99 protein-coding genes, 7 tRNA genes, 3 rRNA genes and 2 other RNA genes (2 of these 111 running past the window's edge) are annotated in these 115343 nt (G+C 27.5%); 16 read left to right on the top strand and 95 right to left on the bottom strand.

The features are described from left to right. A protein-coding gene (locus tag MTABA_RS01375) for an iron-sulfur cluster assembly scaffold protein (protein WP_100679413.1) crosses the window boundary here: on the bottom strand, positions 1-97 show its start. It extends 332 nt beyond the left edge of the window; the window shows 97 of its 429 coding nt (coding positions 1-97); the start codon lies at positions 95-97; the stop codon falls past the left edge of the window. A gap of 11 nt (positions 98-108) precedes the next feature. Then, positions 109-1335 (bottom strand): aminotransferase class V-fold PLP-dependent enzyme, encoded by a 1227-nt coding sequence (locus MTABA_RS01370; RefSeq protein ID WP_100679412.1) that lies wholly within the window; start codon positions 1333-1335, stop codon positions 109-111. Between the two features lie 152 nt (positions 1336-1487). On the opposite strand from MTABA_RS01370, the gene MTABA_RS01365 reads away from it, so the two are divergent. The 3 genes from MTABA_RS01365 to MTABA_RS01355 are packed head-to-tail and all read left to right on the top strand — an operon-like array spanning position 1488 to position 6828. After that, positions 1488-4358 (top strand): lipoprotein, encoded by a 2871-nt coding sequence (locus MTABA_RS01365; protein WP_100679411.1) that lies wholly within the window; start codon positions 1488-1490, stop codon positions 4356-4358. Then, the gene (locus MTABA_RS01360; protein ID WP_100679410.1) at positions 4358-6421 is read left to right on the top strand and encodes a lipoprotein; all 2064 of its coding nucleotides are present in this window, start codon (positions 4358-4360) and stop codon (positions 6419-6421) included. Before MTABA_RS01365 ends, MTABA_RS01360 begins: the two co-directional genes overlap by 1 nt. After that, positions 6421-6828 carry an HIT family protein gene (locus tag MTABA_RS01355; protein ID WP_100679409.1) on the top strand — a complete coding sequence of 136 codons (408 nt, stop codon included), beginning with the start codon at positions 6421-6423 and terminating at the stop codon, positions 6826-6828. Before MTABA_RS01360 ends, MTABA_RS01355 begins: the two co-directional genes overlap by 1 nt. Before the next feature lie 69 nt (positions 6829-6897). Here MTABA_RS01355 and MTABA_RS01350 read toward each other — a convergent pair whose 3' ends face one another. The 20 genes from MTABA_RS01350 to MTABA_RS01255 all read right to left on the bottom strand — a co-directional run bounded on the left by MTABA_RS01350 (position 6898) and on the right by MTABA_RS01255 (position 29888). Then, the gene (locus tag MTABA_RS01350) at positions 6898-7878 is read right to left on the bottom strand and encodes a 3'-5' exoribonuclease YhaM family protein (RefSeq protein WP_100679408.1); all 981 of its coding nucleotides are present in this window, start codon (positions 7876-7878) and stop codon (positions 6898-6900) included. 27 nt (positions 7879-7905) lie between these two features. Beyond that, positions 7906-8556: a uracil-DNA glycosylase gene (locus MTABA_RS01345; protein WP_100679407.1), complete on the bottom strand. Its 651-nt coding sequence runs from the start codon at positions 8554-8556 to the stop codon at positions 7906-7908. Then, complete coding sequence (gene trmFO / locus MTABA_RS01340) at positions 8549-9877, bottom strand: methylenetetrahydrofolate--tRNA-(uracil(54)-C(5))-methyltransferase (FADH(2)-oxidizing) TrmFO (protein ID WP_100679406.1); 1329 nt, start codon at positions 9875-9877, stop codon at positions 8549-8551. Before trmFO ends, MTABA_RS01345 begins: the two co-directional genes overlap by 8 nt. Before the next feature lie 78 nt (positions 9878-9955). Beyond that, positions 9956-11854: a M13 family metallopeptidase gene (locus MTABA_RS01335; RefSeq protein WP_100679405.1), complete on the bottom strand. Its 1899-nt coding sequence runs from the start codon at positions 11852-11854 to the stop codon at positions 9956-9958. Between the two features lie 63 nt (positions 11855-11917). After that, positions 11918-13045, bottom strand: coding sequence for an FtsX-like permease family protein (locus MTABA_RS01330; RefSeq protein ID WP_157799981.1), 1128 nt, complete (start codon positions 13043-13045; stop codon positions 11918-11920). 142 nt (positions 13046-13187) lie between these two features. Continuing rightward, entirely contained in the window at positions 13188-13895 is a 708-nt protein-coding gene (locus MTABA_RS01325; protein WP_100679403.1) for an ABC transporter ATP-binding protein, read from the bottom strand. A 45-nt stretch (positions 13896-13940) separates the two neighbouring features. Continuing rightward, positions 13941-14423, bottom strand: a complete 483-nt coding sequence (locus tag MTABA_RS01320; RefSeq protein ID WP_100679402.1) for a hypothetical protein — start codon at positions 14421-14423, stop codon at positions 13941-13943. Between the two features lie 66 nt (positions 14424-14489). Next, entirely contained in the window at positions 14490-15623 is a 1134-nt protein-coding gene (metK, locus tag MTABA_RS01315; RefSeq protein ID WP_100679401.1) for a methionine adenosyltransferase, read from the bottom strand. A gap of 87 nt (positions 15624-15710) precedes the next feature. Next, the gene (locus MTABA_RS01310) at positions 15711-16475 is read right to left on the bottom strand and encodes a TIGR00282 family metallophosphoesterase (protein WP_100679400.1); all 765 of its coding nucleotides are present in this window, start codon (positions 16473-16475) and stop codon (positions 15711-15713) included. Then, entirely contained in the window at positions 16475-16801 is a 327-nt protein-coding gene (locus tag MTABA_RS01305) for a sigma factor-like helix-turn-helix DNA-binding protein (protein ID WP_100679399.1), read from the bottom strand. The genes MTABA_RS01310 and MTABA_RS01305 overlap by 1 nt, the downstream gene beginning before the upstream one ends. Then, positions 16794-17897 carry a signal recognition particle-docking protein FtsY gene (gene ftsY, locus MTABA_RS01300; RefSeq protein WP_100679398.1) on the bottom strand — a complete coding sequence of 368 codons (1104 nt, stop codon included), beginning with the start codon at positions 17895-17897 and terminating at the stop codon, positions 16794-16796. The genes MTABA_RS01305 and ftsY overlap by 8 nt, the downstream gene beginning before the upstream one ends. A gap of 80 nt (positions 17898-17977) precedes the next feature. Continuing rightward, the gene (gene phoU, locus MTABA_RS01295; RefSeq protein WP_100679397.1) at positions 17978-18664 is read right to left on the bottom strand and encodes a phosphate signaling complex protein PhoU; all 687 of its coding nucleotides are present in this window, start codon (positions 18662-18664) and stop codon (positions 17978-17980) included. Positions 18665-18667: 3 nt separating this feature from the next. Then, the gene (gene pstB / locus MTABA_RS01290; RefSeq protein WP_100679396.1) at positions 18668-19528 is read right to left on the bottom strand and encodes a phosphate ABC transporter ATP-binding protein PstB; all 861 of its coding nucleotides are present in this window, start codon (positions 19526-19528) and stop codon (positions 18668-18670) included. Then, on the bottom strand, positions 19521-21674 hold the full coding sequence (gene pstA, locus MTABA_RS01285; RefSeq protein WP_100679395.1) for a phosphate ABC transporter permease PstA: 2154 nt from the start codon (positions 21672-21674) through the stop codon (positions 19521-19523). Before pstA ends, pstB begins: the two co-directional genes overlap by 8 nt. A 31-nt stretch (positions 21675-21705) precedes the next feature. Beyond that, positions 21706-22863, bottom strand: a complete 1158-nt coding sequence (gene ptsS, locus MTABA_RS01280; protein WP_100679394.1) for a phosphate ABC transporter substrate-binding protein — start codon at positions 22861-22863, stop codon at positions 21706-21708. 149 nt (positions 22864-23012) lie between these two features. Beyond that, entirely contained in the window at positions 23013-26000 is a 2988-nt protein-coding gene (locus MTABA_RS01275) for an AAA family ATPase (RefSeq protein WP_100679393.1), read from the bottom strand. A 146-nt stretch (positions 26001-26146) separates the two neighbouring features. After that, positions 26147-26842 carry a ribonuclease III gene (rnc, locus tag MTABA_RS01270; protein ID WP_100679392.1) on the bottom strand — a complete coding sequence of 232 codons (696 nt, stop codon included), beginning with the start codon at positions 26840-26842 and terminating at the stop codon, positions 26147-26149. A 1-nt stretch (position 26843) separates the two neighbouring features. Next, positions 26844-27839 (bottom strand): phosphate acyltransferase PlsX, encoded by a 996-nt coding sequence (plsX, locus tag MTABA_RS01265; RefSeq protein WP_100679391.1) that lies wholly within the window; start codon positions 27837-27839, stop codon positions 26844-26846. Between the two features lie 63 nt (positions 27840-27902). Then, positions 27903-29549: a DAK2 domain-containing protein gene (locus MTABA_RS01260; protein WP_100679390.1), complete on the bottom strand. Its 1647-nt coding sequence runs from the start codon at positions 29547-29549 to the stop codon at positions 27903-27905. Between the two features lie 27 nt (positions 29550-29576). Beyond that, positions 29577-29888 carry an Asp23/Gls24 family envelope stress response protein gene (locus MTABA_RS01255; RefSeq protein ID WP_100679389.1) on the bottom strand — a complete coding sequence of 104 codons (312 nt, stop codon included), beginning with the start codon at positions 29886-29888 and terminating at the stop codon, positions 29577-29579. A 156-nt stretch (positions 29889-30044) separates the two neighbouring features. Here MTABA_RS01255 and rpmB point away from each other — a divergent pair, with 156 nt between their 5' ends. Then, on the top strand, positions 30045-30245 hold the full coding sequence (gene rpmB / locus MTABA_RS01250) for a 50S ribosomal protein L28 (RefSeq protein WP_011183124.1): 201 nt from the start codon (positions 30045-30047) through the stop codon (positions 30243-30245). Between the two features lie 137 nt (positions 30246-30382). Then, positions 30383-31348 (top strand): IS30 family transposase, encoded by a 966-nt coding sequence (locus MTABA_RS01245; RefSeq protein ID WP_100679388.1) that lies wholly within the window; start codon positions 30383-30385, stop codon positions 31346-31348. 53 nt (positions 31349-31401) lie between these two features. On the opposite strand, the gene MTABA_RS01240 is transcribed toward MTABA_RS01245, so the two are convergent. Then, positions 31402-32145: a hypothetical protein gene (locus MTABA_RS01240; RefSeq protein ID WP_100679387.1), complete on the bottom strand. Its 744-nt coding sequence runs from the start codon at positions 32143-32145 to the stop codon at positions 31402-31404. A 54-nt stretch (positions 32146-32199) separates the two neighbouring features. Between MTABA_RS01240 and MTABA_RS01235 the strand changes: the two genes are divergently transcribed. From MTABA_RS01235 to MTABA_RS01225, 3 genes are all read left to right on the top strand, one after another. Beyond that, positions 32200-32284 (top strand) — tRNA-Leu (locus MTABA_RS01235). A 97-nt stretch (positions 32285-32381) separates the two neighbouring features. Then, complete coding sequence (locus MTABA_RS01230; protein WP_100679386.1) at positions 32382-32819, top strand: hypothetical protein; 438 nt, start codon at positions 32382-32384, stop codon at positions 32817-32819. A gap of 115 nt (positions 32820-32934) precedes the next feature. After that, positions 32935-33900: an IS30 family transposase gene (locus tag MTABA_RS01225; protein ID WP_100679385.1), complete on the top strand. Its 966-nt coding sequence runs from the start codon at positions 32935-32937 to the stop codon at positions 33898-33900. Between the two features lie 47 nt (positions 33901-33947). Here the strand turns inward: MTABA_RS01225 and MTABA_RS01220 are convergent, their stop codons facing one another. From MTABA_RS01220 to mgtE, 8 genes are read right to left on the bottom strand one after another with little or no spacing between them, the layout of a single operon-like run. Then, the gene (locus tag MTABA_RS01220; protein ID WP_100679384.1) at positions 33948-34571 is read right to left on the bottom strand and encodes a thiamine diphosphokinase; all 624 of its coding nucleotides are present in this window, start codon (positions 34569-34571) and stop codon (positions 33948-33950) included. Beyond that, the gene (gene rpe / locus MTABA_RS01215) at positions 34564-35235 is read right to left on the bottom strand and encodes a ribulose-phosphate 3-epimerase (protein ID WP_100679383.1); all 672 of its coding nucleotides are present in this window, start codon (positions 35233-35235) and stop codon (positions 34564-34566) included. Before rpe ends, MTABA_RS01220 begins: the two co-directional genes overlap by 8 nt. After that, the gene (gene rsgA / locus MTABA_RS01210) at positions 35235-36131 is read right to left on the bottom strand and encodes a ribosome small subunit-dependent GTPase A (RefSeq protein ID WP_100679382.1); all 897 of its coding nucleotides are present in this window, start codon (positions 36129-36131) and stop codon (positions 35235-35237) included. The genes rpe and rsgA overlap by 1 nt, the downstream gene beginning before the upstream one ends. A 12-nt stretch (positions 36132-36143) precedes the next feature. After that, positions 36144-37307: a serine/threonine-protein kinase gene (locus tag MTABA_RS01205; protein WP_100679381.1), complete on the bottom strand. Its 1164-nt coding sequence runs from the start codon at positions 37305-37307 to the stop codon at positions 36144-36146. A gap of 2 nt (positions 37308-37309) precedes the next feature. Next, positions 37310-38074, bottom strand: a complete 765-nt coding sequence (locus tag MTABA_RS01200; RefSeq protein WP_100679380.1) for a PP2C family protein-serine/threonine phosphatase — start codon at positions 38072-38074, stop codon at positions 37310-37312. Between the two features lie 25 nt (positions 38075-38099). Then, on the bottom strand, positions 38100-39455 hold the full coding sequence (locus MTABA_RS01195; RefSeq protein WP_167373318.1) for a hypothetical protein: 1356 nt from the start codon (positions 39453-39455) through the stop codon (positions 38100-38102). A gap of 51 nt (positions 39456-39506) precedes the next feature. Next, entirely contained in the window at positions 39507-40178 is a 672-nt protein-coding gene (trmB, locus tag MTABA_RS01190) for a tRNA (guanosine(46)-N7)-methyltransferase TrmB (protein ID WP_100679379.1), read from the bottom strand. Positions 40179-40186: 8 nt separating this feature from the next. Further along, the gene (mgtE, locus tag MTABA_RS01185) at positions 40187-41593 is read right to left on the bottom strand and encodes a magnesium transporter (protein ID WP_100679378.1); all 1407 of its coding nucleotides are present in this window, start codon (positions 41591-41593) and stop codon (positions 40187-40189) included. Positions 41594-41642: 49 nt separating this feature from the next. On the opposite strand from mgtE, the gene ssrA reads away from it, so the two are divergent. Next, positions 41643-42054: a transfer-messenger RNA gene (ssrA, locus tag MTABA_RS01180) on the top strand. Between the two features lie 40 nt (positions 42055-42094). On the opposite strand, the gene MTABA_RS01175 is transcribed toward ssrA, so the two are convergent. The 12 genes from MTABA_RS01175 to MTABA_RS01120 form a co-directional block, all read right to left on the bottom strand. Beyond that, positions 42095-43213, bottom strand: coding sequence for a serine hydrolase domain-containing protein (locus MTABA_RS01175; protein WP_100679377.1), 1119 nt, complete (start codon positions 43211-43213; stop codon positions 42095-42097). Positions 43214-43291: 78 nt separating this feature from the next. Beyond that, the gene (locus MTABA_RS01170) at positions 43292-45349 is read right to left on the bottom strand and encodes a PTS transporter subunit EIIC (RefSeq protein WP_425270565.1); all 2058 of its coding nucleotides are present in this window, start codon (positions 45347-45349) and stop codon (positions 43292-43294) included. A gap of 97 nt (positions 45350-45446) precedes the next feature. Then, on the bottom strand, positions 45447-45680 hold the full coding sequence (locus MTABA_RS01165; protein ID WP_167373317.1) for a hypothetical protein: 234 nt from the start codon (positions 45678-45680) through the stop codon (positions 45447-45449). Positions 45681-45759: 79 nt separating this feature from the next. Continuing rightward, positions 45760-46248 (bottom strand): hypothetical protein, encoded by a 489-nt coding sequence (locus tag MTABA_RS01160; protein WP_100679375.1) that lies wholly within the window; start codon positions 46246-46248, stop codon positions 45760-45762. Positions 46249-46337: 89 nt separating this feature from the next. Next, entirely contained in the window at positions 46338-46787 is a 450-nt protein-coding gene (gene smpB, locus MTABA_RS01155) for an SsrA-binding protein SmpB (protein WP_100679374.1), read from the bottom strand. Between the two features lie 19 nt (positions 46788-46806). After that, positions 46807-48921, bottom strand: coding sequence for a ribonuclease R (gene rnr / locus MTABA_RS01150; RefSeq protein WP_100679373.1), 2115 nt, complete (start codon positions 48919-48921; stop codon positions 46807-46809). A 53-nt stretch (positions 48922-48974) separates the two neighbouring features. Further along, positions 48975-49937, bottom strand: a complete 963-nt coding sequence (locus MTABA_RS01145; protein ID WP_100679372.1) for a Gfo/Idh/MocA family protein — start codon at positions 49935-49937, stop codon at positions 48975-48977. 73 nt (positions 49938-50010) lie between these two features. After that, the gene (rny, locus tag MTABA_RS01140; RefSeq protein ID WP_100679371.1) at positions 50011-51522 is read right to left on the bottom strand and encodes a ribonuclease Y; all 1512 of its coding nucleotides are present in this window, start codon (positions 51520-51522) and stop codon (positions 50011-50013) included. Between the two features lie 91 nt (positions 51523-51613). Next, complete coding sequence (gene recA, locus MTABA_RS01135) at positions 51614-52654, bottom strand: recombinase RecA (protein ID WP_100679370.1); 1041 nt, start codon at positions 52652-52654, stop codon at positions 51614-51616. A gap of 41 nt (positions 52655-52695) precedes the next feature. Further along, positions 52696-53163, bottom strand: a complete 468-nt coding sequence (locus tag MTABA_RS01130; protein WP_208611720.1) for a CinA family protein — start codon at positions 53161-53163, stop codon at positions 52696-52698. A gap of 34 nt (positions 53164-53197) precedes the next feature. Further along, positions 53198-53531, bottom strand: an RNA gene (rnpB, locus tag MTABA_RS01125) — RNase P RNA component class B. 44 nt (positions 53532-53575) lie between these two features. Continuing rightward, positions 53576-53932 (bottom strand): hypothetical protein, encoded by a 357-nt coding sequence (locus MTABA_RS01120; RefSeq protein ID WP_100679369.1) that lies wholly within the window; start codon positions 53930-53932, stop codon positions 53576-53578. A gap of 81 nt (positions 53933-54013) precedes the next feature. Between MTABA_RS01120 and MTABA_RS01115 the strand changes: the two genes are divergently transcribed. Then, the gene (locus MTABA_RS01115; protein ID WP_100679368.1) at positions 54014-54514 is read left to right on the top strand and encodes a Holliday junction resolvase RecU; all 501 of its coding nucleotides are present in this window, start codon (positions 54014-54016) and stop codon (positions 54512-54514) included. Here MTABA_RS01115 and MTABA_RS01110 read toward each other — a convergent pair. Further along, positions 54495-55034 (bottom strand): DnaD family protein, encoded by a 540-nt coding sequence (locus tag MTABA_RS01110; protein ID WP_100679367.1) that lies wholly within the window; start codon positions 55032-55034, stop codon positions 54495-54497. The genes MTABA_RS01115 and MTABA_RS01110 overlap by 20 nt on opposite strands. 182 nt (positions 55035-55216) lie before the next feature. On the opposite strand from MTABA_RS01110, the gene MTABA_RS01105 reads away from it, so the two are divergent. Next, on the top strand, positions 55217-56182 hold the full coding sequence (locus MTABA_RS01105; RefSeq protein WP_100679365.1) for an IS30 family transposase: 966 nt from the start codon (positions 55217-55219) through the stop codon (positions 56180-56182). A gap of 44 nt (positions 56183-56226) precedes the next feature. On the opposite strand, the gene MTABA_RS01100 is transcribed toward MTABA_RS01105, so the two are convergent. The 9 genes from MTABA_RS01100 to MTABA_RS01060 all read right to left on the bottom strand — a co-directional run bounded on the left by MTABA_RS01100 (position 56227) and on the right by MTABA_RS01060 (position 63841). After that, positions 56227-56499 (bottom strand): HU family DNA-binding protein, encoded by a 273-nt coding sequence (locus MTABA_RS01100; protein WP_100679364.1) that lies wholly within the window; start codon positions 56497-56499, stop codon positions 56227-56229. Positions 56500-56517: 18 nt separating this feature from the next. Further along, positions 56518-57522: an NAD(P)H-dependent glycerol-3-phosphate dehydrogenase gene (locus tag MTABA_RS01095; RefSeq protein ID WP_100679362.1), complete on the bottom strand. Its 1005-nt coding sequence runs from the start codon at positions 57520-57522 to the stop codon at positions 56518-56520. 5 nt (positions 57523-57527) lie between these two features. Beyond that, positions 57528-58835 (bottom strand): ribosome biogenesis GTPase Der, encoded by a 1308-nt coding sequence (der, locus tag MTABA_RS01090; protein WP_023025531.1) that lies wholly within the window; start codon positions 58833-58835, stop codon positions 57528-57530. Positions 58836-58838: 3 nt separating this feature from the next. Beyond that, positions 58839-59498 carry a (d)CMP kinase gene (gene cmk, locus MTABA_RS01085; RefSeq protein WP_100679360.1) on the bottom strand — a complete coding sequence of 220 codons (660 nt, stop codon included), beginning with the start codon at positions 59496-59498 and terminating at the stop codon, positions 58839-58841. Positions 59499-59510: 12 nt separating this feature from the next. Next, a complete protein-coding gene (locus MTABA_RS01080; protein ID WP_100679359.1) occupies positions 59511-60212 on the bottom strand; it encodes a hypothetical protein in 702 nt (233 codons plus the stop codon). An 80-nt stretch (positions 60213-60292) separates the two neighbouring features. Then, positions 60293-61570, bottom strand: coding sequence for a 16S rRNA (cytosine(967)-C(5))-methyltransferase RsmB (rsmB, locus tag MTABA_RS01075; protein ID WP_100679358.1), 1278 nt, complete (start codon positions 61568-61570; stop codon positions 60293-60295). Further along, complete coding sequence (gene gmk / locus MTABA_RS01070) at positions 61551-62444, bottom strand: guanylate kinase (protein WP_100679357.1); 894 nt, start codon at positions 62442-62444, stop codon at positions 61551-61553. The genes rsmB and gmk overlap by 20 nt, the downstream gene beginning before the upstream one ends. Beyond that, positions 62434-63003: a 16S rRNA (guanine(966)-N(2))-methyltransferase RsmD gene (gene rsmD, locus MTABA_RS01065; RefSeq protein ID WP_100679355.1), complete on the bottom strand. Its 570-nt coding sequence runs from the start codon at positions 63001-63003 to the stop codon at positions 62434-62436. The genes gmk and rsmD overlap by 11 nt, the downstream gene beginning before the upstream one ends. Positions 63004-63061: 58 nt before the next feature. Beyond that, the gene (locus MTABA_RS01060) at positions 63062-63841 is read right to left on the bottom strand and encodes an NAD(+)/NADH kinase (protein ID WP_100679354.1); all 780 of its coding nucleotides are present in this window, start codon (positions 63839-63841) and stop codon (positions 63062-63064) included. A 92-nt stretch (positions 63842-63933) separates the two neighbouring features. Here MTABA_RS01060 and trpS point away from each other — a divergent pair, with 92 nt between their 5' ends. Further along, the gene (trpS, locus tag MTABA_RS01055) at positions 63934-64944 is read left to right on the top strand and encodes a tryptophan--tRNA ligase (protein ID WP_167373316.1); all 1011 of its coding nucleotides are present in this window, start codon (positions 63934-63936) and stop codon (positions 64942-64944) included. Positions 64945-64997: 53 nt separating this feature from the next. On the opposite strand, the gene MTABA_RS01050 is transcribed toward trpS, so the two are convergent. The 5 genes from MTABA_RS01050 to MTABA_RS01030 form a co-directional block, all read right to left on the bottom strand. Next, positions 64998-65330: a hypothetical protein gene (locus tag MTABA_RS01050; RefSeq protein WP_100679352.1), complete on the bottom strand. Its 333-nt coding sequence runs from the start codon at positions 65328-65330 to the stop codon at positions 64998-65000. A gap of 9 nt (positions 65331-65339) precedes the next feature. Next, on the bottom strand, positions 65340-65702 hold the full coding sequence (gene rplT, locus MTABA_RS01045) for a 50S ribosomal protein L20 (RefSeq protein WP_023025522.1): 363 nt from the start codon (positions 65700-65702) through the stop codon (positions 65340-65342). A gap of 23 nt (positions 65703-65725) precedes the next feature. Continuing rightward, positions 65726-65920, bottom strand: a complete 195-nt coding sequence (gene rpmI, locus MTABA_RS01040; RefSeq protein ID WP_011183086.1) for a 50S ribosomal protein L35 — start codon at positions 65918-65920, stop codon at positions 65726-65728. A gap of 31 nt (positions 65921-65951) precedes the next feature. Then, positions 65952-66494, bottom strand: a complete 543-nt coding sequence (gene infC, locus MTABA_RS01035) for a translation initiation factor IF-3 (protein ID WP_100679351.1) — start codon at positions 66492-66494, stop codon at positions 65952-65954. 174 nt (positions 66495-66668) lie between these two features. After that, positions 66669-67142: a PTS sugar transporter subunit IIA gene (locus MTABA_RS01030; RefSeq protein ID WP_100679350.1), complete on the bottom strand. Its 474-nt coding sequence runs from the start codon at positions 67140-67142 to the stop codon at positions 66669-66671. Positions 67143-67315: 173 nt separating this feature from the next. Here MTABA_RS01030 and MTABA_RS01025 point away from each other — a divergent pair, with 173 nt between their 5' ends. Next, positions 67316-68371: a formate/nitrite transporter family protein gene (locus MTABA_RS01025; protein WP_100679349.1), complete on the top strand. Its 1056-nt coding sequence runs from the start codon at positions 67316-67318 to the stop codon at positions 68369-68371. An 11-nt stretch (positions 68372-68382) separates the two neighbouring features. On the opposite strand, the gene MTABA_RS01020 is transcribed toward MTABA_RS01025, so the two are convergent. The 32 genes from MTABA_RS01020 to MTABA_RS00865 form a co-directional block, all read right to left on the bottom strand. Beyond that, entirely contained in the window at positions 68383-68568 is a 186-nt protein-coding gene (locus MTABA_RS01020) for a hypothetical protein (RefSeq protein WP_100679348.1), read from the bottom strand. A 3-nt stretch (positions 68569-68571) separates the two neighbouring features. Continuing rightward, complete coding sequence (locus tag MTABA_RS01015) at positions 68572-69513, bottom strand: ABC transporter permease (RefSeq protein ID WP_100679347.1); 942 nt, start codon at positions 69511-69513, stop codon at positions 68572-68574. After that, positions 69513-70547, bottom strand: coding sequence for a hypothetical protein (locus MTABA_RS01010; RefSeq protein ID WP_100679346.1), 1035 nt, complete (start codon positions 70545-70547; stop codon positions 69513-69515). Before MTABA_RS01010 ends, MTABA_RS01015 begins: the two co-directional genes overlap by 1 nt. Continuing rightward, positions 70534-71829 carry an ATP-binding cassette domain-containing protein gene (locus MTABA_RS01005; RefSeq protein ID WP_100679345.1) on the bottom strand — a complete coding sequence of 432 codons (1296 nt, stop codon included), beginning with the start codon at positions 71827-71829 and terminating at the stop codon, positions 70534-70536. The genes MTABA_RS01010 and MTABA_RS01005 overlap by 14 nt, the downstream gene beginning before the upstream one ends. Before the next feature lie 127 nt (positions 71830-71956). Then, on the bottom strand, positions 71957-74143 hold the full coding sequence (locus tag MTABA_RS01000; protein ID WP_100679344.1) for a PTS fructose transporter subunit IIABC: 2187 nt from the start codon (positions 74141-74143) through the stop codon (positions 71957-71959). A 9-nt stretch (positions 74144-74152) separates the two neighbouring features. Continuing rightward, positions 74153-75088 (bottom strand): 1-phosphofructokinase, encoded by a 936-nt coding sequence (gene pfkB / locus MTABA_RS00995; protein WP_100679343.1) that lies wholly within the window; start codon positions 75086-75088, stop codon positions 74153-74155. A gap of 15 nt (positions 75089-75103) precedes the next feature. Continuing rightward, on the bottom strand, positions 75104-75796 hold the full coding sequence (locus tag MTABA_RS00990; RefSeq protein ID WP_100679342.1) for a DeoR/GlpR family DNA-binding transcription regulator: 693 nt from the start codon (positions 75794-75796) through the stop codon (positions 75104-75106). Between the two features lie 137 nt (positions 75797-75933). After that, entirely contained in the window at positions 75934-76242 is a 309-nt protein-coding gene (trxA, locus tag MTABA_RS00985; protein ID WP_100679341.1) for a thioredoxin, read from the bottom strand. A gap of 37 nt (positions 76243-76279) precedes the next feature. After that, a complete protein-coding gene (gene thrS, locus MTABA_RS00980; protein ID WP_100679340.1) occupies positions 76280-78214 on the bottom strand; it encodes a threonine--tRNA ligase in 1935 nt (644 codons plus the stop codon). A 319-nt stretch (positions 78215-78533) separates the two neighbouring features. Beyond that, entirely contained in the window at positions 78534-79937 is a 1404-nt protein-coding gene (locus MTABA_RS00975; RefSeq protein ID WP_100679339.1) for a glycoside hydrolase family 1 protein, read from the bottom strand. A 37-nt stretch (positions 79938-79974) separates the two neighbouring features. Further along, a complete protein-coding gene (locus MTABA_RS00970; protein WP_100679338.1) occupies positions 79975-82599 on the bottom strand; it encodes a glucose PTS transporter subunit IIA in 2625 nt (874 codons plus the stop codon). An 86-nt stretch (positions 82600-82685) separates the two neighbouring features. Next, complete coding sequence (locus MTABA_RS00965) at positions 82686-83426, bottom strand: MurR/RpiR family transcriptional regulator (protein ID WP_157799980.1); 741 nt, start codon at positions 83424-83426, stop codon at positions 82686-82688. Positions 83427-83582: 156 nt separating this feature from the next. Continuing rightward, on the bottom strand, positions 83583-85019 hold the full coding sequence (pyk, locus tag MTABA_RS00960) for a pyruvate kinase (protein ID WP_100679336.1): 1437 nt from the start codon (positions 85017-85019) through the stop codon (positions 83583-83585). Positions 85020-85069: 50 nt separating this feature from the next. Continuing rightward, on the bottom strand, positions 85070-86041 hold the full coding sequence (pfkA, locus tag MTABA_RS00955; protein WP_100679335.1) for a 6-phosphofructokinase: 972 nt from the start codon (positions 86039-86041) through the stop codon (positions 85070-85072). Positions 86042-86165: 124 nt separating this feature from the next. Continuing rightward, entirely contained in the window at positions 86166-87002 is an 837-nt protein-coding gene (locus MTABA_RS00950; RefSeq protein ID WP_100679334.1) for an SDR family oxidoreductase, read from the bottom strand. Positions 87003-87025: 23 nt separating this feature from the next. Next, positions 87026-87859: an SDR family oxidoreductase gene (locus MTABA_RS00945; RefSeq protein ID WP_100679333.1), complete on the bottom strand. Its 834-nt coding sequence runs from the start codon at positions 87857-87859 to the stop codon at positions 87026-87028. A 73-nt stretch (positions 87860-87932) separates the two neighbouring features. Beyond that, positions 87933-88415, bottom strand: a complete 483-nt coding sequence (locus MTABA_RS00940) for a MerR family transcriptional regulator (protein WP_100679332.1) — start codon at positions 88413-88415, stop codon at positions 87933-87935. An 8-nt stretch (positions 88416-88423) separates the two neighbouring features. Further along, positions 88424-89386, bottom strand: a complete 963-nt coding sequence (locus tag MTABA_RS00935; protein WP_100679331.1) for a GMP reductase — start codon at positions 89384-89386, stop codon at positions 88424-88426. A 204-nt stretch (positions 89387-89590) separates the two neighbouring features. Further along, complete coding sequence (locus MTABA_RS00930) at positions 89591-90430, bottom strand: HAD-IIB family hydrolase (protein ID WP_100679330.1); 840 nt, start codon at positions 90428-90430, stop codon at positions 89591-89593. A gap of 89 nt (positions 90431-90519) precedes the next feature. Further along, positions 90520-92112, bottom strand: coding sequence for an ATP-binding cassette domain-containing protein (locus MTABA_RS00925; protein WP_100679329.1), 1593 nt, complete (start codon positions 92110-92112; stop codon positions 90520-90522). 20 nt (positions 92113-92132) lie between these two features. Beyond that, positions 92133-93233, bottom strand: a complete 1101-nt coding sequence (locus MTABA_RS00920) for a ThiF family adenylyltransferase (RefSeq protein WP_100679328.1) — start codon at positions 93231-93233, stop codon at positions 92133-92135. A gap of 254 nt (positions 93234-93487) precedes the next feature. Then, positions 93488-93595, bottom strand: a 5S ribosomal RNA gene (gene rrf, locus MTABA_RS00915). A gap of 63 nt (positions 93596-93658) precedes the next feature. Continuing rightward, a 23S ribosomal RNA gene (locus MTABA_RS00910) occupies positions 93659-96573 on the bottom strand. A gap of 207 nt (positions 96574-96780) precedes the next feature. Beyond that, positions 96781-98305 (bottom strand): 16S ribosomal RNA (locus tag MTABA_RS00905). The 16S, 23S and 5S rRNA genes sit together here with 6 tRNA genes alongside, the layout of an rRNA operon. Positions 98306-98563: 258 nt before the next feature. Next, positions 98564-98647: transfer RNA gene (locus MTABA_RS00900), tRNA-Leu, on the bottom strand. Positions 98648-98651: 4 nt separating this feature from the next. Beyond that, positions 98652-98727 (bottom strand) — tRNA-Lys (locus tag MTABA_RS00895). Positions 98728-98840: 113 nt separating this feature from the next. Beyond that, positions 98841-98916 (bottom strand) — tRNA-Thr (locus MTABA_RS00890). A 9-nt stretch (positions 98917-98925) separates the two neighbouring features. Next, positions 98926-99001, bottom strand: a tRNA-Val gene (locus MTABA_RS00885). Between the two features lie 9 nt (positions 99002-99010). Then, a tRNA-Glu gene (locus tag MTABA_RS00880) sits at positions 99011-99086 on the bottom strand. Positions 99087-99094: 8 nt separating this feature from the next. Beyond that, positions 99095-99170, bottom strand: a tRNA-Asn gene (locus tag MTABA_RS00875). 147 nt (positions 99171-99317) lie between these two features. Beyond that, complete coding sequence (locus MTABA_RS00870; protein ID WP_100679327.1) at positions 99318-100178, bottom strand: bifunctional 5,10-methylenetetrahydrofolate dehydrogenase/5,10-methenyltetrahydrofolate cyclohydrolase; 861 nt, start codon at positions 100176-100178, stop codon at positions 99318-99320. A gap of 8 nt (positions 100179-100186) precedes the next feature. After that, entirely contained in the window at positions 100187-101863 is a 1677-nt protein-coding gene (locus tag MTABA_RS00865; protein ID WP_167373315.1) for a potassium transporter TrkG, read from the bottom strand. Between the two features lie 85 nt (positions 101864-101948). On the opposite strand from MTABA_RS00865, the gene MTABA_RS00860 reads away from it, so the two are divergent. Both MTABA_RS00860 and MTABA_RS00855 read left to right on the top strand, forming a co-directional pair. Next, on the top strand, positions 101949-102860 hold the full coding sequence (locus tag MTABA_RS00860; RefSeq protein WP_100679325.1) for a potassium channel family protein: 912 nt from the start codon (positions 101949-101951) through the stop codon (positions 102858-102860). A 92-nt stretch (positions 102861-102952) separates the two neighbouring features. Beyond that, entirely contained in the window at positions 102953-103402 is a 450-nt protein-coding gene (locus MTABA_RS00855) for a hypothetical protein (protein ID WP_100679324.1), read from the top strand. Positions 103403-103440: 38 nt separating this feature from the next. Here MTABA_RS00855 and gatB read toward each other — a convergent pair whose 3' ends face one another. From gatB to MTABA_RS00830, 5 genes are all read right to left on the bottom strand, one after another. Next, on the bottom strand, positions 103441-104880 hold the full coding sequence (gene gatB, locus MTABA_RS00850) for an Asp-tRNA(Asn)/Glu-tRNA(Gln) amidotransferase subunit GatB (RefSeq protein WP_100679323.1): 1440 nt from the start codon (positions 104878-104880) through the stop codon (positions 103441-103443). 1 nt (position 104881) lies between these two features. Next, positions 104882-106330, bottom strand: a complete 1449-nt coding sequence (locus MTABA_RS00845) for an amidase family protein (protein ID WP_100679322.1) — start codon at positions 106328-106330, stop codon at positions 104882-104884. Next, entirely contained in the window at positions 106330-106617 is a 288-nt protein-coding gene (locus MTABA_RS00840; protein ID WP_100679321.1) for an Asp-tRNA(Asn)/Glu-tRNA(Gln) amidotransferase subunit GatC, read from the bottom strand. The genes MTABA_RS00845 and MTABA_RS00840 overlap by 1 nt, the downstream gene beginning before the upstream one ends. Then, positions 106607-108619 carry an NAD-dependent DNA ligase LigA gene (gene ligA / locus MTABA_RS00835; protein WP_100679320.1) on the bottom strand — a complete coding sequence of 671 codons (2013 nt, stop codon included), beginning with the start codon at positions 108617-108619 and terminating at the stop codon, positions 106607-106609. Before ligA ends, MTABA_RS00840 begins: the two co-directional genes overlap by 11 nt. A 123-nt stretch (positions 108620-108742) precedes the next feature. Next, positions 108743-114142, bottom strand: a complete 5400-nt coding sequence (locus MTABA_RS00830; RefSeq protein ID WP_167373314.1) for an ABC transporter permease — start codon at positions 114140-114142, stop codon at positions 108743-108745. 151 nt (positions 114143-114293) lie between these two features. Between MTABA_RS00830 and MTABA_RS00825 the strand changes: the two genes are divergently transcribed. Next, positions 114294-115343 carry the 5' portion of a lipoprotein gene (locus MTABA_RS00825; protein WP_100679846.1) on the top strand. 1443 nt of this gene lie beyond the right edge of the window, so 1050 of the gene's 2493 nt are visible here — the first part of the coding sequence; the start codon lies at positions 114294-114296; its stop codon lies beyond the right edge, outside the window.

Here is a 115343-nt window from a genome sequence, read left to right as displayed (position 1 = left end):
TTGCATTTTTTATGTTTTTTAAACCCTTATTTTGAGGTTCTATAAAATGTTGCATTAAAATTTTTCTTAATAAAATATCATCATTAATATCTATCATTTTTTTCTCCTTTAAAACAGTACATCTAAAAAACTATTTGTGTTTTTTAAAGCTTCAATAAATTTGTCAATCTCTGCTTTATCATTGTTAATTCCAAAACTAGCTCTTATAGCTATTTTAGTTTTAATTACACCTTCAATTCTTCTAGCACAGTTAGCTCCTCCACGAACTAAAATATTGTATTTATGATCTAAAAAATTTGTAATGTCTTGTGGATTTACACCCTTTACATTAAATAATATTATTGATGATTCAACATCCAAATTATAAAAAGTAATATGATTTTCTAGATTATTTTCTTTAACTTTTTTATTAAAGTATTTTTTTAGATTAACTTCGTAGTTTTCAATTTCATTTAAACCAATTGAATTAATAAATTTTATTGATTCAATAACCCCAGCTATGGCGCTTATATTTGGTGTCCCGCCTTCTAACTTTTCAGGCAATGTTGCTAGTGTATATTTTACTAAATCTTCTTCAATTTTTAAACTCATACCTCCACCATAAAATAGTGGTTCTAGATCATTTAATAAATGATATTTTCCATATAAAAAACCAACGCCAAAAGGTCCATACATTTTGTGAGCAGATCATGACATAAAATCAATGTTTCAATCTGTGACATCAGATTTCATATGTCCAATTGATTGTGCAGCATCTATATGTACTATAATGTTATTATTGAATTCTTTAATTACTTTAGTAATTAGCTTTATATTATTCTTAGCACCAACAGTATTAGAAATACTAGCGAAGGTAACTAATTTCGTTTTTTTATTCAACTGATTTTTAAGTGATTCAATATTAATTGTAAAATCTTTGTTTAATTCAATTTTTTTAACTTTTGCACCAACTGAATTTGCTAAAGATATTCAAGGTAATAAGTTAGCTGAATGTTCAAGTTCAGTCACTAAAATTTCATCATCTTTATTAATTATTTTTTTAAGTCCATTAGCTAATAAATTTATTGAATGAGTTGTGCCACTTGTAAAAATAATTTCTTCTGCTTTTTTAGCATTAATAAATTCTTTTGTTAAACTTCTTGCTTGATTAATTATTTCAAGTGCTTCAAAACCTTTTTTATAATCAACAGCATGTGGATTTGTACCATTTTCGTTTAAATACTTTATTTCAGCATCAATAACTTCTTTTATTTTAAGACTAGTTGCTGAACTATCAAAGTAAATTAGATCACTTTCATTATCATAAAATGGAAAATGTTTTTTAATCTCTTTCATTCACAAACCTACTTTTCTATCTTTGATATTATACTATTTTACAACCAAAATTTTGATATTTTTATAGGGTTTTGAGTTATAATATTATCAATGCTTATAATTATTTAAAAATAAGTGTTAACAGAAACGAATTTTCACAGGAGGAAAACAAAATGAAAAAACTACTATCACTAATTGGTGCTTTTACTTTAACAGCTAGTGCAACAAGTGTTTTAATTTCATGTTCAAATGATAAGGATGATGATAAATATGGAAATATATTTATTAATGATGATGGTGATTTTAAAATTACTACTGAAGATTTATTAAATTGATACAATGACACTTATGGACGTTTAGGTAAAGATCCTCAAAAGACTTTAGTTGAATTTTATAACATTTTTGCTGTTGCTATTTATGAAGAAGCAAGTAAAGAAGATAATATTTTCAAAAATATAAGTTCTGAAAACAATCCTTATATGAACGAAGAAGGAAAAGAATTTGCCGAAAGTTTAAAAACACAATATGGTAAAGAATCAAAAGCAGCTAATACTATATATGGTCGTGCAACTATTCAAATGGAAAGCGCAAGAAAAGAATATCTTGATAATAAAAAACAAGGAACTAAAGCTTGAGTTAAATATTTAAAAGGGCAATACCCTTGAGTAACTGGAGATCAGACTGCTTTAGAAAAAGCCTGAATTTCAAATTATATTTTAACTGATTCAACTAACTCTGCATATGCTAATCTTTCTAAAGCATTAGGATTTGGAGCAACCGAATCAACTTGATTTAAAGGATATTCTTCAATTAAAGTAAACCAAACAGAAATTTCAAGATTACTTTCAGTATTTTTAGCACAAAATGCTCAAGTTCAAATTGATAGTAAAACATTAAATCAAAAAGTTACAGAGCAAGCCACAACTGATGAACAAAAAATTTCTATTATTAACTTAATAAATGTTTTAGGTGGTAAAAATGCTTTTAAAGACAACAGAAAAACTATATCTGATGAAAATGAGAACCCAGAATCTTCAAATGAAACTTTTAAAATTCAGTTTATTGAAAATATTAATGATAAATTTTTAGATTCTTTAACTTGAAATACTTTCTTATCAGGTATTAGTAATGTTTTTGCTGCTAATCCATCTTTTAATAACGGTACTATTTCTGAAATAGCAAATAATAACAACAGCATTTTTAAATTTAGTGATGTTTCAAGTATAAAGTTAGATGAAGGAAAAAATGAAGCTATTTTTAAAAATTTTTATAACTACAATGGTATATCTTCTAGAACACTTAATAAAACACAAATCGTTTCTGTGGCACCTACATTAAATTCAACTAAAGATAACCAAAAAATAAATATTCTTTCAAATTCACAAAAATTCTTAATTGATAATTATTTTGAAACAAAAAAACCAGTTGCTACTTCTGAGATTGTTTTAGATTTTTCAAAAATAAATAGCTCAGCAACTCCAGATATTAATAAAGAAATTAGTCCTGCTCAATTTGTTAATCAAGGAAATATAACTGATGAATTTATTAAATATTTTGAAGGATTTTATCAGTTTTATAATGCCTATGTTTTAAATAATGAAACTTCAGGTGGTCAATTTAAGAATGAAACTGAATCAACTAGTTCAGCAACTGGATTAACAGATTTTGAAACTTTTTATAGAGGAGCAAATAAGAATAACTTATGAAAATTAGGTCAAAATCAAACTGACACAGGAATTATTTCTTTCTTAACAGCTAAAAATAATGATAAGTTACTAACTTTAGATTATGACACTACTTCAGGAACTTATTCAAATTTAGCTAAATATTCTGTTTATGATTTCTTAACTTCTGATCCTAAAGAAGATGAAATTTCAAATGAAACAACTTGAAAGCCAGAAAATACAAATATTATTGGTGATTGAGATAGTTTTTATAAAAAAACAGAAAAACTTAATGGTGATGCTAAAGAAGGAATGAACCTGTTGTTTAATCTTGTAAATGACTTAGGAAGACATGCTACAGACAGTTCAAATTCTAGAGAAGCAGCAACTGAAGTTAAACCTTATAAAGTATTAAATGCTAAAGAAGGTATCATTGCATTTATAGACACAGACGGTTTACATTTTATGAAAATTGATGGATATAGCCTTTTAAATCAAAATGATACAACTACAAATGAAAGTAATAAAATTGATCAGGATAAACAACAATCAATAGCTTATGACCTTCTTTCAAATACAAAAAAAGAGTTAATTCCTTATTTACTAAATCCTAAGTTAAATTCAAGCGAATCTCCAGTTCAACCAGAATCAAAAATTAGTGCTGATGAAACTGGTGGTTCTACTAGTAAAGTTGAGCCTGGAATAAATAATGATCTTGATAAGCAAAAAATAATTAATAACATGGGTACTGATTTTGGAAATGATTATAGTAAAGTAATTAACTATTCTATTACAAATGACTATGAAAGATTTTTAGTTAACAATACAGTAGCTAAGGGTTTCTTATCAAGTGATGATGATAAATTAAATTTATTTTATAATTTTGATATTATAGCTGATGCTAAGGCAACCACTTCAACTTCTGAAAACTTTGGATTATTAAGTCAATGATTATGAATATACTTAGATCAAGTTTTAAAAACAAATGGTAAATATGATCAATTATTTGGTATGTTTTTTGAAACAACTGGTGAAGGTGTAGATGAAAAAGCAGTTTATGAATTAATTAATGTTATTAAAGATCAACAAGAAACAGTTGTTGGTGCTCCAGTTACAAGTTTTACTTTAGGTAACAATACTTGAAATGAAACAGTTGAAGTTAACTATAATAAACAATATAAAGATTTAAAAACTGAAATTTCAAGAAAGTTTATTCCTAAAAATGGTTTAGAAATAAGTTATTCTGCTATTCAAGAAAACACTAAATGAAAAACACAATTATCAAATTCTAACAAATATACTTATAAAATATCAGACAAATATTTTAACAATGAAATAATTATTAATGTTTTAAATAAACATGAAGGAGGAGTTAAATAATGAAAAAATTATTAGCTATATTAGCAGCAATTGGTTTAACTGCTACAACTTCATCAGTTGTTATTTCATGTACAACTTCAGTTAAAAGATTTTCAAAATTAAATTTTAGTAACAAAGAAATATATAAAACTTTTATTATAAAAATGAAAGATAGCGGTTTTATAAGTGTTTCACAAGCAGAAAAGTTTTTGAAAATTAGTGATACTGAAATAATTGCTGATGTTTTAAAAATATTAGATAAAAAAATTGCAGAAGAAGAATATAGAGCAACAAGTTCAACACTTGCGTCTACTTTAAATTTAAAAGAAAAAGATACTACTGAAAATATTACTTCTAATTTATTAAATGACTTAGCCACTAATAAATTCTTTAGTGAATACACAGCTAACATAATAAGTGATAGAAAAGGTTTAGTTGATGATAAAAAATATCGAAATAATCATTCTTTAAATCCTTTTAATTTATTTTCAGATGATGCTAAGATAACATATTCTATTTACTATAAGCAAGATGATGATGCTAAACCTACTAGATGACAAGTTTTAGGTGAGTTTGGTGAATTTGAATGAAATATACCAAGCATTGAAACTTTAAATGGAAAAGACAACTTCTTTATTGTTGGGTCACCTAATAATGAAAAAATAGATAACCTTCCAACTACAAAAAAAGTTTTAAACAAAGACACTTCAATAGCTGATGTAAAAGGTAATTTTTTAGTTAAGAAATCTGAAATTGACGATGGATTTAGTGGTAAGGAAATTATGAAATATCGTTTCCAAAGCTATATAAATGCTAAAATAATTCCAGATCTTTACACTCAACTAATTAGTTTAGCTTATTTAGATAGTAATTTATATTCAACAAATTTAACAAACACTAACTATACAAGGTCTTTTGTTAGACTGAATACGTCAAATAAATTAGTTTCGTCTGTTCAAAATTCTTTGACTTCTGAAACTAAGAGTTCAAATGTTAAATTAATTTGGTCTTTTAAATCAAAGGTTTCATCAGATGCTACACAATGGGTTAAATCTTATAAAAAAGTTTTAGGTGATTCAACTGGAAGTGGAAATGTAATTTTAGATTCTAATAGTATTAAAGCTTTAAAGGATAATTTTAGTCTTAAAGAAGGAACAGAAGAAAATCCTAAATTAGAAAATGAAACAAAACTAGGGACTGATCCTTTCTCATTGGGATTAATTGGTTATAATGGTATTGTTAAAAATAATGATACTGGTGTTGAAGCAATTAGTGGTTCTTTAAGTATTTCAACTGATGCTCAAACAGCAGCTAAATCAATTGATAGACCAACTCTATTAACTGGTCCAAAAGATCAAGGTTTTGCAGTTGGTGATAAAGGTGAAAACGAAATAGTTTTAGTTTTACCTATATATTTAAATGATATTTATGATAATTCAAATGTTACTTTAAATCCTGTTAATGGAACAGCAACAATTTCTATTCCAAGTGATACTTGAGTACCGCTTGGTGATAAATATAGTCCTTATGTTGATGATGTGAAAGAATTATCATTTACTAAAGGTATTGACGTTATTAAAGACAAAAGTGGAAATCCTTATATTAAGGCTACTGCTAAAACTGGTTCATTCACTTTAGGAAATTTAAAGACTATTAAAGTTGATGTTAATAATAATGTTGATACAATGCTGGGAATCCATGAAACAATAAACAAAAAAAATACAACTTTTACAAATGGTTTTGATGCAACTGAGCAAGACAAAGTTCAAGAAACTGATAAAATTTTATATTCTGTTTTATGAGCAAGAAATGCTGATCCAAAAAGTGTTTATGATTTAAGCGAAAGCTGAAGAAATTCAGTTCAATCAAGTTCAGATATTAAAAACTTAACTGCAGCTAATAAACAATTACTAATTAAAGAACTTGAAAATGGTTTAGTTGCCGGAGATACTGATTACACTACAGAAGCTAAAGAAGAATTATATACTAAATACATAATGGATGGTGACAATGTTCTATTCCAAGGTTTATATGATGAAATTGCTAAGTATATTAAAGATGAAGATGGAAATAGTTCAGACTAATGAAAGATTGTTTATTTTGTAAAATAATAAAGCAAGAAATTCCTTCATACAAAATCTATGAGAATGAATATGTTTATGCATTCTTAGATATTAATCCTGTAACTGATGGACATGCACTAGTAATTCCAAAAATACATGCTGAAAATTTAACTAAGACTCCTGATTTATATTTATCTGAAGTAAGTAAAGCAAAAAAAGTTGTTGCTGAATTACTTGAAGAAAAGTTAGATGGAGTTAAAGGCTTTAACTATGTATCTAATCAAGAAGCAATAGCTAAACAAGTCGTATTTCATTATCATGAACACATCCTGCCAAAGTTTAAAGAGGATGAAGGTTTTTTGCATGATAAGAACGTTAATCTTAAATATGCAACTTTAGAAGATGTATTTAATGAAATAGCAAAATAAAAGATGGCCTTAAAGTCATCTTTTTTAATACATTTTTTTACAAAAAAATGTAACCTAAGTTACATTACATTACTTTTTATGTTTATAAAACATTTTCCCATCAACGCTAATTATTCTTGGTGTTCATGTTTTGTGTTCAACTTTGTTTAATTCATCATTTATCTTAAATACTTTTGCATCTAGATCATCAAACATTGATAGCATAATAGCTTCAATGATAACAGGTTCAGTTGGTGAACCATATTCTTTTTTACCATGACTTGCAATAATCATATGTTGTAATAAAGTTAACGACTCATTAATATTTCCTTGATCATCTTTATATAAGTTTAGTTCTTCTGCTATTTTGTTAAGTTCTGTATTACCAATACTAATATGTCCAATGACTTTTCCTTGTAAACTATAATCAGTTCCAGTTGGATCAATAATTTCAATTACTTTACCAATATCATGTAGGATAGCACCACAAATTAATAATTCTCAATCGATTGAAGCATAAGCATAACTTGGTTTTAAAGCTAAAGCATTTTTAACTAGTGTAAAACTATGTCAAAATAATCCACCTTTAACATTATGATGAATTGACATTGCTGCTGGATAAGTTCAAAATTCTTTTTCATATTTTTTAATTAAACCAACTGTTAATTCACGATAAGTTTGATTTGTTAACCCTTCAAGAATAGTCATTAATTCTGCATAATTCTTTTCAATGTTTATTGGTGCTTCAATAAAAAAGTCTTTTGCCTCTAATCCATAGTTGTTTAAGTCAGTTTCGCTAAGAATACTATAATCATTTACTTTAAGCTGTAATACACCTCTAAATTCGTTTATAGCAGCATTCTTAAATAAAACAAAAGCATTTGGTTGCAATAATTGTTTATCATCATCTGTTACAGTTCATTTTCTAGCTTCTACTCTACCAGTTTTATCTGATAAATTTAAAATTAAATATGATGAACCATTAGTTGCTGTTGAAACAATAACTTTTTCAAGTCTAACAACTAGATCAGCTGATGACACTGTGTTATTTAATTCATTTATTTTTTTCATATGTAACTCCTTATTTATTATTTTACCTTATTTAGACCAATCAATTGGTTCTAAATTATTATTAAGTAAAATTGCGTTTATTTTTGAAAAAGGCTTTGTGTTTTTAAACCCTTTCAAATAACTAAAAGGTGATGGATGAGAAGAGCTAATTACATTATTTGTTTTAAACTCTAAATTTTCATAAACTTTTTTTGCATAGTTACCTCATAGACAATAAACCAAATTTGGATTGCTTTTATTTAAATTGCTTAAAATATCACTAACTATTTCTTGTCAACCTAATTTAGCATGACTTCCGGGATTATTTTCAATAACTGTTCAACAAGTATTTATTAATAAAACACCTTGTTTAACTCATCCACTTAAATCATTATTTTGATAATGTTTAACATTCAAATCATTATCTAACTCTTTAAAAATATTAATTAAACTTTTAGGAGTTTTGATTTCATTACTTGCACTAAATGCAATTCCATTTGCCTGTTTAGGATTATGATATGGATCTTGACCAATAATAACAACTTTAATTTCTTCTGGAGATATTAAATCAAATAACCTTAAACAATCTTTTCTTGATGGATAAATAATTTCTTTAGTTTCATAAGCACTATTCATTGTTTCAAGAATTCTTTTAAAAAGATTATTATTTGCTAACAAATTATTTCATTTACTATTCATTGCCTTCACCTATTTTTACAAAACTGCTTATTGCTTTAACAAATTTTCTTATTTCTTTTTCAGATTCATCAAATGAATAAAATTCTGATTTAGCAGTTTTATTTAGCTGATCTAAAATTCCTAAGTTACACTTCATCGGTTTTAATTTTTCATGTTTTGGATTTGTTATATAAAAGTTTAAAGCACCCAACATTGATCTTCTTGATGGCTGTTCTATTTTCATATTATTTAAATATGCTAAAACATTTATTGCTGTTAAAATTCCACTACTTGCAGATTCAATATAACCTTCAACACCGGTTATTTGCCCAGCAAAAAAAATGTTTTTATTTCTTTTAACTTGCAATGCTCTATTAAGCAATTTGGGTGAGTTGATGTAATAGTTTTTATGCATAACTCCATATCTAATAATATTTAAATTTTCAAGACCTGGTAATGTTTGTAATATTCTTTTTTGCTCAGGTCATTTAATATTTGTTTGAAAACCAACAAAATTATAAAGTGAATCAATTGCGTCATCTTGACGTAGCTGTATAACCGCAAACGGAGTTTCACCGTTTTGATCAGCTAAATTATTTGGTGATAAAGGACCATTTAATAAAACTTTTTTACTAGCCTTAGCTATTTGCTCAATTGGTTGACATCCTTTAAAATAGATTTCTTTTTCAAAAGATTTTAATTTAACTGTCTCAGCATTTTTTAACTCATCTACAAATGCGTTAAATTGTTCTTCATTAAGTGGTATACAAATATATTGGCCATCTTTACCTTCATTATGTCTGCTTGCTCAATATACCTTATTAAAATCAATACTATCTTTTGTGATGATAGGAGCAGAAGCATCTAAGAAGAATAATTTTTCATTTCCTGTCATTAATTCAATATTTTTACCTAATTTTTCTGTTGTTAAGGGCCCTGAAGCTATAATGGTTACTTTTGTGTAGTCAATTTCAAAAACTTCTTGTTCAATTAAGGTTATATTTTCATGATTTTTAATTTTCTCAGTAATATATTTACTAAAACCAAATCGATCAACACTTAAAGCGTCATCACCGGGAATTTCATTTTCTAGTGCTGCCTGTAAAACTAATGAGTTTAACAATCTCATTTCATTTTTTAAAATTCCAGCTGCATTTTTTTTAGATTTACTTCTTAAAGTATTTGAGCAAACAAGTTCTGCAAGGTCATTAGTTTTTTGAATATCATTTTTTATTAAAGATTTGACTTCAAATAAATTGACTTTCACTCCATTATTAGCTAATAGATAAGCAGCTTCACAACCTGCCAATCCTGCTCCTATAATATTTACTTCTTTTTGCATCATATACCTCTTACTTCTATATAAAATTATAAGTTAAAACAAGAAAAAAACCATCTTTAAGATGGTTTAATTAGTTTATTATCAAACTTTAGTTCTTTCTTCTTTTGGTTTATACATACCATCACCAGGTTTAGTTTCATAAACTTCGTGGAATTCATTTATATTTACCAATACACCATTACATCTGAATTCTTCAGGCGAATGAGGATCAACCAGTAATCTTGTGTTTTTTTGCTCATCTGTTGCTTTTCTTCTTCATACTAAAGCATAGTTTGTAAAGAAATCTTTTAAGTTTTCCGGACTTTGTGCTTTGCATATATCTAAAGCAGCAGCAACTCCGCTTAAATCACCAATATTTTCACCAAGTGTTAATTTACCATTAACATTAGAACCATTAATTTGATATTCATTATACTGATCAACTACTCTTTGAGTTCTTAACTTATATTGCTCATTGTCTGTTTCAGTTCATCAATTTTTGAAGTTTCCATCTTTATCAAATTTACTTCCTTCATCATCAAAACCATGACTTACTTCGTGACCAATAACAGCACCAATTCCACCAAGGTTTGCAGCATGTGATTGATTTACATCATAAAATGGTTTTTGCAAAATTCCTGCAGGGAAACAAATTTCATTTGACGTTGGATTATAATAAGCATTAACTGTTTGAGCATTCATATATCATTTTGTTTTATCAACTGGTAAATTGATTTCTTTTAATTCTTTGTTAATGTAGTGTTTTGCTAAGCTTTGCATGCTATCAAATAAACTTCCGCCTTCTTCATAACTAAGAATTTGAACATCACTTAAATCTTCTCATTTATCTGGGTAACCAATTTTAATAGTAAAAGACTTTAATTTTTCAATCGCTTTAATTTTTGTTTCTTCTGACATTCAATCTAATGCATTAATTCTATTTTCATAAACTTTTAATAAATCATTAACCATTTTTAAAACATCTTTTTTTGCATCTTCTGAAAAATGACGTTTTACATATTCTTTTGAAATTAATTCTCCAAGTGTGCCATCAACAAATTCAACAACTCTATCTTCGATAGGTTTCATTTTCTTAACACCACTAAATACTGATCCATATTTAAATGCATTTTCATACAAATCAATTGTTAACATTTTAGAATAAGAACTAGTTAATTTATATATCATAATATCTTTTAAATCATCTAAACTAATTTCATTAATCATTTCGTTTAGTTTTTCAAAATATTTAGGTTCAATCAATATAATTTTTTTTGCCTTATCATATCCTGTTTGATTTAGATATGCTGTTCAGTCAATAATTGGACATATAGTATTTAAATCTTGAATGGTTACAACATTATAAATGTTTTCTGGTTCACGTAATTCTTCCTGTTTAAACATAGATTTTGAAATTTTTTCTTCAAAGTTATAAATCAAAGTAAAAATATCTGAAGTCTTTAATTCTACTTTTGAAAGTTTAACTAAATTTTCAATGTAGTTTTTATAAGCATTCTTAATTTCTTCATGTCTTGGGTGAGTTGTTTCATAAAAATCTCTATCAGACATTCCTAATCCCATAGAATCAATCATTAATGCCCTTAGATTACTATCTTTAAAATCTGAATCAACTCCTTTTGAATGGAATAAAGAAATTCCTCAACCCTTAAATAATTCAATAAATAAAGTTGTTAATTGACTTTTATTAGCTAATTCTTTTATTTTAATTAAGATTGGCTTAATTTGATCAATTCCCTGCTCATTTCTTGCTTGATTATTCAAATAGTTTGATCTCAAGTTAGCAATCATTTGACTTTCTCTATCTAAGTTCTTTGCACTAACAAGTTCATTAATTATTGCTTTGATATCATCTGTTGATTTTTTTTGTAGCATTTCAAAACTACCTCATGATGCATATCCATCTGGTAATTGGTTATTATCTATTCATTCTTTGTTTACTGAATCATAGAAATTATCTTGTGGTCTAATTTTTGTCATATAAACTCTCCTTTTATTAGTTATTATTTTATAATAAAAAAACGTCAATTAAGACGTCAAAAATTATTTATTTTTAATAATTTTAAAAAATCAATTACTTAAGCATAATAGCAACATAAGTAATAGAACCACAAAAATTTCAATAATTCAGTATATAACATTAGATAAAGCTGCTTTATCATTTCAAATTAATGACATTAAAACTGTTGTAGTAAATGCTAATATTACATAAAGAAATCAAATTATAATAAATTGTAAGATATTTCTGACAAAAACTTTTTTTCTTGTGAAACCTAGTTGTCTTAGCACTAAATTTTCTTTTTCAAGACTTCTTAAATACATTAAAAAACCGTTTATGATAATTATAAATGTAAAACTCACAAACACAATGTTTAAGTATGCTCCTAAAAATATCAAACCATTTAAATATTGAGTATTAGAATTTATTTCATAACTTTGAACACCCATTTTGCCTATTACGTTAATTGAAAAATTTAAAAAAATCATTGAGTTAACAAGCATTAAAATAATTTTAGTTATTAGAGATGCATTATATTGCATATTTTTTATTGAACTAGAAAAAACAAAAGAACCTGAAAAAACTTGAAATAGCATTTTACAAATCACTGTTATCATAATTTCTAATAAGAAATGTAGCCCTATAATAAAGAATATTCCTCCAAATAAATATAGAACTTCAGTATTATTAAATACAATTAGTAGAAAATACGAAATTATAAACATAAATCCTAAAATAATTTTAATAATTTGATTTTTAATCATTTTCTTTTTATTATCTTTGTTGCTTACTTCAATTCTTTGGTATTTTTTTGTTGATGCATAAATAATTGCATACAAAGTTACTAAACTTATTAAAAGTACTAAAGTTATATTTAAAAATGTATAGTTTATTGAAAAACCTTGTTGAAGTATAGCTTTTTTAATTAAATTTGCTACAAGCAATTTATTTAAGACTATTGAAGAACAAAATCCTAAAATAAAACTTGGAACCATTATGATTAGTTGCTCATGCAATAAATTCTTAAATAAATTTTTAAAAGACAATCCAATCAATCTTCTATTTATTAGATCTTTTTCTCTAACATTAAAATTTATACTTATTATTAATGTAGTCATTGATATTGAAATTAGTAGCAATAACCCAAAAAGGATAATAAAAATTAAAGACATGTTAGAATCCTTATCAAAATGTTTAAGCGAAGAAATAAATAAAAATAAAGATGAATTAGTAAAAACTGATGATAAAAATAATGTTATGAATATTGGAATGTTATAGCTTTTATAAAACTTTAATTGCTTAAATATTTCACTATTATTCATTTTCAATAAGTAATTTTTTTTCTAATTTAGCGATTGTTATTTCTTCAGTTTTAATTTCTTCTGTTATTCTTCCGTTACTCATAAAAATAATCTTTTCTGTTTCAAGTCCAACTTGTGGTGAATGGGTAACGATAATTAAAGTTTTTCCCATTTTTTTACTATTAACTATTAATTCTTCTAATACCTTTTTAGTATTGATTAAGTCAAGAGCTCCTGTTGGTTCATCTGCTAATATTATTTTTGAATTTCCAAGTAATGCTCTTGCAATTGCTACACGTTGCTTTTGTCCACCTGACAGTTTAGACACAATAACCTTTTCTTTTTCAATTAATCCAAGTTCTTTTAGTAAATTTAGATATTTTTCTTCGTTAATTATGTTTTTATTATTTTTCTCAACAAATTTTATATTTTGTTCAACTGTTAAATATTCAATTAATTTATAATCTTGATAAATGTATGATATTTGTTTTGATCTAAATTTTGTTAATTTAGGTTCATTCAATTCTGATATATTAGTGCCATCAATTATGACGCTTCCTTCTGATGGTTTTTCAATACCTGATAAAATGTTTAAAAGAGTTGATTTACCTACTCCGCTATTACCCATAATTGAAATACATTCATTTTCAAAAATGCTTATATTTATTTCTTGTAAAATATTTGTTTTTTTTATGTTGTTTATTTTAATTAATTCTTTCATGAGAATCCTCCTATTTTTTTTTTTTTTTTATTAAAATAGGATATTTTAAATAGATGAAATATCTTGTCTATATCAAATTATTTTTTTAAGAACAATTAATTTTTCTCAGAAACACCAGTATATTAATGTTTTTAATAACTGATGCAAAAAAACATATAAACTGAAGTTATTTTCTTCATTTAAAGTAGTTATATTTATAAACGGTTTAAAATTAAATGTTATTATTAGTGAACAAAATATTATTAATGATAATTTAAAGTTTAATAAGATACTATTATTTTTTAATAAAATAAACGAAATTATAATTGCAAAAAAGAAAATAAATAAAGTTCAAAGAAAGAAAAGAATAAAGAATATTCCTATGAATTTAGGCTTAATTTTAATTTCTTTAAAAACTTTAAAAATTGAATAAAAAAGTGAGGATACTACAATTAAAGGTACTAAAAATCCTAATTGTGGTAAAAAAAACGAAACTGTAAAATACAAAACTAATATTTTAAAAAAATTATTGCTTATTAATTTGTTCATTTTTTTCTCCTTTTTTATTAGTTATTATTTTATAACAAAAAAATCACTTTTTAAAAGTGATTTGTTTTATTTTTTTAATTGCTCAACTTTATCTAATTGTTCTCATGTTAATTCATCTTTTCCAAAATGTCCATAAGTTGCTGTTTTCAAGAATGTTGGTTTTCTTAAATCTAATTTTTTAATAATTTCATTAACTGAAAAATTAAAATTATCATTTAATGCTTTTGTGATAATTTCTTTGTCTACTTTTTCTGTCCCAAATGTTTCAATAAAAATTGAAACTGGCTCTGGTTTACCAATAGCGTATGAAACTTGAATTTCGATTTTATCAGCCAAACCAGCAGCAACTAAGTTTTTAGCAGCATATCTCGCCATATAAGCAGCACTTCTATCAACTTTTGTTGCATCTTTTCCTGAAAAAGCCCCTCCTCCATGACGTGAGTAGCCTCCATATGTATCAACAATAATTTTTCTTCCTGTTAACCCAGTATCTCCTTGAGGTCCACCAATAACAAATCTACCTGTTGGATTGATTAGCACTTTAAAATCAGTGTTTAATTTAAACTCTTTAGCAACAACATCCATGATTTCTGTTTTTATAAAGTTTTTAAATTTTTCTTCAATCATTTCATCATCGTGTTGAATTGACATCAAGATTGTATCAATTTTGGGATTTGAGTCATCAGTGTAATCAATTGTTACTTGAGACTTCATGTCAGGTCTTGCTCATTTGAATTTTCCTTCTTTTCTTAACTTAGAAGCTAAATAAACTAACTCATGCGAAATAGTAATAGCTAATGGTAAGAAAGTTTTAGATTCATTTGTAGCATATCCAAACATAATTCCTTGGTCACCGGCTCCAATTACTTCAGTATCTAAATCGATTCCTAAGGCAATATCAGCTGATTGTTGTTCAATTTTGATATCAATTTCACAAGTGTCAGCATTGATACCATAAGCATCGTTGTTGTATCCAATTTTTCTTAATACATCACGTGCAATTTCTTCATAATCAACAGTAGCAATTGTTGTAATCTGTCCGCCAATTAATAAATAGTTTGTGGTAGCAAATGTTTCGCAGGCTACCTTAGCGTTTGGGTCTTGTTTCAGTACTTCATCCAATATCGCATCAGATATCTGATCACATATTTTGTCTGGATGTCCTTCTGAAACACTTTCGCTAGTAAATAATTTTCTCATTTTTCCATTTTTCCCTTCTGCGATATCAATATAAATTATACTAAATTCGTTTTAAAATCTGAAACAAAAAAAGCAATTAATTTGCTTTTAAATACTTATTCTTTTAATGCTTGTAGCTTTATTAGATTTTTCGTCAATTTCAATGATTACACCATTCAACTTTGCTTTTCCTTTTGCTGGTTGGAAACGTCTAACTAAACCTGTTTTTTGTTTGTAAATAGCATCATATGCTTCAATTCCAATTACTGAATCAATTACACCACTCATACCTAAATCTGTGATAAATGCAGTTCCATTCGGTAATATTCTTTCATCAGCTGTTTGAACATGAGTATGTGTTCCAACAAAGCCAGTAATAATTCCATCATAGTTTAAAGCAAATGCAATTTTTTCAGCTGTTGTTTCAGCATGAAAGTCAACTAACAAGATATCATAATCTAAATCTAATGATAAAAAATCGTCCATAGTTTCATAAACACTATTTGAGGGATCCATAAAATTGTTACCGATTAAATTTAAAACACATATTTTTTTGTTATTTTTTTCAATAATAACAAAGCCATTACCTGGTGTTTTATACATGTTTAAAGGTTTTAAAAGATCAGGTTTACTATCAATGTATTCAAGTACTTCTGGATTTTTAAAAATGTGATTACCACTTGTAATAACATCTACATGATTATTTTTATAAAAATGATAATGTTCTTTAGAAATTGATTTACCATGAGTTGTATTTTCTCCATTTACAACAACAAAATCAATTTGGTTATCATCAATTAAGTTTTCAATATTTTTTTGAAAGATTTCTCTGCCAGGTTTGGCAAATATATCTCCTATCATAAGTACTTTCATTAGATAACCTCTTTTATTTCTTTTATAATTTTTAAAACTTCTTCAACATTAGATTCTTTATGTTCTTCAATAATTTTTTCAATTTTTGTTTTTTTACTATTTATTGCTAACTTATCTTCTAAATCATTTAGTGACTTAATAATTTTATTAATAGCATCATGCGCTGCTGCTTTAGATATTCCTAATTGATCAGCAATTTCTTGAAAACTTAAATCTTCTTCAAAATATAATTCAAAATATTCAATTTGTTTTTGAGTTAGCATGTTTTTATACAAATAAAATAGTGAAGAAAGTTCTAAAGTTTTTTCTAATGTTATTTTACTCATTATCTTCTTCTCTATCTTCCATAAAACCAACTACTAAACTATAAACGTACTGATCAACATCAAATTTTTCAATATCATCAACTTGTTCTCCAACTCCAACTAATTTAACTGGTATGTTTAATTGGTCTTTAATTGATAATGCTATTCCACCTTTACTTGTTCCATCCATTTTTGTTAGAACAATACCTGTTACATTTGCAACTTCATTAAATTCTTGTGCTTGCATAACTCCATTTTGACCTGTTGTAGCATCAATAACTAGTAGTAGTTCATGCGGAGCCTTTTTTTCAAACTTATGAACTATTTGATGCATTTTTTCTAACTCTTTCATTAAATTAACTTTATTTTGCAGTCTACCAGCTGTATCTATTAGTAATAAATCATAATTTTCTGCTTTTGCTTTTTCTAATGCATCAAATACTACACTTGCAGGATCTTGATTTTGTTTTTTTCCTTTAACTAAATCAACTTTATTATCAAGTCTTTTATCAACTCATTCTTCTAATTGTTCAATTGCTCCTGCTCTAAATGTATCAGCTGCTGCTATAAGAACTTTTTTATTTTGCTCAGCATAATAATTTGCTATCTTTGATAAGGAAGTTGTTTTACCAGTTCCGTTTACACCAATAACCATAAAAACATTTAATCTGCCTTCTTCAAAATTTAACTCTTCAACTTTTTTAGAACCATCAGTATAAATGTCATATATTTCTTCAGCTAGGATTTCTCTAAACTGATTTGCTTCAGATGTATTTTTAACTTTTCTTCTTATATTATTTGAAATTTTTAGGACCATTTTCATTCCCATGTCTGTTTTAATTAAAACTTCTTCAAGTTCATCAAAAAAATCATCATCCATTTTTTTGTATTTTTTAGATAGTTTTTTAATGTCTTTTGAAAAATCTAAAGCTGATTTTGCAATCGCTTTTTCTGCTTTTTCTTTTTTAGCTTTTTGTTTTTGTTTTTTAGCTATTTCTTTTTCTGTTGGTTGTTTTTTTTCAATAACAATTTCTGATTTAACAACTTTTTCTTCACTAACTTGTTTATCTGATTGATTTCCTGATATTTTTTCTTTTAACTTATTTCAAAAACCCATACTATACCTCTATCTACTATTTATTATTTTATCAAATTATAATAAAATAAAAAAATTCTGTTTCAACAGAATTTAATTTATTACATCATTGTTTTTAAATTGTCATATATTTCTGAAGTTTCTTCAAATCTTCCTGTTCTAATAAACGAAACAATTTCTTGAACTGTTAATAAATGATCTCCAGCTCTTTCTAAATTTTTTGCTTGTTTCATAGCTTCTGAAATTTCTAATACTTCTTCATTAGTTTCAGCTTTCTTAAGTGCTTTTACTAAATATGAATATAACTCTTCAAACTCCTTATTAATTTGAGATTCAAGTTCCACAACTTTATTAACTAAGTTAGTATCAAAATTTGAAAATAATTCTGAAAAACTATCTAACATATCAATAACTAATTGAAAAAGATTAAGTATTAATGTCGTATATTTTTTTGTTGGTTTAAATTTTGAAAAGAAAATACATATTTTCTTAGAGTAGTCAGCTATTATTTCAATTTCCCTTGCTAATAAAATTCCTCCAACTGCTAGTCTTAAATCACGAGCTACTAATTGTTGTTTAGCAATTTTCCAAAGAGCAGTTGATGTAAATTCGTTTAACTTATCATTAATAATTTTATCGTGCTCAACAATCAACGCTGCACCTTCGACATTATTTTTTGTAATAACCTCAAATGTTTCAGCAAATTGAACTTTAGTTTCACTTATCATATCTTCAAGCATGTTTCTTAGTTGTTTAATATCGTTATCTAAAATTTTATTTAATGACATATGCTAATCACCATACCTTCCTGAAATATAATCTTCTGTTCTTGAATCTTTTGGACTAATAAATATTTTCTTAGTTGTATTATACTCTATTAACTCACCTTTTAAGAAATATGCAGTCATGTCACTTATTCTTGTTGCTTGTTGCAATGAGTGAGTAACCATTACAATAGTATATTCTTTTTTAAGTTCTAAAACTAGTTCTTCAACTTTTAATGTTGCAATAGGATCTAAAGCTGATGTTGGTTCATCCATCAATAAAATTTTTGGATGCATTGCAATGGCTCTAGCAATACATAGCCTTTGTTGTTGTCCACCTGAAAGACCAAGCGCTGGTGTCTCAAGCTTGTCTTTAACTTCTTCTCATAGTGCTGCTTTTCTTAATGAATCTTCACAAATTTGATCTAAAACCTTTTTACTTTTAACACCTTGAGTTTTAGGACCATAAATTACATTTTCATAAATAGACAAAGGAAATGGATTAGCTTTTTGAAATACCATACCAACTTCAGTTCTCAATTTTGAAACGTCTGTTCCTTGTTTATATATCTCTTCGTCAAAAACTTGAATAGAACCTTCGATGCTTGAACCACTAATTAAATCATTCATTCTGTTAATTGATCTTAAAAGTGTAGATTTACCACATCCTGATGGACCTATAAAAGTTGTAATTGAGTTTTCCTTAATATCCATATTTATATCAAATAAAGCTTGCTTTTTGCCTTTATAAAAGAAGTTAAAATCAGATACTTTAATAACATCTGCTCTTTTTGATAAAGCAGGAAGCTTAGCGGGTTTATCTTCTTTTGTATTTTTATTTAAATCTAAACCTTTTATAGTTTCATCTCTTTTATTTATACTACTCATGATCTATAACTCCTTTTTTTAATTTTCTATACTCTTTTTTTCGTTTTATTCATGCTTTATTTTTTGTTGAAACTTCTTTAAAGAAAGTTACTTGAATTTCACCTTTTCTAATTTTACTTTGCAACTTCATTCATTTAAATTTAAACGACGGTTTTAACTTTTTAATTCTAGCCTTTGTTTTAACTTTAAATTCTTTACGCTTGATTTTAGATTTAGCCTTTAAGTCTTTTGATTTTTGCACAAGTAATGATGAAAGTCTTCCTGAAGTAAAATTTAATCCAATAATTAAAATAATTGTAATTAATGCCATTAAGTAAATTGTTCCTTGACCATGTCCTGGAATTCCTTCTGCTACCATCATATAAATCCCTGTTGTTAGAGTTGTTCCTTGTGACAAGAACCCTTGCGTAGGCATTTGAATATCAGTTCCTAATGTTAAATAAATTGGTGCTGATTCGCCTATTATTTTAGCCATTGCTAAAATTATTCCTGTAATAATACCCTCCATTGCATTAGGTAATATTATTTTAAATAAAGTTTGTATTTTTGTTAAACCCAAAGCTGAACCTGCTTCACGATATTGATGTGGCACTTGTTGTAGTGCATCCTCAAAGTTAGAAATCAACATCGGCAAAACAACTATTGTCATAGTTAACCCGGCTGCTAGTATACTGAATGGCAACCCTAATAAAACAATGAATATTGATAATCCAAATATACCAAAAACAATAGATGGTGTTGATGCTAGCAAGTTAATTGAAAATCTAAAAGCTTTTGTTAACATTGAAGTTTTTCTTGCATACTCATTTAAATAAATGGCAGCTGCTAAAGCAAAAGGGATTGCAAAAATTAAAGTACATATAACTAACAAAATAGTTGTAAATAATGCTGCAAATATTCCTCCACCTGTTCTATTTTCTATATCCATATGGATAAATGCTATTGGATCTGATAATCCTATCAACCCTTTAATAAGCACATCACCTAAAATTCAAAAAGTAAAAGATATAATAATCGCTGTACATATTCACATCAATACTAACATTATTGCTGAATATGTCTTTTTAAAGAATTTATTTTCAGTTCTATTATGAACCATCATTCCTAACATTTTTTTATCATAAACATATTTAGGAGTTTTAACTTTTCTCGCTAAATTACTGTTTAATTTTTCTTCTCTTTTAATTCTTCTTGAGTATTTAATATTATCTACGTTTGACATAAACAAAATAACAATATTAATAATGAACACTAGTAAAAATAGAATCAAACCAATTGCATATAGAGCTGATTGATGAGTAGATCCACTATTTTCAGTCATTTCAAGACCAATTGTTGCTGCTAAAGTTCTAATTGATGAGAATAAGAAACCACTAATTCCACTATTTGTTATAAAACCACCAGTTGAGTTTCCTGCAATCATCATAATTGCCATTGTTTCACCAATAACTCTTGCCATACCTAGAATAATCGCTGAAATAATTTTTGCTGAAGCTGATTTTCTAATAATCTTAAATGTTGTTTTTTCTTTAGAAATACCTAATCCTAAACTTCCTAGTCTATATCCTTCTGGAACAGATTGCACAGCATTATAACTTAAACTTATCATTGTTGGGGCTGCCATAAATGTCATTGTCATAGCAGCAACCATTAAGTTATCATTATTAGGGGCTCCCATTAATTGAAATAATGCTCCAATTTGATCTCTAGCAAATAAACCAAAAACAACTGAGGGAACACTCGCTAATAATTTAATAACTGTAAGCACTTTTTTTTGCATGCTCAATGATAAATATTCAGAAATAAATAATGTTGAAAATATTGTTAAAGGGATAGCAAATAACATTGATATTGCTAAAAGCATTAGTGTCATTAAAATAATTAAACCTATCCCATATTTAGCAGTTGACTCACCATTTTTACCTGGTTTTCAGTTTGCACCAGTTATAAAATTTCAAAATCCTGTCTCTTTAAAAACATCAGTTGATTTTATAATAACAAAGGTAACTAAAATTAATAAAATTAATAAAACAGTAAATGTAAGCGAATATACAATAGTTTTAAAAAGCTTTGCATTAAAATTTTCTTTTGGTTTAAAAATTTTAGCTTTAAATTGAGTTTCATTATTTTGTTTTTTCAGAATCATAAAACTCCTTTCTATTAAATTTAAATTATTTTTACTTTAGCACAACTTGTGACAATCCTAAAGATGAATAGAATTTTTCTACTTCTTTACTTGTTGCCATTCAGAACAAGAAATTAACAATTTGGTGTAACTTTTCTTCATTATCCGTGTTGTATTTAAATATTGCTATAAAGGGCCTTGTTAAGGGGTAAGTGGATAAATCTTGGTTTGGATCTTTACTACTTGGATCTCAAATATTATCATTTTGAGTTATTTTTACAGATTTAACATTTTTAGAATCCGATGCACCATATAACATTGACACAAATCCTATAGATCCCGGAGATTTTTCAATCTGTCCATATATTGTTCCATTTGCTCCATATTCTTTTACTGCATTGCCTGGTTCAATACCAGTTAAATTATTAAAAGATGACCTTGTACCTGAACCGCTTGTTGATGAATAAGGAGTTACTTTTACTTTATTTGAAACTAAAGAATTTGCTAATGCAATATTTTTATCTATTACAGTTTTGTCTTCTCCAGAAAATAAGGTTGCAATCATTACAGCTAAATCATTTCATGTAATTAAATTGTTTTGAGAATCTGGTGAATAAATTGCTTTAAGAATTTGATGACTTGCATTAGTTCTTGAATTTTCTTTATCTTCTTTTATATTCCCTTCTTCATTAACTTCAAAAGCAAAATACTTTAATTCTGATTGTTCTAAAAATTTATCAAACCCAGTACCTTTGTCATTATAAACAAAGACAATGGAATCATCTGCAAATTCTATTGAGCGATAGGTATCTTCAATTCCTTCTTGTTTTTGAAGTTGTTCTCAATATCAGTCTTTATTATTAATATCCTCATCCTTTAGTTCTTTAAATAAGGCCTCATTTTCATTAATAGGCATTTCAAAACCTTTTTTTTCATCTCAATCAGTTGGGCTAACTTTCTTTGAAATAAACCCTATTTCGTATACGCCTTCTTGAACATTGGTAACCCCAGCTCCTGAACCTGTTGCTGAATAAACAAATTTTTTACCATCTTCAGTTTTATATTTATCAGTAAGTTTTTTTAATAACGGTTGAACACTGGCACTACCACCAATGCTTATTGAATTGTTTGGCGCCACTAAAGTCCATGATCATAGACCTATGATAGTTCCAACAACTATAACCATTACTAAAAAGAATTTCTTATTCATGTTTTTCTCCTATTTAGAAATAATTAATATTATTATACCAATTTTAGTTTTAATTTTTAAAAAAATAAGGTCTTTTAATTCTTTCTTTAATCATAGATTAAAGGAAAATAATCAAATAAAAAATTGCAACTAAATGCAACTTTTTAACATTATTCTTTGTTTTTATTAATTAATTTTTTAATTTTGTCAATATCTAAAGCTAACTGCACTATTTTTGTAATTCCTTTTGTCTCCATAGTTACACCATATAAAATATCACAATTTTCCATTGTACCTTCACGGTGAGTCACTATAATAAATTGAGTATTCTCAACAAAATCTCTTACATATCGAGCAAATCTTGTTACGTTTGCTGGATCTAATGGAGCTTCTGCTTCATCTAAAATAACTAGTGGTAAAGGTCTTACTTTTAAAATTGAGAATAATACTGATAATGCAACCAATGATTTTTCTCCCCCGCTTAATAAGTTTAAGTTTGTAATTTTTTTACCTGGAGGATTAACTTCAATGTCAATTCCAGTTTCTAAAATATCTTCTGGATTTGTGTAAATTAAACGTGCAGTTCCACCATTAAATAATTTTTGGAATGCTTCTGGTAATGCTGCATTAACATCATCAACAATACGTTTAAATTGAGTTTTCATTTCAATATCAATGTTTAAAATAATTTCATTCAATTTATCAGCTGATTCTTGAACTTCATTTAAATTCGCAACATAATACTCATATTCTTTTTTAGTTTCTTCATACTCTTGAATTGCATCCATTGAAACCTCTCCAATTGATTTTAATTCAATAGTTAATTCTTGAATTCTAGTTCTTGTTTCTTCTGGATTTTCAATTTCATCAAAATGCATTTCTCTAATTGCATCAAGTGATAAGTTGTATCCTTCAGATAGTCTTTTCAAGATTTGAATATTGGTTGATTCTAGAATTGTTAAGTCTGATTTAACATTTGCTAATTCATCTTTTCAATTATTTAGTATTTCACGCTTTTCTCTATTTTCTTTATTTAACTCATGCTGACGATCAGTAGTCTTAGTTTTAGATTCTGACAAACCATTAACTTTAATTGAAATTTCATTTCTTTCAGCTTCAAGTTTAGCGATTTCTCTAGCTAATCTAATTGATTCTGATTCATCAAATGATGAAGCAACTTGGCTATTTAATAAATCTTTACCTGTTAAAATTTTATAGTTATCTGATAATTCAATTAATGAAGAATCAAGAATATTAATTGAGTTTTTACCAATTCTAATATTAGAAGCAGCTTGATTAATATCATCAATTAATTTTTCTCTAACTTCTTTTAAATCATTAAAAGTTTTTTGTTTTTCATTAAAAATTTTATCTAAAGTTATAATTTTTGTTTTAATTGACTCTGGGTCAAATGATTCGTCAATTTTTTTAGCAGCAAAAATATTTGAAGCTTTATTAACTGAACCACCGCTCATAGCTCCTCTTGGTAGCACTCTTTGTCCATCTAATGAAACTATTCCATAACGGAAGTTAATACTTTTACCAAGTCTAGTAGCATCATCAAAATTTCTAGTAACAATTGTTGTTCCATAAATATAATCTAAAACAACTTGGCATTCTTTTTCAATTTCAACTAATTCATTCGCAAAACCGACAAATCCTGGAGCTCTTTTAATGATGTCTCTTTGAGGCCCCGCTATAGATGAAGGATTTAACGTATCAATAGGTAATGCATTAACTCTACCTAATCTTTGATTTTTTAAAAATTCAATTCCCTTTTTAGCATCATCACTTGTTTTGAAAACTACAGATTGCAAATGATTACCTGTAATTAAAGAAATTGCTATTTGATGTTCTTCTTTAACATCAATCAATGAACCAACAGTGCCAACAACTCCTGATAATCTTTTTGCATTATCAATAATTGCTTTAGCACCTGACATAGGATTTAAACTATTAGTGCTCTGTTTATGTTCTAATTCCTCTAAACGATATTGTAATTTATTTTTTTCTGACTCAATTTCTTGTGACTGCATATGAAAAGTTCTAAATTGATCATTAACTTCATCATATCTTCTTTTTAAGTCCAATTCTTGTTTTTCAAGATTGGCTACAAGATCTTTTTCGCTATTGAAAGAAATTGATTTTTCGTCAAATTCTTTTTTAATTGCTCTAGCTTTTATATCATCAACATTTTGATTAATGTTTTCTGAATTTTCTCTAGCTTCAACTTGTTGCTTTTGAGCTTTTAAACTTGCTATTCTTTCAACAATTCTTTGGAAGTTCAAGTTTAATTGAGTTATTTCTTTATCCGCATCTCCAGTTTTAGATAGCATTACATCTAATTCATCTTGTGATAAGTTTATATCATTTGCTAATTTTTGAACTTCAATATCTAATTGACGTCTTTTATCCCTTAAGGAAGATAATTCAGTTTCAAACCTTAAAGCATCACTTGCTAAAATTGTTAATTCAATTTTTTGTAATTCTTCAATTTTATCTTTGTACTTAGCTGCTTTTTCAGCCTTTTCTTTTTCTCTTGGCAATCTTTTTTCTAGAGTTAATTTAATATCACTGATTCTAGTTAAATTTTCAGTTGTTTTTGCTAATTGTTTTAGAGCTTCTAATTTTCTTTTTTTGTATTTTGCTAATCCAGCTGCTTCATCAAAGATTTCTCTTCTTGCATCAGGTTTAGCCTCTGCAAATGTTGAAATTGTTCCTTGTGAAATAATTGCAATACTTGATTTAGTTAATCCTGTTTCTAATGCCACATCTTGAATATCTCTTAATTTACATTTTTCACCATTAATGAAAAAGTCACTATCTCGAGTTTTCTTATTAAATCTTCTTGTTATTTCAACAACATCAGTTTTAATAGTAGAAAAAATATCTCTTTGATTATCAAAAACCAATGTTACCTCAGCAAAGTCAGCAGCTGGTTTATCAGCACTTCCTGAAAAAACAATGTCATCCATGTTCGAACCACGTAATGATTTAGTTGATTGTTCACCTAAAGCTCATCTTATAGAATCTGTAATGTTTGATTTACCTGAACCATTTGGACCAACAACACCAATCATTTCCTTTGTAAAGTTTAAAGTTGTAGGTTCAGCAAATGATTTAAAACCAACAGCTCTAATTTGTTTTAAAAATAGCATAATTATTAACTCCTTCGTTTAAATATAATAACTAATAAAATTATACCAAAAAACTAAGAAAATAGTTGATTTTATTTAACTTTATACAAAGTATAAAGCAAAAATTTAAATGAAAAAAAGTAAGTAAAATACTCACTTTTAAAACATTATTTGGTTGGTTTTTTTAACTTTTTTAAGCAATCTTTAGCTGCATTTTGAGAGGCTTCTTGTTTAGAAAAACCAATGCCTACTCCGTACTTTTGCCCATCTAAATTAACACTTACAGTATATTGTATTTTATTGTCTTTTTCTATGTGAATTTGACCTTCAACTTTATATTCTAAATCACTTCTTATTTCTGCTTGAATAATTTCTTGAAGTTCTGATTTATAGTCATGGTTTAATGCTTTATAGTCATTTTTTTCAATATATTTAAATATTGTTGCTTTAATTCATTTAATTAAAACTTCTTCAGTTTGATCTAAATATATAGCAGCTGTTACAGCTTCATAAACATCAGATAAAATTGATGGTTTTTCATAGCCCTTCGATTTTATTTCGCCTTGACCTAATCTAATAATTTTACCAAGATCAATCATTTTAGCAATTTCACTTAATGTTTCTTGTCTAACGATATCAGATCTTGTTTTTGTTAGCTTTCCTTCTGGTGCATTAGAAAAATTTAAATAAAGAAATTTTGACACATACATTTGAAGTACGGCATCACCTAAAAATTCTAATCTTTGGTATGTTTCTTTAGTTTTAGTTTCGTTTGCGTATGAATTATGAGTTAATGCAGTGCTAAATGTTTTTGAATCATTAATTTTTATACCAAAATTTTCAAAAAATTCATGCATAGTCATATTATTTTAATTCCTTTTTAATTTTATTTAATACATCGTTTTCAACAGCATCACAAGTCATTCTTAATGTTGCCTCAAATGACTTAACATCACTTGATCCATGTGCTTTAAAAGCAATGCCATCAACACCTAATAAAATAGCACCAGAATGATTTTTGTAATCAAATTTTTTTGAAACATTGTCAAATGATTTTTTCAGTGTTAATGCTTTTAGTTTAGTAAAAATTGTTCTGTATAACTGAGCTTTAATTTCAGACATTAAAATTTTTGAAGCTCCCTCAAATGCTTTTAAACACATATTTCCTGTATAACCATCAGTAACAATAATGTCAACTTTACCAGCTAAAATATCTCTTGATTCAAGATTACCAAAAAAGTTTATGTTTACATCTGTTTCTAATTCTTTATAAATTTCTTTTTGCAATAAAGTACCTTTTGATTTTTCTTCGCCTATATTTAATTGTGCAATACTAGGGTTTGCAATTTTTAAAACGTTTTTAGCATATATATTTGCCATTTTAGCATATCCTATAATATCTTCAACGTCCGCTTCAAGGTTTGCTCCTACATCTAGTAATAAAGTCAATTTATTGTTTACTGCTGTTGGAAGTGTTGGCATAAAACCAGGTCTTGAAATTCCGTTCAACTCTCCTAAAATAAAATGTGAGCCAGCAATAAAAGCTGCTGAGTTACCACCAGTAATCATAGCATCAACTTTTTTATCTTTTAATATTTCAAGAGCTCTTACCATTGAAGAGTCTTTTTTTCTTCTAATATCCATAATTGAACCATTCATATCAATAAATTCTTTTGTTGCCAAAATTTCATATCTTGTTTCATCAATAGGAAATTTCTTTAGCGATGTTTCTATTTGATCTTTATCACCTACAAAAATAAGATATAAATCTTTTCTTGTTTTTATAAATTTGCTTGCAGCTTCAATAGCAACTGCACTACCATTATCTGACCCCATTACATCAAACGCTATTTTATACATTTATATTACCTACCTTTTTCTTTATTTTATAAAATTAAAACACCAAATTGGTGTTTTAATAAATTATTCTACTGCAATTATAAAACTGTAAACTTTTTGTCCACCTTCGATAATCTCATATTCAACATCAAAATTTTCATCTAAGAATTTTCTTAATTGACTAACACTTTTTGCTGAAGCATCTTGTCCAATGAAAATAGTTATAATTTCAGTCTTATTTGTTATATATCTTGATAATTGTTTTTCAAATAAAATACCAATATCATTTGCTGTTCCAACAATTTTTCCATCAACAATGGCCATTTGTTGATCTTTTTTAATCTTAATTCCATTTACAATTGAATCTTTTGCAGCCTGTGAAACTTGAAAAGAAATCACATTTTTAATTGCTGAAGTAATTGCTTTAGTATTTTTTACTGTTGTTGCAGATGGATCAAATGATAATGCTGCTGTCATACCTTGTTGTATAGTTTTAGTTGGTATAACAATAATTTTTGATTTAGTTTCCTCTTTTTCGGCTTGTTTTGCTGCTAATAAAACATTACCGTTATTGGGCATCAAATAAACAGCTTTTGCATCAACTTCCTCAATAGCTTTTAAGAAATCATTTGTTGAAGGATTCATCTTTGATCCACCATCAATTGCTATATCAATACCAAGTTCTTTTTCAAAGTATTTTTTCATTTCCTGTGATGATACAACAGCAATGGTTGCATAATCATTATTAAGTTTTCTTTCAAGTTTGATTGATGTAGTTTCTTGTCAACCAGAAGTTTCATTACCTTTAACTTGTTTATCAGCCTGCAAGTTCATGTTATCAACTTTAATAGTCTTAAAATCACCATATTGTTGTAAAAACATTAAAACTTGACCCGGGCTTAAAGCATGAGTATGTACTTTTAAAATATCCTCATCAATAACAACTACAATTGATGTATTACCATAAATTTGCAATTGATCTCTAATAGCACTAGTTTGTAATTTGTTAATTCATTCCTGATTTAACATTACAATACCTTCAGTACAATAACCAAATTCAGCTTCGATTTCCATTTCGATGTTTCCACCTTCGTTAATCTCAAGTTTGTCTGTTTTAGCAATAATTACGTTTGACTGAATTACTGAATTCATTCCTTCAAAAAATTTAACCAATCCATATGCCCCAGAGTCAACAACGCCAACATCTTTAAGTGCTTGTAATAAGTTAGGAGTGTTTTCTAATGCTTCATTAGCTATTAAAATTATTTTATTTCAAAATTCTTTAGTTTCCATGTCATCAGGTAATAATGCAGATTGTTCAGCAACTTCTCTAATAACTGTTAGAATTGTACCTTCAACAGGTTTCATTACTGCTCTATAAGCAATAATTTTAGATTCTGCAAATCCTCTTTTTCATTCTGCTGCGTTCAATTCAGTAGCATCATTCATTCCTTTTGCTAAACCTTTAATAATTTGAGAAAAAATAACACCAGAGTTACCTCTAGCTCCCATAATTAAACCTCTAGAAAATGCATTTAAAAATTCACCAATTGTTTTAAATTCGACATCTTTAACATCATTATATCCATTTGTAGCAGTTAAATTCATGTTAGTTCCTGTATCACCATCTGGAACAGGGAAAACATTTAACTTATCAATATGTGGATAGTTATTATATAAATTGTTCACAGCACTCGTCATCGAGTCTTTTATTAAAATTAATTTTTCCATTTTTTTCCTTCACCTATTACTTTGCTTTTAAGCTAAATCATCTACCACAACATCTACCATGTATTTCATGGTAAATTTTGAAATTTTTTCTAGCTCATATTTCACTCTTATTTGAATTTCTTTTATAACGTCTTTAATATTAACACCAGATAATATTATAACATGTATTCTAAAACGAGTTATGTTGTCTGTATTTGTAAACTCAATAGCATTGTTGATATCATTTGTTGCAATTTCTTCATAAGAATCTGCATTAAAATTAGAAAATGAAACTACACCAGGAACAGTTACTATAGCATCTTTAATTACTTTAATTACTGATTTGTCTATTGTGTTCACAAAATCACCTTACTTTCACTTATATTATTTTAACAATATTATATAAAAGTTGGGCAAAAAAGCAAAATTTTATTTATATATGTTGTATTATCTCTTTATTTTTAGTATTATTTTTTTAGTGTTATTAATCTTAACTATAGACAGAGGTGAAATGAGATGGCAAGAAAAGATATGTTAACTGGTAAAAGTGCGTTATCTGGTAATTCAAGATCACACGCTTTAAATGCAACAAAGAGAAAATGAAATTTAAACTTACAAAAAGTTAAAGTTATGGACGAAAACGGTAATGTATTTACTATCAAAGTTTCAGCAAGAACTTTAAGAACTTTAAAAAAACAAAACGTAGTTGTTGCTTAATAAAAAACACATGCTTAATTGCATGTACGAATTAAAATTGGAACTGCAACACTTATGAGAAAATAATCTCATAGGAATTGCAGTTTTTTTGATACAAAAAAGCAACTCCTGACCGATCAAAGCCCAAAGGAGTTACCATGAATAATTATAAACAAATATCTTTAAAAGAAAGAACATTAATTGAATATCTATTAAATGTTCAAAATAAATCTGTTTCTTTTATAGCTAAAGAATTAAATAGAAATAGATCAACTATTTACAGAGAAATTAAAAGAAATAAAGCAGCTATAATTTATAAAGCCAAGGATTCACAATTTACTAGAGATATTAATAATACCTTATCTCATCAAAATAAAATAAGTAAATATAATGAATTCTTGAGATTTCTTTATGTTAATTTTAATCCAAAAAGTTTTAGCATTGATGTTTGTGTTTTTAAAGCCAAAGAACTTGGGATTAAAACACCAACAACCCAAACTGTTTACAATTGAATTAAGAATAAGCAAATAAAAATTAAATCAAAAGATTTATTGAGACCTAGGTTTTGATGAAAAAAGTCTAGTAAATATAAGCATTATCTATGAGAAATATCAAAAATGAATTCCATTCCAATTACTTATAGACCTAAAAATATTAATCAAAGAAAAGACATTGGTCATTTTGAAATTGATTTAATTGTTAGTTCTGGCAATAGTTCAAAAGCCATAATGACACTAGTTGAAAGAGTTACCAGAAAAGGTTTTGCAATTAAATTAGAAAATAAAACTATGAAACATACAAAAGAAAAATTAAAAGAATTAATTGCAAAAGAAAATTTAAATATTAAATCTATTACTAAAGATAATGGTATGGAATTTAATCTTTTACATGAAGTCACACAAGAATTAAACGTACCACTTTATACATGTAATACCTACGCTTCTTGTGAAAAAGGAACTAATGAAAATTTTAATGGTTTGATTAGAAGATATTTACCTAAGAAAACTAATTTTACAAATTTAAAAGATGATAATATAATAGAAATATTAAATGAAATAAATAAAATGCCTCGTAAAATTCTGAACTATAAATCAGCTCAGGAATTTTATGAGACATTCGGTTAGAAGTGTTGCACTTCCAATTTTAATTTATACATGCTTAATTGCATGTGTTTTTTCTAATAATCTTTTCTATTTTCTTTAAATGTTGCAATTATTTGATCAATGTCATTTTGTTTTATTATTTCATCAATTTGAACTTTTGTTCAATTAAATATCTCTAATTCTTTAATTAACTTTTCTTGCTTTAAGTACAGGTCAACGTATTCAAAATTTATTAATGCATCTGATGTTAAAGTAATTAATTTAAAAGTATTTTTTTCATTAATATTTTTTTTCAAAATTTTATAATAAACAAACTTAGTGTAACTTTTATAAATTTCCCTTTTTCTTTCTTCTGTTTTTTGTTGAATAGTTTTATTAGACATTTTTTTGGATTCTAAATTAGAATTTAGTTTTGCTAATTTTTTATTTATTTTTTCCTTTTCAAGCTTAATTTCTCAGCTTGCCATTAAATTGTTTTTTTCTTCAAATATTTTATCATCACTTTGATTTTTTAAAATGTCTAAAGTTAATAATTCAGAAATTATTTTATAACTTATCAATAATGAAAAAATATTTAATGAGCACATAAAAAATAATAAATTTGTTACTCCAATTTTTCTTTTTTTAAATGATATTAAATAAAAAATACTAATTGAAATGATGGAAAAAATTGGTAGAATTGCTAATATAGCAACATTTGTTTGACCTAGTGATATACAAACAATCATTATTGCGACAACAATTATTAAACTAAATAAAACTGTAAATATTATATTTAAAATATTGAATATTAGTATTTTATTGATTTGTTTTTTCATAATACCTCTTTCATTAGAAATATTTTACCAAAAAAAGTATTATAATTGTTATATGCCTCCTTGGCGGAATTGGCAGACGCATCAGACTCAAAATCTGACGAGGAAACTCGTATCGGTTCGACCCCGATAGGAGGCACCATTTAAATTACAATTAAGGGCTAAAATTGCCTTTTTTTGTTCACCTTACATTACTAAATATTTTATAATATAATTATAAAAGAAAAGAGTGATCAGCTATGCCATGAAAGATTGTTAAAACTGAAAAAGAAGTAATTGTAACAAAAGATGAATTAGGTTCTTTTAAGGAAAAAGAAGATGCAATTTCAGAAGCTAAAAAATTAGCTAGGGAACATAAATTAGTAGCTAAAATATATGACAATAGAGAAAATACTCATTCAACTGATGAAATGACAATTGATTATACTAGTTTTTTTAATTCACATGAAATTCATGAAAGATCACTTAGTGAGTTAAAATTAGCAAAAGCTGAAGTTAACGTTGCTAAGCTTGAATTAGATCAAAGAAAAAAAGAAATGAAAAACAATAAAAATGAATTCGAAAAAATCACTTTTAAAGCAAAAATTAGAAATGCAAAAATTAGACTTAAAAAAGCTAAATTAAATCTTAAAGCAGCTGAAAAGAGAATAAAATTGCAAGAAAAAAAGGAAATTTAATTCTACGAATTAAAATTGGAACTGCAACACTTATGAGAAAATAATCTCATAGGAATTGCAGTTTTTTTGATACAAAAAAGCAACTCCTGACCGATCAAAGCCCAAAGGAGTTACCATGAATAATTATAAACAAATATCTTTAAAAGAAAGAACATTAATTGAATATCTATTAAATGTTCAAAATAAATCTGTTTCTTTTATAGCTAAAGAATTAAATAGAAATAGATCAACTATTTACAGAGAAATTAAAAGAAATAAAGCAGCTATGATTTATAAAGCCAAGGATTCACAATTTACTAGAGATATTAATAATACCTTATCTCATCAAAATAAAATAAGTAAATATAATGAATTCTTGAGATTTCTTTATGTTAATTTTAATCCAAAAAGTTTTAGCATTGATGTTTGTGTTTTTAAAGCCAAAGAACTTGGGATTAAAACACCAACAACCCAAACTGTTTACAATTGAATTAAGAATAAGCAAATAAAAATTAAATCAAAAGATTTATTGAGACCTAGGTTTTGATGAAAAAAGTCTAGTAAATATAAGCATTATCTATGAGAAATATCAAAAATGAATTCCATTCCAATTACTTATAGACCTAAAAATATTAATCAAAGAAAAGACATTGGTCATTTTGAAATTGATTTAATTGTTAGATCTGGCAATAGTTCAAAAGCCATAATGACACTAGTTGAAAGAGTTACCAGAAAAGGTTTTGCAATTAAATTAGAAAATAAAACTATGAAACATACAAATGAAAAATTAAAAGAATTAATTGGAAAAGAAAATTTAAATATTAAATCTATTACTAAAGATAATGGTATGGAATTTAATCTTTTACATGAAGTCACACAAGAATTAAACGTACCACTTTATACATGTAATACCTACGCTTCTTGTGAAAAAGGAACTAATGAAAATTTTAATGGTTTGATTAGAAGATATTTACCTAAGAAAACTAATTTTACAAATTTAAAAGATGATAATATAATAGAAATATTAAATGAAATAAATAAAATGCCTCGTAAAATTCTGAACTATAAATCAGCTCAGGAATTTTATGAGACATTCGGTTAGAAGTGTTGCACTTCCAATTTTAATTTATAGAAATTTAATTCCTTTTTTTATTTTGTTACTATACATATAACTTCATCATTACTTTGAATTATTGGATTCTTATTTAGCAATAAGGCATTTGATATACAACTATTTTCTCAGGCTTTTAACTCAAAATTTTTACATTCATACTTTAAGTTTTCTATGCTTATAATTGTATCCACTTTTGAAAAGAAACTTATATATGTATAAACCTGAAAATTACTAAATTCTAGTTCAGTCAAACCTGCTTGAATTTTAAATATTACACTTTCATCATTAATTAATTTTACACCGTACTTAAATACTAGGTTTAAAATTGAAAAATTCATATCATATCTTTTAGTTGGATTAGCTATAAACATTATATTAGCATTTTTTGCTATTTTTTTTGCTTCTATTATAGCCATTTCCCCATCTAATAAATCTTTTTCACTAGACAATATCTCAATTAATTTTGCATATGATTTAATCAATTCTAATTCTTCTTCTAATACATGATCAAAATCTGAAATAGCTAAATCAATTTTTATATTTTTTTCAATCAAGTCTAAACATCCACGCTCAACACCTATAATGTAAGTTTCATTATTATTAAATAAACTTAAATCAATTTTAGTTTTAGCAGTAACAATTAAAATATTTTTAATCATGTTTTAAAGTTTTAACTTTCTCTGAAAAATTATTGCTTTCAAATAAGTAACTTCCTGCTACCATCATTTGGACCCCTGCTTTAACTGCTTTTTTACTTGTTTCCTCATTTATTCCACCATCAATTTCTATTGTATAGTTATATTTATTAACTTTTTGTAATTTAGATAAGTATTCAACTTTTGTTAATACTTCAGGAATAAATGATTGACCACCAAAGCCTGGTTCAACACTCATAATCAAAACGTTATCTACTTTATCTAATCATTCATCTAAAATATGTATATCAGTTTTAGGTGAAACAGCTAAACTAAACATTATTTTATTTTGTTTACATAATTCATAAAACTTTTTAGTTTCTTTTTTTGACATTGCCTCAATATGCATAGTCATCATTGAAGGATTGCATTTTATATATTCTGCAAAAAAATCTTCAAACTTTTTTGTCTTTACCTTAACCATAAAATGAATATCAACTTTAAATTCACTTGAATTAACAATATCCTTTAAAATTTTTGAACCAAAAGTTAGATTAGGAACAAAATCATAATCCATAACATCATAATGAATTCACTCTATTTTTGCTTCTTGACATCTGCTAATTTCATTTTTTAAATCTGCAAAATTAGCTGATAAAAAACTTGGTGCTATAATTATTTTTTTCATTAGTATCTAACCTTCCTGTTTGATATTTCCTCATAAATTTTTTTATAATCTTCGTAAATAAAAACTGGTATTTCATTAGTTTGAACAGCTTCTTTAACCCCACATTTTTGTTCGTGAATATGAATGCAATCTATAAATTTACAATTACTGTTAAAATTATTTAAAATTTTTGAAGTTCTCAATACATCATCTATTTCAAGATTAACTAGTTCAAAACTTGAAAAACCCGGTGTATCTGCAATTAAAATATTATCTGGCAAACTATAAATTTTCACGTTTGTAGTTGTGTGCTTTCCTCTATTTAACTTAAGTGATATTTCATTAGTTTTAATTTGCTTATCTACTAAATAATTATTAAGTGTTGTTGATTTTCCAGCACCGGTTTGACCAGTAAAAAAAGAGACTTTATCAACTAATTTATTTTTTAAATTCGCTATTTCATTAGTATAATTTTTGTTCTCAATATTATCAAGTATAAAAACTTCATATCCTATTTTTTTATATGAATTAACTTTTTTAATTACTTCATCATAATATTTTGTTTTAACTAATAACTCGTTTTTTGTAAAAAGAAGAATTGGTTTTATTTTTTTTGTCTCAATCATAAATATGTATTTATTTAGTATATAAGAAGCAAATAATGGTTCAAACAAAGAAGTAACAATAATTACTTGATCAACATTAGCAATTCGTGGTCTATAGATTTCGTTCTTTCTAGGCATTATTTTTGTTATATTGCCTTTAAAATCTTCAATAAAATTAAATTCAACATCGTCGCCAACTAAAGGCTTAATTTCTTTTTTAACATTTCCTTTTATAAAAACTTCATAAATCTTTTTATCTTCTGTCAAAACAAAGCTTATGTTACTATCTATTTGAATTATTTTTCCATTCATTCTTTTTACCTCCTATCAAATTAAAACAAGCATAAATAAAATTAAAATCATAAAAATACATGCTATTATTGGAACAACCCTAGCATTGATAAAACTTTGAATAAATGTTTTAAATTTTTTGTTCTCATTTTCAAGTTTTTTTATAGTATCACTTTTATATGATTCATTTTTTATTTTTTTAAAAACTATTTTTTCGCCTTTACCAATTGCTTTTAAATCTTTAGCAACTTCACTTGCTGTTTTGTATCTGTCAGCAACATTTTTTTCAAGACATTTCATAATTATATTCTCCAGTGCTTTATCAATTGCGGGATTTATGGTTGAAGGCAAAATTACTTCAGCGACAAGACTTTGATCCAAAAGATATGAATTTCTATCTTTTTTATCTTTATCATTAGAGGGTCTAAATAATCTAGGATCGTTAACTTTAATGAGCTCTACCCCAGTTGTTGCTTCGTACATCATTACTCCCAATGAATAAATATCTGATTGAAATGATATTTTATCTTCATTTGAACTGTCTGATTCAATGTATTGTTCTGGAGAAGCAAATCTTGGGGTTCCAGGAGATGAAGGTTTTAATGTTCTCTTAGCATTTCCACCCTCATAAACAAATCCTTTAACATGTGAAATACCAAAATCAGTTATTTTAATTTTCTTATCCTTTGATAATAGAATATTTCCAGGTTTAATATCACGGTGAATCATGTTCATGTCATGAACTCCCTGTAATCCCAAAGCTATTTCACTAAAGTAATATACAATTTCTTCGAAAGTTAAAGTACCATCTTTTTCTTTTAACATTTCTTGTAATGATTGACCATCAACATATTCCATGACAATTAATAAAAAATTTTCTCATTGAAGATAATCTTGAATTTTAACAACTCTTGGATTAAAAATTTGTGTTGAATATTTCTTAATTTCATCTCTAATTTCTTGTTCTCTTAATCTATCATTTTCATTTTTAATATTTGGAACAAACATTAATTTAACAGCAAGAAAATTTTCATTAGAATAACTAGGATTGCTTAAATCTTTTGCTTTATAAACTAACCCAAAAGTTCCTCTACCTATTTCACTTATTAACAAATAGTTACCACTTATTTTTTTATTTGCAAAATAATCAGTTGGGATTTCATCAATTCTTGTATATTTTAGATTATTTTCTGCCATAGCTATTCACCCATCATTTCTACTATCAATAATGATAAATTATCAGTTGAAAAGTTATTCATAGCAAACTCAATCATTTCTTTTGCTTTAGTTTTTAGTCTTCTTTTTGAGTTTAATATTTCAGCAAAAGTTTCAGCATCAATATAATCATGCACACCATCAGTTGTTAAAACAAAAGTTCCAACATTATCAGTTAGTAAATAAGTATCAATTTTTGTATTTTTATTTGGTCCTAATGCACTAGTTAAGACTTTTCAATATGTCATTTCGTTAAACTTAGGACCTAAGTACCCTTTAATTTCTTCTTTTCTTTTTTCTCTATTTTCTGTATCATTTCACAAGTTTTGATCAACTGTTATTTGATTTAATTTACCATCTTTCATTCTATATGTTCTAGAATCACCGATATTAACCACAAATGCTTTTTTGCCTACAAATAGCACAGCTGTCAAAGTTGTACCCATATCATGTGTTTCATAAAATACCTCAACATGATCTTTCATTTCTTGGATAATTTGCTTTACTGATTCTCTTAATCATTGATTGATTTGATTATCATCTTTATCTAAAAAAGTAGACTTTTCAAATAATCTAATAAATGTTTGAACAGCTATTTTAGAAGCTAATTCACCATGAGCATGGCCACCCATACCATCACAAACTATAGTAAAAAGACAACCTTCGTTGTTTTCAGTGTATCCTAAAAAATCCTGATTTGATTTTCTTACTCTACCTATATCTGTTAATGATTGGATTTTATATCTCATACAAACAGTCCTCAGCTTTTTCTTTTTATATTTTATCATTTTTTCAATATTTCTTTTTTAGTTTTTTAAATAATTCTGGTAACAAAATTAAACTAAACATAAGTATGCTTATTAAAAATAAAATAATAGATTTTAAGTACTTACTTTGTTTATTAATTTTAAACTCAGGATCATCATTACTTTCTTCACCATCAATTAATGAAGGATTTTCAGAATCTATATCTTCTTTATTTGATTCATCGTTTCAGTTATTTGAAATTAAGATTACATCAATATCAACTTCACCTGATACATAATTTTCGTAATTTTGATTTACTTTTATTTTTCATTTTTGATTATTAATTTTGCTTAATGTAACAATTTCATCAAACAAAAATGAATGAGAATAAAAATTTGAAATTATAAACTCCTTATTTACCATTGAATAATCTTCAACATATATATTTTTTTTAAAACCTACATTTTTAATGTTAAATTTTTGGACAAATTTAATTTTTATCAAAGGAGGTGAAAGTGTTTTTAAAAATGAATCTTTTTCAACAAAATAGCTTTTTGTGCATTCAACGTTGAATTCATAACTTAAATCATTACTAATTGATGAAAGAATTGAAAAATTTTCATTTGTTAAATTAATTCCTGAAAAAAGATAATAAAATACATTCGAATTTATTTTTGCTTTGTCTAACAATTTTACTAATTCATAATTTAAAAGATCATTTATTTCTTGAACTTTAATTCCTGCTTTTGTAGGATCATATTCTATTTTTATAACCTCTTTTTCTATTCTTTCATAATTTATTTTTGGAATTAATGATATTTTTATTTTGTTTATATTAAATACTCTTTCATTAAATAAATTAATATTTTTAAAATTTTGATTTTCTGCATGGTTATTTGTAATTAAAACTTTCAATTTATAATCATCTTCTTTTCTCAAATGAGCAACTGATAAGCTTTGAAAACTTATTATTTTATTGCTCTTTATTTCTTCAAGCGAATACTGATTAATTACTGTTTTTGAAACTATTTCTTCATACAAACTCAGTTCTACATTGTTTTTTATAGAGTGAGTAAAATTGTTTTTATCTACAATGCGTTCAATAACTTCAAAATTCAATTTTATATTAAAATGTTCAAATGAATACTTATTAAAATCAGTTAAATTAACGGTAAAACTATAATCATAATTCGATTTTCATAAATGACCATCCTTAGACAAATTTTGAATAAAATTTACATTAGTGGAGTAAATTTTTGTTGGGTATTTTATTTCTTTATCAATTGTTCTTTTAACATTGTAATTCAGCATATTATCAGTAGATAATCTTATTTGATTAAAACCAAAAAATGAATATAAAAATATAAATATTACGTTAATCATTAAATCACCTCTCTTATTATTAATAAAAAAACTTGGATTTCTCCAAGTTTACTAAAAAGTTTTTTTAATAATTAATTTATTAATGTTTTTTCCAGCAGTGTGAAACTTTGTTTCATACTCTGTTGGAATGTTATTTATCAATGCAGCTTTATCTGAATATAAATCAGTTGTTTGATAAATTAGTTCTCAATTTTTATTTTCATCAATTTGTTCTAGGGAAAATGCAAATAACCCATCATTATCAGTTTTAAACTCTAAAATACCATTAGATTTTATTATATTTGCGTAGATATCCAAAAATGTTTTGTAAGTAAGTCTTTTTTTAGCATGTCTTGCCTTTGGTCATGGATCAGAAAAATTTAAATAAATTTTATCAATCGAAGAAGTTGCAAATATATCAGACAAATCCTCAGCAAAATCATTAAAATACTTTAAATTTTTTACCTCTTGATGACTTTGTTTAAACTCAGCTAAAGTTTTTTTAAGAGCTACTCCAACTACTGTTTCTTCTTTTTCCATTCCAATAAAATTAATGTTTTTTTCTTTTAATGCATGATTAGTTATAAAATTACCTTTCCCACAGCCAATTTCTAAGTATACAGGTTGTTCTTTAATTTCAAATAAATCAGCTAAATTAATTTTTGTTTTTTTATCTCATGTAATTAAATATTTACTATTTTTTTCTAAATATTCCTTTACTCAAGGTTTATTTCTTAATCTCATATTTTCTCCTAAACTATAATTAGTGCAAAACCAATAAATACAAGCACACATAATATATCAACTAAACTAGTTATTAATGGTGATGACGCTATTGTTGGGTCCTTTTTCACTTTTTTCAATATTAGTGGTAGCAAAATGCCAAGTAAATTAGCTAACATAACAACGACTAATATTCCCAATGTCGAAAATAAAATAACCATTCATTCACTATTATTTATTACTCCACCACTTTCAATAGCATAGATTATTAATAATCTAATAACATTTATAAATGCTAATGATATTCCTAATAAAAATCCTACAACTAATTCTTTAACTAATATTGTTTTAATTTCTTTTTTATGCACTTGATTTAAAGCTAACGACCTAATCATCATTAGAGATGATTGATTAGCAATATTTCCTGAAACTCCTGCTAAAACAATTAATATAGGAATCATCATTATCATTTCTTTTCCTGAAGGTAAAACTTTTAAAGACGGTACTAAGTTAAACATTAACAACATTATTGCATGTGTAATGACTCCAATTAACAATAAAATTGATAATCAAATAACTCTTGATTTGTACATTTTAAAAATACTTGTTTCAAAATAATCTGATTCAACATTATCAGCATCAATTCCTGCAAAATTCTGAATGTCTTCAGTTGATTCTTCCACTAATACATCAATAACATCATCAACTGTTATAATACCTACCAATTGTTGATTTTTATTTACAACAGGTAAAGTATTAATATCATAACGTTTAAAATAGTTTGCTACTTCTTCTTGATCCATTTCAACATTAACATTAACAATTTTTGAATTCATTATTTTTCCAAGCTTTGTTTTTGGTGTATTTATTAATAATTGTTTTAACTCAATTCACCCTAATAATTTATTTTGTTCATCAATAATGTACAAGTCATCTATCTCATCATAGTCTTCATGACGACGTTTAATTGCTTTAATGGCCATTTCAACAGTATTATCTTCTTTTAATTCAGTAAAATTAATACTCATTATAGCTCCAGCTGTATGTTCTTTATATTTAAGAATATTATTTAATTCTTTTCTTACATCTTTTGTAGTAGCTTTTAAAATCTTTTTAACAACTTCACTTGGCATTTCATCAATTAAATCAATAATGTCATCAGTATAAAGTTCATCTAGGATTTCTTGTATCTCAGTATTTGTGAAAGCTTCAATAATATATTCTTGATGTTCAGAGTCTAAGTATGTAAAAATTTCAGCAGCTTCTTCAAGTTCTAATAATCTAAAAATCTTTAATACTTTTTTACTTTCAAATTGTTCCATTGCTTCAGCAAAATCAACAAATTGAAATTCCTTAGAGATACTTCTTATTTTTTTAACGTCTTTTTCTTCTAAAGCTTTTTCAAGCATCTCTTCAATATGATCTAATTTCAGCATAATATACCTTTCGTGGACTTCTTATTATTATATTGTATAATAAAAATATGGGGATGTCCTGGTTTCGACAGGATACTCTGGTCATATAATAGCAGTGGTGTGGTAGACCATAAGACTTCTAGGTTTGATAAAATGCAAACAAAAACGAAGAAAACACAAACGAAGTTCCAACATTTATGTTAAATGCTGGACAAGCAAATTACGCTTTTGCCTAATTTGACTTTAAATATAAAAATATAACGTTTGGCAATTTTTAGCAGTCTTGGAATCTGCTAATTATTGTGCATACCTATTCCAATTGAAATTATGATCGTAATAAATAATTTTGAAATTCAATTACGAATGTTATATTAGTCTTTTGATAATTTTATTTAATATAACAAATTAGAAAATTATATAAACTGTAGAAATTATGTGATTCGGTATTTTGGACGTGGGTTCGATTCCCACCATCTCCACCATTATTAAGTAAAAAACACCTAGTTAGAAGTAACTAGGTTTTTATTTTATTATGTCAAGTTCTCTTAAATCTTTATATACTGCACCAAATAATTCTGTTTGAATAATTTTATTATTTCCTGGATAACTTGAACTTAAAAAAGTCATTGTTATATTGTTTTTTGGATCAACAAGTCCAGCACTTCCCAAAGCTCCATCCCATCCAAACTCTCCTGTTTCTGTTAAAGGATTAAGTTCATTTTTCATTCTTACTCTAACACCATATCCATATGAATAGTCATTATTAAAAGTTCATTTAAATGTATCTTTAATTTGTTTTAACTGATCGTTACGCATTTTATCAAGCAAATCAATTTCCAAATATTGAATTCCATTTATTTTGCCGTCTATTAAAAAATTTAAAAACTTTGCATAGTCATTTGCTGTTGAAAATAAACCATTTCCACCCAATGAAGCTAATGGTTGTTTGTCAATAAATGGCATTAAAAAATGAAAATTTTTATTTAAATTTAACTCATTACCTTTAATTGTTTTTTTAAATTCATAAACATCAGTTTTTCTTTTAAAATCTTTTACATAAAATGCTGTATCTTTCATCTCCAAAATTGAAAATAGATTTTCTTCAAGAAAATCTTCAAATTTTTGATTTGAAACTTTTTCTATGACTCCTCCAATAATATCAAGTGATACTCCATAATGTCATTCACTTCCTGGTTGTGAAATTACTTTTATTTTACTAATTTTTTCACAAAATTTTTGTAAAGATATGTTTTCATTTTCTACTAAATCAAAAGCATTTTTAATTTCTTTACCACTTTCTGAATTATTTCAAAAGTAAGTCAATCCTGAAGTCATGTTTAGTAAATGTTTTATTTTTATTTGTTTATCAAACTCTTTATAAAATTTATTTATTGAATCTTCAAATGATAATTGATTTCTTTGAATTAATAATAAGCAAGCAACTACTGTAATTGGCTTAGTCATTGAATATAAAGCAAAAATATTATCTTCTTTAATTGCCTTTTTGTTTTCATAATTTGAGTATCCAAAATTTTGAAAAAAAATTTCTTTATTGTCCTTAGTTATTTTTATAACTAAACCATTGAACAGTTTTTTATTGATAAATTCAGTTAATTTGCTTGTAGTATTTTTTCAATCCATAAATTCACACCTATTGTCTTTTTAATATTATATTCTTAAAAAATAAAAAAAGAGACAACGTCTCTTTTAGAAATTAATTTATTTTTTAGATTTTCTTTGTTCGTCTAAGATTTTAATCATACGAGGTTTAATGGCTTCTTGTTCTCCACCATAAACAACTTGTACGTTTGTTCCCCTAATTAAAGCTCCAGTAGCTCCTCCTAAAGAAATAATTCCATCTTTATCAACTAAAGAACCATCTTTAACAGTTAAACGTAAACGACTAGCACATGCATCAACGTCAACAATATTTGCTTCTCCACCTAAGAATTCAATAATTTTTGTAGCTTTTTGAACTCTTGCATCTTCAACAGCATCTCTAGCAGATACTTTTGATGATTTTACATCTTCAATTTTGCTTCCATCAACATTTAATCCTTTTGATGCTTTATATTCAGCCTTTGTTGCTAATTGAACATTTGAACTTCCGTCACGACCTGGTACCATAACATTTCCATATTTTACTGCAAAGTAGAATGCAAAGAAATAAGCAGGTGCCATTGCGGCTGAAACCCCTAATATTGCAAATGCTGATTTTGCTGACATAGCTTTTGATCCAAAGTAAGGGATAACTCCAAATACGATGTAATCAATAAATCCTCCAGAAACAGTCATTGATACGTGAGTTTTAAATAACCCAGCAAATAAGAATGAAATAGCTGCTAAAGGCATATGTACACCATAGAATAATCATGGTGCTAAGAATAAGAAAGTATATTCGATTGGTTCTGTAATACCTGTTAAGAAACAAGTAAAGGCTGCTGAGAAGTAAATTCCCATAACTTCTTTTCTATTTTCTTTAGGTACATTTAATCACATAGCTAAACCAGCCATTGGTAATCCTAATAACATAAATCCAAATTTACCTGATTGAAATCTACCAATGTTTAGTCCTAAAGCTTCTAAGTCAGTAAAGTTTAATACACTTGTATTAGCAATAACTTTATAAGCCATAGTTTGATCACCCATTGACTGTCATAAATCAGTGTAATCATTAGAAATAAGTTTTCTAATAGCTTCAAATTTTTCAGTTGGATTTATTAAACCATTTAATAAAGTACTTGCTAACTCAGAATGATTTTTAGCTCAAATTTCAACAAAAGCTTTTTGTTGATCTGCATCTGCTTTATTAAATGCTTCTGCTATTGATCCACCAGCATTTGTTCATCATAATGGTGCATAGAATACATGGTGTAGGCCAAACGGAACTAATGAACGTTCAGCAACCTCATAAATGAATGAATCTAAACCACCAGGTAGCTTACCTGATGCTTGTCCAAATGCTGCTAATCCCATACCAACGTATGGTCAAATAAACATAAATATAAATGATAAAGGTATAACAGCAACAAAAGTTACAATTGGAACCAATTTAGTTCCACTAAAGAAGCTTATTGCTGAAGGTAATTGAGTTTGGTGGAATTTATTATAGCACTTAGCTGCAATAGCACCAACAAAAATACCTGCAAATACACCTGTATTTAAAGAATTAATTCCAATATTTGATGTAATTAATCCGTTAGGAATTTTATTAATTCATAATAATGAGTAGTAAACACTACCTGCTCCATCAATTAATTCACGGTTTGCATTAACTAATTGATATTTAATACCTTCTAAACTTGTCACTCCTGTTAAGTCACTTGCTGTATGTACATATTGTAAAACAGACACATGAGGAGTTGAAGCAAGATCTGCAAATTTAATTCATTCAGCTGAAGCATCAGCTGAAGCTTTAATTTGTACTCACACATTTTCAGCTCCCATTACTTGTGTATGTAATAACGCTGATTGCATACCATTCATAACTAAGAAACCTACAACAGCTGTAATAGCTGCAATTCCTGAGTCTTTAGTATATGCAAGGGCAACTGAGATACAGAATAGTACTGGTAAATTTCCAAAACATACATCACCCATTTTATTTAGTAATGTACCAAAGAAATATCCAAAGCTGTCTGCACCTGAATTTGAAGCAATAGCTGACCCTACACCTAAGAATACTCCTGCAATAGGAAGTAATGCAATAGGTAAAAGGAAGGCTTTACTTAATTTTGAAAGTGTAGGCATAATGTTTGCGCAACCCTTTTTGAACATTTGTCAAGAGTGCTTAGCGCTACCTTTTCATTCAATAGAAGAAAAACTTTTCATCTTTTTTCCCTTTCATAGTTTTATTTTTAAAAGAATACAAATTTTAGACTAACATCATTAGCCCTGAAAACGCCATAACAAATCCAAATAAAGCTAAAAATATTGGGAAATTCTTTTTAGTGAATTCTCATATAGTTTGACTTTCTTTTTTGTGTCTATAAAATTCATCGTGAATCTTTGATCTGTTCTTAACCCAAAAAGCTAACACACCAAAAATCACCATAATAAATAAACCGATAATCATTATAATTAATCCTAGTAATTTGTCTGTTTCCATTTTGTACCTCATATTATATTTTTACACAAAAAAAAAAAAAAAAGGTTTTATTTGGGAAATTCTTCCAAACAAAACCACTTTAAGTGTTAAATCCTCTATTTTTACTTCCAGTTAATTTAATTCATTCATCTTTTTTAGTTTTTGAGTTTATTTCTTCAAGTTGAACAAAAAATATTTCTTTAATTGTTTTTTTATTTTCTTTCATATAATTATTTATAATTTCAAACTTATTTTCAAGGATTTTTAAAATTAATTCTTTTGATTCATGTTTGAAATCATCACTTTCAAATATGTATATAGGTAGAAAAAAATCACTTTTTTCAACTTTGGCAAAAGTTAAAGCAAATATTCCATTATTAATTTCAAAACTTTCATCAAATTTAACTGCTTTTTTATTTATAAACAACTCATTTCAAACAATTGAAGAAGAAGTTACAGAATGCTTTCTCTTTAAATTAAAACCTGATAAAAAGCCTCAACAAGCAATAATTAAAGCTATGATAAATACTACTATCAAAATTGCTATTCCTCATGAAGGAAGAGAATTTATATTTGTGCTATTTTCCATTTTACTCCTTTAGATTAAAAATGCTAATTAAGCATTTGTTAATAACAAATCATATAATAATTGTTTAATAACAATAGAATATTTTGCTTCTAATATTTATATTTACGCATTTCTTTTCTTTCAGTGTCTCTTTTTTTAATTGTTTCTCTCTTATCATGCATTTTTTTACCACGCCCAAGACCAATTTCAAGTTTAGCATAGTTGCCTTTTAAATAAAGTTTTAAAGGCACTATAGTCAATTTTTCTAACATTACTCTTTTCAAAATTTTATTAATTTCTTTTTTATGTAGTAATAATTTTCTTGTTCTTAATGGATCAATACCCTTAACAAAATTTGCATAATCATATTTTTTAATATTTGCATTAATTAAAAAAGCTTCTTTTTTTCTTATAAGAATAAAAGCCTCAGCAATATTTGCTTCATGATTTCTAATTGATTTGATCTCAGGACCATAAAGCTCAATTCCCGCTTCTCAAGTCTCAAGTATTTCATAATTAAACTTTGCTTTTTTATTTAGTGCGATAACATGCTCACCCATAACAAGAACCTCCTTACTTTTACTTAACTAAAATAAAGTCAATTTTTCTTTTTCTAATATCAGCACTGATAACTTTAATTTTAACTTTTTGCCCCATTCTGTAAAATGTATTATCATGCTTGATTAAAATTTTATTAGTTTCATCATACACTATGTTTGGTTCTAAATTTGAAATATGAACTAAACCCTCAACCATATTATCTAGTTGTACAAAAATACCAAATTTTAAAGCAACTGATATTGTTCCTTCATAAGTATTACCAATTTTATCACTCATATACTCAACTGTACAAGCTTTGACAACTTCACGTTCACAGTCTACACTTGTTGTTTCAGTTTCATTAATAATAACTGATGCTTTTTTAATAAATGCTTGATTTATTTCTAATGCTTTTTGATCGTAATTTTTATTAATAACATATTGTTTTAAGTATCTATGAACAATTAAGTCACTGTATCTTCTAATTGGTGAAGTAAAGTGAGTATAACATGAACTTGATAATCCAAAGTGTCCAATATTTTCTAATTCATACTTTGCTTTTGCCATATATCTCAGAAGTGATAAATTTAATAGTTCTTCTTCAATTGGGTCTTTTGTTTGTTCACTAATACGCTTTAATGTTTTATTAATGTTTAAAGGATCTAACATTTCTGCTGGAGTTAATTTAGGATCTATCCCAAATGATTTCAATGATTGATATCATGTAATTAAATCTTCTTCATCAGGTTTATCATGATTTCTATAAATAAATGGTAATTCCATGTCATTAACTATTTCAGCTACAGCTTCATTAGCACTAACCATGAATTGTTCAATTAGCTTCTCTGATTCACCTGTTTGTCTTGCTTTAATTTCAATAACATTACTATTTTCATCCATTATAACTTTTGGTTCACGCACATCAAATGTAATAGTTCCACGTTTAATTTTAACTTGTTCAATTAATTTAAAAAGTTCAATTGCTTCATCTATCATTTTTTTAGATTCATTACAGTGATTTCAAGTCTTATTTATAATGTATTCATTAACTTCATTGTAGTTTAATCTAACTTTTGAAATCATAATTGTTTCATAAACTTTTTTACTAGTCATTTTACCTGTTTTATCAAAACTCATTTCACAAGCTAAAGCAAATTTTTTAGTATTTGGATTAAGTGAGCACAAATCATCACTTAATATTTTAGGCAACATAGGTAAAACTCTATTTGCTAAATACGTAGAGTTTCCTCTTATTAGAGCTTCTTTATCTAATGGAGTCTTTTGTTCTACATAATGACTTACATCTGCAATTGCAACATAAAGTTTAAACTCACCATTATCCATTTTTTCAACACAAATAGCATCATCCAAGTCTTTTGAATCAATACCATCAATTGTAACAACCATTTTATCTAGCAATGAATTGTTCATTCTTCTATTAATTTCTTCAATTTCTTTATCAACGGGAATATTTACTCTTTCTGCTTCTTTTAAGGTTGCTTTATCAAATTCAGTTCTTATTTCAAATTCTTCTGCAATTGATAAAATTCTGTCGCTAGCTTTTCTAGCATCACCAATAACCTTTTTTAATCTTACAAACATTAATCTTTCTTTAACTGAAATTATTTTTGCTTTAATTATTTGATATTCTTCAATTGGAAACTCTTTTTTGTTCAAAATTCTAAATCTAAATCCTGTAAAAGCTTGATCACTAGGGACAAAGTCTAAAAATTTTCCATCATAACTCCTAACAATTTCACCAATTAAAAATTCTTTAACTCTTAAACAAAGTTCAATTATTTCTGCTCTTGTTTTATCCTGTTCTTTAACAACTTTAAAAATTACTTCATCACTATCAAAACAACCATTTAAACTGACTGGTGCAACAAAATAAGCTTCTTCTTCAGGTTCTAAAATATCATTAACAAATCCAAAACCCTTTGGATTCATTCTTAAATTTCCTTTTTTAAAATTTCCCCCTAATAAGTAAATGTTTTTTTCAGTAGTAAATGCAATAGCATTTTCTTCATTTAACTGGTTTAAAATATTTTCTAATTTAGCGAAATCAAAATTATTTAACTTTGATGCTAAACTGCTTATTGATATAGTTTCATTATTTTCTTTTATTTTCTGTAATATTATTTCTTTATTCATACTAATAATTATAAAGTATTATCAATTATTTGCTTACTTCTTTTTTAATTAACCTAGTTATTATTTTCAATAGCTTCAAGAACTCTAATTGTTTCTATAGTTATATCAAGTCAATAATTCATTTTTTCAAAATTATTATTTAAAACTAAATCAATAAAATCCTTTATTTCATATCACATTGTATTGATTTTATTGCATTTAATATTAAGCGGCGCAAGTCTTAAAATAAAATTATTTATAGTGAATTCATTAACTGTTGTTATATTTTTAATTTCAACATTTTTATCTTCAGCAAATATTTGTGAATTAATAGATTGATAATTATTTTTTGAACATGTTATTGAAGTTATAATCCCATTTTCATGAACCAAAATAGAATGATTAATAATTCCTACATTATTCTTTAATCTGATGTTAGCAGCTTTTATTTCGGCAACTTTTCCAAATAATTTTACTGCTAATTCAACTGGATAAACGTTTAGATCGAATGATGAACCTTTTCCTAATTCAAAATCAAAAACAGAATTATATTTTTCTTGTTTAATATCATTCATTCTACTTGAATATTGATTTAAGTTAAATACAGCTGAATTAACATTATTGTTTTTTATAAAATCTTCTATTATTTCTATTTTATCCACATGAATTGACTTTGTAGCTTCCATTAATATAACTTTATTTTTGTTAGCTAATGCTTTTAATTCTAATATTTGTTCATATTTAAATACTGCTGGTTTTTCTAAGATTACATTTTTAAAATTGCTTAACAAAAGTTTTGCTTGTTCATAATGCAATCCATTGGGAGAAGCAATATAAACAAAATCACATTCTGATTTTGCAAGATCATTTAAATCAGTAATTATTTTTGTATTATGATAACCTATTTCTTTTAAAAACTTAGTTGCTGTTTGTTCTTTTCTACTATAACAAACATAATATTCAAGCTCATTAAATTCTTTTGCTGCATCCAAAAATTCTTTAACTATTCATCCTGTTCCAATTGTTGCAAATTTCATAACTCTACCTTAGTCTTTCTACTTAATTTAATTTTAAAACTTTTATATAAACAAAAAAAGGTTAAAAACCTTTTTAGTTAAATACTAAAATTTCTCTTTTTTCTCTTATTGCGGTAATTGTTATTTCACCTGGAATAATAACACTATTTTTTAAGTCATTTTTTAGAGTTTCTAATATACCAACAAGATCCTTATCATCAGTTTCTACTGGATCAACAATAACCCTGATTTGTCTTCCTGCTTGGAATGCATAAGTTTTTGATATACCTGGAATTTTATTTCCTATTTTTTCAATTTCTTTCATTCTTACTATGAAATCTTCGATTGAATTATTTCTTGCGCCTGGTTTTGAAGCACTAATAGCATCAGCAATAGCAACAATAACTGCTATTTCACTTTCTTTAGCAACATCTTCATGGTGAGCTTCAATTGAGTTGATGATTACCTCTTCTTCGCCATACTTTCTTGCAACTTCTACACCTAAAAATACGTGACTTCCTGTTTTCTCAAAATCAATTGCTTTACCTATATCATGCAATAGACCAGCACGTAATGCTTGCTTTGAATTTAAACCAAGCTCAGATGCAATAATTGAAGCAATCTTTGCTACTTCAATGGAATGAAGTAATACATTTTGACCATAGCTAGTTCTATATTTAAGTTTACCAACTAATTTAACTAACTCTTTATCCATATCGTGGATACCAAGTTCATCCATTACTTGATAACCTATTTCTAAAATAGTTTCATCAATTAACAATTCTTGTTTTTTTAATTCTTTCTCAATTTTAATTGGCTGAATTCTTTTATCAATTAATAATTTTTCTAAAGTTTTAGTAGCAATTTCTCTTCTTATTGGATTAAATGATGAAATTGTAACTACTTCAGGTGTATCATCAATTATTATTTCAACACCAGCTAATTGTTCAAAAGTTTTAAGGTTTCTCCCATCTTTTCCGATGATTCAACCTTTAATATCATCATTTGGAAGTTTAACAAGATTTGTTGTTTTTTCATTAACAATATCTGTTTTAAATCTTTCCATTGCAGATAATATAATACTATTTGATAATTCTTTAGCTCTTGAATGAGCTAAGTTTTCTGCTTGCTTGATTTGACTCACTATTTCATATTGAATTTTTGATTCAACATTTTTCATTAACTCTGCTTTTGCTTCAAAACTTGTCATATTGCTTATAACTTCTAATCTTTTTATAAGATCTTCTCTTTTTTCAAAATAGTCTTTTATTCTTTTATCTAAATCAATATTTTTAATATCAAGAGATTCTTGTTGTTTATGAATAATTGACCTTTCTTTAATTAATAAGTTATTTTCATTTTCTAAGTTTTGTTTAGCAATCTCTAATTTATTTTTTTCAAATTGAAGACTATCTTCAAATGACTTTTTTTGTTCATTAATTTCTCTATATGTATCTGAGAGAATTTTTTTTCTTTCAATTTTTGCTTCTTTAATCTTTTTTGCATTTAAGACTTTTTGTGATTTTGAAGTCAATATATATAGTAATGAGCATAGTGATATTATTAAGGCTACTGAAACAATTATCAGTCCTATAATAATTCCCATTCTTACTCCTTTAAAGTGTGCTTATTAAACACATAATATATTATACTTCAAAAAATAATATTTAAAAATTATTGTTTAAAATAAGAAATTATTATGCCCTATCAATAAATTGCTTTAATTCAGTTTCAATTTTAATTGCTTTATCCGGGTTTTGACTTAACCACTCTTTGACTGCATTTTTACCTTGCCCAATTTTTTCTTTTTCGTATGAATATCAAACACCTGATTTATCTAAAATATTATAAAGAGTAGCTAATTCTATAATTTCATTTGTACGTTCAATTCCTTTATCATATCCAATTGTAATTAGTGTTTGCTTAAAAGGAGCTGCTACTTTATTCTTAACAATTTTAACTTTAACTTTATTAGCAACAACGATACCATTTTCAATTAAAGACTCGCCTTTTCTAACTTCTATTCTTAAAGTTGAAAAAAACTTTAAAGCTCTACCACCAGTTGTTGTTTCTGGATTACCAAACATTATTCCAATTTTCTCTCTTAATTGATTAATGAATATAACTGTTGTTTTTGATTTTGAAATTGCTCCATTTAGTTTTCTCAATGCTTTTGACATCATTCTAGCTTGTAAACCAATCGATTGATCAGACATTTCACCTTCTAATTCAGTTTTAGGCACTAAGGCTGCAACAGAGTCAACAACTATTAAACTTATTGAATTTGATTTTACTAATGTTTCTAATATATCTAATGCTTCTTCACCATATGATGGTTGACTAACAAGTAAACTATTAATGTCAACACCTATTTTTTTTGCATAGTTTAAATCAAGAGAATGCTCAGCGTCTATAAATGCAGCCACACCATCTTTTTTTTGTGCTTCTGCTATAGCATGAAGAGCTAGAGTTGTTTTACCTGATGATTCAGGCCCAAATATTTCAACTACTCTACCTTTTGGATATCCGCCTATACCAATTGCTTGATCAATCAAAAATGAACCTGATGAAATAACATCATGATCAATATCATTGCCTTCATTATAAACAACTAATGCTTCTTTACCATAATTTTTCTCAATTGTTTTTAAAGCAGTTACAAGAGCTTCGTTTTTCCAAATATCATTTTTATTGCTCATTCTTTTTGAAGCTCCTTCTATTGTTTTTATATTATTCATATTAATTTACCTCCAATAAATTATTAAGGTAAATAATTATTTTATTTAACGAAATCTAAAAAAAGATTTAAACCAACAGCCAAACCTTTTTCTTTAAATTGTATTCTATTCATATTAATTTCTTGGACTTTAATAACTTTATATTTTGTTTTTGAACAAACACATATATAAGCTATTCCAACTTCTTTATTTTCTATCGCAATTGGTCCAGCATTACCTGTAAAACTAATTGAAAAATCTGAATTAGTTATTTTTAAAGTATTTTTTGCCATCTTAATAGCGCATTTTTCTGACACTACACCATATTTTTTAATAATTCGTTTATTAATACCTACTATTGATTGTTTGAATGAATTTTGATAACTAATAAACGAACCTACATAAATTTTACTTGCTCCTGAAATATTAGTTATTTCATTTGCAAATATTCCTCCTGTAAAAGATTCACAAGTAGAAATAGTTTGATTATTTTCTTTTAAATAATCTACAAGTTTTTTCATTGTTTCCATAATTCACCACAAACTATTAAAAAATATGAGATTTTAATATAACCCACGTTTTGTACCTTTCGGTGTCAATCATCTATCTAGGATATAATCCTCCTGGTTTACATTCATTTCTGCTCACCAAGTTCCTTTACCAAAATTTAAGTTTCTTACTTATGGGGTTTACCGCGTTCCATTTCAAGGTTTCCCTATACTCGTCTCTGTGGCACTTCATAACATTACCATAGCAAAGCCTTAGGCTAGTTATGCCGTCAATACTTGCGTACTGCCTAGACTTATTTTTTCGTCTAGCATAATCACTACAATCATCTCAGATTGTGCAAGCGTGGAGTTTCCTCTACATTTATTAAATGCAGCGATTGACCATAAAATCTCATATATTATTTTATCTTATATTTATTAACTTATAAAATTTTTATTTATTTTCTAATTTTTCTAAAATTAATTTCATTGTTTTTTCTAATGTATCAATTTGTTTTGATTGTTTCACAAAGTCAGAATTTGATAAGTGCACTTTTGTTAATTTATCAACTTCAGTACTTTTGGAAATTGCTAAACTTTGATATTTAGTTGCCTTTTGTTCTAAATCTATTATAGTTTTGTTTTTTTCTTCTAAAAGCTTGTTCATTTGTTCTAACTCATCTTCATAATATTTCATTTGAACAATTATTTTATCTAACAAACTATTAACACTTTCAATCTTGTATCCAGGAAATTCTTGCGGTATTTTTTCATGCAAAATTTCTTCTGCTAATATATTTGGTTTTTTCATAAAGCACCTCCATTGTTTATTATTTATTTTATCATGTAATTAAAAATAAAAAATCCCTTAATACTAATATGAGGTGATTAAATGAATCCAATTAAAAATCAAGGAATGTTTCTTGAAACGCTCTTAAATATAACACATCAAAAATACATTGATAATAATGATTGTGTAGTTTCAAAAATACCAACAAATATTATTCCAATCAGCACTAAAAATAATCAAATAACAAATGCTAAGTTTCAAAACAGTTTAAACTGCGACTATATTGGTGTTTATAAGGGCATGTACTTTGAATTTGAAGCAAAAGAAACTTACAAAGATTATTTTGATTTTCACTTAATTAGAAAAAATCAAAATGAAAAAATGAAATTAGTTATTAATAATAAAGGCATAGCTTTTCTAATAATTTATTTTGGTAATTATGAAGAATTTTTTCTTGTTAATTATTCAACTTTAAAAACTTGGGTTAATAAAAATAAAAAAACCATTCCTTATGAATGATTCTTAGATAATGCTTATCAAGTATATTTAGATAATGAATTTAAATTAAATTATTTACCCAAACTTAATTTTCTAATCAATTAAATTTTAATGATTTTTCTATCTTATTTGAATATTTACCAATTAATTTAAGAAATGCTTCATAGTCACTTATTTGATGTTTATATAAAATATCTAATACCTGTTGTCTTGATATAGAAGTTTGTAAAAGATCTTTTAATTCTTCAATCTGTGGAATTGTGAATTTTCAGCCAATTTCTTTTTCAATAGTTTGAATAAAATAAGTTTCGCCTTTTTTAATTGATTCATTTTCAATTAATAAAACTATTTTTAAAAATAGCTGACTAAAATCTATTTCCCTTGGTTTGATTTTAACAAGTCTTTTATCAACTAAATCTTGTAACTCAACTTCAATTGTATCAATTGAAATATTCATAAATTTTGATAGTTTTAAGGGTGTAATCATTTTTTTATTTTCATCACTAAATTGCATTGTTAACAAAACTATCATCACCTGATTTTCATTCATTGAAATCTTTTTATAGTTTTCTAATAATAATTTATGTTTTGAAATTAATCCTTTTGCTAATAATTCTATAAGCATAGTTACACATCCTTTTTTGTCATATGTATTTTATTTTAATTTAAAAATAAAAAAAAGTAAGCATATGCTTACGAATTAAAATTGGAACTGCAACACTTATGAGAAAATAATCTCATAGGCATTGCAGTTTTTTTGATACAAAAAAGCAACCCCTTGACCGACTAAAGCCCAAAGGAGTTACCATGAATATTTATAAACAAATATCTTTAAAAGAAAGAACATTAATTGAATATCTATTAAATGTTCAAAATAAATCAGTTTCTTTCATAGCTAAAGAACTAAATAGAAATAGATCAACGATTTACAGAGAAATCAAAAGAAATAAAGCAGCTGTAATTTATAAAGCTAAAGATGCGCAATTTACTAGAGACATTAATAACACCTTATCTCATCAAAATGAAATAAATAAATATAAGGAATTCTTAAGATTTCTTTATGCAAATTTTAATCCAAAAAGCTTTAGTATTGATGTTTGCGTTTTTAAGGCCAAAGAACTTGGAATCAAAACCCCAACAACTCAAACTGTTTACAATTGAATTAAAAATAAACAAATAAAAATAAAATCAAAAGACTTGCTTAGACCTAGGTTTTGATGAAGAAAGTCTAGTAAATATAAGAAATATCTATGAGAAATTTCAAAAATGAACTCTATTCCAATTACTTATAGACCTAAAAATATTAATAAAAGAAAAGAAGTAGGTCATTTTGAAATAGATTTAGTTGTGGGTGCAGGTAACACTTCAAAAGCAATAATTACACTTGTCGAAAGAGTTACCCGAAAGGGTTTTGCAATTAAACTAGAAAATAAAACTATGAAACATACAAATGAAAAATTAAAAGAATTAATTGGAAAAGAAAATTTAAATATTAAATCTATCACTAAAGATAACGGTATGGAATTTAATCTTTTACATGAAGTCACACAAGAATTAAGCATGCCACTTTATACATGTAATACGTATGCTTCTTGTGAAAAAGGCACTAATGAAAACTTTAATGGATTAATCAGAAGATATTTACCTAAGAAAACTAATTTTACAAATTTAACAGATGATAATATAATTGAAATATTAAATGAAATAAGTAAAATGCCTCGTAAAATTCTGAACTACAAATCAGCTCAGGAATTTTATGAGACATTCGGTTAGAAGTGTTGCACTTCCAATTTTAATTTATAAGCATATGCTTACTTTTAGTTTAATTTTTCTTTTAATTGTTTAGCTGCTTTAAATTTAGCTGATTTAGAAGCTGAAATTGAGATTTTTTCACCTGTTGATGGGTTAATTCCTTCTCTTGCTGCTCTTTCGCTAATTGCAAATTTTCCAAATCCTGCTATTGAAACTTCATTTCCTGAAGATAATTCTTCAATAATTAAATCGAACAATGAATTTACTACTGATTCACATTCAACTTTTGAAATATTTTCATTAGCAATAATTTCATTAATTAAGTCTTTTTTTGTCATATTTTCTCCTTTAATTTTTTAAACTAATTTCACGTCTCTAAAGACATTATTTAAAAGTGAAATAGGCTTAACATTATTATATAAAATATTATATATTATTTCAAAAAAATTCATCTTTATTTGATATTTAACACCTATTTCATGTGCTATTCTGGCTGTTTCAACGCCCTCGACAGTTAAATTAAATGATTCTAATGCTTTTTTAGCATCATTTAACTCAACAATTCTTTCTCCCAATCTAAAATTTCTAGATTTTTTGCTTGATGCTGTTAAGATTAAATCTCCTAATCCAGCAAAATTTAAAAATGTTTCAAGTTTAGCTCCAAAATGTTTTCCAAACTCATACATTTCATTTAAGCCTAGAGTTAACAAAGTTGCGTGAGCATTATCTCCTGCATTATATGCTTTAAGAATACCCCCACCAATTGCTATTGAATTTTTTAAAGCTGCTGATATTTCACATCCGGCAATATCAGTTGTTGGATACATATAAAAATATTCATTTGAAAATACATCGCATAGCTCTTTAGCTTTTTCAATTGATTCTGAAGCAATCATTATAGCTGTTGGTTGACGATCAACTACTTCAACTGCAATTGATGGTCCATACAATGCAGAGTAAGTTGCTAAAACATTTGATCCTTCAAAATATTTTTTAATTTTATCTGAAAGTAATCCTAAGTTTTCTTCATCAAGACCTTTTGCTGTGTTAATTATGTCCATTGGTCTTTTAGCATATTTAATAATATCATTAACAACATGTTTAATGGCAGCTGTTGGGACACCTAAAATTAATATGTCTGTGTTTTCTAAAGCAGCAGCCATAGAGCTGGTTGCTCTAATTTTTTTGTTAATCTTTTTATTATCAAAAAAAACTGAATTTTGATGATAAATATTAATATCGTCAACTTGTTGTTCAACTATTCCATACATAATAACATTGTTGTCGTTATCTGCTAATACATTTGCTAATGCAGTTCCATAAGCTCCTGTTCCAATAATTGTTATATTTTTTTTACTCATAGTGCCTATTTCCTTTCTCTGAAAATAATTGACATTGGTACACCCTCAAATCCAAATTGAAGTCTTATTTGATTCTCTAAAAATCTTTTATATGAAAAGTGAACATAATCAGGATTGTTCACAAAAAGAACAAAAGTAGGTAAATACGCTTCTACTTGAGCACCATAATAAATTTTTAATCTTCCACCATTAAAGTTAGGCGCTGGATTTATCAACTGTGCTTTGTTTAAAACTTCATTAAATACAGAAGTTTTAATTTTTTTATCAAGTGCTGTTCTAATATCTTCAACTGCTGTAAATATTTTAGTAATTCTAGTTTTATCGTGTGCTGAAACAAATAAAATTTTTGCATATGCTAAGTATTTAAAATAAGCTCTTATTTCATCTTCTTTTTTTAATATTTCTTTTTCTTTATTTTCTACTAAGTCTCATTTATTAGCTATTATTATAATTGGTTTTCTTTCTTCAAAAGCTAGTCCACCAATGTTTGTATCTAAATCACTAATTGGCACTGATGCATCCAACATCAGTAAAACAACATCACTACCATTAATTGTTGTTAATGATCTTAAATAACTATATTTTTCTACATTTTGAAAAATTTTAGATTTCTTCCGTATTCCTGCAGTATCTATTAATGTATATTCTATGTTATTTACTTTTACAACAGAATCAACAGCATCTAAAGTAGTACCCGGAATATCACTTACGATCATTCTTTCTTCTCCAATTAATGAATTAACTAGTGAAGACTTACCAACATTTGGTCTTCCTATAATTGAAACTCTTGTCCTGTTGTCTTTGTTTATTTCTTCGTGTGACGGCATTTGATGAATTATATCATCTAACAAGTCTCCAGTACCAATTCCATGAGTTGCACTAATAAGAATTGGTTCCCCAAATCCTAAACTCATGTATTCATATTGATCAAAATCAGAAGTTTTTTTATCATACTTGTTTACAGCTAAAACAATAGGTTTTTTTGTTTTATAAAGAATTTTTGCTATCATTTTATCTTCATCAGATAAACCTTCTTGATGATTTAATAAAAACACAATAACATCAGCTTCTTCCATTGCTATTTCTGCTTGCACCTTAATTTCTTTAGCAAACGGTTGATCTTCAAGTGTTATACCACCTGTATCAATAACAATGAACTCTCTTGTTAATCATTCTGCTGTTCCATAAATCCTGTCTCTTGTTACACCAGGTGTATCTTCAACAATAGATTTTTTTTCTCTAATGATTCTATTAAATAGTGAAGACTTACCAACATTTGGTCTTCCAACTATAGCTACTATTCCTTTTTTCATTATCTATTTACCTTCCAATTCTTTTATTTTATCAACAACCATATTAACAACATCTTCGATTGGAATATTTGAATTATCAATTAATCAAGCATTTTCTACTTTTCTTAATCCATTTTTAAAGTCCTGTTCATCTCTGTTAATTATTGAATTTTTAATTTCTTCAAGATTATTATTTTTAATTTTCAATACTTGATTTTGCTTAAATCTTCTTTCAGCTCTTGCTTCAACACTTGAATCCAAATAAATTTTTAAATCAGCGTCAGGTAATACAACAGTTGTTATATCTCTTCCTATTTCAATACAGCCTCCACCAGTGACCATTGCTCTTTGAGCATTAACCATAAATTTTCTTACTTCTGGTATTGGAGTTACGTAATTAATAAATTTAACAATATCATTTTCTTGAATTCTTTTTTCCACTTCTTTACCGTTTAAATAAGGCTTACCATTGATAACTGAAAAATCAAAATTAACTAATGTTTTAATTATTTCTTCTTTATTTAAAAAATCCACTTTTGACTCAATGCAAAGCAAAGTAAAAGCTCTATACATTAAGCCTGTATCAATAAATTCATAACCTACTTTTTTAGCAACTGTAGCAAATGTTGCTGTTTTACCACTACCAGCGGTTCCATCAACGGCTACAACAATTTTATTTTTCATGTTAACCTCCTTTTAAATTGAAAATATAATTACTATTCCTAATAAACCTATTACTAGAAAAGATGCAAAAATGATAGTAAATATTTTGGTGTTTATTTTAAATCTTTTCTTGCTTTGACTTAAATTATGCATTTTTTCTCTTTGCTTTGCTTTTATCTCAACTGTTAACTGATCAAATGGTAATCTTTTAATTTCTTTATTAATTGCTATCTTTTCATCATAACTTAAAAAGCTTTTAGCTAACGTTTCATTTTTTTCACCTGCATAATTTGTTCTATACGCTTCACTGTTATTTATTCGCTCAAGATATTTTTTATTTTTCTCGCTTAAGGAATCTAACAAATCTTTCAATTCTTTTTTATAAAATTCTTTTTCTTCAAACATAATTTCATTATTCTCACTAGTATTACTGCTTGATTCATAATTTTGAATTTTTTTCAGTTCTTCAAGAGAATCATTAAGCTGACTAATTATTTCGTAGTTAAAATGTTTTATTTCAGGGTCATGCTCCAAATGGAATTTAACACTATCATTTTCTTGATTTAAAATTTTTTCAACTTTTGTGAAAAAATCAAGATCCATTTTTTTCAAAGTTGCCAATGAAGAAGTAACAAACGAATTCATTGCTAAAATATCTCTATTTTCAGCAAACTTATTATTAATTTCATTAACTTCTTCTTTATGAAGTTCACTTCTTGACAAATGTTTATCCATCTTGCTTTCTCCTTTTATATATATTTTATAACAAATACAACTTTTAATCTTAAACAACAAAAAATAAAAGGTCAAACCTTCTATTCTTTAATCATTTTGCAAATATAAAAACCATCTGTATTCATTTCAAAACCAAATAGTTGTTTTTCTTCAATGATTTTAATGTCTTTATATTTTTTCGTAAATTGCTTAATTTGATTTTGATTTTCATATGGATTTATTGTACATGTTGAATAAACCATAGTACCTTTGCTTTTTAAATTGTGATAAGCAGTTTCTAGTAATTTTTTTTGAATATCTACAATATTATTAATGCTTTTAAGATCTATATTATTAATTTTTATTTCAGGTTTTCTCTTTAGTACTCCAAAACCTGAACAAGGAGCGTCTAATAAAATAAAATCATAATTTTCTTTTTCATCTATTAAAGTGGCATCTCCACATATTAATTGAATATTTTTACAATTTAATCTGTCAATATTTTGCTTTATCAACTTTATTTTATTTTCACTAATTTCGTATCCTGTTATATTACCTGTATTTTCCATTATCATGCTTAAATGAGTTAATTTTCCACCTGGAGCACTACACATGTCTAAAACTTTAGAACCCTTTGTCGGCTTTAAAATATTAGCTACCAAAATTGAAGCTGGGTCTTGAATAGTTATTTCACCATTGTTATATGCTTCACTTTTAACAATTGCTTTTTTAGAAATATAGCAACTTTTAATATCAGTTTTTTTTAGTTGATACTCTTCACTATTTTTGATGAAAAAGTTTTCTTCGTTCACTTTCAATGTATTTATTCTAAAACTAATTACAGGTTTTTTATTTGAATCTATAGCAACTTTTTTTGCAATATCAAATCCATAACCTTTTTCAATTAAATTAAATAAATTTCTAGGAAATGAATTTTCTATACAAATTTTTTCTGTTTCTGCTAAAGATGAAAAATTAAACAATTCTTCTTCATTATTAATAACTTTTTTTAAGCATGCATTTAACAAACCTGAAAATTTATGGTTGACAGTTTTTGCAATCATAACTGATTCATTTACTACTGCGTATTGAGGTATTGTTTTTAAAAAACGTATTTGATAGATACTCATTCACAATAATATTTGAATATCAATATTAGTTTTTTTAGGATCAATTAATTTTCTTGAAACTTGATCTATTAATATTTTATTTGTAATAGTACCATGTACTATAGCAAAAATTAAGTTCTTAAATTTATCTGAAATTTGCAATTTTGATACATCATTTAAAAGAATATTCGAAAATGATTTATTTTTGAATACTTTTTTAAGTATTTCAAATGCAATTTTTCTTGAATTATTAGTCTCCACTAAAATCACTTCTTTGTTTTATACTGAAAAAGTTAATTTTGAACATTAATTTTTGAATTTTGAAGTCTACATATTCAACATTATTTATTTTTGAAAAGTCTCCGTGAGCTAAAGTTTTTCTATATACTTCTGAAGATAAAATTTTAATTAACTCTTCTCTTGCATCAAAATTTTGAGCTTCTTCTTTTGCTTCAGTATTGTGAGCAAGCAGTTTAACATTGGCTTCCCAATTATTAATAAAATAAGTATATTTTTCATCAACAATACGCTCAACAATTTTAATAAGATCTTTAAATTTAGATTCTTTATTTCCAGCAGCACATTTTTCTCTAATTAAAATATCTGTAATTTTTGAAACAGCGTTTTCAACAGAATCATTTTCTACAACATAATCATAGTTATGTTTTAAAGGTATTTCTAGTAATGCTTTATCTAATCGCGCTTTAATTTTGTCTTTAGACTCAGTCGCTCTACCTTTAATTCTTGCTTCTAATTCATTTAAAGTTGGTGGCATTAAAAATATTGATAAAACATTTTCTTCATTTCTTAAAACTTGAGTTGCTCCATCAACTTCAATTTCTAAAATAACATTTTTACCCTGGTTTAGTTTCTCTTCAACATATTTTCTTGGTGTACCATATGAATTACCTACAAAGTTTGCATATTCAATAAGTTCATTGTTTACAATTGCATTTGCAAATTCTTCTTTTGAAACAAAGAAATAGTTAACTCCATTAATTTCCCCTTCACGAGGTGCTCTTGTTGTCATTGAAACTGAATATTCTAATTTTAATTCTTTATTTGTTAATAGTTCACCATTAACACTTCCCTTACCTACACCACTTGGCCCTGATATAATTATTACTTTTCCTTTATTTTCCATTTTCATTCTCCAATCTTATAATATATAAATGTTTTTTATTGTAATCTTTGTATTTTAATAATTTAAATTGAGCTAAGATGTTTTCATCCAAAGGCAATTCTGATTCAATCATAATTATTGCTCAATTATTTAATAAATTTAAATCAAGTAGCTTTTTAAAGACCTGATGATAAGATTCAGTCTTTGCAAAAGGTGGGTCCATATATACTAAATCAAAACTTTCATTTCTAAAAGCTAAGTAATCAAGTAATTCCAGATAATCCTTATTGTGTGTTTCTCAAATTTTAGATTTTGTTTTTTCCAAGTTTAATTTAATAACTTTTAATGCTTCTCTTGAATAATCGTTAATAACTCCATATGATATTCCTCTGCTTAAACCTTCAATTGTTAGTGCACCACTTCCACCAAAAATATCAAGACTTCTCTTATTTTCAAAAATAAAATAGTTATTGATAATGTTAAATGCATCTTCTTTGATTCTTGTTAAAGTTGGTCTTGTATTTTTGCCCTCTAAAGTATTTAACTTTAATCCTTTGTATTTGCCTGCTATTACGTTCATTTAACTCCTTGATAATTTAATATTATATAGTATTACACTTATAAAAACATTAAAGAAACTAGTTATAAGGTTTGTTTGTTGTAAAAATAGAATTTAATATTTTAGTCTTGGTCAATTTTTCACTATTTTTTGAAATTAACTTTATATTTTTTTCGCTTAATTTAATTTTTATTAAATTAGTTTTTGGTAAATTGCATTTTCTACTATCAACTATGATTTCAACATCATTTGATTTTCTAATAAAAATTTCTACATTATGTTTTCTTGAAAAAATAACTGGAGCATTTAATGTTCTAAAGTTATTATTTGAAACAGCTGCAATTTCTAACATCTGAAAAATATTATTTTCATCTATTATCACAGCTCCATTATGTGACTTTGCAAATCCTGTACTTCCACCAGAAGTTGAAAAAACTAGTCCTGTTCCTTTAAATGTTTCTAGCAATTCTCCATCAATTAAAACATCGGCCTCTAATGGTCTTAAATTATTTATTATTTTAATTTCATTAATTACTTTATAATCATTAGCTTCTAATACTGATATTTCAATTGGTTTTTGATTTTCTATATTACTTAATATCTCTCTAATGTCTGAAATTCTATTATGGTTTGTATAAAATCCAATTCCACCAGATTTGATTGGCACAAAAATTACTTCTTCTAATAACTTATTAAATATCTCAGCTGCTTTTAAGAATGTTCCGTCTCCACCAATAACAAAAATGTAATTAGGGTTGTTATTATCTTCTACTCATTTTTTATTTTTTAGTAGATCAATAAGTTCATCAGCTATTTTTTTTGACTCATTATAATCGTTTTTTACAATACTATATTTCATTTTGCACCTCAAGTTAATGTAAAATAATTATATCAATTATTAAGTTATATATGTTTGATATAATATGATATATAAAAGTGAGGAATATAAGAATGCAAAAAGAAAGAATGATAACTGGTATAACACCAAGTGATTCAATGAGTTTAGGAAATTATTTAGGAGTTGTTAAGAATTTAATTGAATATCAAAATGAATATGATTTATATGTTTTTGTTGCAAATTTACATGCAATCACAATACCTAAAGACCCAACTTTATTAAAAACTAAAACAAAGGAAATGACAGCATTATATATAGCTTGTGGGCTTAATCCTGAAAAAATGACTCTTTTTCTACAATCTGATGTTATTGAACATTCTCAACTAGGTTGAATTCTTACTACTCAGTCAACAATGGGTGAATTATCAAGAATGACTCAATTTAAAGATAAATCAGCAAAGGAAAGTAATGGTGAGAATGTTTCTATCCCTACTGGATTGTTTACATATCCTTGTTTAATGGCAGCTGATATTTTACTTTATGACCCAAAGTTTGTTCCTGTTGGCGTTGATCAAAAACAACACCTGGAATTAGCTAGGGATTTGGCAATCAGAATGAATAATAAATATGGTGAGATGCATGTTGTTCCTGAACCAATAATAACTAAAGGAAATATTAAGATTATGGATTTACAAGATCCTACAAAAAAAATGAGTAAGTCAAGTGAAAATCCAAAAGCAGTTATTAAAATGCTTGATTCACCTGCTGAAATTGCAAATAAAATTAAAGCGGCAGTTACTGATAGTGAAAACTTAATTAAATATGATCCAATCAATAAACCAGGAGTTTCTAATTTAATGAATATTTATTCAATAATTAAAAATATTTCAATTGATGATTGTCATGAAAAATGAGAAGGAAAAAATTATAAAGACTTGAAAGATGATGTAACTGAAGCTTTATTAGAATTAATTGTTCCTATTCATCAAAAATACAATGAAATCATTAAAGGTGACTATTTAAAAGAAGTGCTTGAACAAGGTGCTTTAAAAGCAAAAATAGTTGCTTTTAAAAAAGTTAATAAGGTTCAAAATAAACTTGGGATTAATTGATACAGAAAATAAACTGATGGTTTATTTTTTATACAAAAAAAGATGCTTTATGCATCTTTTATTAATTATTCAGGTGCCATTCAACCAACAATTTTAATTCTATTGATTAGTTTAGCTGCATTCTTTTTAGTTCTATTGTTAACACAATTAGCGTGCACACCAATATAGTTGTCAATTTCAAGAACTGGTTTTTTAATATTTATTAAATCAATTACTCAAGCAGTTTCATCATTACTCATGTTCTCGTTAATTTTAAATTCCATAGGATATTTACAAATATAACAAAGTCTAAAGTCTTTTCGGTCTCTGTTTTGAATAACACGGCAATTTTCTCAAGCTTTAGCATATTCAGCATCAGTAAAGATTACTTTATTTGATTTTTGATCTATTTTAGCCATAAAATTTTATTATTTTGAAGCTAATGCTTTGTTTGATGCATCAACTAATAATTTAAATTGTTCAGGGTTTGAAATAGCTAATTCTGATAACATTTTACGGTTAACATCAATATTTGCTAATTTTAATCCATTCATAAATTTTGAGTATGATAAACCATAAGGTCTAACAGCTGCATTGATACGTACAATTCATAATTTTCTAAAATCACGTTTCTTTTGTTTACGCCCGATAAAAGCGTAAGCCATTGAACGAACTACTTGTTCATGTGCTTTTTTATATGAAGAATGTTTAGTTCCGTAGTAACCTTTTGCACGTTTAATTCAACGTTTTCTTCTTGCTCTAGTTACTTTTCCAAATTTAACTCTTGCCATAACTTATTTTCCTTTTACCTTTCTTATTTTTGTAATAAACCTTTAATACGTTTCATGTCTGTTACATGAACAATTGTAGCTTTTTCTAAGTGACGTTTTTGTTTTGTTGTTTTTCCTGTAGCACGGTGAGATCTGTAAGCTTTACCTCTTTTTAAAGTACCGTTTTTCTTAGCAATAACTCTTTTTGCTAATGATTTTTTTGATTTCATTTTTGGCATAATACTTAATTTCCTTTCAATACTTTTCTAATTATTTCTTTGGCACAACGTACATATCTAAGAATCTTGAAGTTAATTTAGCTTCTTTTTCAATTTTAGCTATATCTTCAATTTCTTTGTAGAATCTGTCCAATGTTTCTTTACCTAAATCCATGTATGCGATTTCTCTACCTTTAAATTTTAAAGAAATTTTAACTCTATCTCCAGCTTCTAAAAACTCTCTAGCTTTCTTAGCTTTTGTTACTAAGTCATGTTGACCGATATTAACAGTTAATCTGATTTCTTTGTTTTCAACCTTAACTTGGTTTTTCTTAGCTTCTTTGTTTTTCTTTTGTTGTTGATATTTAAATTTACCATAATCTAAAATTTTACAAATTGCTAAACCATCAGGTTGCTGACCTACTTGCATTAAATCTAAACCTTTTTCTTCAGCTAACTGAATAGCCTCATTTCTTTTTAAAGGTCCTAGTTTTTCTCCATTGTCTCCAATAATTAAAACTTCTCTAGCTCTAATAAAAGTGTTTATAGGGTCTTGATTTTTAATAGGTTTTGAATTGTTTCTTCTTTGATCCATCTAATACTCCTTTGGATAAATAAAATGTGTGCCGTCAAAAATTAGATAGCACACATTATAATATTTCTCTATATTATTAATTCGACCACTTTACGTTAAGTTTGTGGTGAGCTTGTGCTTCTTTTTCTTTAACATTTAAATTATAACAAATAAATTAATGATTTGTAAATATAATTAACCAACAGTTGCGATTAATTCACCTTTTTTAACTTTTCCCATTTTTACAATAGTTATTTCTTTACCATTTTGGTTAGTTACGATAATAGGTGTTGTAATTGAAGGAACTTTTGGTTTAACAAATTTTAAATCAACTTTAACCATTGGGTCACCTTGATTTACTTTGTCTCCTTGTTTTACAAATGATTCAAACCCTTCTCCATCAAGGTTAACTGTATCTAATCCAATGTGAACTAAAACTTCAACTCCTGATTTTTCTCTAAATCCATATGCGTGTTTTGTTGGGAAGACACTTGCCAATTCACCAGTCATTGGTGAAACAAAATCACCATTTGCTGGAACGATAGCTAAGCCATCACCCATCATTTTTCCGCTAAAAACTTCATCTTCAACTTTGTCTAATCCAACAACTTCACCATCAACTGGTGCATAAATTTCAACAAGTTTGTTTTTTTTGCTAAATAATCCCATGTTTATATTTCTCCTTTTAAAACTAATTAGGCTAATAAAATTATATCACTTATAATGTTTAGATGATAAAGTTGAATAAACAAAAATAATAGAAAAATAACAAAATACTTAAAATAATATTTCCCTTAATGTATTATTAAAATAGAAAATAATTTTTATAGAAGGAAAATAAAATGATAAAGTTGAGAAAAAGAGTCCATTTAACCGATGAACAAAAAATAGAAAATTATAAACAAGAAATAAAAACTTTAGAAGAAGTTGATTATTCTCCGCTTTATAGTCAAGATGTTGCTTATCATAACTATGGATATATTCATACTTTTAGAGTTATATCTGATGGATTAAGATTAGCAAATATGAAACAATTTATGGCTGGTGTACTTGCTGGTATTTGAATTGGTTTAGTCTATGTAGCTGTTGCAATGGCAACATATTCATTTGTAGGTCCTGATAAGGCAATACTTGAATCATTAGTAAAAATATTAACTGGTTTAATATTTGGTAGTGTTATATTACTTATATCTTTTCTTGGAGGTGGTTTTGTTACAGCACACATGTGATATAACAGAACAATGTTTAAAAAGGTTGAAAGATGATCAATATTTTTAAGAGCTTGTGGTCTTGTTTATGCAGGAAATATAATTGGAATTATGATATTTACTTGTATCTTTCAATTAAGTGGAGCTTTAAACCACAGTCCAGCATTAGCTGATCATATATATAATGCTTTTGGTAAAGCAAAACTTTATGAAGTAGGAGCTGCTATTACTAATGGTAATGCTTTAAAAGCTAGTGAAATATTTGAAACTATTGGTTATGTATTTGCAAGTGCTATATTATGTAACTTTTTAATATGCTTAGCAACTCAAGGTTCTAAATCAACAAAAGGGAATACAGTAGCAGCAATGATTATGTATTTCTTAGTATTGTTCTACTTTGCAATTGGTGGTTACCAACACTGTGTGGCTAACTGATTTGGAGCTTGAATGTTAATATTAAGAGCAATATCTGATCCAACAACTCAGCATGCAAACATGGCGTGAGCATTCGTTGTTTTCAATATTATTCCTGCTTTATTAGGTAACTTTGTTGGTGCCTTAATAATTGGAACTTTCATGGGATTATTTAATAAAGAATTTGATATATTATTAGTTCAAGAAGCTAGAATGAAGTTTTTAACAGAAGAAATCGAAAGAATTGAAAACAAAAAAATTAAAGTAAAAAAATAATCTCATTGAGATTATTTTTTTTGCCCTCTTAAGTTTCCTAATACTGTTTGCATGCAATCATGACAATAATATAAAGTTACTCTTTTATAAACTGGTTCTGTTGTTAATCACTTATTTTGTGTTGAATTAACATCTAAAATTTTTTCTGAAAATGACGCACTTGCATCATTTTTACAATTTGTACTATAACATTTCATACTTTAATCCTTTTGCCTTCTATCTTCTCTTAATCTTTTTAAAAACTCTATATCATTTGTTTCATTGATTGTTTTAATATAAAGTTTTGATTCTGCTTTTAATCTTTTGACCTTATTTTTTGATCTAAACTTATAATTTGAATCAACTAATCTTTTTGATACTAAACAAATTATATACCCACTAATTGTTATTAGTGCTAAAAAATACGCTAATCAACTTTTTTCTGCATATCCAAAATCTACATTTATTTTTAAAATTTCGTTTATATAATGAAAATTAGGTGCATTTACAAAGCCAGCTTGTACTATATTTATTGAATACCTCATTGGGTGTAAATATAGTAGATAATTTAATCATTGTTGCTCAATAATAGTTTGGAAAGGAAAACCTAATCCTAAAAAATACATACTTGAAAAATAAATTAATAAACCTATTATAACTGTTCACTTTGTATTACTAATAAATGTGTATAAAAATAAAGCGATCACATAACATGTAATTCAACAAATTAGTAAACCGAATATAATCATTAATGTATTCATATTTTCAATATAATTCAGTTGTGTGGGAAATAGCACTATTGATATTACAAACAATACTAAACAAATAATAAAAGTTGAAACAAAATTAAATGCTAATAATGATGTATGCTTTGTTTTATTACTAATGTTACTCATACTCATTTTATCAACAAAGTTTTTTCCTCTTCAATCATTTATTGTTCTTAAATAAATGTACATTGAATTTCTGACCATAGCTACGCAAATACCAGAAACTAATAAAAAAGGATCATTATGTTTAAATGCCAACCAACATAGCATTGTATATAAAGATATAAAAACACCTAAAAATATATTTAGTGGGTTCTTAAATCAATGTTTTGTTTGTATAACAAATAGCATGCTGAAAACTTTATATTCATTTTTTAACTTAGCTAAATTCATTATTTATTGCCTCACTTTTTGCTTGGCTTATAAGATTTAGTCTTTTTTTGCTTTTTAGGTTTTTGATTCTTATAATTCAAACTTGCAATTTCAACAAGAGCCTTTAATTCATCTATAGAGTTTGTTTTTTTAATTAACTCAATATTGTTAACATGTTTTCTAACACCTCTAAATTTTGAATATTTTCTTGTACCAAATTGATAATTATTTTTTAAGCGAGTGTAAAAAGCAAAAGTAAATATAATTATAAATACACTTGCAATTACTGCTGGAAGTCATCATCCGTTCCCTCCATAACCAAACCCATGCTGTCCTAATCATGAACCTGATTCAACTCCTGGGAAAGCCATATTTGATGCATTCCCAACTCAAGCTGCTTGCATTAAATGTAATGTGTACCTGTGTGGAGCAACATAAGTTAAAATATTAATTGCTGGTATTTGACCAACAACATTTCAAGGTATACCTAGCCCTAATAAATACATTGGGCCAAAATATGAAATTAAAGAAATAATAAAAACATATTCTTTATTTTTAAATGTTGTTGATAAAAATAAGGCTATAACATTTGATAGCAAAATGTTTAAAAGAAAACCTAATAAAAATGGTCCTCATTCAACATCTGAAATTACTTGTCTTTGTGAACTAAATAACATTGCTAAAGAAATTAAAAGAAGCGTAACTAAAATATTTACTATTCAGTTAAAACATAAAACTGATGAATATAAAACTCTTTTTGAAACAGGAGTTGTCAACAAGTTTCTTATAAATCTTGTTTCTCTTCAATCTGCTAATGTTAAGTTTAAATTGTACTGAGAATTTCTTATAGAAGAAATCCCAATTGCTGATGCTAAAACAAAACTATCTGCCAAAAGCCCTGATTCAGCATCATGAGGTTTAAAGGCGAGTCAACATAACAATGTTACAGTTGTTAAAACGACACCTAAAATTATATTGACTGGATCTGTGATGTAGTTAAAAGTTTGAGCTTTCATTAATCTTAAGAATATTTTAAAATTTTTATTTGATTTCATTAGTTATGTCCTCTTTTAAAGATTCTTGAACTAGTTTATCTTTTACTATCTTCTTCTTTTCTTTTTTAAACTGTTGTTTCAATATTTTTCTTCGAATTATTTTTTGTTCTTCTTTAATATATCTCTCTTTAAGCTTTTCAAGTTGTTTTTTTTCAGTTTTAGACATGGTGATGCTTAAAACATCACCATTAACAATAACTTTATCATTAGCAAAAGTTCTTTTTAATTCTTTGCTTAAAAATTTTTCAATGCTATTTAAAGTCTTATGATATTTTTTATATCTATAATTAATTGTTAATTTTTTAATTGATTTAATTGTTGCCTTAATCTTTTTTGAAATAATTTTAATTGAATTTGCATTAATATATGAAACAGATAAGTTATCAATGTTTGTTTTTAAATCTAAAACACTAAAATATACTTCTTTTAACCTATTTAGCATTTTTTCATTGTGATGTTCTTCACATTCAAGTTGTTCAATCAATGTTTGCAAGTTATTTGAATATGTTTCAGTTTTAGTATTCATTGTTGAGAAAAATTTACTTTTATTTTTTATTTTTTTCTCTACAACAAGTTCTTCTTTAAAAATTGATTTTGTATACTCCATTACAGTTTTATATTCTTTTTCAATTTCTTTAATCAAAAGATCATCAAAAATTTCACCATCATTTAAGTAAACAACTCTATCTGTTAAATTTTCCAAGAAATAATAACTTGGACTATTTAAAACAAGCGTATTACCCACTGATAAATATTCTTTAAAAAAATTAGTAATTTTTTCTTCATATCTGAAATCTATATCTGATGACAATTCATCAATTAAAACTAACTCGGGCTTTGAAATAAATGCCAGGAATATTGCATATATTTGCAGTCTAACAATTGAAAGTTTGTTAAGATATTTTTCTTCAATTTCATTGACACCAAAAACGTCTTTTAATTTATTAATTCATTCTAAATCATTCATATCATAAATTCTAATTCATAAATCATTTATATCTTTTACTTTAAAACCATTTGGCCACGACTGCTCTCTTTTTTGTAACCCAATAGCCTTTAAAATGTTCTCTTCTTCTAAATTATAATTAATAGTTCCTGTTGTATTTTTCAAGTTATTCCCAATAATTCTTAGTAAAGTTGTTTTCCCACTACCATTAGAACCTAAAAGTGAAATGCATTGACCACGATATAACTTTAAGTCAATTTTTTTTAATGCTCAAATTTGTTTATTATATATTTTTGATACATTTGTTAAATCTACTATAGGTGTTTTAAAATTCATAAATTAGTGCCTTTCTTTTTTAATTTTTATTTTTCCTCATTTATAAATTATTTTACTCCTTGAAAAAAAATATAGAGTTTTTTAGAAACAAAAAAAACCTTAAATAAATAAAGTTTTTATTTAAATTTTAATTGGCAATAACTAATTTACCTTTTCTAATATCGTATGTTTTTCAGAAACCTAAGATTGATGCCATAACTAATGTACCAATAGCGACTGCTAAGATGTATAATCCTACACCTAAACCAATTGCTCCTCCTGAATTCATTTGTTCTGCACTTGTTCCAAATAATCCTGATTTTAATAATGGGAATACAGCAATACCACCATGAGGTGCACCTAAAGTAATTTTACATCCACCAACAATTAAACCAGTAATTGTACCACCAGCCATTGCTGAAAGTGAAATTCTTTTTGGGTCAGTTACCATAAATGGTATTGCGCCTTCTGAAATAAAGAATGCTCCCATTAGTCAATTAGCTTTTGCTGAATCTTTTTCTTTTTGAGTTCATGCATTTCTAAATAGTAAAGTGCATAGTGCAATTCCAAGAGGTGGAATCATTCCACCAGCCATTGCTGCTGCCATTGTAACAGTGATTAAAGGATCATTTCCTAACCCACCTGAAACTGAAAGAGTTCCAGTTACATAAGCTATTTTATTGATCGGTCCTCCCATATCAATACACATCATTAATCCTAAAATAGCTCCTAATAATATCAATAAATTGTTATCAGCTAATAATTTTAAGAATTGTTGCAATCCATACATTGTGTAACCTAACGGAATATTCAAAACAAACATTGTTAAAGAAATACCTAAAAGTGATAACACAGGAATTAAAACTATATCTCTTATTCCATGGAAAGATTTATTGAATTTTTTGAATCCTAATGTTAATCCAAATACTAGTAAAGCTGCTACATAAGCACCAACCATACCACCAATAAAGCCTGATTGCATTGGAATTATAGTTTCTCCACTTTCATTCAGAGGAAATAATACGGATCATAATCCTGATCAACCGCCCGGTTTACTTGCATACGCAAATCCACCAGTTCCATCTGCAAGTAAACCTGCAATAAATCCTGGCATTAATCCTTGTGGACCAACAATCGTATATGAAATATATGCAGCAAGAATTGGAACCATCATCATCATTCCAGTTTTTCCAATGGCTGAGAATCAGCCAGCAACTTCATTATGTGTTCCAAAATTACCCATTCAATAATTAGATCAAGCTGCCTTTATTAATTCTTCAGCTGGTTCTTTGTTATCATTTGCTTTTTTATAAGCTTCAATTCAATCAGCTCTTCAAATTGCATCAATTAAATTTGGCACTGAACCACTACCTGCTGCAAAGTCAATTAAGAATCCAATTCCTAATATGATCCCTCCAGCAACAACAAATGGTAACATTCTTGAAACCCCTGCAAGTAAATTTCCTTTAACTTGAGCAAATTTTTTCAATGAAAAATCATCACTTACTTCGTCATCTTTTGAAGATACAGATTTTGCTGTTGTTGTTTTTTCTGTTTTACCAAATTCTTCAATTAATTGTTTCCCATTAAAAATAGCATCTTTAGTAGTTGTATCAATTACTTGTTTACCACCAAATCTACCCATACCTTGTAAGTTTTTGTCATGGGCTAAAATAATTACTTTGGCATTATCAACATCTTCTTGAGTTAATTTATTTTCAGTTCCTCTACGTCCTTGAGTTTCAATTTTTACACTTAAACCTAATTCAGTAGCGTATTCAATTAATTTTTCTTCTGCTAAATATGTATGAGCAATTCCTGTTGGACATGCTGTTATACCAATAACATCATATTTCCCATCTTTTGCTTCAACTGTTTTAGTTTCAATTTTATTGTCAAAAGCTTTTGAAAGATCTTTAAAGGCTTTTGCATTTCTTAATGCTTTTTGAAATTCTGGCTTCATTAAGAATTTTGATAAGTCTGCTAAAGCACCTAAATGTGCTTCACCTTTTTCATCATTTGTAGCAATCATAAAGATTAAATCTACTGGTTGGTTATCTAAACTTTGTCAGTCAATCGGTGATTTTAAACTTACAAAAGCAATACAAGGTTCTTTAACTGTGTTGTTAATTGCATGAGGAATTCCAATTCCATCACCCATACCTGTTGATGCTTCTCCTTCTCTTTTTAAAATCGCATCTTTAAAAGTTTTTTTGTTAGTTACCATTTTTTCTTTTGATAATTTATCAACTAAAAAATTAATAACTTCATCTTTTGATTTTAAATCTGCTTGAAAGACTGAAACTTTAGATTTGAATAAATCTTTTAATTCCATAATTGTCTCCTATTTTATTTTTTTAACTTTAATTTCTTCTTTTAATTTTAAAATATCATCTTGTAGTCCAAGTCATTCTGTGAAAGCTGTAGCTCCACCCGCTGCTGCACCAAATTGTAAGCATTCTTCAACTGATAAATTTTTATATAAGCCATATGTGAATCCAGCAATCATACTGTCCCCTGATCCAACTGAATTAACTAATTTACCATTTGCAATTCCTGTTTCATAAATTGAGTCATCTTCTGCAAAGTAATAACTACCTTTACTTCCTCTACTTAATAAAACGTTTTTAGCTCCCAATGTTTTTAACTGTTTAACCATTTCTTTTACTTCTTCAAATGAGTATTCTTTAAACGGTAAACTTAATATTTCACATATTTCTTCAACATTAGGTTTTATTAAATAGGGTTTTGCTTTCAAACCATTTAACATATTTATTTTTGAAGTGTCTAATATAAATAAAGCATTTTTTTCATTTGCTATATTTCCAATTTCTTCATAAATGCTATTTTCAACACCTGTTGGTATACTACCAGCAGCTACTAAAATATCACCACTTTTTAAGTTTTTTCTTAAAAAATTTTTTAATTCATTTATTATTGCTAAACTAACTGTCGAACCTAAACCATTTAATTCAGTCTCTTCAAGTTTAGCTAAATTTTTTATTTTCAAATTTGTTCTTGTGGCACCTTTGTTTATAAAGAACTTATTATTTAGATTGTTTTCTTGAAACTTATCTAAAAATGAGCTTTTATTGTTTGAACCCAAGATACCAGTAGATAAAACTTCTGCTTTTAAATTATTCAAAATAATAGAAACGTTAATACCTTTTCCACCAATTACAACATATTCATTTTTGTAATAATTAGTTTCACCAATATTGAATCCATCAGTTTCAATAATATGATCTAATGCAGGATTTAATGTTACTGTATATATCACTTTATTTCCTCTTTTTTATATTAATTTAATTGTTTCTTTATCAGCGAACTTATAAAAAGATTTTCGATCCATTTTACTTGAATCAGCTAACCCATAGCTTTCTCTTGAATTTTTAATAACTTCAATTTTGATTTGAGCATGTTCAGGACTGGTTGTATAAATGTTGCCATTTGCATCAACAGCATTAACTCCTAAAAATGCTTTATCAAAGTTATAATTTTTTAAAGCCTCAAGAGCCTCAAATCCTAAAATAGCTCCTGTTACATTTGTGAACTTACCACCAAGTAAGTAAACATTGTCATGACCATGTTTTACAAGTTCCAAAATATTGTAAATTGAATTTGTTACAATTTGTAAATTTAAGTCAGCTTTTAAGTTTTTAGCAATAAAATATCCATTTGATCCTGAATCAATAAATATTGAGTCATTTTTACTAATTTTTTTTATTGCTTCTTTGGCAATTGCTTCTTTTTCTTTAACATTATCCTTAATTTTCTTTTCAAAAAAATCTTCGTAGATAAATGATGGTTCCTTATACTCAACTCCACCATGTAACTTAACTATCTTCTTTAAATCTTCAAGTTCTGTTAAGTCTCTTCTTAAAGTTGTAAGTGGAATATTTAATTCATTTGAAAGGGTTTCAACAGCGACAATTTTTTTACCCTTTAAAAAATTCAAAATTATTGTTTGTCTTTGCTTTTTTATCATAAAAACCCTTTCTATTTTCATAGTACCAAAAAAAACCAAAAAAAACCAAATTTCAAAATTTATTTTTGTTATTTTTATTAATTATATCTAAAAAATGGATTTTTTTCCAAATAAAAAAAGACATGAGTCTTTTTGAATTATTTAATAAAATTTTCTAGTTTTGTTGGATCCATAAATCCAACATTCTTTTTAGTTTCTTTTCCATCTTCAAATAACATTAAAGTTGGAATTGACATAACTTGATATTCCTGAGCTACTTCAGAAACTAAATCCACATCTAAGTCAATAAATTTAACACCTTCAGTTTTTTGTGCAAGCATATGTACTAAAGGCATTTGCATTTTACAAGGTCCACATCATGTAGCGTTAAAATCAACAAATGTTTTACCTTCGCTAATAATTTTGTCAAATTCTTCTTTTGTTGAAACTTTAATCATTTCTGCCATAATCTTATTCTCCTTTATTATTATAGTTTATCTCAAACTACTTTTTATTACAAATTAAACCTACAATCATATTTTTAAATTCTTCTAGACTAACTGTAATTTGTTGTTCACTACCATATTGACGATATGTTACTGAATTATCTTTTCTTTCTTGATCACCCAGAACTAGTTGATAAGGTATTTTGCTTGTTTGAGCATCACGAATTTTATAACTTAAACGTTCATCTCTTAAATCAATATGTGTTCTAATAAAATCTTTTTTCAATTGTTTTTTTACTTCATTTGCATATTCAAAATTTTCTTTACTTCCAACAGGTATAATTTCAACTTGATTAGGAGCTAGTCATAATGGTAATACACCCTTAGTTTGTTCTAACAATGTAGCAATAAATCTTTCATAAGTACCAATTAAACCTCTATGAATCATAATAGGGGTTTTAAATTCTTGATTTTGGTCAATATACGTTACATCAAATTTCTTTGGTAATAAGAAATCTAATTGAATTGTAGAAACTGTTATCTCATGATTTTGAGCTGTTTTAATTTGAATATCTAATTTAGGACCATAGAATGCTGCTTCACCAATACATTTCTTATAATCAATATTTAAGTCTTGTAAAACTTTTTCTAAAGCTGCTTCAGCTTCGTCTCACATTTTATCATCTTGATAGTATTTTACTTTATCTTCTGGATCTCTTAGACTTAAACTTAAGTAATCAATTTGAATATTAAATGTTTCTAATACTTCAGTAATCAATTTATAAATTGATTTGAATTCTGCTTCAACTTGGTCAGGTCTAACAAAAATATGGCTATCAGTTAATTCCATAGCTCTAACACGTTCTAATCCTGTTAAACTACCGCTTGATTCATATCTATGTTGTAAAGCGTGTTCAGCAATTCTTAAAGGTAAATCTCTATAACTTCTTTGTTCTTGTTTATAAACAGCAACGTGGTGCGGACAGTTCATTGGTCTTAAAATGAACTGTTCATCACTACCACTTCCCCCATTAAATGGTTGAAACATATCTTCTCCATAGTGATCTCAATGTCCTGATTTTTTATATAATTCAACAGTCCCTATAACTGGAGTAGTTACATTAATGTAGTCATATTCTCATTCTTTTTCTTTAAGATACTTTTTAATCTCTTCTTTAACTATTGTTCCATTTGGCATTCATAAAGGTAACCCAGGCCCTACTAAATGATCAAAACCAAATATTTTTAAAGTTTTGTTTATAATTCTGTGGTCTCTGCTTCTTCTATCTTCTAAAATTTCTTTTTTAGAAGACAAAGTTTCATTGCTTTCTGCTGCCATACCATGAACCTTTTGTAACATGATATTTTCAGAATCATTTAATCAATATTCACCAGTTAGCTGTTGAACCTCAACAACTTTTATATTTTTTAAGTTTAGAGTTATTGGATGTTTAGAAACTATTGAAACACTATTTAATGTATAAACAGTTATTTCACCATAAGTTTCAAACATTTCTTTTGCTAAATGTAACTGATACTCATTTTCTTTAAAAATTTCTTCAGCTTCTTTTAAATCCACTTCTTTAGACAAAATTGATTCATTTTTAATTATTTGATTAACTTTGTTTTGAATATTTTGCAATTCTTCTAAACCTATTCTTGGTTCAACTTCAAAAGTAATTCCATATTCAAGTTCATCTTGTTTATATAAAACTTTTGCAAGTTTAACACCTTTATATAATTCTGAAATAGCAACACCAGTAACAAAAGCTGCTGTATAATTCAATGTTTTGTAAAAGTCCTCATGTCTATTTGTTATTAATTCTAAATTTGAATCTTTTTCAATAACATAATCTACTGAGACATATCTTCCATTTACTTTTGCTGCTACAGTAGCTTTTTTTAAACTTATAGCTATTGTTTCAGCTATTGTTCTAACACTTGCTGATTGATTAAATTCTTTTATTGATCCGTCTAATAATTTAATTTTCATAATTTCCTCCTTAAAAAACAAAAACGCCCCTAATTTTTAGGAGCGTTTATAACGCGGTACCATCCTAATTCGTATTAAGTTTATAACCTAATACCTTAATTTAGGGCTTATCGCACCCAACGTAACATTATTTTGTTTGGTAGTAATAACTTATTTATCTTTATTGTTTTGCAGCACCAACAACTCTCTTTGAAAGCATCAATAGTATCGTGTCCAAAATGTTAATTAATATTTACTTTTCAAAAATATTATACAATATTTAATTTTTAAAAAAATCATTTCTTAAATAAAATTTAATATAAAATATTAAACTGCGAAATTAAATTTTTTTTCCATTTGTTTTAATAACATCTTTATACCAATAAAAACTATCTTTTCTAATTCTTTTCATATCTTTTTCATCAAATTCATCTCTGTTTACATAAACAAAACCATAACGCTTACCAATACCTTCATGTGTTGAAACTAAATCAATTGCACTTCATGGTGTGTACCCAATCAAATCAACACCATCTTTTAATGCATCACTCATTGCAATAATGTGTTTTTGATAATACTCAATACGATAGTCATCATGAATTTTATTGTCATCTGTTAAAACATCACGTGCTCCAATACCATTTTCGGTAATCATCATTGGTAATTGATATCTATCATAAATTTCTTTTAATGTATTCTTTAAACCAATTGAATCAATCTCTCAACCAAATTGAGTCTTTTCTAAATTTGGATTTTTTACAGTTTTACCAACGCCTGGAATAACTAATCCACTTTGCTGATCAGCTGGTGTTTTTAATGATTTTTCATATTCAGCTACTGTAGCATGTTCTACTGTCAATGTTGAATAATAATTAAATGCTATAAAATCTGGCTTAGCTGTTTTTAAAAGCTCAACTTCTTCTGGTGTTATAAATAACTCTTCATTAGTCGCTTTCAAAAAGTTTTTAAATCATTCACTATAATCACCACGACAAACAATATCTAAATATATCCAATTTCTTAATTGATCAAAGTTTAATTTGGCAGTGTAATCTTGAGGTTTAGAAGAAGCAGAATAAACTGTTGCAATATTAGGTGCAGGACCAATTTTAGCATTTGGCAACATTTGCTTGCATAATTTTATAGCTCTTGCTTGAGCAACATTTAAATTATGCATGATTTGTCATTTAGTTGCCTTTGAGTTTTCAGAAATTACACCAATTGTTTGGCCAACTAATGCAAACATATTCAATTCATTAATTGTTAATCAGTACTTAACTTTACTTCCATAATTTTCAAAAAGCACCTTAGAATAAGATTCAAATAATTTACCAAAATTAGAGCTATCTAGTCCACCAACTTCTTCAATAAAGTTTGGTGTATCAAAATGAAACATAGTTACAATTGGTTCAATTTTATTTTTTAATAATTCATCAATTAAGTCATTGTAAAATTTTATACCTTCTAAATTGACATCACCTTTAACATTTTTTATAATTCTTGGTCAAGATATAGAAAATCTGTAAGATTTAAATCCCATTTCTGCCATTAATGCAATATCTTCTTTTCAATGTTTATAATGATTAGAAGCTGTTTTAAATCCTGTTATACCTTTTGGATAACTCTGTCTTTCATCAAATGTATCCATAATAGATTCAACTTTACCACCCTGTTTAATGCTGCCTTCTATTTGATAGGCACTTGTTGAAGCACCCCATAAAAATGATTTAGGAAATTTATTCATTTTCTTTTTCTCCTTTTTTTTAATTCTTTTAATTTTCTTAGTTATTAATTTTTAATTCAGCTTTTATATGCTGTCTTTTAACGGCAACCATTTCTGCAAAATTAATTTTAACTTCTTTATTTTCAGATAATCCATAATAAATCATTAGACTGTGTAGGCTATTATAAACAATAGGTTCAAGATTACTAAACAATGTTTTATTAATTGTTGGAACTTCTTTTAAATTATTCATTATTGTTTTTTGAATTCTTGATAATTTATTATCTAGAAAATCAAAATCAATTTCTTTATAAAGCTCATCTATTTTAATATTAAATTTATTAAATTTATCTTTATTATCAATTAAATTATATTTTTTAATCAAGTGTTCTGCTTTTTCGAATTCTTCTTTAGCAACAAGTCGCTTTCCTTTTGAAATTATTGAGGCTTTTAATTTTGCCTCTTTTTCAACTAAAGTATTTAATTTTTCTTTTTGCTTTAAATATTTTTGAATTGATTTTTCGTTTTGCTTAATTTCTTTAATTGTTTCGCTATCTAATACAGCAATTACTTCTTTTAATTTTTGGCTTAATTCTTTTTTATCTTTAGAATCAAAATTGTTTTCAATACTGATTAAATTAATTAATTTCTTGAAAGTTTTGTTTAACAAAGTTTTTTCATTAGGTCGTTCTTTATAGCTTAAAACGCTTAGTGTTATACCTAAACTTACTGATACCAAACAAGCTAATAAATATAACATACCATTAAGAACTGGTGCAAGATCACCATTAGCACCTAATGAAGGTTCAGAAAAGTATCCTATAGCCTCAAAAATTCCAAATCCGGTAATAGCACGTTTTGTTACACCCATATTTGCTGCCAAAGCACCAGCAACAAATGCAGCGATAACCCCAGATATTAATGGTCGTTTTTTAGGTAAGTTAATTCCATATAAAATAGGTTCTGTAATTCCTAAAATACCAGCAGGTATCATACCAAGTGCATGTTTTTTTAATTTTGCATTTTGAGTCACTATAATTACACCAATTAAAGCACCAATTTGTGCTCAAACTGAAATTGAACCTGCCATACCAAATGAAGATTGCCCTCCATTTGTCATAAAGTCTAAAAATGTTATTAAACTTAATACCAAGTGCACACCAAATATTACGGCTACTTGCCAAATTGCAACAAATATACCAACTCCAATTCCAAGAGGTATTTGTCCAATATATAGCATTATAGCACCAAATAAAACTTCAATAAAGTTTCAAATAATTCCATAACCAAAAAATGCTAATGGAGCGACTACTAAAATAGTTATAAATGTTCTAAGTACTAAATCAAAAGTTACTGGAATAAATGATTTCAACCATTTATCTAAATGTTTTGCTGTAAAAATTGCACCAATAACAACAAATATTTTTGCATTCATCATGTTTATTTTTATTTGTGTGATCTTATCAAGCATTGGATTACCTGTATTAATTTTTCCTAAGTCAATTAATATAAAATCATTTCCAATACCCAATTCTCCACCATTACCAAATAATAATGGGCTACATAAAATAATACCTAACATAGCACCAACAACTGGATCATATTTAAAGTACTTTGCGGCTGAAACAGAAATAATAACACCAGAAAATATTGTTGTTGTTTTACCCATTATATATAAAATAATTCAGCCAATTCCTGCATCCGATAATAAAACGCTCTGTCCTTCAACAGGATCTTTTAATACAATGTTAGGCATAATTCCTGACTGCGTTAAAATCGCAACTAATGCTTGAACTAAACCTGTTCCTACAATACATGGAATTACAGGAACCATAATTCCACCAAACATTAATAAAAATCTTTTAATAAGTGATTCTTGTTTTTTTACACGAATAGAATTTTTAATGACTTCGTTAGATGTGTTAATACGAACAATTTCATCTTTAACCTTAAAAACATCCTGTCCTATAACTATTTGCAATTCTGCACCATTTCAAAGAACACCTTTAACAAGTTCATTTTGCTTTATTTTTTCAAAATTAACTAATTCTTTTTCTTTAATATTAAATCTTAAGCGCGTCATACAGTTATAAACATCATTATAATTATTTTTACCACCAACTAATTTGTTTATTTCACTAGCAGCTTTTTCATATTTATTTGAAACATTGAAAAAATCAACTATATCATAACTTTTTGGTAAAGGTTCAGCTGTTTTATCATCTTCGTACCATAAAGTACATATTTCTTCTCCTTGTTTTATTTTTCCAGTTTTTAAATTCTTAATTGAATAACTTTTTAAAGAATTAAACTCAAAAACAATTGGTGTTTCAGCAGATATTTTTTTTGAGTTTAATAAATTTAAATCAACTGAAAAAAGTTCATCATCTTTTTTTATTACATCTCCAACTTGAAGTTTTGTATCAAATCCCTCTCCTTGAAGTTCAACAGTATCCATTCCACAATGAATTAAAAATGACAAACCTTTAACATTAAAACCATAGGCATGTTTTGTATCAAAAATCATGCTAACTTCACCAATATCAAAAAATGAATAAAATTTATTTTTGCTGGGAGTTATAACAAAACCATCACCAAGCATTCGATCAGCAAACATTTGATCTTGACATTTATCAATTTCTTTTATTACACCATCAACAGGCGCATAAATTTTAAATTCCATACTTATTCCTCCTTTATGTTTTAATTATATAAAAGGTAAATAAGTTTCAATACCCAAGCTAATTATCATAAAAAGAACTTTACATTTTAAAAAGAACTTTTTATAACTTGTAATATGTGCATAAAAAGACATTCTAAAGCCAAATTACGATATATGCCTCTTGGAATTGAATCTTGATAATCAATAATAACTTCATCAGTAAAATCACCTGATATTTTATGTCTTTGTTGTTCAGAAATTATTAAGAATGTTTGATTACTAGGATGAATTTGTTTTTCAAAAAACTTAATTAATTCATCATTATTTCTTGAACAAAGAATAATTAAGTTAAGATCAGTTTCCCGATTTTTTTGAAGAGTGCTACGATACTCGATGCGAGGCAAAACAGCAATTTTATTCAACTCTTGTAATATTTCAACAAAATATTTAGCAGCGTGTTGTACTTGATAAGATGCGTAAATATTAATAACCTGGGCATGTTGTATACTCTTAACAATTTTTTCAACAAAATTATCATTACTAATAATTCAATTTTGTATTGAATTTAACATATCAAAAGTTGAAATATTCTTTGATGCTTTTTGCCAACCTAAACGAGCATATTCAAGTTTTAAATTAAAAATAAGTTCACGATATCCTGAGTATCCAATTTTTTTACAAAACTTAGTAATTGTTGAAATTGATACATAACATTCTTTACTTATTTCTTCTTGATTTTTAAATTCACCTTCCATAAAATTATTTAATAAGGTTTTTGCGATTCCTTTGAAAAGTGAGTCTTCTACACTTTTAGCTACATTCTCTAACTGTTCAAATACTGACTTCATTACGAGCTCCATTCATTTTTAAATATTATACTTCATTAAGTAAACTTCTGTTAACTAATGAAATTTAAAATATTTTTTACTTAAAAAAAGATTTCTAACTTATCTGTTAGAAATCATAATTTATTATGCAATTTTAAAAATACTAGTAAATAAAAATTAAGCTACTGTAATTTCACGAATATCTTTGTTTCTTACAACTAAGATTTTTGATCCTGCTTTTGCACCTCATAATTTTGCAATTTCTGAGATTTGAGCAATATTTTCTTCTAATTCTAATAAGTTAGCTGTTTTGTTCATAAAGATTGAGTGTCATACACCAAATGCAGTTCATAATCTTTCTGATTCACTTACACCTAAAATAGTTACGTTTGGTCTAAATTTTGAAATAGTTTTTAGTAAAGATCCAGTTCTTGATAAAACAACAGCAAATTCGTATTGTCCATCACGAGTTCTTTCAGCTAAGTCCATTGCGATATCAGCACGTGGTCCACTAGTTGAATTTTTAGCATTTTCTAATTGAGTTTGGTAATATGCTTTTTTGTAGAATTCGATTTCAGCACGTTTGTTAATTGTAGCCATTGTATTAACAGTAATGAATGGGTAATCTCCAGCTGCTGATTCTCCTGATAACATTGTAGCATCTGCTCCTAATTCAGTAGCGAAGTAAACGTCAGTTACTTCAGCTCTTGTAGGTGCTGGGTTTTCTGTCATAGTTTCTAACATTTGAGTAGCAACAATAACAACTTTACCTGCTTCACGACATTTTCTGATAATAATTTTTTCTCAGTATGGAACATCATAGTAAGGGATTTCTAATCCTAAATCTCCACGAGCGATCATAATTCCATCTGATGCTTCAATAATTGCATCAATATTGTCAATTCCAACTTGTGATTCAATTTTTGAAATAATTTGAATATCTGCTCCATTAGCGTCTGCCAAAATGTCACGGATTTCTTTAACGTTTTCAGCTGAGTTAACAAATGATGCAGCAATGTAATCAACACCTTGTTCTACTCCATACTTAATGTCATTTATATCTTTTTGAGCTAAGAATGGCATTGAGAAATCAACACCTGGTAAGTTAACACGTTTGTTTGTTTTAACTAAATGATTATTGAAAGCAATAGCTTTAACAACACCTGGTTTAACTTCTTCAACAGTCATTTCTAATTTACCATCATCAATTAAAATTGTATCTCCAATTTTTAAGTCAACTGACATATCATAAGCAACAGTCATTTCACCTGATAAACATTCTTTGTTTTTGAATGATTCAGCATCTGTGAAAATTGTAATTGGTTGATTTGCACGTACTTCTTGTTTTCCATCTACAAATTTACCAACACGAATTTCTGGACCCTTTGTATCTAATAAGATTGAAACAGGTTTTCCTAATTCTTCTCTAACTTTTTTTGCTCCAGCAATTCTGTATCCTTGTTCTTCATAATCACCATGTGAAAAGTTTAAACGGATAGTTGTCATTCCATTTTCAAATAATTCTTTTATTTGTTCTGGTTCATTTGTTGAAGGACCAGTTGTAGTAATAATTTTAGTACGTTTTACACGTGCTTGTAATTCTTTCTTGTTCATTTTATTTTCTCCTATGTACTTTTTCAATATATATTTTAAATTATTTTTTCCTATTTTGATATCTTTGCGTTCAATAATCTTATTTTTTCGATAAATTCTGTCTTATCTGGCTTTGGCATATTCAATGTTGACTCAATATCTCTAGCAACAAGTTTATTTTCACTTAAACCAATATACAGTCCACCTTTACCCTCAATTAATTTTTCAACAGCATAAAGTGCTGCTGTGAAAGCTAAATAACGATCCATTCCAGATGGGCGCCCACCTCTTTGAACATGCCCTAAAATTGTAGCTCTAGTTACATAACCACTAGCCTCTTCAACTTTTTTAGCCAATTCATTAGCGTCAAGTTGTTTTTCACTAACTAAGATAATTAAACTTCTATGGTTTGCTTCAGCAAATTTTTTTGCTTGCTCACAAATTTGTTCAACAGTTAATTTGCTTTCACTTGGTGAAAATATTTCTGCCTGAGTTGCAATAGCTGCATAAGTAACTAAGTCTCCACAACCATTTCCCATAACTTCAATTACTGCTGCACGATTGTGTGATTGCATAGTATCACGAACTTTTTCGATTGATTCAATAACTGTATTTAATGCTGTATCAAATCCAATTGTGTAATCGCTTGAAACAATATCATTATCAATTGTTCCAGGCAATCCAATACAATTAATTCCCATTTCAGTTAATCTTTGAGCTCCCATGTAACTTCCATCTCCACCAATTACAACCAATGCTTCAATGTCATGTGCTTTTAATTGATCAACAGCTTTTTGTCTTACACTTTCTTCTTTGAATTCTGGCAATCTAGCTGAACCTAAAACAGTCCCACCTTTTGAAATAATTTCTAAAGCAAATTTAGAATCTAATTTTTCAAATCAGCCATTAATTAAACCTTTATATCCATCTCTTACACCATAAACTTCAATGCCTTGAGCCTCAGCTGCTTTAACAACTCCAGCAATTGCATTATTCATTCCAGGTGCATCTCCTCCTGAAGTTAAAACTCCAATTCTTTTCATATTACCCCTTCTTTCATAAAATAAGAATACTTTCTTATTATACTAAACATCTTTTTTTTATGCTCTATGTTTTAAGAATAAAAAGTTAAATAAATATTAAAAAAACCAACATAGTTGGTTAGTTTTATCTTACATGTAAATCAGTTGCTTCAGTTTTAAGAATTTCCATATCTTCTTTAATTTGTTTTATTTTATTTTCAGCGTATTCATAAGAATCTCTGCCTGTAAAAATATGAATTGGTGGAACTTTATCACCTTTAGTAATATTAATTACAAAATCACAATATCTTTCAGGATCTCCATCCTGTTGTTTATCAAAAGAAGCTAAATTAGTGAATCATTCATCTCTTCCTTCTTTATAATCTGAAATTGTTTCTTCTCCAGTAATTAAAGAACCTGAACTTAAGAAGTTTGTTCTAAACCCCCCTGGTTTAATACATGAGACTGTTATACCTAATGGCTTTAATTCGTGACTAATTGATTCTGTTCAACCATCAGTTGCAAACTTAACAGCTGCATAAGTACTATTATAAGGAACACCTACATATCCTCAAACTGATGAAGTTGTAAATATATGTCCATATTTTTGTTTACGCATTACTGGTAAAACTGAACGAGTAACATTGATTGTTCCAAAAAAGTTAACTTCAAAACATTCTCTAATTTGTTTGTCTGTTGATTCTTCAAATGTTCATAATTGACCATAACCAGCGTTATTTAATAAGATATCAATTGAACCAAATTCTGATACAGTTTTTGCAACAGCATCATCTATTTCTTTTTGATTTGAAAGATCTACTTTTAAAGTTAGTAAGTTTTTATTTTTTCCTAGTTCGTCAATTAATTTTTGAGGGTTTCTAGTTGTTGCAGCAACTTTGTGTCCTTGCTCTAAAAGTTTTTTTGTTATTCCTAAACCAAAACCTTGGCTTGCTCCAGTAATAAATCATACTTTATTTTTCATTATTTTTATTTCCTTAATTAATTTTAAAAATGTAAGTTAGTTGCTTTTGCTTCTAATTGATCCATATCTTTTTGAACTGCTGCAATTTTATTTTTAGCAATTTCATATGAATCTCTTCCTGCAAATATATGCATTGGTGGTACAGAATCATTTTCAGTTAAACCGATAATAAATTCTGCATATTTTTGTGGATTTCCGTCTTGGTAACCGTTTCATGATTTAACTGTGTTAACTCATTCATCTCTACCTGCTGAGTATTCATCAATTGTTGATTTTCCAGTTTGTAAAGAGTCTGAAGTTAAGAAGTTTGTTCTTACTCCTCCAGGCTTAATACTTGAAATGCTAATTCCCACAGTTTTTAATTCATGACTCATTGATTCTGCAAAACCATCTAATCCAAATTTAACTAAAGCATAAATACTGTTGTAAGGAACAGCGCCATATCCTCAAGCTGATGAAGTAATGTAAACGTGACCATGTTTTTGTTTACGCATTACTGGTAAAACTGCATGTGTAACATTTAAAGTACCAATTAAGTTAGTTTCAATGTTATTTTTAACATCTTCCATTTCAGTTTCTTCAAAAGTTCACATTTGTGAGTAACCAGCATTATTTAATAAGATGTCAATTCCACCAAATTTTTTAACTCCTAATTCAACTGCTTTTTCAATTGCCTTTAAATCTTTGATATCTACTGATAAAGCTAATAAATTTTCATTATCTCCAATAGCTTGTTCAATTTTATCTTTATTACGACTTGTTGCAATAACTTTATGTCCTTTTTTCAATAATTCTTTTGTAACAACTAGTCCAATCCCTTGTCCAGCTCCTGTTACGAATCATATTTTATTTTTCATTTTAAAATCTCCTTTATACGATTATGAATTGATTTTAAAACATTATAGTTACTATAAGGCAAGCAAAAAAATATTATTTTAATTTTCTTTGTATAATTTCTTCAAAATTTACCGGGTTCCAATCATCAAGTATATTTTCTTCAAGAATTTTTTTGTAGTGTTTTTCTTTACTTGTTAACACTTCAAGTTCAGATTGTAATCCCTTAATTTTTAAAACTAAATCTTTTTTTTGATCTTGAATTATTTTTAATCTTTGGGGAATTGTTGAATCCCCTTCCATACATAGATTAATATATTCTTTTATATTTTTAATTTCCATTCCAGCTGTTCTTAATAAAAAAACCATTTTAAATCATTGCAAGTTTTCAACTGTTGTATACCTATAGTTATTATCTTCTCTTTCAAAAAAAGGCAATAGCCCTTTTGAATCATAAAATCTAATCGTTTGCTCTGAAACTTCAAAAATAGATGCTATTTCTTTAATACCTAATTTTTGTTTTTTTATCACTTTAATATTTTCATTTATATTTTTACTATTTGTTGTTGTATTATTCATAATTAAAATTAAAAGTTACTTGTCTTTAAAATTACGTAGTCAACTTTTTTAATTGCTTTTAATGTTTTACCACCTGCATATGAAATAGATGATTGCAAATCTTCTTCCATTTCTTTGTATGTATCTATTAATTTTCCACGTACTTTAATAAGTTCTTTTTTTCCCTCTACATATCTTTTTTCGCCCTTATTATACTCGCTTGCGCTTCCGTAGTATTCTTTAAATAAAATGCCATCAACTGTCACATTTTTTCCTGGTGATTCTTCGTGAGCAGCAAATAAGCTTCCTATCATACACATTGTAGCTCCAAATCTTATTGATTTTGCAATGTCTCCATTAACTCTTAGGCCACCATCTGCAATTATTGGTTTTGTTGCCGCTTTACTGCATCATTTAATTGCTCCAAGTTGTCACCCACCTGTTCCAAATCCTGTTTTTAATTTAGTTATACACACTTTACCAGGACCAACACCAACTTTAGTTGCATCAGCTCCTCAATGTTCTAAATCTCTAACTGCTTGTGGGGTAGCAACATTTCCAGCAATAATAAAAGTTTGATCTTTCATTTTATTTCTAATGTGCTCAATCATTTGTTTAACACTATTAGCATGCCCATGAGCAATATCAATAGTTATATAATCAGGTATTAAATTTAAATCGCTTAGATCATTAATTAATTTAAAGTCTTGCTCTTTAACACCAACACTTATTGATGATATTAATTTCTTTTCTTTCATCTTTTTAACAAATGAAATAGCATCAAAATCAAATCTATGCATTACATAAAAATAATTTTTCTCTGCCAACATAACAGATAATTCTTCATTTATAACTGTTGCCATATTTGCAGGAACAACAGGCATTTTAAAAGTATTTTTTCCTAGTGTTACAGAAGTATTACATTCACTCCTTGAATTTACAACACACATGTTTGGTATAAGTTGAATATCTTCATAATCAAAAGCGTACATATTTTTTCCTCTTAAATCTCTATAGTTTTATTATAAATAAAAAATACTTATTTTTTAACAAAAAAAGTATTGACTATTATGTATACTATTCACCTATTAATGAAAAACAATAAAAGTAAAAGTTAAGTGTTAAGATTTTAAATTTAAAAATTTATTATGTGTAATGTTTGCTATTTGATCTCATTTTAATAAGTTTTAATATTTTTATTTTTTAAATATTTTATCATTGATATATCTAGCAACACCATCTTGATAATTTGGATATTCAGTAATGTCATAAGCTGTTTCTTTTAACTCATCCAATGCATTTTTCATTGCAATACCATAGTCAACAGCTGCAATTAAAGGAAAATCATTGTAACTATCTCCAAAACCATATGTTTCATATGGACCTGAGCTGTTTAAATAATTATTAATAATTTCAACAGCATAACCTTTATCAATATCTTTTGGAGCTATACTTATAACTCTATTATGGTAATTGTCAATTCTATAATCGCTTCCATATTTTGCTTTAATCTTATTAAAATGATGTAGATATGTTTCTAAATCTGTTCCTTTTTTAGTTATTATAGAAATACTTACAATATCTTCTACAATTTCATTTGAATTTGAAATAACTTTAAATTGCTGTTCCATAATTTTTGCTCATTTTTTTGTATTTTCTGATTCACCAAAAGAATAAACAATTTCTTCTGAAGTAAAATTAACTTTACATTCTTTTTCTTCATCCGCTTCTGTGTAATATAAATCAAAAATTTCATCAATGATATTTTTATCAACAATTTTATTTAGTATATATTTCCCAGTTTTAAAATCAAAAATTTGAGCTCCGTTATTACCTGCAATAATACCACCAAGTTCATCTATTTTTAATTGTTTAGCTATGTTTTTTAAATTTTTTAAAGTTCTTGCTGTAATTGGAATTAAATAACTTCCGTTTTCATAAATATTTTTTACTGTGATAATTGTGTAATCAGAAAACTTGTAATCATCAAATAATAATGTTCCATCACAATCGCTAAATGCTATAATTTTTTTCATTTTTTAACCTTTCTGATTTTTTATGTTTAATTCATTTTATCAAAAAAAATATAAAAAAAATTTTTTCAAATTCTTTTTATATTTTTTTACTATTTTAATTTTATAACTTCATCAAACATTTGATTTTTAATATCAGAAGTATGTGAAATAAATAATACTGTTAAATCAGGATTTTTTAGAATTAAGTTTTCAATTAATTCAGTATTTCCTTTATCTAAACTAGCTGTTGGTTCGTCTAAATAAACAACCTTTTTATTCGATAATAAAGCTCTGCCAATTGCAATTCTTTGAGCTTCACCTTTAGAAATATCCTTACATTCAAATGATAAAGTATTGTTATTTTTAGTTACAAGTTCTTCTAAATTAACTAATTTGACAATTTCAAGTACTTTTTTATCAGTCATTGAATCATCAAATAATGTAATGTTTTCTTTAAAGGTCCCTTCAAAAATAGTTGCTTCTTGTTGAACATAATAAATTTGTTCTCATAATTTTTTACGATCAATTTCTGAATAATTTACTTGATTATTTCACAGAATTTCTCCTTGATAATCTGGTAATGCTCCAAATAAAATTTTAATAAGGGTACTTTTACCAACACCACTACGACCTGAAATTAAATATTTTTTACCTTTATTAACTTCTAAACTTAAGTCTTTAAATAAAGTGTTTCCTTTAATAACTAAACTTAGGTTATTAACAACAATTGATTTAAATGGTTTTAATTTTTCATTATTTAATTCTACTTTTTCATATTTAAATTTTGTAAATAATCCTTTGCTTCCTAGCATTTCAAATAATGCTTGAAGTGTTTGTTGTCCATTACCTAGAAAATTACTTGCCAATTGTGGAACAGCGAAAACAATACCAATAGGAGCTCACTTATATGAGGCTAAAATAACTGTTAATATTAATAATGCAATTTGACAAATAGAACTTGCTGAAATAATACCAGTTACTTGTAAAGCTTCCAAGTTTTTATTTTTTTGTTTGTAATTTTCTAAATCTAGACTTTTTTCATTAATCATTTCATCAAAAATTTCTGTTTTGTTATTATAAAGAAGTTCTCTATAACCAACAATTACATCTTCAACTTTAGATGAAAATTGTTCTTGTTTTGTTGAAACATTATTTACTGTTTTTATCATCGATTTTTGTAATAATCCTGGAACTATCATTAAAATTCAAAATGATACAATAGTTGCTAGAGCAACAATCCAATTTAATAAAAATATTGCAGTTATTGATAATATAACTGCAAAAAAGCAATCAATAAAATTAAATAAATTTTCAAATGATTTTCGTTCGATTTGATTAATATCATTTGTAAGTCAGCTTATAAAATCACCATTACTTTTACTATTTAATTCATTTAAATTTAAAGTAACTATTTTTTGAATAACTACTCTTCTTAAATATAGATTAAACTTTTTAATTGTTTTTATTTTTTGTTGTTTTTGGAAATATGAAAATAAAATAAAAATCAAAAATGAAAGAGCGCATATTCCAATTTCAATAAAAAGTTTATTCATATTTTTTTGTTCACCATTTATAACTTCAACCGCTGTATTTACAATATAACTTACAATATAACCACTAAAAACCATTGCAGCAGCTGAAATAAATGCAAGAACTGAAAAAAACATAATTGATGATTTGTTCCTTTTATAAATTTTTTGCATTCTTTTATCACCTCTATTTTCTATATTTTTATTAATTCAAAAAAATCCTCTAAAAATTTATTATTACTACTATTACTATTCCCACAAGTTACACAATTTAAATTTTTTTCTCATTTTATTATTTCTTTAAGTTCAAGAGTATTAAAATCAATTCTTTTAATAACACTATAATTTTCTTCGTTTTGCAAAGTTTTAACTCATTCATTTACCATAATACTAATTAACATTTGAATTGTATAAGAAGTAGCTGCTGTTATTGGTTTAAAATTGCTTTTTTGTAAATTTTTAATAAAATTATATAAGTCTTCATTAATAATTTCACTAAATAAACAGTCAACGCAACCGCCTTTACCTTTTTTGACAAAAAAATATCTACCATTATTTTTTTGACAAAAACAAAAAACAACAGGTTTATTTTTTATAATGCATGCTCGATTTACTATTCGTTGAAGTAAATAAGGTGGTTCATCCATACATGAAAAAACTCATTCACTTTCGCATATTTGTTCAAGAACATCAGAAACACTTTTCATTTTTTTGTAACTTCTATTTATTGAAATTTTTGGATCTTTGCTTTTTGCATATTCATAGGCAACGTCAACTTTATATTTTCCTATATCTTTTAATGTTCAGATATTTTGTCTATTTAAATTTGAATAATCTATTTTATCAAAATCTACAACGTTAATTTTTTTAACTCCTATACAAATGAGATGTTCAAGCAATGTAAAACCACCACCGCCTAGTCCTAAAATAGTAACTGATGTTTTATTAATTTTTTTTTGAAAATTTATTCCATTAATATTTTCATCATTGAAATAAAAAATATTAGACTTATTATTTTGAATTCATTTATCCGATTTATATGGTTTATCAAGTGTTAAAATAAGTCCTTTTTCTATAAATAAATTTATTCCATTTTTAATTATTTTTCTAACGTTAAATTCATACTCATCTAAAATTTCTAAAAATTTTAATGATCCATCACATTTTTTTATCAATTTTTCTCAAATACCTTCTGAATCATCGATAGTTCAACAATCTGAATCATCTGTTCCAATTCTTAAGGTGCTTTTATCAATTTTAAAAAAATGTTTTTGTAAATTTCATAATAAATACATTTTTTTATCCTCGTTTAACTATAATAGAAAATAAAAAAGAATAAAAATTCTTTTTTATAACTATTTTTTTATACAAAATATCAATTAACAACAACATCTTCTTTGGCTGTCTTAATAATTTTATTTAGTTTTAATTCTTTCATAAAATTTTTATCTCCTTTCTTATTACCAACAATAATATAATATTATTTTTTTAAAAACAATTAAAACAATAATTAAAAATAAAAAAAAGAATCCTTACGGATTCTTTCATAAACTGGCAGCGTTCTATTTTCTCACAATGCAATATCGTCGACGCTGTAGAACTTAACTTCTGTGTTCGGTATGGGAACAGGTGTGACCTCTACGCTATAACCACCAGATCTTTTTATAAATTGTTCTCTGAAAACTGAATATTAGATGATTACATACTCAATTGCTTCTTTTTCTAAAATTCTCTCGATCTATTAGTAATGGTTAGCTTAATGCCTCGCGACACTTACACATCCATCCTATCAACCTCATAGTCTATAAGGGATCTTACATTCTAAAGAAATGGGAAAATTCATCTTAAAGGAGGCTTCTCGCTTAGATGCCTTCAGCGATTATCCGTTCCACACATAGCTACCCTGCTGTGCCACTGGCGTGACAACAGGAGCACCAGAGGTGTGTCCATTCCGGTCCTCTCGTACTAGGAACAGCTCTCTTCAATTTTCCTACGCCCACAACAGATAGGGACCAAACTGTCTCACGACGTTCTGAACCCAGCTCGCGTACCGCTTTAATGGGCGAACAGCCCAACCCTTGGAACCGACTACAGCTCCAGGATGCGATGAGCCGACATCGAGGTGCCAAACCTCCCCGTCGATGTGAACTCTTGGGGGAGATCAGCCTGTTATCCCCGGGGTAACTTTTATCCGTTGAGCGACGGCCCTTCCACTCGGGACCGCCGGATCACTAAATCCTACTTTCGTACCTGTTCGACTTGTAAGTCTCACAGTCAATCACACTTATACTTTTGCGCTCTATGCATGATTTCCAACCATGCTGAGTGTAACTTTGAGCGCCTCCGTTACATTTTAGGAGGCGACCGCCCCAGTCAAACTACCCACCAGACACTGTCCTTAACCCGGATAACGGGTCGAAGTTAGAAATCCAATATAACGAGGGTGGTATTCCAAGGTTGACTCCACTGGCCCTAGCGGTCCAGCTTCAAAGTCTCCCACCTATCCTCTACACGTTATACCAAATTTCAATATCAAGTTATAGTAAAGCTCCACGGGGTCTTTCCGTCTAGTTGCGGGTAACCGGCATCTTCACCGGTACTAAAATTTCACCGAGTCTGCAGCCGAGACAGCGAAGGGATCATTACGCCTTTCGTGCGGGTCAGAACTTACCTGACAAGGAATTTCGCTACCTTAGGACCGTTATAGTTACGGCCGCCGTTCACCGGGGCTTCAATTCAAAGCTTCGCTTGCGCTGACTTCTCCTCTTAACCTTCCGGCACTGGGCAGGCGTCACCCCCTATACTTCGTCTTGCGACTTAGCAGAGAGCTGTGTTTTTGCTAAACAGTTGCCCCTCCCTCTTCACTGCGGCTCAACTTACGTTGAGCACTCCTTCTTCCGAAGTTACGGAGTTATTTTGCAGAGTTCCTTAGCTACAGTTATCTCGCTTACCTTAGGATTTTCTCCTTGACCACGTGTGTTCGTTATAGGTACAGGCTACTAGTTATTAAGTTAGAAGCTTTTCTTGGAAGCGTAGGGTCATGTACTTCGTTACTAGGCGAACCGTTCACTCCTCATAACACTTCAGCGTTTAATACAACACGGATTTGCCTATGTTGCCGCCTTTGTGCTTAACCCAGGACATCCATCACCTGGGATACACTACCTTTCTCCGTCACTCCATCACTAACTAGCAGGTACAGGAATATCAACCTGTTGTCCATCGACTACGCCTTTCGGCCTCGCCTTAGGTCCTGACTAACCCTGGGTGGACGAACCTTGCCCAGGAAACCTTGGTCAAACGGTATGAATGATTCTCACATTCAATCGTTACTCATGCCGGCATAATCACTTCTAATCGTTCCACCAGTCCTCACAGTCTGACTTCATCACAATTAGAACGCTCCCCTATCACTGTATTAAAAAATACAATCCGTAGCTTCGGTATTAGGTTTAGCCCCGGTACATTTTCGGCGCAGAATCACTCGACTAGTGAGCTGTTACGCACTCTTTAAATGGTGGCTGCTTCTAAGCCAACATCCTAGCTGTCTGTGCAATTCCACATCCTTACACACTTAACCTAAATTTAGGGACCTTAGCTGACGATCTGGGCTGTTTCCCTCTCGAGCATGGACCTTATCACCCATGTTCTGACTGCCGAGTATCCGACAATGGCATTCGGAGTTTAATTCTATTCAGTACCCCTAGGTGGGGCCATCATAGATTCAGTGCTCTACCTCCATTGTGGTAAACCTCGACGCTATACTTAAATATATTTCGGGGAGAACTAGCTATCTCCGGGTTCGATTGGAATTTCACCGCTAGCCACAAGTCATCCGCGGTCATTTCAACGAACGTCGGTTCGGTCCTCCATTTGGTTTTACCCAAACTTCAACCTGCTCATGGCTAGATCACCCGGTTTCGTGTCTAATGCAACGTACTAAACGCCCTATTAAGGCTCGCTTTCACTACGGCTCCGCATATTCTGCTTAACCTCGCACGATACATTAACTCGCCGGCTCTTTCTACAAAAAGCACGATATCACCCATTAACGGGCTCTATCTTCTTGTAAGCACATGGTTTCAGGAACTATTTCACTCCCCTCTCGGGGTACTTTTCACCTTTCCCTCACGGTACTGGTTCACTATCGGTAAAATGGGAGTATTTAGGCTTGCCGAGTGGTCTCGGCGGATTCCGACAAAATTTCACGTGTTTCGCCGTACTCAGGATCCATCTAAGAGATCAACACATTTCGTATACGGGGGTATCACCCTCTATGCCACTACTTCCCAGTAGTTTCTACTATATGTTGATTTTGTAACTCTAAAAAGATGTCCTACAACCCCAGCCCGTAGACTGGTTTGGCCTCTTCCGCGTTCGCTCGCCGCTACTAACAGAATCATTATTTATTTTCTTTTCCTCTTGGTACTAAGATGTTTCAGTTCCCAAGGTTCCCTTCTCATAAGCTATGTATTCACTTATGGATAATACGAGATTAATCGTATTGGGTTTCCCCATTCGGATATCACCGGATCAAAGCTCACTTCCAGCTCCCCGATGCTTTTCGCAGGTAATCACGTCCTTCTTCGGCTCCATTTTCCAAGGCATTCACCATGTGCCCTTACTATTTTTTAGAAAAAATCTTAAAGCAATTGATAATTGATTCAGTAAAATTTATTTTTATTTGTTAAAAATTGTTGATTTATTTTAATCTTTTACAATGCTTTTCATCTAATATTCAGTTTTCAAAGAACAATTCTCTTTCAGAGATTATATTTAAATAATCCCTGAAAACTAAATAGAACATATAATAGTCAATCTGTTTTGTTTTTATCTCCATAGAAAGGAGGTGATCCATCCGCACGTTCCCGTACGGATACCTTGTTACGACTTAACCCCAATCGCTAGTCCTACCTTGGGACGCGCCTTCCTTACGGTTAGGAAACGTACTTCTGGTATTACCAACTCTCGTGGTTTGACGGGCGGTGTGTACAAGACCCGAGAACGTATTCACCGCGACATAGCTGATTCGCGATTACTAGTGATTCCGGCTTCATGAAGTCGAGTTGCAGACTTCAATCCGAACTGAGACCGACTTTTTGAGATTAGCTCCCTCTCGCGAGATTGCGACTCTTTGTATCGGCCATTGTAGCACGTGTGTAGCCCAGGACATAAGGGGCATGATGATTTGACGTCATCCCCACCTTCCTCTAGCTTACACTAGCAGTCTCGTTAGAGTCCTCAACTTAATGTTAGTAACTAACGACAAGGGTTGCGTTCGTTGCGGGACTTAACCCAACACCTCACGGCACGAACTGACGACAACCATGCACCACCTGTATCAATGTTAACCTCCACTACATCTCTGTAGCTTTGCACTGTATGTCAAGCCCTGGTAAGGTTCTTCGTGTTGCTTCGAATTAAACCACATGCTCCACCACTTGTGCGGGTCCCCGTCAATTCCTTTGAGTTTCACTCTTGCGAGCATACTACTCAGGCGGAGTACTTAATGCGTTAGCTGCAGCACTGAGGTAATCCCCAATACTTAGTACTCAACGTTTACGGCGTGGACTACTAGGGTATCTAATCCTATTTGCTCCCCACGCTTTCGTGCCTCAGCGTCAATAATCAGCCAGTAAGCCGCTTTCGCCACTGGTGTTCTTCCATATATCTACGCATTTTACCGCTACACATGGAATTCCGCTTACCTCTCTGATATTCTAGTCCCGCAGTTTTCAAGGCGAACCGGAGTTGAGCTCCGGGCTTTAACCTCAAACTTGCGAAACCGCCTACGCACCCTATACGCCCAATAAATCCGGATAACGCTTGCCACCTATGTATTACCGCGGCTGCTGGCACATAGTTAGCCGTGGCTTTCTGGTAAGGTACCGTCAAGATAAGAGCATTTCCTCTCCTATGTTTTCTTCCCTTACAACAGAGCTTTACAACCCGAAGGCCGTCATCACTCACGCGGCATTGCTTCATCAGACTTTCGTCCATTGTGAAAAATTCCCTACTGCTGCCTCCCGTAGGAGTCTGGGCCGTATCTCAGTCCCAATGTGGCCGATCAACCTCTCAGTTCGGCTACGTATCATCGCCTAGGTGGGCTTTTACCCCGCCTACTAGCTAATACGCCGCATCCTCATCTTCTAGTGATCCAAACGGATCTTTGAATGTTTTCTCATGCGATAATAACATCCACATGCGGTATTACCTTTCGTTTCCAAAAGTTATCCCCCGCTAGAAGGTAGATTAGATACGTGTTACTCACCCGTTCGCCACTGAGGTGCAAGCACCTCCGTTCGACTTGCATGTATTAGGCATGCCGCCAGCGTTTATCCTGAGCCAGGATCAAACTCTCATTTTAAATTATTGTTTTGATTCTGACTATTATATTTTTTGTATATTATTCTGTACTCAATTTGAAATTGTTACAGGATTGTACAATTGTTGTTCTATTTAGTTTTCAAAGATCATTTGTTACCTTTTAAAGGGCACAATAATTAATATACACTATTTCACTTTTCAATGCAATATATTTTTTAAAATATTTTTTAAAAGATAATTTAGCAATATTTTCAAATAAAAAAACTAGCAATATTTTTATACTAGTTTTGTTTTCTTATGGTGCGGGATAAGGGACTCGAACCCTTACGTCAAAGACGCTAGATCCTAAGTCTAGTGCGTCTGCCAATTCCGCCAATCCCGCAGGATGGTGACTCGCCGGAGGCTCGAACTCCGGACCCACTGGTTAAAAGCCAGTTGCTCTACCGACTGAGCTAGCGAGTCATAACTTGGACAATAAAAATATTATCATTATTTTTTAAATTAATCAATGTAATTATAAAAATATAACAGATTAAAAAATAAAAGCACCAATGGTGCTATTTTAAAGTTGATAATGGTGCTGACTAGAGGATTTGAACCCCCGACCTACTGATTACAAGTCAGTTGCTCTACCAACTGAGCTAAGTCAGCACAAAAAAATGGTGGAGTGCAACGGGCTCGAACCGCTGACCGCCTGCTTGTAAGGCAGGAGCTCTCCCAACTGAGCTAGCACTCCAATAATAAATGGTAGCCTGTACGGGGTTCGAACCCGTGTGTCCACGGATGAAAACCGTGTGTGTTAACCGCTTCACCAACAGGCCAAATGTAATGGCGGCTTTTACAGGACTTGAACCTGTGACAAACCGGTTAACAGCCGGTTGCTCTACCAACTGAGCTAAAAAGCCAAATACAAATTTATTGGTTGTTATTTAATTTTGTTATCCTCTAAGGACAATAAAAATCTTATCATATAAAAAATAAGTTGTAAATAAAATTTAATAATTTTTATTTTTTTTTATTTTTCAAGCAAAAAAACGCATATCTTAAGCGTTTTATTTTATTTTATTAAGTTGTTTTTCATATAAATTAAATGTGTTTTCCATTAATGTAATTACAGTCATTGGACCAACTCCGCCAGGAACTGGAGTTATATAACTAGCTTTTAATTTAACATTATCAAAGTCAACATCTCCAACTAGCTTATTAGTTGCTGGATCTCTAATAATCCCTACATCAATAACAATAGCATCATTTTTTATCATGTCTTCACTAATAATAAATTGCTTTCCTGTAGCACTAATAATAATGTCTGCTTCAACAGTATGCTTTTTAATGTCTTTTGTATTTTTATTACACATTGTTACAGTTGCTTGTTTGTTTAATAACATCATACCTAGTGGTTTTCCAACAATATTGCTTGTACCAATTAATGTTATATCTTTATTTTTAACATCAATACTAAATTCTTCTAATAAATTAATAATTCCTAATGGTGTGCATGGAAATGTAGTGTCATACCCTTGTAACATTTTACCTTGATTAATGTAATGAAAACCATCTACATCTTTTAAAGGAGTAATTGCTTGCAAATAATCTTCTTCAATAAAATCATCAGGTAGTGGCAACTGTAATAAGATTCCATCAATATTTATATCAGAGTTTAGTTCATTTATTTTGTTATATAGTTCTTCTTTTTTAATATCATAATTAAAACGTAAAAGTTCTGAATTAATACCAACTTGATTGGCTATTTTAATTTTATGAGAAACATAAACTTCACTTGCAGGATCATTACCAACCATGATAACAACTAGTTTAGGTTTTCTTAAACCCTTATTTTGATATTCTGAAATTTTTAATGCTAATTCATTTTTTCTTTTTAATGCTACTTTTTTTCCATCTAAAATAATCATAATATCACCTACCCTATAGTTATGTCTTCTTCTAAATATTTAAAGTTTGTTTTTCTTGATGGTTTAATAAATGCTAATAATGTATTTGAAATTCCAAGTTGTCCTAAGAACATACATAAAATAATTAATAGTTTAGTCAATACACCAAAATTATACATTTGATGTTGAGTAAATGGGTTCATCCCAACTGTTCCATATGCACTTGTAATTAAAGTCAATATTTGTATTATACTTGCATCACCCTGATTTTGTACAAGTTCTCCTGCTACTCCATTTTCAACACCTGGTGTTAAATAGGCATTTGAATCAAAATAAATTAATATAACTACAATAGTTAATATAAATACTGAAATAAAAAATACTGAGAAACTTCTTCTTACTGTTTCAGCTGGTATAACTTTTTTAAAAGCACTTGTATAACTTTTATTTCTAATAACAGCTCATGTTGAAAGAATGATGATTGCAAATGTTGTGGTTCGAATACCACCTGCTGTTGATGATGGGGCTGAACCTATAAACATTAGTGAAGATAATATTGACTTTGAGGATGCATTAAAATCATTAATTGGAACAGTTGAGAAACCAGCATTTCTACAAGCTGTTGTATTAAATATAATATCCATTGCTACAGCATATCCTGGTTTTGCTTGGGTTACAATTACATTAATTGGCATTTGAGTTAATGGATCAACTTTATATTCATAGTAATTAAAAATTAATGAATTTGCCTGATTTGAATATTCACTTGCAAAAACTAATAAAGGGCCAACAAGAAATAATATTGAATAAACTCAAAAATTTAATTTAGTAAATAAACTAAATCTAACTTTTTGACCAACTCTTCTTGCTCTTAATTTTCTTTTAATATCGTGGAATGTAGGATAACCTAATCCACCAATTACTCATTCTAATAAGAAAACTATTTGAATTCCATATACTTGATGCCCTTCAATATTATAAGGTTGAAGTGAGTTTGTTGACAATAAATCATATCCAGCATTATTAATAGCACTAGTTGAATGAAAAACAGCAAATCAAATTGACTTTAAAAAATTATGATAAGGAGAAACCACATTTAATTCTGTTCCATTTGTGGATACAGTTGCAGGTTGTGAAAAAAAGAATAAAAAGAATAAAATTCCAGCAGCTACTAGTTGTACAAAAGTTAAAAATATAAACCCATCTTTAATTAATTCAATAGTTGATGATTTAACATCATTACCACGTTCTGATTGGGCAACAACTGTGTCATTAAGTGAAATCTTTTTATTAATTGAAATAAACAAAATAATTTTTAATGTTAAAACTCCAATTCCACCCATTTCAATTAAAACAAGTAAAATTAATTGACCTCAAAATGTATAGTCATGAGATGGATCAATAATATTAATACCAGTATCACTAAAAGCACTTGATGCTGTAAATATTCCAGTTAGATAGTCTCATCTAAAATCATAACCATTTAAATCATTATTAATAACAATCCCCGGGATACAAAGTAAAAATCCTCCAAATAAAACAATAAATAAATAAATTAAAAATATTCGTCCAGATACTTTAGACAAAGGTCATCATATTTTAAGTTTTAAAAAAGCTTTTTGGGGATCAAACTTATTCTTTTGTTCTTTATCATTTTTAATTTTAAGTCAATTAGGTTTATCTGACTTATTTCTTTTGCTTGTCATTTGATTACCCCCATTCATAGTAATTATTATACAATTTAATTATTACAAATGTATAATTATTAAAGTATCAAAGAAGGTGTATATTATGGCGAAGAAAAAAAGTATTGCGATTATTGGAGTTTCAAATTTTAGTTTATCTGTAATAAAAACACTTGTTGACAAAAAGCAACAAGTTACAGTTTTTGATTATGATGAAGATAAATTAAACTTGCATTTATCAGAATATGAATATGGAGTTGATGTTGTTGTATTAGACTCAACAAATAAAATGGCTTTAGCTAAAAATGGAATTAAAGCTTATGATGTTGTTATTGTTGGGGTTGGAACAAATATTGAGTCTGGTCTAATGACTGTTTTAAATTTAATTGACCTAGAATGTGAAAATGTTATTGCTAGAGCAAGAGATGAAAAACATAAAAGAATTCTTACAGCACTAGGGTTAAGCGAAAATCAAATTATTTTACCTGATGCACTTGCTGGTAACATAGTAGCTGCTAGATCAATGTTTAATATTGATCTTGATGTTGATGTTCAATCAATTGATGAAGACTTTGTTTCTACAACTTTAAGCGTAAACAACCATAATATATTTAATAAAACAATTTTAGCTGCTGGACTTTCAACAACAAAAGATTTTAATATCATTCAAATTAGAAGAAAAAGTAAAATACTATTACCTGATGACTATACTGAATTAAAAGAAAATGATGATGTTGTTGTTTTTGCAAGAACAACTGTAATTAATGAATTAGCTGAAAAAATTCAAGGTGGAGCTAAAGACAAAAAAGATGTTAATGACGAATTAGTCATTTTTGAAGAATTGGAAAATGACAATAAAAATAACAATAAAACTTTAGAAGATAAAAATAAAGACGATGACTTATTTGATTCAACAGCAGCAGATGACTTATTTGATTCAATTATTTTTGATGACAATGTTAACGAAACTATCGACATGTCAAATTTGGAAAAAAATAAAAAGGCTTTAAAGAAATAAAACATGAATAAAGATAGGATAGTCATAAGCTATCTTTTTTATTTACAAAATAAAAATTAATCATTTATAATTTTATGCAAGGAGGAATATTTATGAAAGAATGAGCTAAAAAGAATTTATGGTCTTTAATTTCAGTTGTTGCAGCAGCAGCATTTGCAGTTTTAGTGATTATAACAATTTTTGGAATCGGATTAGGAGCTAAAGAAGGCGGGACAATTATTAAATATGGTGATGCTAGATTAGAAGAATTACACAAAAATGTTAACAGCATGATTTCAGCTGCCTTAGCATTAGCATGTATTGCTATTGTTCCTGTAATTATTAGATTAGTTTTAGGAATACTAGGAATTGATGCTTTTGCTAGATTATTTAACTCAGCTTCAATTGGTCTTGCACTAATTTCAGTTATTTTATTAATTGTTGGTAACATAACATTATTAAGTGCTGATGGAGTTAAAGTTTCAATTGGTTCAATCATAGGGTTCTATGTTGTTATTGTTTTAGGTTTCTTAGTTTTAACAGGACCTATTGTTAGAAAATAATTTTAAAAGTAAAAATGAAGCTCGCGCTTCATTTTTTTTTATTTTAACCTTGCTTCTACTAATTTAACTATAATGTTAATTCCTGCTTCTGGATTAACATTTCCCCCAGTAACCTTCATTAACTGACCCATAATAGTTTTTGTGACTCTCTCTGGTCTTTCATTATATTGTTCAAGCAATTCTAAATTACTTTCAATAATTGGATTTACCAAACTAGTTATTTCATTTTCATCACTAATCATTTTTATATTTAATTCTTCAACAATTTCCATAACCGATTTTGAATTATTTTTCATTATAATTGGCAAAATTGTTTTAGTATGCTTAGAAGATATAATTGTTTGATCAACTAAATTGATCATTTCAGCTAAATGAACCGGTGATAAAGCTAATTTATCAATTGATGTATTCTCACTATTTAATTGTGCTTGAATATCACTAATTAAAATATTTGCTACTTTAGTATAATTGCTAGTATGTTTAATTGCTTCTTCAAAAAACTCAGACATTTCAATACTTGTTAATAAAATATTTGTATCATTTATTGATATTTTATAATCATTAACATATTTAATTCTTTTACCATCAGCTAATTCAGGAGAATTTTTAATACATTCATTTACTCATTTTTGATCTAATTGAATGGGCATAATATTTGGTTCTCTAAAGTATTTATAGTCTAATGCATCAGATTTACTACGCATTGATACTGTTGAATTTGTAGTATCATCAAATCTACGTGTTTCTTGAATAATTATTTCATTATTTAGCATTAATTTAGTTTGACGCTCAACTTCAAATTCAATTGCTTTTTTGATATTTGAAATGGAATTTAAGTTTTTAATTTCGACTTTGTTTGAAAATTCTTTTGAACCAAATGGTCTAATAGAGATGTTAACATCAGTTCTTAAACTTCCTTCATTCATTTTTACATCACTAACTTTTAAAAATAATAATACTTCTCTTAATTTTTCAACATAAGCACAAGCTTCATCAGCACTTCTTAAAACTGGTCTTGTAACAATTTCTACTAAACCTGTTCCGGCTCTATTGTAATCAATATATGTTAAATCATCTTTGTGAATTTGCTTAGCTGTATCTTCTTCAATGTGCAATCTTTCAATGTCAACTTCTTTTTCTATTCCATCAACACTTATAATCAATTTTCCATTTTTACCGATTGGATTATATTGTTGTGTTATTTGATATCCTTTAGTTAAATCTGGGTAAAAGTAATTCTTACGATCAAATTTAACTAAAGTATCAATTTCAAGTTTTAAAGCATTACATGTTTTTATTGCTAGTTCAATTCCCTTTTGATTAACTGTTGGTAAACTTCCAGGGTAAGCCATATCAGTTTCATTAACATTAGTGTTTGGAATCTCACCATAACTTACTGGAGCTGATGAAAACATCTTAGTTTTAGTTTTTAATTCAACATGATTTTCAATACCAATAACTATTTCAAAATTTTTCATCTTAATCCTCCACTATTTCATTTTTAATACCAATTATATCTTCAAGCACTTTAGCTGCTTGTAAACATAAAAGATCTTGTTTAGGTTTTGTATTTATATTAATTCCAATACCAAGTTTTCCTTCTTTTAAAAACGGAATTGTAATTGAAGGTGAACCATTAAAATTTGCTAAGGTTAAAATATCATTTAAATATTCTGTTTCAGAATTTGAATTTGTTTTCAAATCTTCGATTAAAGGTGCTATTTTATCTGTTGGAGGAATAATTAAAATATCTGTTTCAATAAAAACCTTATTTAATTCTTCAACAATTAATCTTCTAACCTGCTTTGCTTTATTTAAATATATTATTTGGTTTTCTTTATTTAAGTTTAAAGCACCAACAAGAAATCTTTGTTTAACTTCATCCCCAAAACCTTCTGATCTTGAATTTGTAATTATTTCAACATAATCAGCACCAGCTGCTCTTTTACCAAATTTGATGCCATCTAAATTAGCGTTAGTTGAAACAGACTCACTAAATGAAATCATTTTATATATTGCTGATAAAGAATCTAATAATTCTTGTTTAAAACTAACTTCTTTAACTTCATAGCCTTTTGCTTTTAAAGTTTCAAATAAATTATAGTATGCACTTTTTAGGTTTTCACTTAAATCATCAATTACTTTTTTAATGTATCCAAATTTAATAGATGTATTTAATTTTCCAATATTTTTAAACATTTCTTTAGATTCGTTATCATGACTAGTTGCATCCTTATTGTCATATCCAAAAGTTGCATCACAAACAATAGCCATATCAGTAACATTTCTAGTAAAGAATCCTACTGTATCTAAACTTGGTGAGTAAGGTAATAATCCATATCTACTGATTGCACCATATGATGGTTTAAAACCTACAATATTATTAAATGATGCAGGTTTTCTAATTGAATCCCCTGTGTCACTACCTGTTGCAAATGGTACTATTCCTTTTGCAACTAAATAAGCACTACCACTGCTACTTCCACCAACGATTCTTTTATAATCAGCTGGGTTAGTTATAATTCCATTACATGAATAAAGGCCTACTCCACCCATCCCTAATTCATCAAGCGCTGCCTTTCCAATTAAAACTGCACCTTGATCTTCTAATTTTGAAATTGATGTTGCATTAAATGGAGGAACATAGCCTTTTAAAATATTAGATGAAGATGTTGTTTCAATATTCTCTGTTGCAAAGTTATCTTTAGCAAAATAAGGAATTCCATATAGTAAAGAATTTTTGTTTGAATCTTGATCTAATTTGTTTGCTAGTTTAATTGCATGCTGATCACTTAATTTATTAATTGCATTTGATTTTAGAACTTTATTCGCTTCAATCAAAACAGCGCTAGTTAATTCTGCAATACTAATTTCATTATTAGCGATTTTTTCGTGCAATTCTAAAATTGATAATTTTTTGTAATTCATTATTTTACCACCTTTTTAATTGTCACAAAATCACCATCAGAAGTTGGAGCATTTGACAATATAACTTTTTGATTGATAACTGTTGTTTCATTGTCTTCTCTTAAATAAGTGTGAATGTCATCATAAGGATAAAAAAGTGGTTTTACATTAGATGTATCTATTTTTAACACTTTCTCAAATTCCTTTTTTAAGTCTTCTTGTTTTGCTACAATTTCATTAATTTCATTATCTGTAAATTTCAACATTGAATCTTGTGCTAACTCTTCATAATACTTTTTATCTTTCATCTTGCTCTCCTTTTAAAATTTTGAAAAAATCCTTTTCATTAATAATTTTAATATTTAGTTCTTCAGCTTTTATCAGCTTGCTTCCAGCATTTTCACCAGCTAATACATAATCAGTTTTTTTAGAAACTGATCCTATTACTTTACCATTATTTATTTCAATTATATCTTTATAATATTCTCTTGATTTTGATAAAGTACCTGTTATTACAAATGATTTATCACTAATTGTTGATTCAATATTTTTTGTTTGTCCCAAATATTCAAAATTAACATTAAATGTCTTCAATTCATTTATTAATTGTAGATTAGATTCAATCTTAAATCAATCTACAATTGACATTGCTAATACTTCACCAACTGAATCTATTGAGCTTAACTCATCATAAGACGCTGTTTGTAAATTATCAATATTTTTATATATTTGAGCTAAAGTAAGAGCTGTTTTAGAGCCAACATGTCTAATACCTAAACCAAATAAAGTTTTCTCAAATGAATTATTTTTCGCATCTTGAATTGACGCAATAAGATTGTCAAAACTTTTTTGTCCGAATTTTTCAAAATTAATGATGCTTTCTTTGTGTTCTTCAATTTTGAATATATCAGCAATATTTGTTATTAACTTTTCTTCAAATAATTTTTTAATAGTTTGACCACCAAGACCAACAATATTAGCTGCTCCTCTACTTGCAAAGTGTTCTAAGCTTCTTAAGATTTGAGCAGGGCAGTTAAAGTTAACACAAAATTGATCAACCTCTGATAGTGTTTTTTCTAATTGTTCATTACATGCAGGACATTTATCAGCTTTTTGTCAAATTGAAAGTAATTCAAATTTATCATCTTTTATAGAATTTATAACTTCTGGAATAATGTCACCAGCTTTTTTTACTTTAACTATTGAGTTTATTCGCAAATCTTTTGCAATAATATACTCTGCATTATTCAATGATGCTGCTGAAACTATTGTTCCTGCAATTTGAACAGGTTGCAATTTTGCATTATAGGTTATTTTTCCTGTTCTTCCAACAGTTGGAAATATATCTAATAACTTTGTCTCTTTAACTTCTGCGGGAAATTTGTATGCAATTGCTCATTTTGGTGTTTTAGCTGTATAACCGACTTCTTCTTGCAATTTTTTATCATTTAGCTTAAAAACAATACCATCAATTTCATAATCCAATTCATTTCTTTTTTCAGTATAGTGTTCTATGTATGTTTTAACTTCATTTAAAGTTTTACAAATTTTTGTTTCAAAGTTAGTTTTTAATCCTAATTTTTTTATCTGATTAATAGAACCTATTTGAGTATCAATTGGGTTAGTTTCATTAAAATAATAATATAAATAAGCGTCAAGATTTCTATCAGCCACTATTTTAGAATCTAATTGTCTTAAAGTACCAGCAGCTGCATTTCTGGGGTTTGCAAATAATTGCTCACCATTTAATAGTCTTTCATCATTAATTTTTGCAAACTCTTTTTTAGATAAAAAAACTTCACCGCGAATCTCAATTTCATCTTTTGAAGGTATTGAAAGAGGTATAGATTTAATTGTTTTAACATTTGTTGTAACATTTTCACCAACTTTGCCATCACCACGAGTAACACCTTTTTGTAACAAACCATCTTTATAAATTAATGATATTGATAAACCATCAATTTTTAATTCAGCTGTATATTCGTTATCCTCAGTATCAGTTATTTTAGCCACTTGCTTGTTAAAATTTAAAAACTCCTCTCAACTAAATATATCTCCAAGACTTAACATAGGATATTTATGAGCATGTTTTTCAAATTTATCACTAATAATTCCACCAACTTTTTGAGTTATAGAATCAGGTGTTATTAATTCTGGAAATTGATTTTCAAGATCAATTAATTCATGAATTGCTTTGTCATATTCAGCATCATCAACGCTAGGATTATCAAGAACATAATATTCTTTTGCTCATTCATTAAGTTTATTGCGTAAATCATATATCAATTTTTGGGCTTTTTCCTTATTCATGATAACTCCTTTTATATCTATATTATTATAAACTTTTTTATACTTATTTGGTGTTATAAAACCAAACAGGTAAAGCTATGAAATAAAAAACAGGTTTCCCTGTTTTGATTTATTACTAATAAATTAAGTTAAAGATTTTAACTCATCTTTTAGTGGTTTTCTTAATGAGAATATAAATGCTATTATGAACATTAATAAAATTCCTAATAATATAACTGGTGTTGCTCATCAATTTGTAATTAGTGGTATAAAGACACCAAATTTTTGTGCTTCAACCATAAGAACACCTAGTAACCATTTACCAATTATATAACCGGTTATGACAAATACTGTTGCAATAATTGAAGGGATCAAAATTGTATTAACAACAACTTCTTTGTTTGAATATCCAAGAGCTTTCATTGTAACCATAAATCTGTGATATTTCATTATATAAACATCTGAAATAATTGTTATAACTAATATTGAAATTATTATCACACCAGTAATTAAGAATAGCGCAACAAGTAATATAGATTCACTAATGCTTATTATCATTCCCAATTGTGTGCTTACTAAATCAACCTTATTATAAGACATTCCCAGATTTGATTCTATACTCTTAGAACTTCCCTGCAATGCAAATACACCAGGTGAATCAACCATTGTACCTTTAATTCCACCTGTAACTCCAAAGGCTTCATCAAATGCTGAAAATTTTGAATTGAAATCCCTATTTTGAAGAACTTTTCTGTATGCTTCTTGATCATTAATTTTATATTTTTCTATTAGATCATTTTTCATATAGAAGTTTTTATGTTCTCTCATCATGTTTAATTGCTCAATTGGGGTTCTCATATGATTCATTGTAATTGTGTGATCACCATTTGTTATTTTCCCATCAGGTACTTCAGCTATTGCTTCCCCATAGAAATCATAATCAACAGGAAGATATTTTTCAGTTGATTTGTTTGTTAATAAATTTAAAATATCTTGATCTGCAATTATAATATTTCCATTATATGTTTCTATTGTATCTACTGATTGCATGTTAACACCATTTAAGAATGAAGGCAATGCATCAGAAGTTGAAATTACTGCTTCTGAACTTGAACCACTTGAAACAATTTTATCACTTGCTCAAGTGTAAATTTGTTGTAAATCAGTATCAATGCTTTGAATTCAACCTTTTCTATTTGGATCAGTTATTTTTTTACTATAATTTAAACTAAAAGGCGAAATTCATTCTCATTCTTGTTCATTAGCAAACTCAGTGCCTCAAGCTTTCTTAACTTCTTCAGGAATGTCTCTTTGTTGCACTGTACCATGTCAAATATCAATATTTGATCTTCAATCACTAGCTGAATTTTTTGAAGTTTTATTTGTATTTGCATATTTTCCATTTAGCAATGAATCAATGTCTGTTATGTTTTTTGGAACAAATAGTTTTAAGTTATTGTAGTGATAGTAAGGTCTTAATTCAAAATCTAAACCGTTAATATCATATTGATCAGAAATTAAACTATTTATAAATCACTTTGATTGATCGTTAATAGCAGTAATATTACCATCATTATCATATTCAAATTGTTTTGAATACGTTAATTTACTTGGATCTATTGATGAAGGATTTATTCAATCAGCTTCATTTTGCATATTAAAATCTTTACTAAATAATTTTTTGTTAGCTGTTATTTCTCTATTATCATATACTCACGCATTTTTAGGTAATGTTTTACCACCAATTGATAAAGTTTTATAATTCATACCTTGAATATTAACCTTGTTATTTAAACCTTGTTGCTTAACAGATTTTAAGTTAGTTACTACAGGTACTGTTAGTACTTTTGAATTAGAATCATAAACTTTAAAACCTGTGCTTAATTTAATATCACCGCCATTATAATTTTCCTTATCATTAAATAATAAATTCAATTTATTTAATGTTTCTTGATCCTTAATGAAGACTTTTTCATCATTAATTGAATCTAAATTATACACAGTTTGATTATCTTTAAGACCATTTATGTTAACAACATTATTATTTATCTTAGTTTGAACATCTGTTGATAATGTTTCTATACCAGGTGTATAATTTTCTGCATTAATTGAAATACCAAATTGAGATGCTCTATTTGGTGAATCTTTTAAGTACTGTTGTCCTACATTTGGTAAAAATGCTAAGGCTAACAAAATTAAATCTTCTTTTCATGTTGTATCGTTTGGTCTTTCGATTGTGGGAAGACCAGATTCATCATTTGATTGTGCTAAAGCTTCCATTGCTATTTGAAGAGCCATTTGAATAAATTCAATGCTTCCTTTAGCTGAATTTTTTTTCATTTCTCAAACATTTCTTTTTGTTGTTTCATTAATTGCTTGATTGTGAAAATATGAATAACCTGTATTAGGATTTATGTCAGTATTCCATACATAACTAGCAAGTTTTTCAAATGATCCTGCTGATATTGTTATACCATTTAAGTTTCCTAGTTGACCAATAACTGGCATTGCCATTTTTAATAACTTTGATGTATCATCTTTTGTTTTAACTTTATCATCAAAAAATCATTTTTCAGTTCAGTTTAAATCTGTTTTTCATTCTCCATTAGTTCAACCTTCACCCATTAATATTGGTGGGAACATATTGCTATCTCAACTTGAATCAACATAATATTTGTTATTATCAAAGTAAATATCTGAGATTTGATCTCTTGAAGATGTTCCTAAAAGAGTTTTTGGTTCTTGATATAAACTTTCTGTTGTAGGTAAACCTCTTGAAGCTGTTAACGAAGTTTTTGCAGTTGGTAAACCTGTTAATTCATCATTCATTATATACTGATTATTGTATGTATAGTATTTGCCAGCGTCTCTAATATAAACGTTAAGCATTGAGGGAGTTAATATAGAAATTGTTATAACAAATGCTGTAATAAGAACAGTTACACTTATCATTGCAATTTGTTTTGAGCCTCTAAGTGCGATTTTTAAAGGAAATCTAAATTTAAAGTCCATTATATTTATGATATTAAGTTTTCTAGGCAATCAATTTCTAGCTTTTCCTTGTTGACTCTCTTTGTTAATGATTTTTAATACGTCTTTTGAAACTAGAATAAATGCTATTAAGTAACTTAGAATTAATGAACCAATCCCAAATAAGATTAGTAATACAAGCAATATCTTATAATCAAAAACAAATTCATAAAGAGTAGTTGAAAAGTAAGTTGCAAATAATTTTGTTATGATTTCTTGGAAAAAACCAGCGCTTAATCAAGCTAATGGAACAACTATAAAAAATAAGATAATTGAATAAACAATATAAGAAAGAGAAAGTCTATATGAATCTACACCTTTTGCCTTTAAGAATCCAATTTGATTTGAGTTATGATCTATAGTTTTTTTAATACCAAATATAATTGAAACAAATGACATCAATAAAACTAAAATTGATGTAACAATTGACACAATAGTAACTATTTCCAGCATTTTAGGTTGTAATGTTCAATTTAGATTAAAATAAGTTTTTTCAAAGTTTTTAATTTCATTTATAGATTTTTTGTCGCCAAAATTTAATGAATCATTTTGTGAATCTTCAAAACTTTCAGATAATTTAGATTTATTTGAAAATAATACTGAATCATAAATTGACATTCTTTTACTTAATGTTTCTTTTTCTTTTAAAGCATCTTTAATAAAATAATAAGTTGTAAATGATAAGTCTTTTTCACTACCATCTTTCATTACTTTTTCAACTATATATTTTGGTGCATAAACAATAACAGAATTTGCAACATCACTTAAAGGTATTTCTGGATCGACTAATGGATAGTAAGTTAAAGCATCACTACCAAAACCAGAAATAATAAAATTTGAATTACCAATTTTAATTGCATCTCCAACTGAATATCCATTCTTAAATGCATATTGCTGTGAAATAACTATTTCGTTTGATTGCATAACAGGTAAACCTGCTGTTACTTTGAAATTATAGTCATAATTGTCATCTAAAATAACAAATCTAAAGTTAGTTTTTGAAGTTCTATCATACATAAAAGCTTCTTCTCTTAAATAAAGCTCTATCTCATTTACTTCAGCTGCCATAGTTTGGTGAAATACATTATGAGAATAAATATTTGCTCAGTCATACATTGTTTTGTATTTATTTGAGTCAAATTCATAACTATATTTTTTACCGGTATTTTGATTTTCTCATTTTTCACCTAAATTATTTTTTTCTCAAGGATTTAACAAGTTTATTGTTGAAAATGAATATTCATTAATTGATTCGTCCATTGCTACAGTTACCGGGTTAGCAAGACCTCTTAATCCATTATTTTCAACTTTCAATTTAGATGCAATTATGTTTGAATCATTAGCTTTTAATTGATATGTTGTACTAATATCTCCAACAATAAAATCACTATTAATTTTTTCATTTTCTTCTAACGGTGCTCCAAAAATATATTCAAAAGTTAACTCTTTATTATAATTTCAAATTTGCTCACTAGTTAAATCACCACCAGTTATTGTTTGTTCACCTTGATTAGGTAATTGTAGTTTTACAAATATTTTCATTTCTTTATTTTTGTCTGCTATTGTATTAAACTCTTTAACATATCTTGTTGTTTTTTCAACGTCATTATTTCCTGCTGTTGATCAGTCAAATGAACTCATATGTTTTGTTGTTCTTGAGTATGAATTAGTTAAAAACTGATTAATTTGATAAGTTATAAAATATGCTACAGTTTCAAGTGCATTATATACATAAACTTGAAATTCACCTAAACTTGAAACTTGTTTTTTATATTCGTCATATCATAGAGTTGAATGCATATCTTCTTTATTAAAACTTTCAAGTTTTATACTTTTAAAATTTTTATCAACTTTGTAGTCATTTTCTTTTCAATATTTATAGATAAGTGAATTTGCAAATGATTCATCTGGTGAATCATTTTTTAATTCATTATATAAAGTTTCAGAAAGTGCTTTAACAATTAAGTAAGTAAAAGATGAAAAAGTATTAAAATAATCCGCGCCACTATATTTATCAATATTTGAACCAAAATTAGTTTGATAATTTTGAGATACGTAATCAAATGTTCCTTTAAATGGATCAGATTCAACCACTGACATTCTTCCTCAAGTTCATTCATTTTTTAAGTTTCATATATCTTTTATAGTATTTGTAGGTTTTTGATTTTCAAAAAATGTTTTAGTGATTATGTTTTCATTATAGCCATTTTCAGTAAAACCATGATCATTTAAAACAACGTTAAAAGAATCATGAATTATTTTATTATTTTGTTTAAAGTAATTTGTTGAATTAGGTATTAAATCCAATATTGGTAATAATGTTTTAGAAGAAGTTGACAAATTAGACTCACTTGCTTTAGTAGAATATGAATAGTCAAATTTTTCATAACTTCTAACTATATCATCATATGATCTATTCATTCTTGAATTTAGACTTGTTGTTGAAGCTAAATAAAAAGACGCAAAAAATGATAGTAGAATTACTACTATAAATTGAATTTTAAATTTAAACATACTTCTTATCCCTTGTTTAAATAGCAGCCAAGTTATTTTCATTTCTTTCTCCAACTATAATGTTATTTACATATTATTTATTTTATATTATTAGTTAATGTTTGGTGTAAAAAAATGTAAAAAAGTGTAAAATTATTTTATTATGGTAGGAATGAAAAAATTAATAACGCTTATAGGAGCAACATCATTATCTGTTTCACCAGTAATGGCTGTAGTTTCTTGCAAGTATATAGATACAATTCAAAAAAGTATAGATAATAAATTAGCAGAAGTAATGGCTTCAACATCTAATTATTTTAAAGGTGCTATTTTAGCAAACTCTGAGGGTTATAATGGTCCTTCGGTTGATAAATATATTAGTAAATTAAAAGTTAAAGACATGACAAACAAAGTTAATGATTCATCTCAAATGTCTAAGTTATTTGATACTTTCTTCAATACTACTCAAGCTAACACATATATGAATAATGATGTTTATTCAAAAGCTGAATTTGATAATCCGGTTCAAGAAAATGAAATGAGTAAATTAATAAATACTTTACAAAAAGCTTATAATGAAATTTATAAACTTGTTGGTATTAATTTTGACCCAACTTTATGAAATACTGCTTTACCTTTATTATTAAGTTCTCTAAGCGAAAAAAATATATTGTCAGTTCAAAAAATTATGCCCAAAATTTCTAAGTTATTGAGCATAATGAAAGATGTAAAAGTTCCTAATTATAAAGAACTTATTAAAATGGGAATAAAAACAAATCAAGATTTAAAGATTTATTTTTCATACCAACTAAGTTTATTTGCTGCTAATCTTTTTGATATTAAATTAGATGAAGAATTTGATTTTAATATTGAACATGAAGACATTAATTTAGATTACTATTATTATAATTCAAGTGTTTGAACAAAAATATTTAAAAAAATAAATAATAAAGAAAACAACTCAAAAGTTTCTTTCACAGGCGAAAGTCTTGCTTTATTAATTAATGCATTATTTGGTATTAATTGATATATACAAAATTTTACAACAGATGAATATGATTTAAATTCAGAGGATATGCTAGATGATAATCACATTTTTTCAATAGATAAAACAAATTTAGAAGTAATTGCCGATATAAATAAATCTCAGATATCTGAAAAAATAATTGACGCTACAAATATAGATGGGTTACTGCAATTTTTTTATGATTTGTTTTCAGGA

The organism is Mesoplasma tabanidae (assembly GCF_002804025.1).
In the GTDB taxonomy this organism is placed as follows: Bacteria; Bacillota_I; Bacilli_A; order Mycoplasmatales; family Mycoplasmataceae; genus Mesoplasma; species Mesoplasma tabanidae.
The sequence above is the reverse complement of the archived record's forward strand: the minus strand, read 5'-3'. Positions and strand labels throughout refer to the sequence as shown.